This window comes from Parafrankia soli (genome assembly GCF_001854695.1).
GTDB classification, from domain to species: Bacteria; Actinomycetota; Actinomycetes; order Frankiales; family Frankiaceae; genus Parafrankia; species Parafrankia soli.
Genome location: NZ_MAXA01000125.1, coordinates 1 through 112456, shown reverse-complemented (window position 1 = coordinate 112456; position 112456 = coordinate 1). Strand labels below are relative to the sequence as shown.

At 70.6% G+C, this 112456-nt stretch carries 83 protein-coding genes and 4 pseudogenes; 47 read left to right on the top strand and 40 right to left on the bottom strand.

From position 1 onward, the window contains the following. The 6 genes from BBK14_RS12595 to BBK14_RS12570 all read right to left on the bottom strand — a co-directional run. On the bottom strand, window positions 1–478 hold a 478-nt coding region (locus tag BBK14_RS12595), incomplete at its 3' end, for a sigma-70 family RNA polymerase sigma factor (RefSeq protein WP_198541249.1). Between the two features lie 1289 nt (window positions 479–1767). Next, complete coding sequence (locus tag BBK14_RS37770; RefSeq protein ID WP_131802260.1) at window positions 1768–1971, bottom strand: hypothetical protein; 204 nt, start codon at window positions 1969–1971, stop codon at window positions 1768–1770. A 220-nt stretch (window positions 1972–2191) separates the two neighbouring features. Next, window positions 2192–2623: a hypothetical protein gene (locus tag BBK14_RS12585; RefSeq protein WP_131802258.1), complete on the bottom strand. Its 432-nt coding sequence runs from the start codon at window positions 2621–2623 to the stop codon at window positions 2192–2194. A gap of 569 nt (window positions 2624–3192) precedes the next feature. Then, entirely contained in the window at window positions 3193–4122 is a 930-nt protein-coding gene (locus BBK14_RS12580) for a hypothetical protein (RefSeq protein ID WP_241831435.1), read from the bottom strand. Next, on the bottom strand, window positions 4119–4469 hold the full coding sequence (locus tag BBK14_RS12575) for a hypothetical protein (RefSeq protein ID WP_071062169.1): 351 nt from the start codon (window positions 4467–4469) through the stop codon (window positions 4119–4121). Before BBK14_RS12575 ends, BBK14_RS12580 begins: the two co-directional genes overlap by 4 nt. A 795-nt stretch (window positions 4470–5264) precedes the next feature. Then, window positions 5265–6086 (bottom strand): SCO6745 family protein, encoded by an 822-nt coding sequence (locus BBK14_RS12570; protein ID WP_083390891.1) that lies wholly within the window; start codon window positions 6084–6086, stop codon window positions 5265–5267. A 631-nt stretch (window positions 6087–6717) separates the two neighbouring features. Here BBK14_RS12570 and BBK14_RS12565 point away from each other — a divergent pair. Further along, window positions 6718–8238: a wax ester/triacylglycerol synthase domain-containing protein gene (locus BBK14_RS12565; protein WP_241831434.1), complete on the top strand. Its 1521-nt coding sequence runs from the start codon at window positions 6718–6720 to the stop codon at window positions 8236–8238. Between the two features lie 65 nt (window positions 8239–8303). On the opposite strand, the gene BBK14_RS12560 is transcribed toward BBK14_RS12565, so the two are convergent. Continuing rightward, entirely contained in the window at window positions 8304–8759 is a 456-nt protein-coding gene (locus BBK14_RS12560; protein WP_071062167.1) for a hypothetical protein, read from the bottom strand. A gap of 413 nt (window positions 8760–9172) precedes the next feature. Here BBK14_RS12560 and BBK14_RS12555 point away from each other — a divergent pair, with 413 nt between their 5' ends. The 4 genes from BBK14_RS12555 (at window position 9173) to BBK14_RS41270 (ending at window position 12185) form a co-directional block, all read left to right on the top strand. Continuing rightward, a complete protein-coding gene (locus BBK14_RS12555; RefSeq protein ID WP_241831433.1) occupies window positions 9173–10363 on the top strand; it encodes an alcohol dehydrogenase catalytic domain-containing protein in 1191 nt (396 codons plus the stop codon). A gap of 728 nt (window positions 10364–11091) precedes the next feature. Further along, window positions 11092–11511 (top strand): hypothetical protein, encoded by a 420-nt coding sequence (locus BBK14_RS12550; RefSeq protein WP_241831432.1) that lies wholly within the window; start codon window positions 11092–11094, stop codon window positions 11509–11511. Between the two features lies 1 nt (window position 11512). Beyond that, complete coding sequence (locus tag BBK14_RS39955; protein WP_241831431.1) at window positions 11513–12049, top strand: DUF6036 family nucleotidyltransferase; 537 nt, start codon at window positions 11513–11515, stop codon at window positions 12047–12049. A 4-nt stretch (window positions 12050–12053) separates the two neighbouring features. Further along, window positions 12054–12185 carry a hypothetical protein gene (locus BBK14_RS41270; protein ID WP_275078477.1) on the top strand — a complete coding sequence of 44 codons (132 nt, stop codon included), beginning with the start codon at window positions 12054–12056 and terminating at the stop codon, window positions 12183–12185. Between the two features lie 533 nt (window positions 12186–12718). Here the strand turns inward: BBK14_RS41270 and BBK14_RS12545 are convergent. The 4 genes and pseudogenes from BBK14_RS12545 to BBK14_RS12530 form a co-directional block, all read right to left on the bottom strand. Continuing rightward, entirely contained in the window at window positions 12719–14617 is a 1899-nt protein-coding gene (locus tag BBK14_RS12545) for a choline/carnitine O-acyltransferase (protein WP_083390890.1), read from the bottom strand. Next, a complete protein-coding gene (locus BBK14_RS12540; RefSeq protein WP_071062163.1) occupies window positions 14614–15714 on the bottom strand; it encodes a methyltransferase type 12 in 1101 nt (366 codons plus the stop codon). Before BBK14_RS12540 ends, BBK14_RS12545 begins: the two co-directional genes overlap by 4 nt. Window positions 15715–15890: 176 nt before the next feature. After that, window positions 15891–16922: a HalD/BesD family halogenase gene (locus BBK14_RS12535; RefSeq protein ID WP_241831430.1), complete on the bottom strand. Its 1032-nt coding sequence runs from the start codon at window positions 16920–16922 to the stop codon at window positions 15891–15893. Window positions 16923–17728: 806 nt separating this feature from the next. Further along, window positions 17729–18367 (bottom strand): annotated as a pseudogene (locus tag BBK14_RS12530) (tyrosine-type recombinase/integrase); the annotation flags it as partial. A 274-nt stretch (window positions 18368–18641) separates the two neighbouring features. On the opposite strand from BBK14_RS12530, the gene BBK14_RS12525 reads away from it, so the two are divergent. The 5 genes from BBK14_RS12525 to BBK14_RS12505 all read left to right on the top strand — a co-directional run bounded on the left by BBK14_RS12525 (window position 18642) and on the right by BBK14_RS12505 (window position 23467). Next, window positions 18642–19418 carry a PP2C family protein-serine/threonine phosphatase gene (locus tag BBK14_RS12525; protein WP_241831429.1) on the top strand — a complete coding sequence of 259 codons (777 nt, stop codon included), beginning with the start codon at window positions 18642–18644 and terminating at the stop codon, window positions 19416–19418. A 753-nt stretch (window positions 19419–20171) separates the two neighbouring features. After that, entirely contained in the window at window positions 20172–21044 is an 873-nt protein-coding gene (locus BBK14_RS12520; RefSeq protein ID WP_131802256.1) for a TetR/AcrR family transcriptional regulator, read from the top strand. 44 nt (window positions 21045–21088) lie between these two features. Then, complete coding sequence (locus tag BBK14_RS12515) at window positions 21089–22030, top strand: ABC transporter ATP-binding protein (protein ID WP_071062160.1); 942 nt, start codon at window positions 21089–21091, stop codon at window positions 22028–22030. Continuing rightward, window positions 22027–22878: an ABC transporter permease subunit gene (locus BBK14_RS12510; RefSeq protein WP_071062157.1), complete on the top strand. Its 852-nt coding sequence runs from the start codon at window positions 22027–22029 to the stop codon at window positions 22876–22878. The genes BBK14_RS12515 and BBK14_RS12510 overlap by 4 nt, the downstream gene beginning before the upstream one ends. 49 nt (window positions 22879–22927) lie before the next feature. After that, entirely contained in the window at window positions 22928–23467 is a 540-nt protein-coding gene (locus BBK14_RS12505) for a hypothetical protein (protein WP_071062155.1), read from the top strand. A gap of 147 nt (window positions 23468–23614) precedes the next feature. Here the strand turns inward: BBK14_RS12505 and BBK14_RS12500 are convergent, their stop codons facing one another. The 3 genes from BBK14_RS12500 to BBK14_RS12490 all read right to left on the bottom strand — a co-directional run bounded on the left by BBK14_RS12500 (window position 23615) and on the right by BBK14_RS12490 (window position 26746). Next, window positions 23615–25051: an FAD-binding oxidoreductase gene (locus BBK14_RS12500; protein WP_071062188.1), complete on the bottom strand. Its 1437-nt coding sequence runs from the start codon at window positions 25049–25051 to the stop codon at window positions 23615–23617. A 226-nt stretch (window positions 25052–25277) separates the two neighbouring features. After that, a complete protein-coding gene (locus BBK14_RS12495; protein WP_071062152.1) occupies window positions 25278–26150 on the bottom strand; it encodes a CD225/dispanin family protein in 873 nt (290 codons plus the stop codon). After that, window positions 26147–26746: a hypothetical protein gene (locus tag BBK14_RS12490; RefSeq protein WP_071062149.1), complete on the bottom strand. Its 600-nt coding sequence runs from the start codon at window positions 26744–26746 to the stop codon at window positions 26147–26149. Before BBK14_RS12490 ends, BBK14_RS12495 begins: the two co-directional genes overlap by 4 nt. A gap of 217 nt (window positions 26747–26963) precedes the next feature. Between BBK14_RS12490 and BBK14_RS12485 the strand changes: the two genes are divergently transcribed. Further along, complete coding sequence (locus BBK14_RS12485; protein WP_071062146.1) at window positions 26964–27269, top strand: hypothetical protein; 306 nt, start codon at window positions 26964–26966, stop codon at window positions 27267–27269. 486 nt (window positions 27270–27755) lie between these two features. On the opposite strand, the gene BBK14_RS36935 is transcribed toward BBK14_RS12485, so the two are convergent. After that, entirely contained in the window at window positions 27756–28172 is a 417-nt protein-coding gene (locus BBK14_RS36935; RefSeq protein WP_275078478.1) for a nuclear transport factor 2 family protein, read from the bottom strand. An 88-nt stretch (window positions 28173–28260) separates the two neighbouring features. On the opposite strand from BBK14_RS36935, the gene BBK14_RS36930 reads away from it, so the two are divergent. Both BBK14_RS36930 and BBK14_RS12465 read left to right on the top strand, forming a co-directional pair. After that, a complete protein-coding gene (locus BBK14_RS36930) occupies window positions 28261–28608 on the top strand; it encodes a sensor histidine kinase (RefSeq protein ID WP_071062139.1) in 348 nt (115 codons plus the stop codon). A 233-nt stretch (window positions 28609–28841) separates the two neighbouring features. Then, window positions 28842–29810 carry a DUF5996 family protein gene (locus tag BBK14_RS12465; RefSeq protein WP_071062138.1) on the top strand — a complete coding sequence of 323 codons (969 nt, stop codon included), beginning with the start codon at window positions 28842–28844 and terminating at the stop codon, window positions 29808–29810. A 314-nt stretch (window positions 29811–30124) separates the two neighbouring features. Here BBK14_RS12465 and BBK14_RS38870 read toward each other — a convergent pair whose 3' ends face one another. The 3 genes from BBK14_RS38870 to BBK14_RS12445 are packed head-to-tail and all read right to left on the bottom strand — an operon-like array spanning window position 30125 to window position 41078. Beyond that, window positions 30125–35386 (bottom strand): hypothetical protein, encoded by a 5262-nt coding sequence (locus tag BBK14_RS38870; RefSeq protein WP_071062135.1) that lies wholly within the window; start codon window positions 35384–35386, stop codon window positions 30125–30127. Beyond that, window positions 35383–37038: a methylation-associated defense system protein MAD7 gene (gene mads7, locus BBK14_RS12450; protein WP_071062133.1), complete on the bottom strand. Its 1656-nt coding sequence runs from the start codon at window positions 37036–37038 to the stop codon at window positions 35383–35385. Before mads7 ends, BBK14_RS38870 begins: the two co-directional genes overlap by 4 nt. Next, on the bottom strand, window positions 37035–41078 hold the full coding sequence (locus tag BBK14_RS12445) for a protein kinase domain-containing protein (RefSeq protein WP_071062132.1): 4044 nt from the start codon (window positions 41076–41078) through the stop codon (window positions 37035–37037). The genes mads7 and BBK14_RS12445 overlap by 4 nt, the downstream gene beginning before the upstream one ends. Window positions 41079–41548: 470 nt before the next feature. Between BBK14_RS12445 and BBK14_RS12440 the strand changes: the two genes are divergently transcribed. Genes BBK14_RS12440 through BBK14_RS12420 form a run of 5 tightly spaced genes read left to right on the top strand, consistent with a single transcriptional unit; the run spans window position 41549 to window position 59955 of the window. Beyond that, window positions 41549–44614 (top strand): helicase-related protein, encoded by a 3066-nt coding sequence (locus BBK14_RS12440; RefSeq protein WP_241831428.1) that lies wholly within the window; start codon window positions 41549–41551, stop codon window positions 44612–44614. Further along, window positions 44614–49341 carry an Eco57I restriction-modification methylase domain-containing protein gene (locus BBK14_RS12435; RefSeq protein WP_071062128.1) on the top strand — a complete coding sequence of 1576 codons (4728 nt, stop codon included), beginning with the start codon at window positions 44614–44616 and terminating at the stop codon, window positions 49339–49341. The genes BBK14_RS12440 and BBK14_RS12435 overlap by 1 nt, the downstream gene beginning before the upstream one ends. Then, the gene (locus BBK14_RS12430; RefSeq protein WP_071062126.1) at window positions 49338–55988 is read left to right on the top strand and encodes a DEAD/DEAH box helicase; all 6651 of its coding nucleotides are present in this window, start codon (window positions 49338–49340) and stop codon (window positions 55986–55988) included. The genes BBK14_RS12435 and BBK14_RS12430 overlap by 4 nt, the downstream gene beginning before the upstream one ends. Next, window positions 55985–58396, top strand: a complete 2412-nt coding sequence (locus tag BBK14_RS12425) for a 3'-5' exonuclease (RefSeq protein ID WP_071062124.1) — start codon at window positions 55985–55987, stop codon at window positions 58394–58396. The genes BBK14_RS12430 and BBK14_RS12425 overlap by 4 nt, the downstream gene beginning before the upstream one ends. A 2-nt stretch (window positions 58397–58398) precedes the next feature. Continuing rightward, window positions 58399–59955, top strand: a complete 1557-nt coding sequence (locus BBK14_RS12420) for a serine/threonine-protein kinase (protein ID WP_071062122.1) — start codon at window positions 58399–58401, stop codon at window positions 59953–59955. Between the two features lie 43 nt (window positions 59956–59998). On the opposite strand, the gene BBK14_RS12415 is transcribed toward BBK14_RS12420, so the two are convergent. The 3 genes from BBK14_RS12415 to BBK14_RS12405 all read right to left on the bottom strand — a co-directional run bounded on the left by BBK14_RS12415 (window position 59999) and on the right by BBK14_RS12405 (window position 63086). Next, on the bottom strand, window positions 59999–61051 hold the full coding sequence (locus BBK14_RS12415; protein ID WP_241831427.1) for an arsenic resistance protein: 1053 nt from the start codon (window positions 61049–61051) through the stop codon (window positions 59999–60001). Between the two features lie 16 nt (window positions 61052–61067). Continuing rightward, window positions 61068–62201, bottom strand: a complete 1134-nt coding sequence (locus BBK14_RS12410) for an RNA-guided endonuclease InsQ/TnpB family protein (protein ID WP_071062186.1) — start codon at window positions 62199–62201, stop codon at window positions 61068–61070. A gap of 204 nt (window positions 62202–62405) precedes the next feature. Then, window positions 62406–63086 (bottom strand): peptidoglycan-binding domain-containing protein, encoded by a 681-nt coding sequence (locus BBK14_RS12405; protein ID WP_420849148.1) that lies wholly within the window; start codon window positions 63084–63086, stop codon window positions 62406–62408. An 89-nt stretch (window positions 63087–63175) separates the two neighbouring features. Here BBK14_RS12405 and BBK14_RS12400 point away from each other — a divergent pair, with 89 nt between their 5' ends. The 3 genes from BBK14_RS12400 (at window position 63176) to BBK14_RS12390 (ending at window position 66178) form a co-directional block, all read left to right on the top strand. After that, window positions 63176–64003 carry a TIGR03620 family F420-dependent LLM class oxidoreductase gene (locus tag BBK14_RS12400; RefSeq protein WP_071062116.1) on the top strand — a complete coding sequence of 276 codons (828 nt, stop codon included), beginning with the start codon at window positions 63176–63178 and terminating at the stop codon, window positions 64001–64003. Between the two features lie 209 nt (window positions 64004–64212). Continuing rightward, window positions 64213–65778 (top strand): class I adenylate-forming enzyme family protein, encoded by a 1566-nt coding sequence (locus BBK14_RS12395; protein WP_071062114.1) that lies wholly within the window; start codon window positions 64213–64215, stop codon window positions 65776–65778. A gap of 208 nt (window positions 65779–65986) precedes the next feature. Then, window positions 65987–66178, top strand: coding sequence for an alpha/beta fold hydrolase (locus tag BBK14_RS12390; protein WP_071062112.1), 192 nt, complete (start codon window positions 65987–65989; stop codon window positions 66176–66178). Window positions 66179–66221: 43 nt separating this feature from the next. On the opposite strand, the gene BBK14_RS12385 is transcribed toward BBK14_RS12390, so the two are convergent. Both BBK14_RS12385 and BBK14_RS42795 read right to left on the bottom strand, forming a co-directional pair. Further along, complete coding sequence (locus BBK14_RS12385; protein ID WP_198541246.1) at window positions 66222–68156, bottom strand: TIR domain-containing protein; 1935 nt, start codon at window positions 68154–68156, stop codon at window positions 66222–66224. 867 nt (window positions 68157–69023) lie between these two features. Continuing rightward, window positions 69024–69545 carry a hypothetical protein gene (locus BBK14_RS42795; protein WP_476739392.1) on the bottom strand — a complete coding sequence of 174 codons (522 nt, stop codon included), beginning with the start codon at window positions 69543–69545 and terminating at the stop codon, window positions 69024–69026. Between the two features lie 171 nt (window positions 69546–69716). Between BBK14_RS42795 and BBK14_RS12380 the strand changes: the two genes are divergently transcribed. Further along, entirely contained in the window at window positions 69717–70358 is a 642-nt protein-coding gene (locus BBK14_RS12380) for a DsbA family oxidoreductase (protein WP_071062108.1), read from the top strand. 86 nt (window positions 70359–70444) lie between these two features. Here BBK14_RS12380 and BBK14_RS12375 read toward each other — a convergent pair whose 3' ends face one another. Both BBK14_RS12375 and BBK14_RS42145 read right to left on the bottom strand, forming a co-directional pair. Beyond that, window positions 70445–71122, bottom strand: coding sequence for an endonuclease V (locus BBK14_RS12375; protein WP_071062106.1), 678 nt, complete (start codon window positions 71120–71122; stop codon window positions 70445–70447). A gap of 53 nt (window positions 71123–71175) precedes the next feature. Further along, complete coding sequence (locus tag BBK14_RS42145; protein WP_083390887.1) at window positions 71176–71388, bottom strand: toxin-antitoxin system YwqK family antitoxin; 213 nt, start codon at window positions 71386–71388, stop codon at window positions 71176–71178. 492 nt (window positions 71389–71880) lie between these two features. Here BBK14_RS42145 and BBK14_RS12370 point away from each other — a divergent pair, with 492 nt between their 5' ends. Together BBK14_RS12370 and BBK14_RS12365 are read left to right on the top strand one after the other, a co-directional pair. Further along, the gene (locus BBK14_RS12370) at window positions 71881–72261 is read left to right on the top strand and encodes a VOC family protein (protein ID WP_071062184.1); all 381 of its coding nucleotides are present in this window, start codon (window positions 71881–71883) and stop codon (window positions 72259–72261) included. A 113-nt stretch (window positions 72262–72374) separates the two neighbouring features. After that, window positions 72375–73280, top strand: coding sequence for a Dyp-type peroxidase (locus BBK14_RS12365; RefSeq protein ID WP_071062182.1), 906 nt, complete (start codon window positions 72375–72377; stop codon window positions 73278–73280). A gap of 34 nt (window positions 73281–73314) precedes the next feature. Here BBK14_RS12365 and BBK14_RS12360 read toward each other — a convergent pair whose 3' ends face one another. After that, window positions 73315–74325 carry a VOC family protein gene (locus BBK14_RS12360; RefSeq protein WP_071062104.1) on the bottom strand — a complete coding sequence of 337 codons (1011 nt, stop codon included), beginning with the start codon at window positions 74323–74325 and terminating at the stop codon, window positions 73315–73317. Then, window positions 74318–75574, bottom strand: a complete 1257-nt coding sequence (locus BBK14_RS12355; RefSeq protein WP_071062102.1) for a cytochrome P450 — start codon at window positions 75572–75574, stop codon at window positions 74318–74320. Before BBK14_RS12355 ends, BBK14_RS12360 begins: the two co-directional genes overlap by 8 nt. A 165-nt stretch (window positions 75575–75739) precedes the next feature. Here BBK14_RS12355 and BBK14_RS12350 point away from each other — a divergent pair, with 165 nt between their 5' ends. From BBK14_RS12350 to BBK14_RS12340, 3 genes are read left to right on the top strand one after another with little or no spacing between them, the layout of a single operon-like run. Beyond that, window positions 75740–76630, top strand: coding sequence for a phenylalanine 4-monooxygenase (locus tag BBK14_RS12350; protein ID WP_071062180.1), 891 nt, complete (start codon window positions 75740–75742; stop codon window positions 76628–76630). A 50-nt stretch (window positions 76631–76680) separates the two neighbouring features. Continuing rightward, window positions 76681–80112 (top strand): ATP-binding protein, encoded by a 3432-nt coding sequence (locus BBK14_RS12345; protein ID WP_071062100.1) that lies wholly within the window; start codon window positions 76681–76683, stop codon window positions 80110–80112. A 53-nt stretch (window positions 80113–80165) separates the two neighbouring features. Next, a complete protein-coding gene (locus BBK14_RS12340; RefSeq protein ID WP_071062098.1) occupies window positions 80166–80813 on the top strand; it encodes a hemerythrin domain-containing protein in 648 nt (215 codons plus the stop codon). A gap of 754 nt (window positions 80814–81567) precedes the next feature. On the opposite strand, the gene BBK14_RS12330 is transcribed toward BBK14_RS12340, so the two are convergent. Then, window positions 81568–81753: a helix-turn-helix transcriptional regulator gene (locus tag BBK14_RS12330; RefSeq protein WP_071062094.1), complete on the bottom strand. Its 186-nt coding sequence runs from the start codon at window positions 81751–81753 to the stop codon at window positions 81568–81570. A 302-nt stretch (window positions 81754–82055) separates the two neighbouring features. Here BBK14_RS12330 and BBK14_RS12325 point away from each other — a divergent pair, with 302 nt between their 5' ends. Further along, a complete protein-coding gene (locus BBK14_RS12325) occupies window positions 82056–82262 on the top strand; it encodes a cold-shock protein (RefSeq protein ID WP_018502733.1) in 207 nt (68 codons plus the stop codon). Window positions 82263–82750: 488 nt separating this feature from the next. On the opposite strand, the gene BBK14_RS12320 is transcribed toward BBK14_RS12325, so the two are convergent. Next, window positions 82751–83293, bottom strand: a complete 543-nt coding sequence (locus tag BBK14_RS12320; RefSeq protein WP_071062092.1) for a P-loop NTPase family protein — start codon at window positions 83291–83293, stop codon at window positions 82751–82753. A gap of 190 nt (window positions 83294–83483) precedes the next feature. Between BBK14_RS12320 and BBK14_RS12315 the strand changes: the two genes are divergently transcribed. Continuing rightward, the gene (locus tag BBK14_RS12315) at window positions 83484–84116 is read left to right on the top strand and encodes a class I SAM-dependent methyltransferase (protein ID WP_071062090.1); all 633 of its coding nucleotides are present in this window, start codon (window positions 83484–83486) and stop codon (window positions 84114–84116) included. Window positions 84117–84198: 82 nt separating this feature from the next. Here BBK14_RS12315 and BBK14_RS12310 read toward each other — a convergent pair whose 3' ends face one another. The 3 genes and pseudogenes from BBK14_RS12310 to BBK14_RS42790 form a co-directional block, all read right to left on the bottom strand. After that, window positions 84199–84708 (bottom strand): lipocalin family protein, encoded by a 510-nt coding sequence (locus BBK14_RS12310; RefSeq protein ID WP_338045454.1) that lies wholly within the window; start codon window positions 84706–84708, stop codon window positions 84199–84201. A 9-nt stretch (window positions 84709–84717) separates the two neighbouring features. Then, window positions 84718–84795 (bottom strand): annotated as a pseudogene (locus BBK14_RS41650) (hypothetical protein); the annotation flags it as partial. A gap of 190 nt (window positions 84796–84985) precedes the next feature. Then, window positions 84986–85891: pseudogene (locus tag BBK14_RS42790) on the bottom strand (Rv3169 family protein); the annotation flags it as partial. 94 nt (window positions 85892–85985) lie between these two features. On the opposite strand from BBK14_RS42790, the gene BBK14_RS12300 reads away from it, so the two are divergent. Beyond that, window positions 85986–86387 (top strand): hypothetical protein, encoded by a 402-nt coding sequence (locus BBK14_RS12300; protein ID WP_071062086.1) that lies wholly within the window; start codon window positions 85986–85988, stop codon window positions 86385–86387. Window positions 86388–86527: 140 nt separating this feature from the next. Here BBK14_RS12300 and BBK14_RS12295 read toward each other — a convergent pair whose 3' ends face one another. Then, window positions 86528–88045, bottom strand: coding sequence for an MFS transporter (locus tag BBK14_RS12295; protein WP_071062178.1), 1518 nt, complete (start codon window positions 88043–88045; stop codon window positions 86528–86530). A gap of 109 nt (window positions 88046–88154) precedes the next feature. On the opposite strand from BBK14_RS12295, the gene BBK14_RS12290 reads away from it, so the two are divergent. Continuing rightward, a complete protein-coding gene (locus BBK14_RS12290; protein WP_198541250.1) occupies window positions 88155–89108 on the top strand; it encodes a helix-turn-helix transcriptional regulator in 954 nt (317 codons plus the stop codon). A 57-nt stretch (window positions 89109–89165) separates the two neighbouring features. Here BBK14_RS12290 and BBK14_RS12285 read toward each other — a convergent pair whose 3' ends face one another. Next, window positions 89166–90416 carry an ABC transporter ATP-binding protein gene (locus tag BBK14_RS12285; RefSeq protein WP_071062084.1) on the bottom strand — a complete coding sequence of 417 codons (1251 nt, stop codon included), beginning with the start codon at window positions 90414–90416 and terminating at the stop codon, window positions 89166–89168. A gap of 383 nt (window positions 90417–90799) precedes the next feature. On the opposite strand from BBK14_RS12285, the gene BBK14_RS12280 reads away from it, so the two are divergent. The 6 genes from BBK14_RS12280 (at window position 90800) to recQ (ending at window position 98414) form a co-directional block, all read left to right on the top strand. Further along, the gene (locus tag BBK14_RS12280; RefSeq protein ID WP_241831425.1) at window positions 90800–92068 is read left to right on the top strand and encodes an ABC transporter substrate-binding protein; all 1269 of its coding nucleotides are present in this window, start codon (window positions 90800–90802) and stop codon (window positions 92066–92068) included. Between the two features lie 24 nt (window positions 92069–92092). Then, a complete protein-coding gene (locus BBK14_RS12275; RefSeq protein ID WP_071062079.1) occupies window positions 92093–93097 on the top strand; it encodes a carbohydrate ABC transporter permease in 1005 nt (334 codons plus the stop codon). Beyond that, a complete protein-coding gene (locus BBK14_RS12270; protein WP_071062077.1) occupies window positions 93094–93933 on the top strand; it encodes a carbohydrate ABC transporter permease in 840 nt (279 codons plus the stop codon). Before BBK14_RS12275 ends, BBK14_RS12270 begins: the two co-directional genes overlap by 4 nt. Then, window positions 93930–95429: a GH1 family beta-glucosidase gene (locus BBK14_RS12265; protein ID WP_071062076.1), complete on the top strand. Its 1500-nt coding sequence runs from the start codon at window positions 93930–93932 to the stop codon at window positions 95427–95429. The genes BBK14_RS12270 and BBK14_RS12265 overlap by 4 nt, the downstream gene beginning before the upstream one ends. After that, on the top strand, window positions 95426–96460 hold the full coding sequence (locus BBK14_RS12260) for a LacI family DNA-binding transcriptional regulator (protein ID WP_071062174.1): 1035 nt from the start codon (window positions 95426–95428) through the stop codon (window positions 96458–96460). The genes BBK14_RS12265 and BBK14_RS12260 overlap by 4 nt, the downstream gene beginning before the upstream one ends. Window positions 96461–96560: 100 nt before the next feature. Next, complete coding sequence (gene recQ / locus BBK14_RS12255) at window positions 96561–98414, top strand: DNA helicase RecQ (protein ID WP_071062074.1); 1854 nt, start codon at window positions 96561–96563, stop codon at window positions 98412–98414. 69 nt (window positions 98415–98483) lie between these two features. On the opposite strand, the gene BBK14_RS39945 is transcribed toward recQ, so the two are convergent. The 3 genes from BBK14_RS39945 to BBK14_RS39935 are packed head-to-tail and all read right to left on the bottom strand — an operon-like array spanning window position 98484 to window position 100698. Continuing rightward, window positions 98484–99227 carry an AfsR/SARP family transcriptional regulator gene (locus tag BBK14_RS39945; RefSeq protein WP_241831424.1) on the bottom strand — a complete coding sequence of 248 codons (744 nt, stop codon included), beginning with the start codon at window positions 99225–99227 and terminating at the stop codon, window positions 98484–98486. Next, window positions 99200–99691: a hypothetical protein gene (locus BBK14_RS39940; RefSeq protein WP_241831423.1), complete on the bottom strand. Its 492-nt coding sequence runs from the start codon at window positions 99689–99691 to the stop codon at window positions 99200–99202. Before BBK14_RS39940 ends, BBK14_RS39945 begins: the two co-directional genes overlap by 28 nt. Further along, window positions 99625–100698 carry a hypothetical protein gene (locus BBK14_RS39935; protein WP_241831422.1) on the bottom strand — a complete coding sequence of 358 codons (1074 nt, stop codon included), beginning with the start codon at window positions 100696–100698 and terminating at the stop codon, window positions 99625–99627. The genes BBK14_RS39940 and BBK14_RS39935 overlap by 67 nt, the downstream gene beginning before the upstream one ends. Window positions 100699–101135: 437 nt before the next feature. On the opposite strand from BBK14_RS39935, the gene BBK14_RS12245 reads away from it, so the two are divergent. The 3 genes from BBK14_RS12245 to BBK14_RS12235 all read left to right on the top strand — a co-directional run bounded on the left by BBK14_RS12245 (window position 101136) and on the right by BBK14_RS12235 (window position 103105). Then, window positions 101136–101570 (top strand): hypothetical protein, encoded by a 435-nt coding sequence (locus BBK14_RS12245; RefSeq protein WP_071062071.1) that lies wholly within the window; start codon window positions 101136–101138, stop codon window positions 101568–101570. A gap of 123 nt (window positions 101571–101693) precedes the next feature. Continuing rightward, window positions 101694–102440 carry a hypothetical protein gene (locus BBK14_RS12240; protein WP_071062068.1) on the top strand — a complete coding sequence of 249 codons (747 nt, stop codon included), beginning with the start codon at window positions 101694–101696 and terminating at the stop codon, window positions 102438–102440. Between the two features lie 263 nt (window positions 102441–102703). Further along, complete coding sequence (locus tag BBK14_RS12235) at window positions 102704–103105, top strand: hypothetical protein (protein WP_071062065.1); 402 nt, start codon at window positions 102704–102706, stop codon at window positions 103103–103105. A gap of 123 nt (window positions 103106–103228) precedes the next feature. Here the strand turns inward: BBK14_RS12235 and BBK14_RS12230 are convergent, their stop codons facing one another. Beyond that, window positions 103229–103885, bottom strand: coding sequence for a DUF2461 domain-containing protein (locus tag BBK14_RS12230; RefSeq protein ID WP_071062063.1), 657 nt, complete (start codon window positions 103883–103885; stop codon window positions 103229–103231). A gap of 422 nt (window positions 103886–104307) precedes the next feature. Between BBK14_RS12230 and BBK14_RS12225 the strand changes: the two genes are divergently transcribed. The 5 genes from BBK14_RS12225 to BBK14_RS12205 all read left to right on the top strand — a co-directional run bounded on the left by BBK14_RS12225 (window position 104308) and on the right by BBK14_RS12205 (window position 108769). Beyond that, window positions 104308–105966: a sensor histidine kinase gene (locus BBK14_RS12225; protein WP_071062061.1), complete on the top strand. Its 1659-nt coding sequence runs from the start codon at window positions 104308–104310 to the stop codon at window positions 105964–105966. A 10-nt stretch (window positions 105967–105976) separates the two neighbouring features. Further along, entirely contained in the window at window positions 105977–106420 is a 444-nt protein-coding gene (locus BBK14_RS12220) for a roadblock/LC7 domain-containing protein (RefSeq protein WP_071062059.1), read from the top strand. A gap of 95 nt (window positions 106421–106515) precedes the next feature. Continuing rightward, window positions 106516–106899 (top strand): DUF742 domain-containing protein, encoded by a 384-nt coding sequence (locus BBK14_RS12215; RefSeq protein ID WP_071062057.1) that lies wholly within the window; start codon window positions 106516–106518, stop codon window positions 106897–106899. Window positions 106900–106935: 36 nt separating this feature from the next. Next, window positions 106936–107550, top strand: a complete 615-nt coding sequence (locus BBK14_RS12210) for a GTP-binding protein (protein ID WP_071062173.1) — start codon at window positions 106936–106938, stop codon at window positions 107548–107550. After that, window positions 107543–108769, top strand: a complete 1227-nt coding sequence (locus tag BBK14_RS12205; RefSeq protein WP_071062055.1) for a styrene monooxygenase/indole monooxygenase family protein — start codon at window positions 107543–107545, stop codon at window positions 108767–108769. The genes BBK14_RS12210 and BBK14_RS12205 overlap by 8 nt, the downstream gene beginning before the upstream one ends. A 53-nt stretch (window positions 108770–108822) precedes the next feature. On the opposite strand, the gene lpdA is transcribed toward BBK14_RS12205, so the two are convergent. Both lpdA and BBK14_RS12195 read right to left on the bottom strand, forming a co-directional pair. Then, window positions 108823–110223: a dihydrolipoyl dehydrogenase gene (gene lpdA / locus BBK14_RS12200; protein ID WP_071062052.1), complete on the bottom strand. Its 1401-nt coding sequence runs from the start codon at window positions 110221–110223 to the stop codon at window positions 108823–108825. A 291-nt stretch (window positions 110224–110514) separates the two neighbouring features. Further along, the gene (locus BBK14_RS12195; RefSeq protein ID WP_071062050.1) at window positions 110515–111381 is read right to left on the bottom strand and encodes a helix-turn-helix domain-containing protein; all 867 of its coding nucleotides are present in this window, start codon (window positions 111379–111381) and stop codon (window positions 110515–110517) included. A gap of 103 nt (window positions 111382–111484) precedes the next feature. Between BBK14_RS12195 and BBK14_RS12190 the strand changes: the two genes are divergently transcribed. Together BBK14_RS12190 and BBK14_RS35140 are read left to right on the top strand one after the other, a co-directional pair. Further along, window positions 111485–112102, top strand: a complete 618-nt coding sequence (locus BBK14_RS12190) for an NADPH-dependent FMN reductase (protein ID WP_071062047.1) — start codon at window positions 111485–111487, stop codon at window positions 112100–112102. Between the two features lie 143 nt (window positions 112103–112245). After that, window positions 112246–112456 (top strand): annotated as a pseudogene (locus BBK14_RS35140) (helix-turn-helix domain-containing protein); the annotation flags it as partial.

Here is a 112456-nt window from a genome sequence, read left to right as displayed (position 1 = left end):
GTCGTGCTCGGGTGTCATCGACCGACCCCATCTCCTCGAAGGCGTCACGCAGCGCGCGGATCGCATAGTAGGCACGGGACTTGACGGTGCCCTCTGGCAGTGCCAGGCGGACTGCCGCCTCGCGTACCGACCTTCCCTCGTAGTACAGCTCTTGGACGACAGCCCGATGCGCGGGCGAAATACGACCCAGCGCCTCCGCGACCACCCACTCCTCGATGGCCTGGCTCACGTCGTCGACAGCGGGGGCGACCGCCACGACCTCGCCGCCGTCGTCGACGAGTGACGGCCGTCGCCGCTCGGCCCGCCAGGCGTCGGTGATGACGTTTCTGGCGATCGTGAACAGGTACGAGCGAACTCCCTCGGGCCGAAGCGACACGTTGCGGGATCGCACGCCGCTGGGCCAGCCCTGACCGCGCAAAGTGAGCAGCAGCTCACCGGTGCCGACCTCGCCGCGGTCATGGCCGGTCGGTGACCCCACATCGACCAGTCCTGATCCGGTCCTGACAAGCTTTCGGACGTTCTGCCCCTACTTGCCGAGGAGCGCCGGCGATGCAGGAACCGACATCGGAGCCCGACGGTACGGACCGGACCAGGCCGGTCTGCGGGAACGAGTCCGGTGGCGAGCCGGCGGTGTCCCGTCCGGCCGGTGATCCTCCGGGTGGGCCGTCCTCGGCTGAGGTGGAAGATCCGCGTCAGGACCTGTCCTCGCCGCCGGGGACCGACGACGAGACGGGGCGCGGCGGCTACCTGCATCCATCCGAGGGGTATCCGCTCGGCGAGGACGAGCGCGCCCAGCCGTCGGTCGTCCCGCCAGCGAGCCCGGGGCCGGATGCGTCCGATCCTGTCGGCGGGGCCGCCGTGGGCCCGGGATCGGGTCCCAGCCGGCGCCGTAACGTTCTGCTTGTGGTGGCGGCCTGCGTGGCCGCTCTGATCATCGCGGTTCCGGTGGTCGTCTGGACCTCGTCGGGGTCGAACGGTTCGGGGTCGAACGGTTCGGGGTCGGCGGGTGGAAATCTCCGTGACGCGGACGGGGAGATCGTGGAGGGGCCGAAGGGGGTCCGTCCGGAACAGGACACGGCGGGATCCGCGTCCCAGCAAGTCGGCGTGGCAGGCAGCTCCGTGGCACCGGTCACCCCGGAGGCCGGCGGGGAACCGTCGAGGCAGGTGCCCACCTCGGGTCCCGGTGGTTCGGGGTCCAAGCCCGACGGTTCGGGGTCGCTCGCGCCCGCCGACGCGCCCGCGCCGACGGTTCCGCCCGCGTCCCAGGGTGCGCGGGCCCCCGCGCCTCCGGCCGCGCCGGCTCCCGCTCCGGCACCTGCGCCTACGTCCGCACCCGCACCCGCACCCGCACCCGCACCGAATCCGAATCCGTACTCGGCGACGCAGGTGTGTGGGTCGGGGTATTCGCAGATCGACCGGCATTCTCTGGCGGGTGACACGGCGGTGATCTATCTGCTGTACAACGGTAGTCGGAACTGTGTGGTGACCTTGAAGTCGGGGTCGGGTGTGGGGGTGGCCGAGTCGATGGGTGCGTGGGTGCAGGTGGAAGGTAGTTCGGCGCGGCAGTCTGATTCGGGCAGTTTTCAGTACTACGCGGGGCCGGTGTACGTATACGCGCCGGGGAAGTGTGTGAAGTGGGGCGGTAGTTACGCTGGCTCGTCCTGGGAGAGCGGCTGGGAGCACTGCGACTGAGACCGCCACGGCCGGGACTGCAGGCCGACTGGACCCGGACCCATCCGGCCGGCCTGACCGGACCGCACCCGGTCGTCACAGCCCGATGAGCCGGGCGATCTCACGCATCTGATGGCGAATGTACGTCTCCCTGGCCTCGACGAGGGTGTTCAGCCGGCCGAAGAGCTCGAAGTTCACCGCGCCGAACAGGTGAATCCAACCGATGACGCCCCGCGCCAGCATGGATACGGGCAGCTCGGGGTTCACCCGGCCGTTCGTCCTCGACTCGACCGCCACCATCGCCGTCTTCGRGCGCACCCCGAGGCCGGTCGACGAGGCGCTCTGCGAGGCGGCGCGGCACCTGCGCTGCTGAGGGCAGCACGCGAAGTCGGGGGGCAACGCCCGCGGATGGCGTGAGCCCCGATCGTGATGTTGGGGTCGCCGGTTGCAGACGGTGGCTCTTTGGAGGGCTTCGCCCCCTGTCTATGGGCGGCGTGAACGGAACGGCCGAGGGTGCGATTCAGTCGTGACAGGCGGTGTCGTAGGCGGCGAGTCCGTCGGTGCCGAGGACGTCTGCGTACCCTTCCGGCGCGTGCAGGTAGGAGTCGACTTCGGCGGAGCCGATCAGGGCGGCAAGCCGACCGCCGAGGTCGACAGGATCGGGGCGCAGATCCTCGCACAGCCGCAGGTGCAGTGCGGCGAGAGGCTCGCCGATCTCGCCCGGTTCGGTCTCGTACACGTCCCATGCGTCATGGAGATAGCCAGCCAGCCGATCCCAGACCCTGACCGCCTCCTCGACGACGTCGAGGAACTCGGCGGTCGGCGGCCGGACCGCGACAATCTCCAGTTCCGCCAGCATCGCTCGGCCCGCTTCGACCAGATGGTGCAGATCCCATCGCGGATTGCTGTCCGGGATCGCGCCGGCCTCCCGCACAAGCCGGCGAACCCGCACCAGTTCCGCGGGATCCGCCGGGTCGAGCCGGCCGGCCTGTCTCAGCAGCCTGGCCGCGAACAGCCGGTCCTCGAGAGCCCGAGCCGCGACGAACTGAATCAGCTCGGCCCGGGTAAGAGCCGCCCCGCGGCCTCCTCAAGGAGGCGTTCCTCCAAGGACAGCTCGAGGATCGGTATCACCTGCCGAAAGCGACCTGGCGTCGAGCCTGAAAGAACTGCGGCGTTCAGGGCGAGGTCCAAGCCTCAGCACCACAGCCGGTGCGTGGACGTCGCCCGTAGGCGTCGGATCGAGCGCGGCCGGATCGGGTTCCGGTGGGGCGGTTCTGCTTGGCGCATTCACAGATCCGCGCGGTTCAGGCGGTCGAGGAGGCTGGGTTTGCGTGCATGATCCTGCCGGAGGGCCGCGCAGCGTAGGGCGAACTCGTCCAACCGGAAACTGCGTTGAGCCAGAATCCGCAGGTCGGTGAGGAGCGCGACGGCGGCGGCGTACCCGGCGGGCTTGCGCTCGGCGATCAGCGCCTCGACGTCGGCCCAGGTGGCTTCTTCGTCGTGGGCGAGTTCGTCCAGCCGTCACTCATAGGCGAGCGCCCTGGCTCGTTCGCGGCGGGCTTCCTCCTCGTCCCGCTCCGCGACCTGGCGGCTCTGCCGTTCGGCGCGCCTGTGCGCCACCCCGTCGAGAAGTTCGGCCACCGTGCGCCGCGGCGGATCAGCGGCGACGCTCGGGGCCGTTTCGTCGTGGAACCGGCGCAGCATCTCCATCCGCACGGCTGCGGCCTCGTCCTGGACGACGCGCAGGAGCAGCCTGTCCCTCTCCGCGGTGGACAGCATCGCCACCCAGGCCGCAAGGTGCGTGGGGTCGTCGACGGTCCTGCCCAGCGGCGGGCTTACCTCGGCCGCGACCGCGAGCAGGTCGTCATCGAGGCGGAGAAAGTCGGCCAGCTCGCGCTGCGGCGCGGTGAGCGCGCCCAGCCCTGCGGGGACCGGCGGCTCGAGTTCATCGTCCTCGTCACGGTCGAAGGCGTGTTCGTCGCGTTCCCAGGAGCCGTACCCAGCCAGCCACGCCAGATACAGCGCACGATGGTCACCGGCGGCGAGCTCGCCCCGGACGCCGACGATGACGGACAGCGAGCCCTGCGGCTCGTAGTCCCAGTCGCCGGAGTCGTCCTCGCTCGTCAGGGCGAGGACGAGATGCCTGCCCGCGGTCCAGGCCATGACGTGGTCACCGACACAGTACGGCTCGGCCGCATCCAGATCGAGCAGGCTGCGCGGCAGGCGGAACATGATGCGCCGCGTTCCCCAGTTGGCCAGGTAGAGGTGCGCGTCGTAGTAGCGCTCCATCAGCCGGTCCGGATCGCCGCGGAAGTCGCCCCAGTGGTACTCGTTGACGAAACTGCTGGCGGTGATCCGCGCGCGGGTGGACAGCGCGCGAATCTCGGCCTGCGCCCGCGCGTCGAGCGGCCGGTCGAGGGCGAGAAACTCGTAGTACTGGTACTGGCTCACTGCCAGTCCCGCGGGTTGGCGTGGGAGAACGGTGTCGCGCGGAACGCCGAGTCGTCGCCCCTGTGGATGAACAGGTGCCCGGTGAGCACGTCGCCGTCGCCCAGCACGGCCCAGCCGCGCCCACTGATCTCATCGCCTTCGTCGTCGCCGTCCCAGCTGAACTCGACGAGGGGCCGGCCGTCGCGCGTGCCCCAACGACAGTCCATCCAGCCGCGAACGGCGATGAACCCGAACTCGCCGGTCCCGTCCTGGTCGACCTCGATGTACCCGGGGCCGACGAGGTCGATGGCATCCTGGTCCCACAGGTCCATCTCCACGATCCGCCACCGCCCGGTCAGACGCTTCATCCGATCCTCCGCCCTCGCCGTGGTCGCTCTGTCCGGACTGGTCCGGCAGCCGCTCGCTGTTCTGCAAGCACTCGGGTGGAAGGCCGGGCACGCATGAGTGCCGTGGCATGAGGAACGAACATGGAACAGCCGCAGGAACATCGTCGCGATTACATCGACCCGCGAAGATCTACCAGCAGGCCGCGGACCACAGCATAGACAATGATCGTCGGCGGAGAGAATTCGGCGTCCCGAGCACAGCGCTCCCACAGATCCGTCACACAGGGCGACCACCGCGCGCCAGATCCCACCATGGGCGCGACCGCAGGCGCCACTCAGATCGGGGCACCGGTGGTGCATTCAACCGGTCGATACCCGGGCGCAAGAACATTGCCAAGCTCGAACAGGGACGTCAGCCCGGCCACGATTCCCGTGCGGGCCCCTCAAGACCGTCGACCCGTATCGTCGGGCCCGCGACCTGCAAGTTCAGGTTCGCATTAATGCTGGCTGGGTGCACAAATCAGTCCTCTGACCTGCGACGATGCCGAGCAAGATCGGCCAGGTGCGGACCCAAACCCGCTCTGGCGCCTGATGAGTACCACGTTCCACCTCCACACCCTGCCGGGCACCCACGTACCCCGTGACCTGCGATTTCAGAGCAGGGACCAGCCAGCCATCCGGCGCACAGCGCTCTGGGACCTGATAACTTGCGTCGCTCGGCCAACTGGCTATGACGCTGGAAGGAGTGTCCGCCCGTCGTCGGACACTCCTATACCAGCTCGTGAGTAGGCCGGCTGCCCGCAGGCGGGGCTGCGGCTACGGGCCCGGGGTGGTGACGGCCTGCGTGATCGGGGCCAGCAGCGCGGCGGCGCGGTCGACGGCGGCCGGGCCAAGCACATCCCACACCGGGCTCGCGAGGCGATCCGTCGTCGCCTCCAACTCGTCGGCAGCGGCCAGGGAGGCCGCGGTCGGCGCGTCCTCGGCGTCGAGCCAGCCACGGGCCCGCAGCCGGTCGGCCGCGGCCGTCCACTCGTCCTCGGTCCAGCCCCGGATCCGCTGGTAGAAGGCGCGGTCAGGGCCGCCCCGGCTGGTCCGCCAGACGAGACTCTCCAGGCCGTCGACACCGGCGGTGACCAGCGCGGCGACGTGCCCATCGCCACGGTGCTCCCGCAGGATGGTGGCCGCCTGCCAGACGGTGCCGAGCGGGTCGTCGGGCCAGGGCAGTGCGGCGTTCGCGGCGCCCAGCACCCGGCCGGCGACCGATACCCGCTCGGCCGCCGAGCGCAGCAGCGTGGCCAGTTCAGTCAGCTCGTCCGCGTCGGTCGCCGCGACAAGCGGAGCAAGTGCCGCGCGGGCGCCGTCGAGCCGGACGGCCAGCGCCTTCTCCGGGGGGATCCTGGTCCAGACCTCCGGCAGCGCCCTGGCCACCATCACGGGCGAGTACCCGAAGAAGGCCGCGACGACCGGCCCGGCCTCGACCGCCCCCAGCGGTGCCGTCCGGCCGGCGAAGTAGGCCCGCCACGGGCTGCGCAGCTCGGCGTCCGCCCACACCGCCAGACTGGCCGGCGCGGAGAAGCTGACCGCGTGTACCGGTTCGAACAACTGCCACATTCTCCGCGCCACGTTCATCTCGGCCATGGGCCAACACAATCCCGCCCGTCAGGGCGGGGTCAAGAAGTGTGATGCCGGCCCGGGCCCCTCCCGGCCGGCATCACACGGAGTTCAGGACGGGTCCGGTCTCAGAACTTGGCATGGTGCGCCGGTGTCCGCGCCGGCCGGTCGCACGGGGCCGACGGTCATCACGCGATGACGCCCCGTTGTGTCGGCCGGGTGCCCGACACCCTGCCCCGGACAGCGATCTTCTGGCCACACCAAGGGCGACGGAGCCTCTCACCGCCAACCAGGAAACCAGGAAACCAGACTGATGTTCTGGTGGTTTCCCCAGCGTGCCGGCGGCGGCCCGCGCGTATGTTCGGCTCTGTCGTTCAGTTTACGGTCCGCCTCGCGCCGAATTTTCCACATCACGGCATAGCGTTCAGGACGTAACCGGTTTTCCAGTCCATCCAGGGAGCCAGTTGTGACAATCGCGCGGCGAATCGTCGATGTTGACCGGGGGCGGCATGGTATGACGCGCTCGGGTTTCTGGTGGCGTGCCTCGCGCGTGGAGCAGGGGCGTCACCCGCGTGAGGGAAGCGACGGGAGAGCACGGGGGCTGGGTGCGGCGGGCCGCGGTGACAACATTGACGTTCCCATTCGGCCGCTTACTCCGATGGACGCACTCATACTCGGATACCAGCGAGCATTCCCGAAGACGCCGCTGGCGGTCGGCTGCCTGTTGGTCGCCGACGGCCCCGTGCCAGGAGTCCAGGCGTTGCGCGAGCTTGTCGCGGACCGGGCGCACGACTTTCCTCCGCTGACCCATCGGATCGCCTCGGCCGGGCGGGGCCGGCCGGTCTGGGTGGCGGACCCCGATTTCGACCCAGCCCGGCACGTTCACGAGTACCGGCTCCCCGCAGAGTCGGGGCTCGCTGGACTGCGCGAGGCGGTGGGGCGGCTGTCAGCGGTCGAGATCTCGTTGGACGCTCCGCCGTGGCAGCTCTGGTTGCTCCACGGCCCCCGCCGCGACGGCTTCACCCTGCTGTACCGCGCCAGCCACGTGTGGATAGACGGGACGGCACTGAACGTGGTGCTGGAAAAGCTGTTCGGCCTGTCCGACCCAGGATCGGAGCGCGAACCTCTGCGGGTGTCGCGGGATCGCCGGCCCGGCCCCCGAGCCGTCTGTCGGGCCGCCGCTCACTCACTCGGATGGCTTACCCGGACGTCCACGATCGGCCCGCTCTCGGCGGCACCCACGGGATACCCGCACCACACCTGGCTGGAGGTGGACTTGGCCAGGCTACGGGCGATCAGCCGCGCCTACGAGGTGACCGTGAACGACGTCTTCCTGGCCGCGCTCGCCGGTGCTCTGCGTGCCTGGCCCCGCCCCGGCTCCGATCGGCCCGGCCGGCTCCGGGGCCAGATGCACGCCGCGATGCCGGTCAGTACCCGCCGTGCGGCCGAGCGGGACCACATGAGCAACTACCTGACCACCGTACGGATCACGCTGCCTTACGGTGAGGCGTTGGTCCACCGGCGCGTGGAGGCGATCCACCGGCAGACCGTCCGACACAAGCGGGGCGGGACTCCGGGCGTCGCGGAACGTCTCTTCCTCTGGACGATTCCCGCGCCGTTGCGACCGGCCGTGCTGTCCACCGGGATCATGTCCCACGTCTTCGCGCTGACCGCGTCCAACCCGGGCGGACTGTCCGGTCCGCTTGAGATCCTCGGTCGACGAGTCACCGCCGCCGTGCCCACCCCTCCGCTCCCCGCAGGCCAACGCCTGGCGGTCCTGCTCGGCGGGCTCGACGGGCAGGCGTGCATCGGTTTCACGATGGACGGGTCGGTGCGGGACGGGGCGCGGCTGCCGGAACTCGTCGAGGCCGAACTGGACGCGCTCGAGGCAGCGGCCGGCCTCCGCCACGGCCCGGTCCGGAGCCCGGCCGAGACCACGTGTTCGGCTGATCTCGTGGCGACGATGCCGATGGACTCGTCCGTCGCGGACCTCGCCGACACACGGGTTCGGTGCAGGTCGATCCCTTCCAGGGCCGCCCGATCGTCCAGCGGCCCGGATACCCCGACCGGCACGGTCAGCGCCAGCAGCTCCAGTCGCTTGTACAGCTCCTCGCGCGCCGCGGCCTCGCCACACGTCCCGGGGAGGTTTACCAGCCAGACCAGCCCACTCCCGACATGACACACCGAAGTTGATCATCTTTGTGTGGGACGCGGTCCAGGGCCTTCCGCCGGCACACCCGTCACCTACCAGGCGAGACCGTTGGGGTTGCCCCTGTTCACAGCCGTTGGGAGACGACAGGTCTGCCCGGAGCCGAGGTCGACACGGTAGTAGTCGGCGCCGGCGTCGCTGACCATCAGCAGCTGCCCGCTGGGGTCGAGTGCCAGTGAGCTGGCGTTCCAGCCTGTGGTGAGCGAGTGGTCATGGCTCAGCTCCAGCAGGACGCGCAGTTGACGCCCGGTGGCTGCGTCGAGCTCGATGACGCGTTTCGTCAGGTACGGATTCTGACCGCGCCGGGTGACCACGGCGTAGACGCGGGTGCTGTTCGCGGTGAGACCCGTCGTGCCCGCGACCATGCCGTCGAGGGCAAGGCGGCTCCCGTCCGGTGACACCGCGAACGCGGTGAACCGCGGTTCCCCGCGGGGGTTGATCGGGGTGAGCGATTCCACCTTTCCGTCCGCGCTGACGACCAGCGCAGCCAACCTGATCCTGGCTACAGGGAACCGTCAGAGTAACGATCACGGAGGGCCTACGCGCGGGAACGGTCTCGGACGACTCGTCACTCATCGTGCGGAAAATCCAAGGGTCACCGCGGTAGCCGACCTGTCACCATATGCCCGTCCTGCCGCCTGTAACACCCTTGCGCGGCATCCGCGACCTTGAAATAAATGTCATTCTTTAGTCTCTCGCCCGGTCGTCTCGCCGGGCGCCGGCGTCCCACTCGGGCCATAGTTACCTGTAGCGATGGAATGCGCCCGCCAGGTCGTCGATGCTGGAACGAAAGCCGGCGGAGTTGAGGCCAGCGGTGAGTCGGACCGGCGGGGATCGCGATCAGTACTGCGGGCCCGAAGAACGGAAGGAGCGGAAGGCGATGAGAGCAGTCGTGTGGCACGGCGTGGGCGACATCCGCCTTGACACCGTCACCGAACCGAAGATCGAACAGCCGACCGATGCCGTCGTTCGCATCACCACCGCGGCGATCTGTGGCACGGATCTTCATTTCGTCCGGGGCACAGTACCGGGGATGAAGCCGGGCCTCATCATCGGGCACGAAGGGGTCGGCGTGGTCGAAGAGGTCGGCCGGAGCGTCCGCAACTTCAGGCGCGGCGATCGGGTGCTGCTGTCCGCCGTCCTCGGGTGCGGCTCCTGCACCTACTGCCGCAGCGGCTATTTCGCCCAATGCGACGACATCAACCCGTACGGCCGCAGGACCGGATCCGCCTTCTACGGCGCTCCGAGGGACAATGGCTCGTTCGACGGGTTGCAGGCCGAGTACGCCCGCGTACCCTACGCCCACACCAATCTGTTCCGGCTGCCAGACTCGATCTCCGATGATCAGGCGATCCCGCTGTCGGACATCTACCCCACCGGATACTTCGGCGCGGTCATCGCGGAAGTATCGGATGGCGACGTGGTGGCGGTCTGGGGCTGCGGGCCGGTGGGACAGTTCGCCGTTCTGTCCTCATTCCAGCGCGGCGCCGCGCGGGTGATCGCGATCGATGGTCACGCCGACCGACTCGACCGTGCCCAGGCGCTCGGAGCCGAGGTGGTCAACTTCAACGAAGAGGACCCTGTCGAGGCAATCCTGGATCTGACACGCGGTATCGGTCCCGACCGGGCCATCGACGCCGTGGGGGTGGACGCGGAAAGCCCGAAGTCCGGCCCCGCCGCCGCCCGCGCCCGCGAACAGGACGATCAGCACCGCGAGGAACTGCGTCAGATCGCCCCCGAGACTCACGCGCACAACGGACACTGGAAGCCTGGCGACGCGCCGACGCAGGCCCACTCCTGGGCAGTCGAGAGCCTGGCCAAGGCAGGCACGCTGGGCATCATCGGGGTATATCCGCCGACCGACAGGTTCTTCCCGATCGGCACCGCGATGAACAAGAACCTCACCATCAACATGGGAAACGGCAACCATCCGCGGTACATCCCGAAGCTGCTGGAAATGGTGGAGTCGGGAGTGGTGCACCCACAGAAAATGGTCACCCAGCATGAGCCGATGCGGGACGTGCTCGCCGCCTACGAGGAGTTCGACCTGCGCCGTCCTGGCTGGCTCAAGGTGGCCCTGGACCTGACCAGCTAACACGGAAAAGCCGCCGCCACGGGTATGAAAACGGCCGGCGCCGATCGGCGGTGCCCACGGCGCTTCCAAGGCGGCGCTGGAGCTGCTCACCCGGTCCTGTCGTCGCTTTCCTGGCGACACCGGTCAGCTCCTGTCAGCCTCGTCGAGAAACTGCACCCGTGGTGGACCGTGTGTACCAGCATACGAACCAGACGATGTTGGTCGAAGGCCCCGAAATCGCTGTCCGCCCGGTAGCCGCACGGCAGCCGACCAGGGGCGATGCCCGATAGCCGCCGGGATGGGCGCCGTCGCTCGCGCGTCGAACGTGCGTTCCGTTTCTTGGGCAGGTGGCCCGTCCTGCCCCCTTGCCTCGGCGCCCGCGATGCGCCTCCAGTCTGGGTGTCGGTCTTGGTCGCGCGTCTGATCATGCAGGCTTTCGCCGTTCCAAGGATGTCGCGTCAGTCCGCTCGTGGCGACCCCGCCTTGTTCGGCAGGGTGACCGCGGGGAGCTGCGGTGAATGCTGTGAGAGGTCGCCAGGGTGACGCGGCTGGAGGCGGTCAGGGCAGTGGCACGGTGCGCGGCACCACTGTGACGGTGTTGGTGACGGGACTGTGCTTCCTGTGGGCGTGGCTAGGGACGGCTGACAGGCGTCGGCCTGGCTTCGCCCAGCCTCGCGGCGGCCGGTGTTCGCCACACGGCTGGCGGATCCGACGGGCAGACGTCATGATCAGCGGCGTACTGTGGGCACGTGGATCCGTTGTGTGCCTTCCGGACCGTCGACGATGCTGCCGCCGTGGCGGCCGACATGGTCACGGCCGGGTCCCGCCTGCAGGACATCTGGCGGCACGCGGTTATCCAACTGCTCGACGACTACACCAGCGTGCTGCGCCACCAAGGCCTTGAGGCAGCGCAGGCGATGTGGGCTGACCGCCCTCGGCAGTCCGGCGATCGTCGGGTGGACGCGGCGTTTGCCGCGCTCGGCGAGTATCTGGCCCGCCGCGACGGCTGGCACGCGTCTCCGTGGGTGCGCGACCCGGCACTGGAGGCGGTGCCCTGGTGGTTTGTCACCGCGTTCAGGGGCCTGCATCCCCAGGCGCTGATCGAGTCCCCGCTGTCGTTCCGCAAACGCGGCGTTTTCATCACCAACGGCGCGCTCCAGCGGGCGTGACATGACCAGCCCGGGTCTCAGCCGTGAGTCGATCACGAGCCTGCTCCAGGAGCTCAACGAAGAACTCGGCCGGCGCGGCGCCAAGGCCGACCTGTTCCTTGTCGGCGGCGCTGCACTCACGCTCGTCTACGACGCAACTCGCTCCACCCGCGACCTTGATGCCGTCTTCCTACCGACCGACGTCGTCCGCGCGGCGGCCTCCGCGCTCGCCGAGCGCCACGCGCTTGCGGCCGACTGGCTCAACGACGCGGTGAAGGGCTTCCTACCTGGCCCAGATCCGGGCGCGACCAGGCGCGCGGCTGGTACCAGGACATGCGGACGCTCGCGGACGAGCTGCGCTCATATCTGCCGACGCGCACCCGAGGCGGCAATCCGCCGGCCTGACCCACGCACCACCGACCGCGCGCCGTCCACAGCACCGGAATCCAGTCCGGCGAAGCCGACACCCATTCAGAAAGGGATCGACAGGCAACACCTTCGACATCGGCGGCGCGGACGACTACTGCGGGGTCGTCCCGAACAGCCTCAGCGACGTTAGCGAGATGTTCCCTGGTGCGACGGCCAGCGGAAACGCCTGCGCCGCCGTCCCCAGCGACCAGGTGCCGGCCGGCAGTTGGATCGTCGAGGAGAGCTTCTCCCTTGACGACAACCGGGTGTTCTTCGCCCTCGCGTAGCGACCGCGAGAATCTCGCCCGCGCCCGGCGGCCACCGCCTTTTCATCTGGTTGGAGGAGCAGGAGCGCTCGCTGCGCAGCTCCGACAAACGCAGCCCTCGACATGCCCCCAGGATGGTGGCGTGGTGCGGCGTCGGGGCCTCGGCCGAGGGAGTCGCCGGGCCGACGGCGGGTCCGATGACAGTGGCGAGCCTCGCTGTCGAGGTCGGTGGCGCGGCGACCCGAAGACAGCACGCCGGATGCCAGATGAACTTGTGCCCGGCGTTGACAGCACCGCCGGGGCCGGCACGTTCGAGGAGCCCGGCATTGTACGAACCGGCTTCCCGTGCCCGCTGACCTGCACCTATAGAAGATCTCCACGCACCCAGTCTGATAGCTACAACCTATTTACCCAGGTCGGCGGCCCACTACGGAGCGTGGTGGGCCGTCCGGGGCTCGAACCCGGACGCACCCACCCATGCGGGCGGCATCACCCTAAGCGGCCGGACACCCACCGTTCCCTTCCGGTAACTGCCTAGCAGGGCGGTCGACGATTCAGCCGGCCTCGAGAAGGTCCTGGAGCTCGGTGAGGGCGGTCCGCAGATGTCCGGCGAAGGAGTGCATCTGCTCAGCCACCACGCTCGGGGTGCTCAGGTAGACGTTGAAGCGGTCCGGCAGCAGCACGTAGGCGATCCCGATGCACCTGTTACTGGTTGATCCGAATCCGAAGTACTGGATGTGGGTGGACGGAGCCGAGCTCGTGCTCAGGTAGTCGTCCCGGGTGACCAGCCAGCCGGGGGTGTCGAACAGGTCGAGGTGCTCGGTGATCCCCAGTTCCTCGCCGCGACGGGCCTGGATGAACTGGAGTTCCCAGAGGTGCTGCTCCGGGGCCCGTCCCGCCTGGCAGTCCCGCGCTCGCGTGACGTGGGCGTCGGCCGCGGCCCGCAGCGCGGCCAGTCGGGTGGCGGCGTCGGCGGCCGGGTCGTCCATCACCCGGACGAACGCCTGGATCTCCGGCGTGATGACCCGCATCGCCTCTGTGCGACCGCGCCGGTACTGCCGGGTCGCGATCGACTCGTAGGTGGCGCCGACCAGGCCCTTCGAGCGGTTGTGCGCCAGCTGGTAGGCGAGCTGGACGAACGCGTCCGGCGAGATCCGCAGGCTCTTCGCCCGGTTGGACCCGAAGTCGTCGAACGACAGCGTGGCCGTGGCCGTGGCGGCGGCGTATGCGCTGAACGCGTCACCTGCGGCAAGCACGTCCGCGCGCAGGTCGTCGTCCAGCGTGAACGTGACCGGCCGGACGGCGGGCACGCCCTGGGAGCGGGCGCCCGACCGGGCCGAGTGCTCGGCCGCCGGAGCGCCGAGCATGTCGTCGACCAGGCTCAGCACGGTCGTCCCGTCCAGGCCGCAGTGCTCGATGTTGATACCGGCGCTGCCGTCCGCGAAGACGATGAGGGACACCGACTTGTCGAACCAGYGGTTGCCGCAGTCGCCGTGGAGAAGGTTGTCGCACGCTTCCTTGGCATCGGCGGGCGTGAGGTCGTCGAGGCAGAGGCAGAACAGCGCGGTCTCGACGGTGTCGAGGGCAGTCGCGTTGCCCGGGTCGCAGGCGAGCAGCGATTCACGGCTCGTAGCCCAGGCCGCGCGTGCCTTGGTGGTGAGCCGGCCGACCGACGTCTCCGGGGCGGCGCGCTCCGCCCCCGCCTTCAGGATCGCGTCCAGGCCGCTCTCGAGATCGTCGAGCGTGTGCGGATGCCCCTCGGGGCCCACCACGTCCATCCGGAACAGGTGGCCGCGGTGGAGGACGACGATGTGGCGTGCGGTGGAGGGACCCGGTGACGGCTCGCTGTACGGGGTGCGGACGGTGTCCTGCACCTGCCCGGGGATACGGGTCGTCGAGAACAGGAACCGGTTCTGGTCCATCGACAGCGCCTGGCCGCGCTGGATGATCGGCTCGATCGCCTCCGCGTCGAGGCGCAGCTTGTAGTCCAGCGCCGAGGCGATCAGCCCCGCGGCCCGGGCTGTCTGACCGGCGTCGGACTCCTCGAAGAGGAAGATGAAGTTCGCGTTGAGGGCGATGCGGTCACGCCGCCCCAGGTAGCGCGAGGCCCAGAAGGCGTCGAGCCAGCTGTGCACGCCGGGGGTGGCGTCGTAGCGCTCCAGCTCGGCGTGCAGGGCACGGCCCGGACCGCCTGGGCGGGCGAACGCGGCGAGCGCCGTCTCGGTGGCTGCCAGCTCGTCCGGGGTCAGCAACGGTGAGCACCACTGCAGGAACCGGGCGCAGGTGTCGTCCAGAGTGGGCAGCGGCACCCGCGGGAGCCGGTCGTCGTTGACGAACGTACCGGTGTTCGACCATTGCGGCCCGGCCTCGGATGCCACGGGGCTCGGCTGCCGGAGGCCAGCTGCCGTGGCCTCGGGCGCGTCGCTGCTCGGTGACGGGGCGTTCGGCGTCATTCGTGACCTCGGGGGGCGTGGGACGGGTGGCCCGACGGCCGTCGGGCTCCTGCTGATGACGGAGCTGGCGCCGGGGATGTCGATACCGGAGTGCCGGTACTCGCGATACTCGCGGCAGAAGTGCTGGCGGTAGCCGCGACGGAGGCGGAGGCGGTAGTCGCGGCCGAGGCGCTGGCGGCGTGTGCGGCGAAGCTGCCGCGGGGGCGTGACACGTACAGCTGGGCGTACATCCAACCGTCGCTCTCCAGGCCGTGCGGGTCGATGCCCACCGTGGCGAGACTGTCCAGCACGAGCTGCTGTTCCTGCGCCGAGGCGAATCTGCGCTGGCGGAACATGCGGTCGAGCCTGACGGTCTCGTATCCCCTCTCCGCGAGGCTCRCCCCGATGGCGACGAACGGGAACATCCGCAGTACGAAGTGCGCCATCCACGGTCGCTTTCCGTCAGCCGCCTCGATGGCGTCGAGAACCCGGGAGATGGTTCGTTCGCCAACATAGCCGAGACAGCCGGTCGAGATGACGAGATCGGTGCCGGCGAGCTGCCGTCGCTGCCGTTCGGTGGGATCCGCGGCCTCCAGGTCGGCGTGCACGGCATCGTCGAGAAAGCCTGCCGCGAGAGCGTAGGAGAGGGCCTCGTTCGACACGTCGAGACCCACGAACACCGCGCCGGTCGGCAGGGAGCCACCCGAACGCCCGTTGGAGCTCAGAGGCCCGGAAGTGGGTGGCGGGGACACTCTGGTGGAACGGACAAGTTCGCGGTCGCGGGCCAGCAGCTCGTCACGGGTGTAGCCGTGGGCCTCGGGTGCACCGTAGCGCTCGTACAGGTGCTCGAGGGTAACCCCGCAGCGCAGCAGTGCCGCGTTGATCCCGTAGGACGAACCGATGTCGAGGATCTTCAGCGGCGACGGGTGACGTCCGGGAGGATCGCCGGGCATCGGGCGGCCTGATGCCCGGTAGTCGGCCACGGTCTCGACGAAGTACGGCCTGGCGATTTGGGGGACCTGATAGGCGAGCGTACGCAGCGTCGTGAAATATGCCCGTGGATCAGGCTGGTCGTAGATGTGATCCAGTGAGACTTTGCCAGTGGCATCGAAATGCACAGGTCAGACTCCTGCAGGTCATGGTCGGGACCGGACTCGCCCTCGCGAGGCCGGCTCTGGGATACCAGTTCCCATGAACGCGGACCAGCCGATCAGCACGCCGACGCCGCGCCGGCGGGTCGAGGGCCATGGGCGTGGTCGGCCTGCGCGATCGGACCGCCGGCTCAATCGCCGGCTCAGTCGAGCAGGCTGTCGCCCCGCACGCGAGCCGCCTGCCCGGCGGCCTCGAGATGTTCGGGCAGCACCCGGCCGAACAGCTGCCTCGTGCGCGCGACGCTACCGATGACACCGGGGCGCTCGCAGTAGGCGAAGATCGCCGAATGACGGGCGGTGCCCCCCTGCACCGGGCTGACCCGGTGCAGCGAGAAGCGGCCCCGGAACAGCTGGAGATCGCCGGGACGGAGCATGAGGCGCTGTGTCCGCCGGTCATCCCGACCGGTGAGGACGTCACACACGGCCTCGAGGTTCTCGGCCTCGGCGGACCGGATGTCGGGACAGTACTCGAAGACCCCGCCTGCCTCCGACTCCTGGATCAGCAGGCTCAGCGAGAACTCGTTGGTGTCGAAGTGCCAGGGGTGCTCGTCTCCGGGCCGGATGACGTTGAGGCACAGCTGGGCCAGCGGGTCCGCCAGCTCGTACAGGCGATCAAGCCCGCAGCAGGCAGCCACGAACCGCCGAAACGACTCGTTGGAATACAACCGCCGTATGCCCACACCGTCGGGGACGAGATCGGCCGCGACGAACGCGTTTCCGCGCCGCATGGTGATACGCCCGGGATGACCTTCGGGTAGCGGCGTCCCCATGTCGATGTTGTATGCGTTGACCGTCTCGGCCTGGTAGTACGCCGACGGAGCAAGCTCAGCGCATTCGGYACGCAGGGCCTCACGGGCATCGGGGCGAACGAATTCAGCGAGGACGCTGCAACCCGTTGCCTCCAGCTCTCGACGGACTCTGGCCGCCAGGTCGTGCCAGGCTGCACTCGCCGGATGCGCGAGAGGATAACGGTCGGTGTCGACCAGGTCATCCAGACCATCGAGCGCGGTGGCGACGCCGGGTCCACTGGAGCACCCAGGTCCGCCGGGGCTTTCACGCACGGCGGCGTATCCAGCTGCGGTGGCGCGCTCGGGCCCGATGACACGTTGAGGAACACTGACACGTTCAGCAGCAGTGACGCTGTTGGGCACGGCGCTGTCCACGGGCCCGGGCATACCTGGCAGAAGGCCCTGGCCCGTGGATCCCGCCGCATCATCGCCGCAGGTCAGAAGGCTGTCTGATCCAGCAGGGCAGGCCGCACCGCGCGCTGCAGCAGTTCTCGAGCGGCTCACGAGATCCTCCCTACGCCGGGCGTGCGCACCTCACCATGGCGCGCCTGACTGGGTTTCCGAACATTCTTGCCTCGGCTACCAGCACATGAACATGCCTGTGATATCCGACACTTTTATGTTCTTTCTACACTCAGGGCTGGTAATCGGGCTTCCTTCTCAGCACCGATTTCCTCCCTTCCGGACGTGTGGGATGCCAGACCTGGACCGTCGGYGTTGAGTCGGGCTTTCAGGCGCAATGCCGTTGAGTTGCGGGTCTGACAGGGGTCCGACCGCCCGGATGATCTRCACAGTTTCGGCCGGGCGGCGGATGGGTGGAGGAGRCCGTGGCCGTTGGGGGTTCCACGACAGGAAACGGGACATCTTCCGTTTGGCCTGCCGGACCACGCAGCGGAGCCGACACACAGGGTTGATCTCTTCCTGAAGCTCACGGGTAAGGTGAGCGAGTTCAGCCGTGAGATGATCAGAGGGGAAAGCCCCGGGCACAGGGGCGACACTGCGCCAGACCACCCGTAGGACGGCGGCGACGGACGCCCTGGGGGATCCAGCGGCTCGCCGCGGTTCACCACCGCGGCGTGCATCAGGACCCGCAGCCCGCGGTGTAGACCGCCAGGTGCGCGAAGATCTCCTGGAACACCAGCTCCGGGCTCTTGTTCCCAGCTGCAGCGGGCACGCGCCGACCGGCGCCGGACCGCACGGCGTAGCGGCATCCAGAAGCGGCGCAGGTTGTCCGGTTCGATCGGAGTCCCGATCTTCGTCGTGAACAACCGCAACTCCCCGCCGACCCGCAGCGGCGTGTGACGCACCGTCAGCGTCTCCCGGTCGGTGTCGATGTCCGACCACTGGAGGCCGAGCAGCTCCCCGCGGCGCATACCGAGGAACAGCGCCAAGACCAGCGGCGCGTACAGCCGGTCGCCCGCCGCCGCGTCGAGCAGCGCGTGCGCCTGTTCGACCGTCAGGCCGCGGTCGACGCCGTAGCGCGGAGTCGAGACCTGCACCAGCTTCGCGACGTTCCGCCGGATCAGCTCCTCCCGCACCGCCGCCTGGAGCGCGTTACGCAACACCGCATGCACGACCTGAACCTGACGCTTCGACGGCAGCCGCTCGCAGCACCGGCCGACCGCGCAGCAACGCCGCTCGCCTTCCGGTCGCTCCTTGTCCACACCCCGCGGACAGCACCGGCAGGTGCTCTCCGTCCGCCGGATGAACTGCCGAACGTCCGCGCCGGTCAGCCTGTTCAGCCGCTTCTTCCCAAGACCCGGCACGAGGTAGATCCGGACCGCCTTCTCATAGGTGACATACGTGTTCGGCTGACGGTTCGGTTTCACGGTCTACGCTCCCCGGGCAGCCCGACCCGCAGCCTGCCAGCGGCGAGACTGTCTGTGGCCGATCCACACACCCGAATCTGGGTCCTGTGTGGAACTACGAGAGCGAACCCCGCTATGCCGGCCTTTCCTGACGAGAGTAGACTCCGGGAGATGAACGGAGCCGACTTCGTAAGGTAAAGGTTAGGGGCTCGAGTCCTCGTCTCCGCCGTCACCTTTAGGGCCTTCCTTTTCTTCCTCTCCGTCGATCAAGGGTGAAGCGGGGTGTCGACGTGACCCGTTGACGCCGTCCTTCCAGGCCCGGCGTCGCGAACCGATGAGTGTGGCCGCGGAAATCCAATGGTCACTGTTGCCCCCGCTGACCATGATTACCCCGCAGGTCGCCGTAGCCGGTGTCCTTGAACCCGCCTACGACATCGCAGGCGACAGCTTCGACTACGCTCTCAACGATGAAATCCTGCACGTGGCCGTTATCGACGCGATGGGTCACAGTCTGGACGCCGCAGTTCTGGCAACGGTCGCGATCGGTGCCTACCGGCACGCCAGACGTGCCGACATCGGGCTTGCCGAGCTGTACATGTTCATGGACGCAGCCATCCACAGGCAGTTCGGACCCGACCACTTCGTCACCGCACAGATGATGCGTTTGGATATCGGAACTGGTCACCTACAATGGGTCAATGCAGGTCATCCGGCAGCGCTACTGATCCGCGACCATAGGGTTATCCAGGCGCTGGAGAGCCCGGGAACCCTACCGGTCGGATTCGGTGGTGACATACCGCAGGTCAGTGAGCAGACGCTCTTGCGCGGCGACCGGGTGCTATTCTTCACCGATGGCCTCATCGAGGAGCACGAAAAGGGCGGAGAACAATTCGGCGAAGAACGCCTGATCAGCTTCGTTGAGAATATCCGGGGTAAAAGCATCCGGGAGATGGTCCGAGATCTGTCCCATGCACTGATGCGGGAAAGGTGCGGAATCACGACCGACGACGCGGCTCTCTTCCTGGTCGAGTGGCGCGGGGGCACCGCCGACCATCTCGCCAGCATAGATATTTAACCAGGAAGACGTTGATGGCGCCGATCGTCTCAGGTTCCGTCTCAATCGTGCGTGTCCGCGGCTGTTCGCGGCGATGAGGGAGCCTGCCCGACGCGCGAAACGAACCGCGACGGAGCGCGGTGAACCCGCCACCGCGGCACGAAAAAGCAGACAGTCGGAGCCGAGTCTCCGGTCCGGTCCGACCGGCAGGCCGTGCCATTCGCGTGCCAGTAGCAACGTCGACAGAGGGCACAGGACCGCCGTCGACCTGGGCAGCGCCCCGTCCACGCCCTGGCAGGCGCCGCAGACCACACAGGTTTCCCAAGCTCATGACGCGTGTAGGCCCGTGCTGCGCGTACAGCCATCCGTAAGGCCAAGCCCACGAACACCGGCGGACATGAGCGGAACCCGTCAGGGGGGCTGTATCCGAGCCAGCTCCGCGTGGACCGCAGTCAGCCGTGGGTTTCCCGCCCCTGCGGACGACTGCTGGCAGCGACGACTGCTGGCAGCACCGCATCGCCTGACAGCACTGCGTCGTCCCGAGTTGTGGCTCTGTCACGGGAACGCCAGCCGAGCCGGTCTGCGATGCGCCGGACCAGGCCCGTGCGGCCGTGACGGTCGGGCGTCGATGAGCTGAGGTGGGGCGGGGCTCGGAGGGGATGCCGCACGCGATCCGCTGCGCCTGGGGTCTTGCCCGTCGCTGACAGGGTCCGATAGGGTCCGGATAGGACATGGGACTCCGAGTTTCAAGTTTTGAGTGCGCGAGGGGTGGGTGTGCGTTCCGACGATGCGGGCCCGCCGGCCGGGGATCGGCAGCCGCGCGGCCTGGGCCGGCGCGCACGACGGTCGGAGGATGAGACCGTCCGGCGGATGCTGCGCACGGCGGCGGACGTGGTGAACCGGACAGGACTGACCGTGAGCCTGGACCACCTCAACCTCGAGGAGATCATTCGTCTCGCCGACGTGTCACGCAGTGCTGTCTACCGTCGCTGGCCGTCCAAGGACCTTTTCGTCTCCGACCTGGTGAAGGAACTGGCGGCGGGCGCCGTCCCGGGTATCGAACGGGACGAGATAGAGCTGTTCCGACGTGTCGTGCGCGCACACGAGGACGGGTTCAGCACGCCGCAGGGCCGGCGGGATCTGATTACCGAGCTGTTCCGCGAACTGGCTCTGCTCGACTTCGAGGTGCTCCGGACGTCGGCGGGGTGGCGGACCTATATCGCCTTGCACGCCACGTTCCTGAGCCTGCCCGACGGAGGGCTCCGTGAGGAGGTCCGCGAGGCTCTCGCCCAGTCCCAGCGCGACCATGTCGCTCGCGTCGCGCGATCCTGGGTGCAGCTCACCCAGGTGTTCGGCTACCGGCTGCGCCCTGAGCTGGAAGCCACGTTCGACACGATGGTGAACCTGTTCGACGCGACCCTTCGGGGGTTGTACCTCGTATCCCTCGCCACTCCGGACGTCGCCGAGCGGCGACTGAACGCACGCCCGTTCGGGGCTTCGGGCACGGAGGAATGGTCGCTTCCAGCGATGGGGCTCGCCAGTGTCGCGATGACCTTCCTGGAGCCCGACCCGACTGTTGTCTGGAGCGACGAACGGAGCACGGCGGTGCGTCAGGCACTGGCGCCCTGGACGATTCCCGACGCATAAGCCGCCATTCCCAGCCCAGGACGACCGAGGTGACAGGGCCCCCCATGGCGACCCCCGCAATCCGCGCTGTCGGTCTCGGTAAACGCTACGGTAAATTCCACGCACTGCGCGATCTTGATCTCGAGGTTGCTCCCGGCGAGGTCGTCGGCTATCTGGGGCCCAACGGCGCGGGGAAGACCACGACGATCCGGCTGCTTCTCGGATTCGCGCACCCGACATCCGGACGTGCGGAGATCTTCGGGCACGACTGCCAGCGACGGAAGACACAGGCCCACCGTCATCTCGCCTACGTTCCGGGCGAGGCGAACCTGTGGCCGGAACTGACCGGAGCCGAAACGCTGTACCTGCTGGGCCGAGTCCAGGGCCGGGTGGACGCCGCCTACCGCGGCGAGCTCGTCGAACGGTTCAGCCTCGACCCGTCGAAGAAGGTGCGGGCCTACTCCAAGGGCAACCGGCAGAAGGTGCTGCTGATCGCCGCCCTGATGAGCCGCCCCGACCTGCTCGTGCTGGACGAGCCGACCAGCGGGCTGGACCCGTTGATGGAGCAGGCGTTCCGGCTCAGTGTCGCGGAGGCCCGCGACGCGGGCCAGAGCGTGTTCCTCTCGTCGCACATCCTCAGCGAGGTCGAGGCCCTGTGCGACCGGGTCGGAATCCTGCGCGAAGGGCGGCTCGTCGAGATGGGAACGCTCCGCCAGATGCGCCACCTCGCGGAGTTGGCCGTCGAGCTCACCTTCGACCGGCCGCCGCCCGACCTTGCCCGCGTACCGGGCGTGACCCGGGTCGTGGTGGACGGCCACCGAGCCCTGCTGGGGGTACGGGGGCCGATCCAGCCCCTCCTCGACGCCCTTTCCGGTACCAATGTCCAGGAATTCCTCAGCCGGGAGCCCTCCCTGGAGGAACTGTTCCTCGCCCACTACGGACCGGACGAAGTCGAACGCGACGAGGGGTCGCCGGAACAGCTGACGCGGCAGCGGGCATTGGCATGACGGTGCTGCCTCTCTCGGTGCCGCGTGGCGCCCTGAGCCCGGCGGGCGGTGACGCACGCCTGGTCGTGGGCGGTCGAGTGGCCCGTGCCGCCGCCCGGTCAGGCGCGCTGTGGGGGTGCGTGTTCGGACTGTTCGTCGTCGTGCAGACCGTGGCGTTCACAGCGCAGTACGACACCCAGGCGGCCCGCGACCAGATGGCCGCCACCTACGGCACGGAGGGTGGCCTGACCGCGGTCCTGGGCCAGCCGGACGCGCTCAACACCGTCGCCGGCTGGGCGACCTGGCGCTTCGTGGGCATCCTGGGCCTGCTCGGGTCGGTGTGGGGAGTCCTGCTGGCGACCCGCCTGCTGCGCGCCGAGGAGGCCGCCGGGCAGCTCGACGCCCTGCTGGTCCGTCCCGTCAGCCGGGCCCGGTGGCTCGCCGGACGCCTGGCGGTGTCCTGCCTCCTGCTCGGCTGCGCCGGCGTGGCCGCCGGCGGCGGCGCCTGGGTCGGTACCGCCGGCCAGAGCGACGGGATAGGCGCCGGGGACCTGGTGACGGCCGGGGTGAACATCGTCCCGCCCGGCCTGTTCCTGCTCGGCCTGGGCACCCTGGTCTTCGGTGGGTGGCCCCGAGCTACCCGGCCCGTTGTCTACGCCTACCTGACCTGGGCTTTTCTCATCGAGTTCTCCGGCGGCGCCGTGCGTCTCCATCACTGGCTGCTGGACACCTCCGTCTTCTTCCACGTGTCCCCCGCGCCGGCGGGTCCCCCGGACTGGTCGAGCGCCGCGGTCCTCAGCGGCCTCGGGATCGCGGGGGCCGTGCTCGGCGGCTTCCTCTTCCGCCGCCGAGACCTCCGCGCCGCGTGAGCGCCGAAGCCCCGGACCGTACCGCGAGCAAGCATGAAAGGCCCGACACGTGACAGTGTTGATCGTGGTGGAGTCGTGTTTCGGCAACACGACCGCGGTGGCTCATGCCGTCGCAGCCGGTCTGACTCGAACCGTCCCGCTGGAGACGGTCAGCGTCGTCCACCCTGCCGAGGCTCCCGTGGCCCTGCCCGGCGACGTCCGGCTCCTGCTGGTCGGCGCCCCGACCCACGCCTTCTCACTTCCCCGGCCGCAGAGCCGTAGGGAGGCCGGAGAAAAAGGGGCACAAGACGTCGACCTCCCCGGAGTTCGCGAGTGGATCGAGAGGGTGACACCGTCCAAGGATCTTCACGTCGTCACCTTCGATACCTCGATCAAGACCAGGTTCGTCCCTGGAACAGCGGCCAAGGCCTCGTCGAAAGCGCTGAAGAAACGAGGGTTCCGCCACGTCGACCGTGGACCAGGTTTCTTCGTCACCGCCACCGAAGGGCCCCTGGCGGACGGGGAACGCGAGCGGGCCGAGGCGTGGGGGGTGCAGCTCGGCCGAGACCTGAACGGCTCGCCGGGCCGCACCGGCAACAGCACCGGCTGACCGCCACCATCCAGGTTCCGGGCCTCTGATGGGACCCAGGTTCCGGGCCTCTGATGGGACCCAGGTTCCGGGCCTCTGATGGGACGTACCGGGTCGCCGTGAGGCAGGCTCGGTGCTGGTAGCCGCTGGCAGCCACAAAGCGTCGGCTCAGCTCTCAGCGGGGGGGATGTTGGGGTTGAGCCGGAAGCGGTTTTCCGGGTCGTAGCTGCGCTTGACCTGTCGAAGGCGCTCGACGTTGCGTCCCCAGGCTCGTGCCCGGGCGGCGTCGTCGAGATCGGCGTCGCCGCCGAAGTTGAGGTAGGTGCCCGACGCGGCCCGCAGTGTGACGGCCTCGTCGTAGGCACCGCGTACCCAACGGATGTTCGCGTCGTCGTCGGCCGGGTCCAGCCAGTTTCCGTCGAGGCTCAGCATGTGCCGGGCGCTGCGATCGCCGAACGCGGTTTCCGCCGCCCCGACCCGCGACATGGCGCCTCCCAGGAGAGGCACGTGCACCAAGGTCGTCGGGTGCGGGCGGTCCTGGCCGACGCGGACCACGAACGCGGTCGCATCCTCGTCGAGTCGGTCCAGGTAGACGGACTTCCAGTAGCTCTGCAGCCCGCCCTTCGGGAAGAACGGGTCGAGGGAGGACTGCGCTGTCCGGTACGACAGCGCCTGGCTCATGTCGGCGAGCGGCGCGCCGAACTCGGCAAGCGCCCGACACGCCCGCTGGCCCTCGTCCGGGTCGCCCGCGTACAAGGCGGCCGTGATGAACACGTCGCGGTTGTATACAGCGGGCGGGAGTGCCGGCGACGCCGGCAGCGACCACATCATGGCACGGCTGGTGACCTCGTCGGGGACGGTGGACGTCCAGTCCCCCCAGCGGGGGAGCACCTCGGCAGCGGCGTCGATCGGGTAGACGACCATGCCGTTCCAGACGACCGGACCGAGCGGATAGGCCTCGAACTCGAAGGACACCACCACGCCGAAGTTGCCGCCCCCGCCCCGCAGCGCCCAGAACAGGTCCTCGCGCTCGGAGGCGCTACACCGCACGACGTCGCCGCTGGCCGTCACGACCTCGGCCGCACGCAGCGCATCGCAGGCCAGCCCGTACTTGCGGTGCAACCAGCCGATTCCGCCACCGAGCGTCAGACCAGCCACACCCGTGGTYGACACCACTCCCCCGGGTACCGCGAGCCCATGCAGCTGCGTCTCACGGTCGACGTCGCCCCAGGTCGCACCACCGGCCACCCGCACACGCCGCTGTTCCGGGTCGACCCAGACACCCCGCATCGCCGACAGGTCGATCATCAAACTGTCGTCGGCCGTGGAGGTCCCGGCGATGCTGTGGCCGCCGCCGCGGACGGCGACGAGCAGGTTTCGCGTTGCGGCGAGGCGGACGGCGTCGACGACGTCGGCAGCCCCGGTGCACCGGATGATCAGACCTGGCCTGCGGTCGAGCATGGCGTTCTGGATGACCCGCACGTCGTCGTACCCGACGTCGTCCGAGGTCAGAACCTGCCCGCGGAAGATCGCACGGATCTCCTCGACCGTCTCGTCCGAGAGTGTCTGCCGCTGGCCTTCCAGCGTGAGCACCTGTGCCGACATGGAGCGCTCCTCCCCCTTGCGCTCGCCGGTGTCCACTGGTGAGCACCGGTCTGCGTCACTCACCCCTACAGGGTCGCGCTACGACCGGGTCGTCGCAAAGCGTGCCGGTACAGCAACCAGGCGTTGCCGTCGCGGGTGGCAGGTCAGACCGCGACGATCTGATCGTCCTGCGTCATGGTGCCCACACACGCGACGAGGACGAGCCGGCCTACCCCGGGAAGCACCTCTACAGGAGCACACCGAGGAAAATGAGCAGGATCAAGGGGAGAAGGCCGACAAGACTCCAGGTCAGAGAGGAACGGGCGGCCTGCCGGGCGCCAGCGAGATCCCCCTGAATACGTCGTGGCTCGACCGTCGCCGACCTGTTGATCGCAACGATGCCGCACGGCGGGAAGATCAGCGTGACGATGATCGCCAGCCAGAGAAACGAGTGCACCGGTGGAATCATCGTGGGGCCTGGCCATCCATAACCCCACCACACGCGGTGGGGAGCCCCGTAGCCCGCTTGCGGATAGCCAGGGACCGGATAGCCAGGGCCATGGCCGCTGTGGGGACGAAACCCAGGCGTCCAGCCGCCAGGGCCCGTCCCAGCGGTTGTTCGCCACAGCTGCCATGGGTCCTGTCGCTCATGCCCTTGCCGTTCATCCCACAGGCTCGGTTCCTGCTCCGGTCCGGTACCGCTGTCCGCGCCGGCGCGCGCCTGCGCGGCGGTCTCCTCAAAGTCTTCGGCCGGGGCGGACGGGACGTCCCAGAGCCCGCCGGCAGGGTGGCCGCCACGCGTTCGGTCCGCGTCGCCGGTGTCGGCCCGCCTGTCCTCGGCCGCAGTGTGCCCTCGTTCGGATGTTCCGTGCCGCCCGGTCCGCGACGCGGCGAGATGGCGGTCGTAGTCCGTCCGCAGATCACGTAACACCTCGTACGCCACGTTGATCAGAGCCATCTCCGCCACGTCGGTCCCGCCGGTCCGGTCCGGGTGACGGGCCCGCGCGAGGGCCCGGTAAGCCTCCTTGATCTCCGCGTCCGATGCCGACGCTGAGATATTCAGCATCTCGTAGGCGTTCTGGCCGTGCAGCGCCCGGAGCATGCGGGCCAGCCGGGTCAACGCCCGATCCTGCGGACCACGTCGGCGCGGTAGCAGGCGAGGGACCAGTGAGCCGTCGCGAGGCTGTGCCCCGGCGGGATGCGCATGCGGCCCGCCGCAACCGTCACGGTCCGTGGGCCAGCGAGGATGAACGTGACAGCGTCCATGGTCGTGGCGGTGCCCTCGTAGTGCCAGTCGGCGCGCAGGATCTGCTCTCCGCGGACGAAGGGCTCCTGTAGAAGCTGCTGGACGAGGGGCGGTAGGTTGCCCAGCACCTCACGCTCGCGGCTACTCAAGCTCGTGCTCGGCGGAGCCCCGTACGGCAGATGCTCGTCGGCCGTCGACGTCGACGATGCCGCCGGCGGTGGGGTGCCGGAAGCGCGGGCGCCGGGACGATGATCGATGTTCTTCCTGCGGACCGTCGCCGGATCGATGACGTAGGTGCTGACGGAGTAGCTGCGCGTGCCGTTCGGACGGGTCGTGGGTTCGGCGACGCAGAGGCCCAGGCTTCCGAAAGCGACCGCCTTGACCCGCCCGTCCATCTGGGTGATCGCCCACCATGCCTGGATTCGGCCGGCACGTTCCTCCACACGGGAGCGGATCTCGGAGTCGAGCATCCGCCAACAGGCGTCACGCAACGGGAGTGAGACGAAATCGAACCCGTGCGCGGCGAAGACCGGCGGAACCGGAGGGTCTGCTCCACGGATATCCGCGGCCGCGGACCGGAAAGGCTCCACAGCGGACGGCGTCGACGCATGCGGCCGAGGACCACGTCGGTCGGGATCATCGATCAGGGGAAGGCGGTCGGGGGGCATACGCGATATCACCTCGCCTTTGGCCAGACAGGACCGTGCACTGCTAACGCGCCAGCGGCTCCTTGCGGGGTGGCGGCTGCCGGTCGAGGCCGATCCGAACCTGCAGGCCAAGATGCTGTTCCAGCAGATGTTTGAGTTCTGGATCCTCGATGAGCCGCAGCCGCTCCTGTTCACGGGCATCCGCCCTGGCCTGCCGTTGCGCGGAGCGCTGTGCACGTTCCATTGCCTGCTCGGCGCGGCGAGCCGAAGCCTCGATCTGCCACCGTTCCCGGACGAGGTCCTGACGCTGCCGTTCCTGCGCGCGCAGGAACTCCGACCGCAGTGATCGCCGACGAGCCACGATACATAGCGCATCAGAACGTGCGCCGACTGACAAGAGTCGATCGCACATGGACCAACTCCGAGACGGTCCGACCCCCATCGAACGCATGGGGTAGCAGTCGGCCCGGATGGATGGCTACGAGGTCATCACCGGCCCTGAACTGCACATCTCGGCCGACCCGGCGCACCGGTGGGATACTGCCTCGGCTGACAAGACGAGGCAGGTTCGCCGCTCCGCCGCTGTGGCGGCCGGTAAGGAGCGGCGGTATGCCCTGCGGGAGGTGCCTGAGCACACGGCCAACGGTGTTGTCGCCGAGACGTTCATGACCGCGTGGCGGCGCTTCTCCGAGGTGCCCGACCCTCGTTGCCCTGGCTGCTGGGTGTCGCTCGCAGGGTGGTGGCGAACCAGCGCCGCGGCGAGACGCGTCTTGCGCGGCCGCGGCTGACCATACGGGACGAGACGGAGCCGGCCGGGGGCAATCCGGTACGTCTAGGCCGGCGGGGTGTAACCGTGGATCTCGTGCTCGGCGATGCGCCACACACCGTCCGGCTCGCGCCGCTGGAGCTGGCGGTGGTCGAACACGGACCGGGCGGTGAACGGCCCGTCGCCCTCAAGCGTGAACGCCGCCGCCGTGTACTCGACCGCTGTGCGATCGGCATCGAGCGACCAGGCCCGCAGGTTCGTGATCAGGTGTCGGCCACGCAACGGCGACATACCGCGCTCCATCACGGACCGGACGGYGTCCCTCCCGTGGGCCTGGAACACCGTCGCGTCCTCGGTGTACAGCGCCAGCGCGGCGTCCACGTCGCGGGCGTCGAACCGGCTGAACAGCTCGGCCACGAGCGCCTCGGCTGTTAGCCGCCGCGCGACTTCCGCACTGTCGGGAACCACTCCTGGATCGCGCATACGCAGTGTCTGCCCATCGTCGGCGGCGAGCATTCGGCTAAGCCTACTCCCACGGGCCCGGGCCAGAACCGCGCCCGGGACGGTCCGGGTGACGGGAACGGAGTCCCTGAACGGCCAGCGGCTGCCCCGTCAGACCGAGGCTGCCGCGTACTTCGCCTGTCTGGAGGCGATGCAGAACGCAGCCAAACATGCGCCGGGTGCCGCCGTGTGCGTCGACATCGGGCTGGCCGACGGGGTCCTCAGCTTCACGGTCAGTGATGATGGTCCCGGCTTCGATCCGGCCGCCCCGGAAGGCGGTGGCACGGGCCTGCTCGGGATGGCGGACCGGGTGGGCGCGGCGGGGGGCGCCCTGAGCATCCGCTCGGCGCCTGGAAACGGCACCACGGTTTCCGGGAGGCTACCCGCGTCTCCCCTACCTCCCTGGTCCGCCGGATAAGGCGGCACCGCTCGCCCGCTGTCTCAGCGCATTCACCCCTATAGGGATACGCGATGCGACGCACTTCCCGCACGCGGTGTCCTGCCTGATCTCGACGGCGACAACGTCGCCGGTGGACGCCGGCGAACAGGCCACGGCCGACCGAAACCGGCCGCACCTGGCCGCCGGGATGCGCGCCGAGCGGTAGGTGCCCATGCTGGTGCGGTCCGAGGGTTCGCCGTCGAAGGAGCGCCATGATCGAACTGCTGGCCCCGATGCCGCTGTCGTCATGGGCAGGCACCAAAGAGACGCTGCACCGGTACGTGCAGGTCGTAGGAAAGATCCGGTTGAGCGCCAGCCCACGTCGGAACCACTGGTGGAACGTCCCGTTCCACCTCACCGGCCGCGGTATCACGTCCCGTCCGATGGGCCTCGTCGACGGTAACCCGATTTTCACGATCGACTTCGACTTCGTCGGACACGACCTCGTCGTACACAGGCTGGACGGCGAGACGGTGTCGTTCCCGCTCGCGGGGCGATCGGTCGCATCCTTCTACCATCAGACGCTCGAGGCGCTCGGAGCGCTCGGCATCACGGTGCACATCGACCATCCGCATCCCTTCGACCTTCCCGACTCCGCCCGGCCGTTCCAGGACGACACGGAACACGCCGCGTACGATCCGGCACAGGTGACGCGCTACTGGCAGTTGCTCAGTCAGGTCAACCTGATCCTGGAGGAGTTCGCCGGCGGCTTCTCCGGCAAGGTCAGCCCGGTGCACCATTTCTGGCATACGTTCGACCTGTCCCATACCCGCTTCAGTGACCGCCGGATCGACCAGCCTACCGACGTCGACCCAGTGACGCGCGAAGCGTACTCACGTGAGGTCATCAGTTTCGGATTCTGGTTCGGTGACGCCTCCATGCCCGAACCGGCCTTCTATTCCTACACCGCCCCCGAACCCGCCGGAATCACCGACGGGCGGCTACGACCAGACGCCGCTCTCTGGACGCCGCGCGGCAGCAGCCACCTCGCGGTACTACCCCTGGGCGCCATTCAGGACAGCCCCGACCGCCGGGGCGCGGTCCTCGACTTCTACGAAAGTGCCTACCGCGCCGGAGCAACCCGAGCCGGATGGGATATCGACCGGCTCACCTGCCCGCACGGCATCACCGACCCCCAGCTGGCCCCCTCCATGGCATCCACCGGCAGCGCCACGCGGTAAGATCCAGGGCATCCGCGCCGGCGCACAATTATCGGCACGCCGTTTCAGGGGGGCACCCTGGCGATCTTGCAATCTCTGAACTTTTATCCGACCGAGCGGAAGGCAGCCACGCCGGAGCCCTGCTGGTCTGGGTCGACCTGCCGCGCCGGGTTCGGCGCCCAGCCGGTGGAGACCATCCTGGACACCCTGCGCACGGCTTCCTCCCCGGTCGTGTCCTGACCTCGTGTGCCGAGGCTGTCCCCGGTGCACGGGCCGGCCGCCAGCAAGGTCCTCGTCACCTGTGGGGCTGAGGGGGCTGTCGCGACGCTGGCAGGTCAGACCTCGGGGCGGAGCATGCGGGTGCGGCGGGCGACGGGCATGTGAGGGGTCTGGATGTAGGCGTTGCCGACGGGGAGCTGTTCGAGCTCCTCGGAGAGGTCCTTGCCGGTGCGGGTGCGCAGGAAACCGGCGGCCTTGCGGGACTGGGGGTAGTTGACCCGATAGATGATCTTTGTGCCGGCGTTGGCGAGGACGTCGGGGTGGAAATCGTCGATGCCTTGGCTGGCGACGATGACGGCGACGCCGAACTTGCGGCCCTCCTTCATCAGCCGGGGCAGGGTCGCGTCCTTGGCGAGGCGGTGCGCCTCGTCGAGGACGATCGCGAGCCGCAGTTCCCCGGTCTGGCCCCAGGAGAACATGTCCTTGTAGATCTTGCGGAGCAGGAACGCACCAGCGGCGACCTGTGCCTGCTCCACCTCGGCGAAGCCGTGCAGGTCGACGACCAGGCCATCCCGGATCAGGTCCTGGACCTTCACCCCGGTGTTGTCGGTGAACAGGCCGTATTCGAGCAGCGGGCGGCAGCGGGCGAGCACGTTCGCCACACCGCGCTCCTTCTCCAGCGCCGCAATGGAGTCACGCACCTCGTCAAGTGTCGGGATACCACGCGGCGGGATGAGCTGGCCGTGGCCGTGCGCCTCGTAGCCGCTGATCAGCGCCTGGTAGACGACGTCACGCTGGATGTCGCCCAGCCCGCAGACGTAGGCGAAGATCTCCGAGATCGACAGCGCGTTCATTTTGTAGGCGTGCCGCCCGCCGGCCTCGGTCAGCTCGAACGGCGAGAACGGCAGCCCGGCCGCCGCGTCGTGCACCCGCAGCGACGACGGGCGGCGCGGGTCGGAGCTGAACTGACCGTGGAAGTCGATGACCAGCGCGGGCAGGCCACCATCGGCGGCGCCCTGCAGCAGCCGGATCGTCGTCTCCGACTTCCCCTGCCCGGGGATGCCGAGAATGAACAGGTGGGGGCTGCCGATCGTGCCGGCCTCCCAGACCACCTCCTCTTCCGGGGGCAGCGTCTTCCCGACCCGCACCCGGAGGACCTCCGGCGCGCCCGAGGGGCCCCGGCGAACGGATTCGCCGGGGGTGCCCGGCCCGGATTCCGGCCCAGCCGGGACGGGAGGGCGGCCACCGGTCGGGGACTCGGGCGACGGCGGCACGCCGGCCGGTTGACCGCGAGATGGCTGATCGCCAGACGGCTGGCCACCAGACGGCTGGCCCGCGGGCTGACGTGGCGCTTCGGGCCCGTTCTCGACCGACACGCCAGGCGTCTCGTCCGGGTCCAGAACAAGGATCTCCGGATCGGGGGTGTCTGTGCCGAGGGTCGCGGCGGTCAGCGTGCGGATGCGCGTCTCGCCCATGGTGAACTCGTCCACGCCGTCGCCCCGCTGGACGACGATGTAGCCGCTGTGCTGGTAGGAGACCGCCGGGTCGGCGGTGTCGAGCCGGTCGATGCCTTCCTGCATGCGGCCGAACGCGACCGCGTCGGTGACCAGGCCGCGCCGCGCCGCGCGCCGCAGGTAGTACCGCAACAGGGTGGCGAGCCGGGTCCGCTGCAGCGGCCGGTCGATCCGTGCCGGGTCGGCGAAGAAAAGCCGCTGGACGACGTCGACGGTCGCCTTGACCTGGGCGTCGATCCCGCGGGCGAGGTCCTCGCTGTCGAGCATTCCGCGCGACTTCACCTCGACGGCCTCGATGTGCAGCCGCCGCCCCGGGAACCGGACCAGCAGCAGGTCGCACCGGCGCGCCTTCTCGCCGTTGGCACCGCCGCGGTGGGCACGCGGCCCGAACAGGTCGAGATGCGCGTCGACCGGGATGACGATCGTGTCGGCGAGCTCGCCGCGCCGGCGCAGATGGGAGACGACGGCGGCGAGCGCGACCGCCTCCTTGGCACGTTTGTCGTCGCCGGTCGCGGCGAGAATCAGCCGACCGGAGACGAGCAGCAGCTCGTCGACGACCGACGACACCGACTCGCCGGGCTGTTCGAAACCGAGCTCGGTCATCGCATGCAGGAACATTTTCTCGACGTCGGCCCGGTGCGCCGTCGTGATGGCCATCTGGTGGCCGAGGCCGTCGAGGAACTCGGGCGCGTAGTCCAGGATGTAGCGCCGCCCGCCGAACGCCCGCCGCGACGGGTCGTCGAACAGATCCAGGCCGAGGAACCGGTCCAGGACGACGACCCAGTCGCACCGGTCATGCGCGAGGTCGAGGACCCGCCGGGTGTCGCCGTCGACCTGGATCCGGATCCGGGCCGTCGGCGCGGCCCGGTCGCCCCGCACCGCCGGCATGGTCCGCTCCGGGTCCGCCGCGAACGCCTGCGGCAGGGAGGGCGGCACCGTCCTGGTATGACGCACCAGTACCGTCGTCTCGAGGTCTGCCGGGTCCGCATCATGGTCCGTTGGGTCCGACCCGGGATCCGCCGGGTCGACCTGACCGGCGCCGTCCGCGCCGGCCGAGAACAGACTTGAGACAGCCTCGGCGAACCGGCGGTGCAGGTCGGTGACCGGCGCGGAGTCCACACCGCGCGCCGTGGGGAACTCGATCCCCACGTACCAGACCAGCTCGGACGGGTCCCGTCTGGTGACCAGCTGGGTGATGAGCCCACGGAACGAGACGCTGCCACCGCTGGACTCGGCGACGCCCAGGTGCAGTTCGGGACGACTGACGTCGGCGAGCACCGCCAGGTGCGCGTCACGTGCCGCCTCGATCGCGTCCAGCGGGGCGGCGGAGATCTCCAGCGCCGGGTCGAGGAAGCCGCGGCCCGGACGGGCCCGGTTGTCGGCGATGTCGCGCTGCAGCTCGCGCAGGCCGGGCAACGGGTTCGTCTCCGACGCGCCCTCGCCGAACGCCTCGATCCAGATGTGCGGCGCGGTGGCGGCCTCGTCCTCGCCCGGCTCGCGGCCGGCGACGTTGTCGCCGGGTTCGGCGGTGACGGCTCGCAGCGCCTCGCCGAGAAACGCGCCGCTGCCCGGATTGGTCGCCAGGATCCGCAGCCGCTCGGGACTGCGGTGAGTGTCCCGGTAGAGCCTGATGCGGTCGGCCAGCCGAGCGGGCGGCACCTCGCCGACGCTGACGTCGGCACTCGGCAGCCCGAGCGCGGTCACCGTCTCGCTGACGGCCGTCGCCGGGTCGGGCTCGTCGACCGGCAGGTACAGCCCGTAGAGCAGCCGCAGGTTCTGCGCGAACACGTACGGGGCGCCGTCCGGGCCGGCGAGCAGGAACGGCACCCGGGCGGGCGACAGCCTGCCCAGCAGGTCGACGTCGACCTCGTCGCGGCGGTCCTTCGGCGCCAGCCCCCGCAGGCTGGTACGCCACGCCTCCAGTTCGGCGTGGTAGCCGAGGTACCAGGCGACCCGCAGCGGATGCGTGGGCAGCATGACCAGCGCGTCCACCGGGTGGCGCCGTCCGAGGCGGATCCGCAGCCGAAGAGTGTCGATCGAGGTGAGCGCGCGCAGGTCGGCGGCGCCGGAGTCCCGGCGCAGGATCCGCCCGTAGGCGGCGGTGTACTTCGCCCCCAGCGCGGCCAGTTCCTCGGAGAGGGCGGCGACCTCGAGCAGGCCGCGACCGGGCTGGTTGCGGACCGCCTCGAAGAACTCCCGCCGGGCGGCGAGGAACGCCCTGCCCGCGCCCGACGGCCAGCCGGGGCCCACCGCGGCGGCGGCCGCCGCCGCGAACGGCTGCCCGGCGCCCACCTCCGCCTCGTACCGGCCGACGTTGTCCAGCTCGGCGAGTGCGCGGGCGGAAAGCTCGCGCAGCGGCGCGCTGACCCCGATCCGGGCGACATGCGTCCTGCCGCCCCGACCGAACCGCACCTGCAGATAGGCCAGGTCGGCCACCTGCCAGCCCTCGGACGTCTCGACGTCGGAGTCCGCGCCCGCCTGCTCGGCCCGAAGCCGAGCCACCGGCAGGGAGACGGCGGTGTCACGTCGGACGGCGGTGCTTTCCGGCGGCGGCGCGTCGTCGAGCGCGAACTCCTGGCTGGTGGCCTGGGCGAGCTTCTGGCTGGTGGCCTGGGCGAGCGCGCCGTCGCGCAGCCGCAGCACCTGGTTGTTGCGGTCCAGCGCGCTGACCCGGACGGTCATCACCGCCGGCACCCGCTCGGCGCCCTCGGTGTCGACGTTCACCGTCAGCCGGTGGCTGTGCTTGCTGCCGGCGACCTTCGCCGCAGGCAGGGTGACGTCGAAGTCGGTCTCGTTGCCGTAGAACTCCTCGGACGGGACGATCTCCACCTGCCAGCGGGCCACGTCCTTCGGCCTGGTGGGCTCCGTCGTCCAGGTGACCTTCACGAAGCCGCCGCGGGCCGAGCAGGTCGGGACCGCGCCGTCCGCGCCCGCGCGCAGGCCGGTGCCTGCCGCGATGATCCCCTCGGCGTTGGCGAACGGCTCGATCTGCAGGGCCACCAGGTCGCTGTCGACGGGAAGGTCCAGCGGCCAGCGGTTGAAGGCCAGGTCCGCGTTGTCGTCGGCGGCCAGGTCGCGCAGCCAGGCACGCTCGGACAGCCGCGGCACGGCGACGAGGAACCGCTCGATCTCCCGGTAACGCTCGTCGTCCTGGCGCAGCGGGCAGTCGGCGAGCCGGGTGCGCGCGTCCTTCTGCGAGCGGGCCGGCTTGACCAGAGCGGTCACGCACTGGGCGTTCGCGTCGAGCCGGGAGACGAACGACGCGCCGCCCTGATCCGGGATCAGGCCGAGCAGGTGCAGGTGCGTTCCGGCGACGTACTGCGCGGCCGCGGCCCCGCCGGCGACCGGGTCGGCCGCGGCGGCGCCGACCGCGAGCAGGTACTCGGCGCGGGCCTGGCGCGAGCGCGGGAACGCGCCGCGGCGCACCGTCGCCTGGACCTGGCCGAACAGGTCCCGCAGGGGTCGGTCCAGCCTGTGCAGCGCGTCCCGGACGATCTTGGCGAACAGATCCTCGATGTCGATCGACTCGAACGAGTTCTCCAGGCTGCTGGCCGCCGGGCTGTCGGTGCCTGCCGGCACGAGCAGCAGCAACGCGGCCGACTTGCGGTTACGCAGCTCGATCGCGCGCTCCGGGGAGATGACCGCGTCGTCGTCGCTGACCGCTGCGCCGAGGACGGCGACCACGCAGCCGCCGCCCACCGCGGTGTCGGCGAGCGCGGTCGTCACCGCGTCGCGTACCGCGTGGCAGTCGTCGGCGCGCAGGTGGTCGAGCCGCATGCACCGGCCGGGGGGAGCGGCGCGCAGGAAGTCCGTCACCAGCCGGTTGGCGACCCGGGTGGCCAGCAGTGGGCTGAGATCGGTCATCGCCGCGCTCCAGCAAGAGGGTTGATCACATACTGGGCGTTGAAGTCGTCGGCGAGGTCCGCGAAGAAGCCCATCTGGTGCAGCCGCCCGGTGAACGCCGTCAGGTTCTGGCTCGCGACCGCGCGTGAGGACGCGTCGTCGCGCGCGGCCGGCGGGTGGTGGATCAGCAGACCCCAGCGTTGTTCCAGGGTGTCGAGCAGGTCGGTCAGTCGCATCCGGGGCCTCGGAGCGCCTGTCGCCGGGTCCATCAGGGTGGTCAGCAGCATGGTGGTGAGCAGCTCGTCGGTCATCGCGTACCGCCACGCCCGCCGGCCGCGCAGGTTCCCGCGCAGCAGGCCCGCCTGCTTGCGCAGGCCCCCCGTGTTCCAGAACCAGCTGCCGGCGCTGGTGACGGCCTTCGACGCCTGGGACTGCCGGATCGCCGCGAGCAGGACGTCCAGCTGCGACCCGCCGGGTGCGAGGGCGGAGAGCTCCGCCCTGGCCTCGTCCTCGGGCATCCGCATCTCGGCCCTGGTCGTCTCGATGATCCGTTCGATGTCCAGGCCGGCGCGCCACTCGACGTACTCCAGGCCGCGGATCCCGACCAGGGCGGCAAGCCAGTCCGGGCCGCGCCTGCCCTCCACGTACGGCCGGAGCTTCTGCTCACTGCTCGCGTACCGGTCGAGGGTCTTGAGCAGGATCATGTCCTCGAAGTAGGCCGGTAGCCGTTCCAGGTCGCGGTCGACGCACTCACCGGCCAGCCGGTCGGAGTCACCGCCCGTCTGGCGGGTGAAGTCGACGTAGATCTCGGTCCGCGCGGGATGCAGGTCGCGGCTGAGGTCGGTCGGCGCCGGCCCGTCCGCGCCGCCGCGACACAGCTCGCCGACCACGCTGAACAGTCGCAGCGTCGTCGTGAACAGGCCGATGTTGAGCAGCGCGGCCAGGTGACGCGCGAGCGCGATCGTGGGCAGCCGGTTGCGGTAGACGGTCAGGAAGTCGAGCAGCAGATCGCCGAGGGAGATCATCACCCCGGGCATGACCGGGCTCCAGTCGAGATCGGGCCGGCTGGCCAGGACCTTCCCAGGTTGAAAGCCCTCCAGGTAGTAGAGGCTGAGCAGCACGTTCGCGTCGAGGTCGTCGGTCTTCCCGTCGAAGGCCGGGACGAAGAGCGAATCGATGGCGACACCACGGCCGAACGCCTCGCGGAACAGCCGTTGCAGCGTCTGCTCCGGGTCGGGGGCGCCCCGGCGCAGCAACGCCTCCTTCAACAGCCGGTAGACGACCAGATGCACCTTGCGGTGCCGGGCGCCCTCGACCGGCAGGCCGGCCCGGTAGGCGCCGATGTGGATCGGCTGGACCGCGGCGAGCTGGACGTCCCCGCGACCGCGACCGCTGTGACCGAGCCGGACGACGCTGCTGTTGACCCACTGTTCCAGCACCGCGCGGCCGTGCTCGCCGGCGAAACCGCGCAGGTTCGGATGGGCGGCGAGCGCCTCGACGTACCGGTCCGGGTCCTTCGGGTCGGCGTTCGACCGGGAGAGCCGGCGGCCCTTCGTCTCCACCATTTCGAACAGCACCGGCAGGAACCGGTCGACGTCGAAGTCGTTCAGCTCGACGCCGGTCAGCTTGTCGAACTGGTAGGAGCGCAGCTCCTTGGGTATTCGCAGTGTCATCGGGCGTCCCGCAGCAGTTCGATGGTCGTTCCGGTCACCTTGATGACGTTCCGCTGACCGTTGGGCTCGATGATGATCACTCGACTCGCGGGCTGGAGGGTGAGGCTTGCGCGGAACAGGCCCAGTTCCTCGAGCAGCGGCGCGACCTCGGTGTTGGTCGGCAGGAGACCGGCGTTCGCGCGCATCAGCAGTTCGAACAGGTCGACGTCGATCGGCAGGTCCGCCTGGCCGGAACGGTGCCGCAGCACGACGATGTCGGCCGCCGTCTCGACGAACCGGTCGTCCACATCGGCCACGACGACCTCGAACTCGTCGGCCGGCAGTACCTTGACGACCGCGCCGCCGTCCTCGGAGGGCTCGCCCACCGAGACCGCGATCCCGTCGCCGTCGTAGCCGACCGGCCCGACACAGCGCGACAGGCCGCGCAGCAGCTTCGACACCACCGCGGTGCGGCGCGCCGCACCGTCGGTGCCGGGGTCGGGGTCGGGGCCGGCGCTGGTGAGCAGGGCACGGAACTCGTCGAGGTGCCGGTACGGGCCGAGGTGGTCGACGGCGGCGAGCTCCGCGTCGGTCGCGGTGAAGTAGCGCAGCCGCTTGGCGCGGGCGATGTCCGCGGTGGAACGGGTGCCGGGTGCGAGCCACCGCTCCACCCGCGGCGCCGGTACTGCCGCCGGGTCGAGGCTGCGCCATTCGCCGAGCAACCGGTCATGCCCGGCCGCGGCGTCGAACGCGGCCGCGCTGAAGTGCCGTTCCGGGCGGGCGGGGTTCCCGAAGCCGTCGCCGAACTCGTCGTGGATGTCGGCGCATCCGAGGTCGACGGTCACCAGGTAGGCGAGCGCCGAACGCAGATCGCGGATCGTGGGGCGCCGGCCGCGGCGCAGGTGCGAGGTGAGTACCAGCCGGTGCAGCCGTTCCTGGACGAGCCCGTCGCGCAGGCCGCGGGCGTTGGCCGCGATCGGGCAGCGGTGCTCGGCCGCGCAGCCGCCGCACGGCGCCCACAGCTCGTCGGTGAGCAGCGCGTCGAGCATTCGCACCGTCAGCGAGCCGGCCGCCAGGCCCACCGACGCCATCGACCGGCCCTTGAGGTCGATCCGCAGCACTCCCGCGGCGTCGGCGGCCTCGCCGTCACCGCCGCCGCCGCCGAGCAGCTTGGCGATCTCCGGGTAACGGTGGGCGTCGCGGTCGAAGAAGTCGAGAAGGCGGCCGTCGTTGGCGGCGAGCAACGCGGTGTAGCGGCCAGCCCCGGACTGCTCGTTCAGCGGGTCGAGCGCGCGGCGCAACAGCTGGTCCGCCGATATGCCCTCGTGCGACTCGCTGGCGTCGTAGACCGAGGCGAACTCGTGCCCGTCGAGCGTCATCCGCCAGCCGGCCGCGTCGCTCTCCAGGACCCGGGCGCCGCGGCGGCGCAGCTCGACGCCGAGCCGTTCCAGGAAGGCCGTCTTCCCGTCGCCCGGGTTGCCGCTGAAGACGACCAGCCGTGGCCGGCTGTCGATGATCCGCGGCATCAGCTTCTCGTCGAGGCGGGTCGGGATGTAGGTCTGGTCGGCGAAGTCCGAGTCCAGGCCCCGGTTGCCTCGATTTCCGAGCTTGCTGTTGCGGAACAGCTGGCGGATCTCGTCGACGGCCGGATTGACGACCAGGCCACGCTGGGCTGGGACAGCTGGCGGCGCCGTCGCGGGCGCCGTCGCCGTCGCCGTCGCGGGCGCGGGCGCGGGCGCGGGCGCGGGCGCGGGCGCGGGCGCGGGCGCGGGCGCGGGCGCGGGCGCGGCCGGCGGCGTCACCGCCGCTGGCGGGCCCTCCACTGGGACGGCCGACGTTTCCGGAACCGCACCCGTCGGCGTCGGGAATGGCGGTGGCGGTGGCGGCTCGAACGCCGCCTCGATCGCGTCGCGGAACTTGGCTGCGGACGGGAAGCGGGTCGCCGGGTTCGGGTCGCCGGCCCGGGCCAGCACCTCCAGGAACATGGTGCCGGTGGTGCCCGCCGCCTCGGCCTCCGCCGGCGTCGGTGGGACGAGAAGGTACTTGTTGCGGTGCCGTCCCTCGACCGCGTACGGCGCGCGGCCGACCAGCGCCTCGAAGACCAGGACTGCCAGCGAGTACAGGTCCGCCGCCGGCGACCAGGCGCCGTCCGCCGCGATCTCCGGCGCCTGGTACGGCGGTGTGCCGACCAGGCTGTGCGCGTCGGCCTCCGCTCGGGACGCGACCCCGAAGTCGATCAACGTCGCCCGGTCGTCCGCATCGACGATGATGTTGTTCGGGGACAGGTCGCGGTGCAGGACGTCGCGGTTGTGGGCGTACTCGAGCGCGTCGAGGATGTCGGCGAGGATCCTGCGGGCGGCGCCGAGACTGCCGCGCAGCCTCGGCGCGAGCTGGGCGACGGTCCTGCCCTCGACATACTCGGAGATCAGCGCCGGGCCGGGCGGCTCGAGCAGGTAGTCGTGCACCCGGACGATCCGGTCGTGCTTGAGCCTGTGCAGCAGGACGAACTCGCCGCGCAGGTTGTCCACCAGCTCGGCCGACTTCATGATCTTGAGCGTGTGGTGCATGTCGAACGCCCGGTCGATCATGAGCCAGGTGGTGGCGGTGGCGCCGTCGCCGAGCTGGCGCACCAGCTCGTACTTGCCGATCTTCACACCTGGTGCGAGCCGCACCGCGCGCTTGCGCTCCTCGGCCAGGTGCGCGGCCAACAGGTCCGCGATCTCGCGGGCCGACGGGCGGTCCTGCGGCAGCGGCGCGAAGCACGCGTTCAGCGCGTCGCGGACCCGGTCCGGCAGCGACGGCGGCGCCTGCGGCTCGCGCGGCGGGTCGGACTGGCGCAGCTCCCACCAGTCGAGCAGGCACAGCGCCAGCGAGTAGACGTCCGACGGGTTGATGGCCAGGTGCGCGGTACGCCGGCATTCCGGCGCCCGGAACGGCCCGCCGTCATGATCGACCTCGTCCGCGTCGATCACCGTGCGCGCGTCCGCGATCTTCGCGATCAGGAAGTCGGAGAACACGACCCGGTTCGTCTCCGGCGTCACCCAGACCCGGCTCGGGTGCAGCGCCCGGTGGGTGATGCCCGCCGCGTGGATGTCGGCGAGCCCGGCGAACGCGTCCGCGGCGACGGTGGCGAAGGTGGCCGCCGACGGCTGCCTGCCGGCCCGGATCAGATTGCGCAGCGTCTTCTGCTTCGGGCCCGGCGGGTGCATCGGAGCGACCCACATCTGGTCGTCGTTGACGCCGAAGTACGGGTCGACGGGGAACACCCGGTGCAGGTGCGCGAGACGCTGCAGCGCGTCGTACTCGCGCAGGATCAGCCTGTCGCTCTCCTTGAGCTCGGCCTCGGTGAGACCCTGGCGCTCGTAGGTGATCAGCACCCGCACCGAGCCGCCCGGGTGCCGGCCGACGTAGCGGCGACCACGCGGCGTCGGCTCGATGTTCCCGATGATCTTGTAGGCGCCGAGCGTCTCCGGCGTCTCGGGCCTCGGCCTGAGGCCGGTGACGACGGACAGGACCGTGTCACGGAACGGGGCGAGGTCGAAGTGCGCCGCGACCGAACGGTCGATCTCCGTCAGGCGCTTCTCGCAGCCGGCCAGCCGCACGACCTGGCTGGCCGCCCGTGGGTCTTCGATCTGGAACGTGGCCTCGGGCGAGGACATCACGACCAGCGGGTGGACGAGATGGAGCTGCCGCTGGCCGGGCGGCGCCGCGTTTCTGAGCGCGGACGAGAGCTGCCTGTTGGACCGGGTGAGGTTGCCGGCGAGGATCCGCGCGACGCCGACGGCCTGGTTGATCGGATTACCACGCTCTTCCAGGGTCCTACGCTCGTACCAGCGCTCCTCGGTGCCGATCAGGTCGACGCGCCAGGACTTCTCCTCGATGACGGTGACACTGTTCGGCCCGACCACGATGAAGTCGGAGTCACGCGTACCCGAACCGGCGACGAGCTGGCGGCCGCAGACGACCGTCCACCGCTCGTCCAGGTGGTCACGCAGGTAGACGGCAGTCGCCTCCTCACCCGGCCCGCTCCACGGACCATGGACGACAATCCTCGCCCCCATAGCGCCCGTCCCCTCCTGCCGCCAACGCCACGTCCTGTGGCCCCGGGGCAGGCACGGGGGTGACGTGGCGCCCCTCGTCGTGGGACACAGCCCGCCGCGGCGACGTCGGGACGTCGCCGTCCTCACCGTCTCCCCCACCATCGGCAGTCTCGCGCGCACCCACCTTCGGGCACCCTATGACAACGTATGCACCGGTCTCGTAGCGCGCCCGACACATCGGCCGTATGGGCGCCAATCCCCGCATAGTCCCGCCGCATGCCCCCTCGGGCCGGCCTGGGTCATTCCGCAGCCGGCCGACGTGACAATCCGCAACCATTACCGGCCACACGACTACTTTCCGTGCACCACGAGCGTCCCCGGGCTGCTGGCATTGATGGCTCTATAGGGTAAATTCTCGTGCCTTATGCCACCCGCGCATGAGGGCTCAGGGGGGCGGGGGTTACGTGACTACGTTCGCGCCGGGTTCKATCGTGGTGGTCCGGGACGAGGAATGGCTGGTCACGGGGGCCGAGCAGGGCGCGGATGGCTGGCGGTTGGACGTGGTCGGCCTCGGTGAGCTCGTGCGGGAGACCACGGCGACCTTCTTCAGCGGGCTCGACCACATCGAGCTGCTGGACCCCCGCGAGGCGGAGCTGCTCCCGGACGGCTCCCCGCGGCACCGGCGCACCCGGCTGTGGCTGGAGGCGACCCTGCGCAGGACGCCGATGCCGGCCGGCGAGACCTCGCTGACCGTCTCCGACGGGATGCTGGCGACGCACCTCGACTACCAGCGGCGGGCGGTCGCGCACGCGCTGTCCCCGACGAACCTGCGGCCCCGTGTCCTCATCGCGGATGCCGTCGGCCTCGGCAAGACCCTGGAGATCGGGATGCTGCTCGCCGAGCTGACCCGGCGCGGGCGGGCCGACCGGGTGCTGGTGGTGACCCCGCGGCACGTTCTCGAACAGATGCAGCACGAACTGTGGTGCCGGTTCGGACTGCCGCTCGTCCGGCTCGACAGTGACGGTCTGCAGCGGGTGCGACAGAACCTGCCGGCGAGCAGGAATCCGTTCACGTTCTACCGCCGCATCATCGTCTCGATCGACACGTTGAAGTCGCCGCGCTACCGGTCCTTTCTGGAGCGGCACCGCTGGGATGTCGTCGTCATCGACGAATCGCACAACCTGACGAACACCGGCACGCTGAACAACGAACTCGCGCGGGTTCTCGCACCGAACACGGAGGCGCTGGTCCTGGCCTCGGCGACACCGCACAACGGGAAGAAGGAGTCGTTCGCGGAACTCCTGCGGCTGCTCGACCCGACGGCGGTCGGCCCGGACGGCGAGTACGACGTCGCGGACGTGGAGCGGCTGTTCATCCGCCGGCACCGCCACTCCCCCGAGGTCGCCGCGGAGGTCGGCGCCGACTGGGCGCTGCGCCCCGAGCCCGTGGTGATCCCGGTGGCCGCGTCGCCGGCGGAGGACGCGATCGCCACGGAGATCTCCCGGACCTGGCTGTACCCGCAGGGCCCGTCCCCCGTCGCGGGCCGCGGGTCGGCGCTGTTCCCCTGGACGCTGGCGAAGGCGTCCCTCTCCTCCCCGGCCGCGCTGCTGGAGACGACCGAGGCCCGCCTCAAGCGGCTCGTGTCCCGAAACGGCGGCGGGGCAGGGGAGGAGAGGGACGGCGGCGGCGATCACGAGCTGGAGCGGCGGGCCCTCGAGCGCCTGCGTGACCTCACCGAGCTGGCCCTGGCCGGGGAGAGCGCCAAGCTCACCGCGCTCGCCGAGTATCTGCGCACCGTCGGCGTCGGCGCCCGCTCGACGACCCGCGCGGTGCTGTTCGCCGAGCGGGTCGCCACCCTGCGCTGGCTCGCCCACGAGCTCCCCGAGCGCCTGGGCCTCGCGAAGGACCAGATCGCCGTCATGCACGGCGGCCTGCCGGACGTCGAGCAGGAGCGGATCGTCGACGACTTCAAGACCACGGCGAGCCCGGTCCGGCTGCTGATCACCGGGGATGTCGCCAGTGAGGGCGTCAACCTGCACGCGCAGTGCCACCACCTCGTCCATGTCGACATCCCGTGGTCGCTGATCAGGATCGAGCAGCGCAACGGGCGCATCGACCGGTACGGGCAGAAGCATCCGCCGCGGATCGCGGCGCTGGCGCTGGTGCCGTCCGACGACCGGTTCAGCGGCGACGTGCGGGTGCTGCAGCGTCTGCTGGCCAAGGAGCATCTCGCCCACACGACACTGGGTGACGCGGCGACGCTGATGCACCTGCATTCGGCGAGCGGCGAGGAGGACGCGATCCGCGACGCGCTCGCGCGCGGCCAGAACCTGGACGAGGTCGTCCCCGACCCTGGTTCGGCGCAGGGCTCCGAGGAGTTCTTCGGGTTCTTCGACGAGGAGTTCGCCGCCGCCGGCGACGACCTGCCGCCGGCTCCCCCGGACCGGCCGCGCGAGTCGCTGTACCCCACCGACGCCGATTTCCTCGCCGACGCGGTCGCCGAGGTCTACGACGATCCCGCCCGCGCGCCGGACGACACCGATCCCGCCCGGGGCGGCGTCGGCTGGAAGGTCTTCCGGGACAAGAATCTGATCGCGCTGCGACCGCCGCGTGACCTGCGGGTGCGCCTCGACGCGCTGCCGGCGTCCTATGTCGCCGAACGCGGGATCCGCGAGCAGCTGCTGCTCGCCGTGACGCCGTCGGTCGCCTTGGACGGGCTGCGCGCGGCACGCGAGGGGCAGACCGCCGGCGGCCCGGGACGGCCGGCACTGGTGCCCGCGGCGACGACCGCGGCTGCGACGACCGCTACTGGAACGGCCGCTGCCGGGAGGGCCGCGGGCGGGCCGGGGGGCGTCGCGCCGGCGGCCCGCAGGGGACGTCCGACGAAGGCCCGCGAGGTCACCGCGCCCACCGCGTCCACGTGGCCGGAGGCGCATTTCCTCTCCCCGCTGCACCCGGTGCTCGACTGGGCGGCGGACAAGGTGCTCGCGGCCGGCGGCCGCAACGAGGTGCCGCTGGTGCGCGGGCCGGTGGACGTCCCGCGGGTGCTGGTGATCGCGACGCTGATGAACGGGCGCGGCCAGGTCGTGACCCGCCAGATGGTCGTCGTCGAGTTCCCCACCGGACGGGCCGACCTGCCGATCGCGCAGGTCGTCGAGGGTCTGGAGCTGTTCGCGGGCACGGGGCTGATCCCCGGGCCCGGCGAGCGGGAGCCGGCGGTGAACCCGGGCGCGGCCGTGGCCACCGACGAGCTGCGCGCCCTGGTGCCGGCCGCGATCGACGCGGCGGCCCGCGACCTCGACCTGGCCGAGGACATCCAGCACTCGGACCTGGAGCGGCGGCTGGCGGACTGGTCGAACCGGCGGACCCGCTGGCGGGAGCAGGCGAGACGGCTCGAAGACGAGATGACGGGGCCGGGGCTGGCGAAGGTCCGCCGGCTGTCGAAGCAGGTCAGCCTTGAGGAGGAGATCGCGCGCTCGCTGCGCGCCAGCCAGCGGCTGCTGCGCCCGCTCGCCGTGGTGATCCCGGCTGCCACCACCGACGGGGGGAACGTCTGATGCCCAGCTTCGACGCGGTGGTCAACGGCGAGTCGTGGATCTCCGAGCACTACCTGACCTCGGAGGCCCGCACCGGCAGTTTCCTCGCCGAGGTGCTGGCGCTGCGCGTTCGGTGGAAGGCCGACGAGGACGACGGCCATCCGACCGCGCGCTCGGCGCTGCGGGACGCGGCCACCCCGCTGGCACGGCTGTTCGGCGGGCTGGGCGAACAGCCCGCCGACGAGGACGTCCGCGAGGTGCACCGGGCGATTCGCCGGGCACTGCGGCTCGACCGGGAGCCGACGTCCTGGGTGTCGGACCGCTCCGGGGACGAGGTGCGGCTGCCCGCCGCGATTGTGCACCCCTCCCCCACCGGGACGGCGCTGCTCATCCTGGAGGCCACCCCCGCCGGGGCGGTCGAGGACATCCTGACCACGCCGGACGCGGCCGGACCGCGGGTCGGGCAGCTCCTCGACCCGGCGGTCGTCGACGGCAAGCCGCAGGCGGCCGTCGCCAAGGTCGTCTCCAGTGTGTTCCTGACCGACGACGCCCCGCCGTTCGTGCTGGTCCAAGCCGGCAGGTGGGTGCTGCTGGCCGAGCGCAGCCGGTGGCCGGAGGGGCGCTGGCTCGCCGTCGACCTGGGTGTCGTCGTCGACCGGCGGGACGTCCGGGCGGCCGGCGAGCTGGAGCACGTCGCGGCCATGGTCGGGCCGGACCTGCTGCTGCCCGGCGAGGACGGCGTGGCGCCGTGGCTCGGCCTGCTGGAGAAGTCGGTGCAGCACACCGTCGGTGTCTCCGCGGACCTGCGCGAGGGCGTCCGACTGTCGGTGGAGATCATCGCCAACGAGGTGGTGGCGCGACGGCGGGCGGCGGGGCTGGACGTCCTCGACGTCGCGAACCTCGGCCGGGACCTGACCCGGCAGTCGCTGCGGTTCCTGTACCGGATCCTGTTCCTGCTGTATGCGGAGGCGTCGCCGCAACTGGAGGTGCTGCCCGTCCAGGCGCCGGAGTACCAGGCCGGCTACGGGCTGGACCGGCTGCGCGACCTGATCCTCACCGACCTGTCGTCGGACCGGGCGCGGCGCGGCCGGCACCTGTACGAGTCGCTGCACCGGCTGTTCGTCCTCGTCGACAAGGGCCACACCTCGGGCACCGAAACCGGCACGGGTGCGGATTCGGATGCCGGACCGGCGGTGCCGGCCGGCGACGGGCTGGTGTTCCAGCCGCTGCGCTCCGACCTGTTCGCGGCGGACGCCACGGCGCTCATCGACGAGGTCGGCCTCGGCAACGAGGCGTTGCAGCGGGTGCTGCGCCACCTGCTGCTGACGAAGGTGAAGAAGGGCAGCGACCGCGGGTTCATCTCCTACGGCGAACTCGGCATCAACCAGCTCGGCGCCGTCTACGAAGGGCTGATGTCCTGGTCGGGGATCATCGCCGACACCGACCTGTACGAGGTCGCGAAGGGCAGCGACCCGTCCGGCGGAACCTGGCTGCTGCCCGCCGAGCGCGTCAACGAGGTGCCCGCCGACTCGTTCGTCCTCGACCGCGACGAGAACACCGGCGAACCGAAGCCGAGGCTGCACCCGCGCGGGTCGTTCGTGTACCGGCTCGCCGGGCGGGAACGGCAGCAGTCGGCGTCCTACTACACGCCGGAGGTCCTCACCCGCTCCGTCGTGCACCACGCCATCGAGGAACTGCTCGACCAGGACGGGACGAGGACCCGGGCCGCGGACATCCTGGCGATGACCATCTGCGAGCCGGCGCTCGGTTCGGGCGCGTTCGCGATCGAGGCCGTCCGTCAGCTCGCCGCCGCCTACCTGAGCCGCGCGCAGGACGAGCGCGGCGAACGCATTCCGGCCGAGCAGTACCCCGCCGAACTCCAGCGGGTGAAGGCGTACCTGGCGCTGCACCAGGTGTACGGGGTGGACCTGAACGCCACCGCCGTCGAACTCGCCGAGGTCTCCCTGTGGCTCGACACGATGCAGGCCGGCCTCGCCGCCCCCTGGTTCGGCCTGCACCTGCGCCGCGGCAACAGCCTCATCGGCGCCCGCCGCGCCGTCTACGCACCGGCACTGCTGAAGAAGAAGGAATGGCTGACGACCGTTCCGACGGACGTCGGCCTGCACGATCCTGCGCTACCGGCCGGCGCGGTGCCGCCGGTCGGCACCGGCATCCACCACTTCCTGCTGCCGGCGGCGGGCTGGGGCGCCGTCGTCGACACCGCCGAGGCGAAGGCGTACGCACCTGAGGCGCGGGAACGGCTCCGGGCCTGGCGGGCCGGCGTCCTGCGCACCCCCGGCAAGGAGCAGCAGAACCGGCTGGCGCGTCTGGCCCAGCGGGTCGAGGTCCTCTGGGAACTGTCCCGCCGCCGCCTGGAAATCGCCGAGGCCGGCATCCGCCGCGCCACCCAGGTGTGGGGCATGGACGGTTCCGCGGAACCGCCCGGCGAACCGGTGACCCGCGAGCAGGTCGAAGCCGTCCTTAATGACCCAAACAGCGCCTACCGCCGGCTGCGCCGCGCGATGGACGCCTGGTGCGCCCTCTGGTCCTGGCCGCTGACCACCGAGGTCCCTCCCCCGGATATGGACGCCTGGCTCACCGGTCTGGAGGCTCTGCTCGGCAAGGCCACAAAGCCGGGACGGCAGGAGAAGAACGGCCAGTCCTCCTTCGCTGACGACCTCTCCTGGGCCGGCCTCGACGACGCCGAAGAACTCGACCTCACCTTCGCCGCCGCAACGCCCGTCAACGAGGCACTCGGCGACATCCCCTGGCTTCAGGTCGCGGCGGAGATCTCCGACCGCCAAGGCTTCTTCCACTGGGAACTCGACTTCCCCCAGGTCTTCACCCGCGGCGGCTTCGACCTCCAGGTAGGAAACCCCCCCTGGGTCCGCCCCGACTGGGACGAGGCCGAAATTCTCGCCGAGTACGATCCCTGGTGGGCGCTTACCCCGAGTGCTCCCGAGCGCGAGAAGAAAGAGCGACGCAAGCATACGTCTCATCTTCCCGATGCCGAGACATGGTATTTCGATCAGCGAACCGATCAGGCGGGCCTTTCGTCTCACCTAAGCAGCCCTACCGATAGATCAATTCTTACCGGCCTGCGGACCGATCTCTATCGATGCTTTATGGAACGCACGTGGCGTTCCGCAAGTCCGAATGGCATCGTTTCACTGATCCACCCGGAATCTCATCTCACCGAACTTCGGGCAGCAAATTTTCGACGCGAAACTTACCATCGCCTGCGCCGTCACTGGCACTATAGAAATGAACACAAGCTTTTCTCTGAGATCAATGATACTCGATCTTTTGGCGTCCACGTTTACGGCCCATATCGTTCAGAAGTCTCCTACAATCAGGCCGCCTGGCTGTATGACCCGTCAACCATAGATAGGTCGCTTCTGCACGACGGATCCGGCCCGGAACCGGGAATTAAAGACCAGTCGCACAATTGGGATACTCGACCCCACGCTCGTCGAATACTTCATGTGAATCGCAAGACCCTCCAGGAGTGGGCCGCACTCCTGGAAGATCCAGGGACTCCGCACGATCAGGCAAGAACCATGTTCCCCGTCAATACCTCTAGCGCCGCAGTGTTTGCCAAGATCTCCAACGCTCCGAGAATAGCCGGGCTAAGTCTTTCGTCTACGCCAGGCTGGAATGAGACGACCGATCGCAGGCGCGGATGGTTTGAAAGACAGCCGGGTGTACCCTCATCCTGGAATGATGTAATTATTCAAGGACCTCACCTGACAGTTGGAACACCACTTTTTCAGCAACCAAATCAAACCTCGAAACACCAGCAAGACTACCAAGCCCTTGACCTGGAAAAAATAGAAGAGACATTTATTCCACGAACGACCTATCAGCGCGCAAAACCCTTTAGCGAATACTGTGCCGCCTATCCACATTGGAAAGGTCACCCAAGTAGCGACTACTACCGACTTGCCTGGCGAGAGATGGCAGACCCGGCTACCGTACGCACCCTCCAGCCAGCACTCATACCTCCGGGACCAATGCACGTCCATGCCGTGAACAGCATCTCAACTCCAGATCTGACAAATCTTGTTGTCGCTACCGGGACAGCGTCCTCTTTGGTCGCCGACTTCCTTATCAAAAATGGAAGCTCCAGCCACATCCCACTCTCGACGATGACAAGGCTGCCGCACGTGCGTGAGCATGTACTGGAGGCCGATCTACTGTTGCGCACGTTGCGGTTGAATTGCCTGATACGGCCGTACGCGCCGCTGTGGGAGGAGCTCTGGTTGCCCGCGTGGCGGGAGGCCCAGTGGGTGCGTGGGGTCGGGGTGCCATACCAGGATCGGGCGGAGATCGGGGAGGTCGCGGCGGAGTGGGAGTTTGGGACGCCGTTGCGGCGGGCGGCGGATCGGCGGCAGGCGCTCGTGGAGATCGACGCGATCGTGGCGGTGATGCTGGGGCTTACCGCTGACGAGCTGGTCACCGTCTACCGGACGCAGTTCCCCGTGCTGCAGGATTACGAGCGCAAGGCGCGGTACGACTCGTTCGGGCGGCAACTACCCGCTGACCTCGCGAAGCAGCTCGACAAGGCGACCGCGGCCGGGGAGCGGGTCCACACGCTCAACGGGCCCGACCGCACCTACGTCGGGCCGTTCAGCGGGGTGAATCGGGAGACCGACCTGCGCATCGCCCACGAGCACTTCAGCCGGCTGACCGCCGAGCGGGAAGCGGAGAAGAAGCAGGGCCAGGCACAGGAGCAGCTGCCCGGATGACCGCCCCGCTGCTGCCGTCGTTGCAGGCGGCCGACCTGCGCCGTGCACTGACGGACTATCTGGCGACCACCTTCGCGCTGACCGACGACGACGTCCGGGCCGCGCTGACGACGTTCCTCGGTGACCCCGAGGAGGGCATTTTCCGCGGCCCCTTCGCCCGGCTGCGGCTGCCGTTCCGGCCGGCGGACGGGACGTGGACGGTTCCGCTGGACTGGTGGCCGAAGGATTTCGTCCCGTACGTGCATCAGGCGCGGGCGTTCGAGCGGTTGTCGTCGAAGCACGGTCGGCCGCGGCCGACGATCGTCACGACGGGCACCGGGTCGGGGAAGACCGAGGCGTTCCTCGTCCCGATCATCGATCATGCGCTGCGGATGCGCGGGCAGGGCCAGCGTGGGATGAAAGCGCTGATCCTATACCCGATGAACGCGCTGGCGAACGACCAGGCGGGCCGGCTCGCCGAGATGCTGACCGGTGACCCGCGCCTCGGCGGGCTGACCGCCGGCCTCTACACCGGTGAGCAGCAGGGCCAGCGCACACAGGTCAGCCAGGCGGGCCTGATCACCTCGCGGGAGGTGATGCGTTCCGATCCGCCGGACATCCTGTTGACGAACTACAAGATGCTCGACCACCTGTTGCTGCGTGCCAATGACCGCGGCCTGTGGGAGGGCGCGCAGGCGTCCCTCGCCTACGTGTGCCTGGACGAGTTCCACACCTACGACGGCGCGCAGGGCACCGATGTGGCGATGCTGCTGCGCCGGCTCGGGTCGATGCTGGGCGTGGCCCGCCCCGGCGCTCCGCTGGGTGACGTGGTGCCGGTCGCCACCTCCGCGACGCTCGGCGCCGGGAGCGAGGCAGCCGCCGAGAACGAGGCAGACCCCGAGAACGAGCCGTTCGCCGCGATGCGGACCTTCGCCGAGACCGTCTTCGGGCGCCCGTTCGAGGCTGACGCGGTGGTCGTCGAGCAGCGGACCGCGCCGGACGACTGGCGCCGCGAGCACAGCCATTCGACACCTGGTGTGGTGATCCGGCGGCTGCCGGCCACCCGGTCGCTCGCCGAGACCGTCCGTGACGCCGTCCCGGAGGGTCCCGAGCAGGTGGCCGACTCGCTGCTCGGCGCGCTGGTCGCCCGGGACGTCGACGGGTCGGAGTTCTCCGCCGCCGAGATCCGCCGGTTGCGCCGCGGTGACCGGCTTCCCGCCGTCCTGGCGGCGCATCCGCTCACCGAGGGCCTGCTCGCCGAGGCGCTGCGCCCGAAATCGGTATGGAATCTCGCGAAGGAGATGTTGCCCGACGACACCAGCCCGGGGCGCGCGGACGGGATGGCCGTCGTCGAGGCCTATCTCGGTCTGCTCTCCCAGGCGCGGGCGCGGGCGAACGCCGAACCGGCGGCGGGACGCCGGCTGCTGGGGGTGGACACGCAGCTGTGGGTCCGGGAGGTGACCCGCATCGACCGGCGGGTGTCGCCGACCCCGGCGTTCCGCTGGTCGGACGACGGGGCGCACGCCGATCTCGACCTGTACCTGCCGGCGCTGTACTGCCGCCACTGCGGCCGGGCCGGGTGGGGGGCGTTGCGCACCCTGGTGGGGCGGGCGATCGACGCCTCGGAGACGACCGTCCGGCGGGCCTCACGCGCCGGTGATCAGCGCTTCCGTGCACTGCTGCACGCCCCGGGCGAGGCCGCCGCCGTGATCGCCGACGCCGCCGAGACTGCTGAGACTGCTGAGACAACCGAGACGACGTCCGTCGAGGGCCTGCTGTGGCTGGACACCTCGACGCTGATCCTCACCGCGCACCCGGCCACCGACGGCGAGCCGGACGAGAGCGCCCACATCCCGGTGCTGACGGCCTGGGAGGACGACACCGCGGCGCGGGCGCAGACCTGCCCGTCGTGCCGGCAGGCGGACGGCATCCGCTTCCTCGGCAGCGGGGTGTCGACGCTGACGTCGGTGTCGCTGTCGGCGCTGTTCGGCTCGGCGTATCTGGACACCGCGGAGAAGAAGACGCTGCTGTTCACCGACAGTGTGCAGGACGCGGCGCACACCGCCGGGTTCGTCCAGGCGCGGTCGCACGCGCTGAGCCTGCGGGCGGCGCTGTTCGACACGATCTCCAGCCGCGGGCCGCTCGCCGTCGCCGACCTGGCCCGGGAGGCGATGGACCGGGCCGGCGACGACCCGGTGCGCCGGTACCGGCTGGTGCCGCCGGCGCTCGCCCACTGGGCGGGGTTCCAGCGTTACTGGCAGCCGGCGGGCGGGGCGCATGAGCGGGCGCAGGCGCAGCGGCTCGTCGAGCGGCGGCTGGCGTTCGACGCGGCGCTGGAGTTCGGGCTCAACGCCCGCACCGGGCGCACCCTGGAGCTGACCGGCGCGGCCGTCGCCGAGGTCGACACCGGCGGGGCGGACGCGCTGGCGCGGGTGGCGGCCAGGGCGGTGGGCCGGGCCCGCCAGCAGCATTCGCTGTCGGCGGAGAACGACGACGCGCTCGGCGCGGCGCTCGACGACGCCCGGCTGGCGGCGTGGGCGCGCGGGGTGCTCGAACGGGTCCGGGTGCAGGGCGGGATCTGGCATCGCTGGCTGGAGTCGTTCGTCGAGCATGACGGCAACCGCTGGTTCCTCACCGGTGGCCGGCGGGCGGCGCGCGGGGAGGGGCTGCCGGCGTTCCCGCCGGGCCGGCCCGCGCCGACGTTCCCGACGACGGGACGGACGTCGACACCGGCGGCGACGTTCGACAGCATCACCGGGGCGTCGTCCTGGTACGCCCGGTGGGCGCAGCGGCAGTTGCGGCTCACGGCGCGCGACGGCGGGCTGGTGACCCGGGCGCTGCTCGACGAGATGGCGGACGCCGGCTGGCTGTCGCGGCGGCGCACCGAGACGAACGCGACCGTGTTCCTGCTCGACCCGGCGCAGGTCGTGGTGAGCGCGGCCGACCCCGAACTGCTCGCGGCCGGGGCGCTCGCGCTGCGCTGTGACGTGTGCCAGACGCTCACCCCGGGCACCCTGCGCACCGTCGACGACCTGGCGGACGCCGCCTGCCTGCGCCAGGCGTGCCCGGGGCGGCTGCGCCGGGCCCGGCGCGGCGACGACTACTACCGGCACCTGTACCGCAGCGTCGACATGCGCCGGGTGGTGGCGCACGAGCACACCTCGCTGCTGCCGGACGATGTCCGCCTCGACGTGGAGCGGCAGTTCCGCGAGGGGGGCGGGCCGGCGGTGCCGAACGTGCTGGCGGCGACGCCGACGCTGGAGCTGGGCATCGACATCGGCGACCTGTCGACGGTGATGCTCGGGTCGCTGCCGCGGACGGTCGCCTCCTATGTGCAGCGGGTCGGGCGGGCCGGGCGGCTGACGGGGAACGCGCTGGTCCTGGCCTATGTGAAGGGCCGGGGGCACGACACGCAGCGCCTCGCCGACCCGCTGGCGCTCATCGACGGGGACGTCCGGCCGCCGGCGACCTACCTGGACGCGGTGGAGATCCTGGAACGCCAGTACGTGGCCTGGCTGGTGGACCGGCGTTCCCGCGGCGGCGCGGCGGACCCGGGGACCGCCGCCGTGATGTTCCCCGAGGCCGGCTGGGCGCCGGGTACCTGGATGGGCGACCTGCTCGCCGACGCCCAGGCGAACGCGGCGGCCTACGCCGAGGAGTTCCTGGCCCTGTTCGGCGCCGCGGTGCGCCCCGACACCGCCGACCACCTGCGCACCTGGGCCGGCGTGGGCCTGGCGCCGGAGACGAGCGGGACGCCGGAAGCGAGCGGGGCGCCGGAAGCGAGCGGGGCGCCGGAAGCGAGCGGGGAGCCGGAGGCGGTCTCCGGGCTGGCGCGGCTGTTGCGGCGGGCGGCCGTCGAGTACCGGCGGGAGGCCGACGAGCTGGGGCACCGGCGCAACGCCCTGCAGGACAGACTGCCCGAGCTGGCCGCCGCCGCGAACCGCCCGACCGCCACCGCCGAGGATGTCACCGACCACCGGCTGGCCCGCGCCGAACTGCGGTTCCTGCGCGACCGGCGCAGCGCGCTGGCCACCCAGTTCTGGGTCAGCGCGCTGGAGGAACGCGGCGTGCTGCCGAACTACACCCTGCTCGACGACACCGTCACCCTCGACGTCGCCCTGCAGTGGATGGACCAGGACACGCAGGACTACCACGAGGAGCCGCGCACCTACCGGCGGGGCAGCGCGCTCGCGCTCACCGAGTGGGCGCCGGGCGCCACCTTCTACGCCCAGGCGACGGCCGTGCGCATCGACGCCGTCGGCATCGGCAACGACCTCGACGGGCTGCTCCAGACCTGGCGGGTCTGCCCGTCCTGCGGCTGGTCGCGGGTGCACCGGCGGTCCCTGGGCGACGAGCCGGCCGTCCCGGCGACCTGCCCGCGCTGCGGGGACGCCGGGATCACCGACACCGGGCAGGCGCTGCCGGTGCTGCCGCTGGAGAAGGTCTCCGCGCAGGTGTCCCGGGATTCGGCGACCATCTCCGATTCGCACGACGACCGCGAGCGGCTGCCGTTCACCGTCGTCGCCGCCGCGGATGTCGACCCGGAGCAGATCAGCGACGCCTGGCACCTCGACGGCTACCCGTTCGGCGCCGAGTACGTCCGCCAGCTGGAGGTGCGCTGGGTCAACGTGGGGCGCGCCGTCGAGCAGGCGCCGGAACGGATGCTGGCCGGCACCGCGGTGCGGGCGCCGCTGTTCCTGCTCTGCCCCGGCTGCGGGATCGTGCCGGCGGCGCAGTTCGGGGTGCGCGACCCGCAGCAGGCGCGGCACCGGGCCTGGTGCCCGCACCGCACCCGCATCGACGTCCCGTGGACGGAGCTGGCGCTCGGGCGGTCGCTGCGCACCCAGGGGGTGCGGATCCTGCTGCCGCCGCAGTTCACCCTGGACCAGTTCGCCGGGCCGTCGTTCCGGGCGGCGCTGCTGCTCGGCCTGCGCGAGCTGCTCGGCGGCGCGCCGGATCACCTCGACGTCCTGGAGGTGCGGATGCCGGTCGGCGGCAGCGAGCGGACGGCGCTGCTGCTGCACGACCGTGTCCCCGGCGGGACGGGCTACCTCGCCGACCTGGCCCGGCCGAGCCGGGTCCGGGAGCTGCTCACCGCCGCCCTGGGCGTGGTCGCCGGGTGCGGGTGCGCCGAGGACGGGCTGCTGGCCTGCTCCCGGTGCCTGCTGCCGTTCAGTCCGCCGGCGCTGGTCGAGCGGACGTCGCGGGCACGGGCCGAGCAGATGCTCACCGAGGTGCTCGGCGACGGATGGAAGCCGGTCGGGCTGCGGTCGGTCGCCGACATCCCGCTGCCGTCCCTCGACAGCGCGCTGGAACTGCGGTTCCGGCGGACGTTCACCGACGCGCTGCGCGCCCGCGGGGCGAGCGTGCGGGAGATCCCGCAGCTCACCGGGACGGAGCTGCGGTTCGGGGTGCCGGGCACCGTCCACCGGCGCTGGACACTGCGGCCGCAGGTCCGCGCCGGCGGCTGCCGGCCCGACTTCGAGCTGCTCTGCGAGGACCCGACGGTGCCCCGCGTCTACGTCTTCACCGACGGCCGGACCTGGCACGCCACCCCCGCCCACAACCGGATCGCGGACGACGCGGCGAAACGCGCCGCGCTGCGCGAGGCGGGGCACGTGGTGTGGGCGGTCACCGACGACGACGTGGCGGTCTTCGAGGCGCTCGCCCGCGGTGAGCAGGTGACCGCCGCCGGCGCCGCCTGGTACGACGACGCCGTCCGGCGCAGGCTCGTCCAGCATCGTGCCGGGCGGATCCCCGCCGGTTCGGTGTCGGACGGGCTGGCCACCGCCGACGCGGTCACCCAGCTGCTCGACTGGGTGATGGAGCCGCGGCGGGATGCGTGGCGGGCGCTGGCGGACGGGCTGCCGTTCGCGCTGTTCGACGCCCGGCCGGCGCCGGTGGCGAGCCGGTCGGCTCTCGCCGGGCTCGCCGCGGCGGCGCTGGACCCGCACGGGGTTCCGGAGGCCGGCGCGGGCCGGGGCGCGGCCGGTGACCTGCAGGGCTGGGTCTGGCGGCGCGACGGGCTGGCGGCGGCCTCGGCCGGCTGGCCACGGCCGCCGCACGACCTCGGCTGCGTCCTCGTCCTCGACGACCGCGACGACGGCCTGGCCACCGAGGCCGGCGTGCGGGCGTGGCGCAGCTGGCTGGCGCTGTCGAACATCCTCGGCCACGCGACCCGCACCGCCCTTCCGATCGCCCTGTCGCAGTGCACGGAAGACCGGTCGGCGGGTGTCGCCCGGTCGGACACCGAAGCTGCCGGGGCTGCGGCTGGGTCTCGGGCCGGGGCCGGGGCGGACGGGGAGACCACTGCGGTGACGTCGCGGGAGGACGCGCTCGCACCGCCGTGGGCGGACCTCGTCCTCAACGCGCTCGACGACGCGGAGAAGGCACTGCTGCGCGGGCTGGCACGGGCCGGCGTGCCGCTGCCCGAGCAGGGCCACGAGACGGCCGGCGGCTTCCCGCTCGACCTCGCCTGGCCGGACGCGCGCGTCGCCGTCCTCGTTCATCCCGAGGACGTCGACGCGGCGCTGCGGGCCGAACTCACCGGCGGCGGATGGCGGATCGCCGACCCCGACCCGGCGCGGATCGCCGGCCTGCTGGCCACGGCCGGCGGGGGCGACACAGACGGCGGCGGCACGGACGTCCCCGTGGAGGGAACCCGATGAGCAACATCACCATGTCGCGGCAGTTCCGCAGGCGGCTGGACATCGACGGCTCGCTCAAGCAGCGGGCCTGGGACTTCCTGACCAAGCTGATGGCCGATCCGGCCAGCCCCGGCCTGCACATCGAGCCGATCAGGAACTCGGCCGACCCGCGGGTGCGCACGGGGCGGGTCAACGACAACTTCCGCGCCGTCATGTTCCTGGTCGCCGAGACACCGGAGCCGCATTTCGTGCTCGCGGCCGTCGCCAAGCACGACGAGGCGAACGCGCTGGCGCAACGCCTCGTCCTGACCACGAACCCGGTCAGCGGCGTCCTCGAGGTGATCGAGAACGCGGAACCGGTGGTCCTCCCCGGCCCGCGGCCGGTGCACGGGAACGGCACGGCCGGGTGGGTCCCGCAGGGCCCGCTGGCCGGGTTCACCCCGCGTGAGCTCGAGGACCTCGGCCTGTCCGCCACGCTCGCCCGGCGGGCCGTTACCTGCCCGGACGAGGACGCGCTCGTGGCCGCCGCCGGCGACGAACGGGTACCGCCGTGGCAGGCCGACGCGCTGCTCGCCCTCGCCACCGGCACGCCGATCCACGAGATCCACGAACAGCTCGGCCTGTCGGACCCGGAGACCGAACAGGCCCCCGCGCGCCCCGACCAGGCCGACCAGACGAGGATCGGCGTCGGCGTCGGCATCGGCATCGGCGCCGGCGTCCCCACCCGGCCGGCCAGCGACGCCGACGTCGCCGCGGCGCTGCGGCGGCCCAGCACACTGATGGACTTCGTGCGCATCGAGACCGACAGCGAACTGCGGCGGGTCCTCGACGGCAGCTTCGCCGAGTGGCGCGTCTTCCTGCATCCCGAGCAGCGCCGGTACGCCTACGTGCGGACCAGCGGCGCGTACCGGCTCTCCGGCGGGGCCGGCACCGGCAAGACCGTCGTCGCGCTGCACCGGGCGCGCCGCCTCGCGACCGCGCCGGCCGCGCCGCGGGTCGTGCTCACCACGTTCACCCGGAACCTGGCCGACAACCTCGCCCAGGACCTACGGACCCTGGACGCCTCGGTGTGGCAGGGCCGCCTCGGCCAGGCCGGGGTGACCGTCCGCGGGATCGACCAGCTCGCCCTGGACGTCCTCGGTATCGTGCCCGCCGACATCCGGGCCGCCTCCGGGGGTGATCTGCTCTCCGCCGGCGCCGTCCCGCGGCCGCTGTCCGACACCGACGAGCGCACCATGTGGACGGACGCGGCCCGCGCCGCCGGACTCACCGGTGATCTCGCCCGGCCCGCGTTCCTGCGCGGCGAGTACCGCATGGTCGTCCTCGCGAACGACCTGACCACCCGCGCGCAGTACCTGCGGGTGCCCCGGCCCGGGCGCGGCACCCGCCTCTCCCGCGCGCAGCGGATGGCGATCTGGGACGCGGTGGAGGCGTACCGCCGCCAGCTCTCGCTGGGCCAGACCGCAAGCTATGCCGAGATCGCCGTTCTCGCCGCCCGCTGCGCCGACGCCTTCGCCGCCGCGGGCGGCCCACGGCCCGCCGACCACGTCGTCGTCGACGAGGCGCAGGACCTGCACCCCGGCCACTGGCGGCTGCTGCGCGCCCTCGTCGCCGAAGGCCCCGACGACCTGTTCCTCGCCGAGGACTCCCACCAGCGCATCTACGGGGAGAAGGTCGTCCTCTCCCGCTATGGCATCCAGGTGCGGGGTCGCAGCCGGCGGCTGACCCTCAACTACCGGACCACGGCGCAGAACCTGCGGTTCGCGGTCGGCATTCTGGCCGGCGACACGGACGTCACCGATCTGGAGGGCGACGCCGAGGCCACCAGCGGCTACCGGTCCGCGATGAGCGGGCCGGCTCCCGTGCTGCGCGCCTGCTCCGGACTCACCGAGGAACTCGACGTCACCGCCGAAACGCTGCGCGGCTGGTTCGGCCCACCGTCCGGCCCGAACGGCAACGGATCGAGCTCGGCGGTTGGCACTGGGGCTGGGACTGGGACTGGGTCGGACGACGCGCAGGGCAGGGTGGAGGCCGGCAGCGTCGGCATCCTCACCCGCAGCGCCCGGGAACGCGACATCGTGGCGCAGGGGCTGCGCGACCGCGGGATCTCGGCCCAGGTGATCGCCGGCCACGCCCTGCCCGGCCATGCGGGCGGCCGGGACACCCACAGGTCGGATGCGCCCCGGCTCATGACCATGCACCGCGCCAAGGGACTCGAGTTCAGCCGGGTGGTGCTGTTCGGCATCGACCGCAAGAGCGTCCCGTCCGAACGGGTACTCGCGACCGAACCCGACGACGAACGGGACGACACCCTCGCCCGCGAACGCTTCCTGCTCTACGTCGCCGCGTCCCGTGCCCGCGACGCGCTCGTCGTCGTCTGGGCCGGTGACGCCTCGCCGTTCCTCCCCGTCCCACCGGCAGGGGTCTGAGCGTGCCAGGACAGCGGACGGTCATCGCGGGGCGGTACGAGCTGACCGCGCCCATCAGCCGAGGTGGGATGGGGCAGGTCTGGCACGGATACGACACCGTTCTCGACCGCGACATCGCGGTCAAGCTGATCAGACCGGAAATCGTCGAGTCCGCGGACCGCGCCGGGTTCATCAGCCGGTTCCGCCGGGAGGCGCGGGTCACCGCGAAGATCGAACACCCCGGCGTGCCCACCGTCTATGACGCGGCGTTCGACGAGACGTCCGACATGCTCTACATCGCGATGCAGCTCGTGCACGGAGTGTCCCTCTCCGACCTCCGGCACGAGCATGACGGACCGCTCCCCCTCGACTGGATCGTGTGCATCGCCGCGCAGATCTGCGCCGTGTTGTMGCACGCGCACGCCATCCCGGTCATCCACCGCGATCTCAAACCGCAGAACGTGATGGTCGACCGCGCGGGAACCGTCAAGGTGCTCGACTTCGGCATCGCCGCCGTGCTCGGTACCGACGTCGCCCAGCTCACCACCACCGGGCAGGTACTCGGCACCAAGCCGTACATGTCCCCCGAACAGATCAAGAGCACGCCGGTCAGCCCCCGCAGCGACCTCTACTCGCTGGGCTGCGTGCTGCACGAGCTGCTGGCCGGGCAGCGGGTGTTCCGCGCGACAGACGAGCTGTCCCTGATCTACCAGCACCTCCACACCTCGCCGACGCCCGTGCGCGAGCTGCGCCCGGACGTGCCGGCCAGCCTGGAGGCGCTCATCCTCGATCTGCTGGAGAAGGAGGCCGTCGACCGGCCGGCGAACGCCTGGGAAGTGCATGACCGGCTCGTGCCGTTCCTGCCCGCCGCCGCACCGGGCGCACCTGACTACTCCAGAGCGCCGGCCGCGCTGCCCGACCCGACGCGCCCATACCGCCATCCGGGAGCACCGCTCCCCCGGCCACGGCCTCCCGCCGGTTCCGGTGTCGCCGACGCTTCCACCACGATCCTCCGCGACGAGGAGCTGGACGCCGCCCACAGCCAGGCCGTGGAGCTACTCGAAGAGGAACGGTTCTCGCAGGCCGCCGATCTTCTCGCCGGCGTCCTCACCGCGGCCGCCGGCAGCCGCCCGCCGACGGACCCGCGGCTGCTGGACCTGCGCCTCACCCTCGCCGCCGCCCGGTTCTACGGCGGCGACTTCCGCCAGGCCCTCCCCGAGCTGGACCATCTCGCGGAAATCCTCGCAGACGTGCGGGGCCCGCAGGACGAGGAGGCGATCAACTGCCGTCGACAGGCCGCCTTCTGCCATGCCGAGCTCGGCGACTTCGACCACGCCCTGCGCGACGTCCTGCGGCTCACCGAACCGATCGTCGGCAGGTACGGGCCCGACTCCGAGCCCGCGTTGGCAGTGCGCCTGGAGATCGCCCGGTTCCAGGCGGCAGCCGGTCACGCCACCGACGCCCAGGTGACCCTGCGCGGCCTCCACGCGGACGCCGGTCGCCTCCTCGGTCGCCAACACCCCGTCACCCAGCAGGCCGCCGGCCTGCTCGCCCGCCTCCGCCCGCAGCCCGACATCTGATCATCGGACTCCTGGAGTGGCGCAGGAAGTCTCCCACCTCAGATCAGGTGGGGTGGGGTGCGGGGAGTAGTCGTGGCACGAGGCGGACGTAGGCGACCATGCCGAGGACTTCGACGAGGGTCTGGGTGACCACGACGACCGGTACGACGGCGAACTCGTCGGGCAGGGCGAGGGCGAGCGGGAGGACGACGAGGGAGTTACGGGTGGCACCGGTGAACAGCACCGCCCGTCCCGAGGGGACGTCGAGGCGGAACAGACGGGCCAGTGCCTTCCCGGTGAACGCCATGACGGAGAGGAACGCCAGGTAGAACGGGACGACGGCGGCGACGTCGCCGAGCCTGCCGTCGAGTTTCGGGATCTGGGAGGCGACGACGGCGATGAGCACGGCGGCCATCAGCGGGACCATCGCCGCGCTGGCCGTCTCCGACACGTGCTGCCCGGCTGGTCTGCGGGCTGCCCAGCCCTGGGTGACCCAGGCCAGGGCCAGCGGGACGACGATCAGGATGAGGAACGCCCGGAGGAAGGGTCCGGCGTCGACGATGTCGGCCAGGTCCGAGCCGAGGAAGGCGAACAGCAGGACGGGGAGGACCAGCATCTGCGCGAGCAGGAGCAGCGGGGTCGCGGCGAGCAGACGCCGGCTGCTGCCTCCGGCAAGGCCGGTGAACACGATGACCCAGTCGATGCAGGGGCAGAGCAGAACCAGCAGCACCCCGAGGCGGACGGCCTRATCGTCCGGCAGGAACGGAAACATCGCGGCGACCACAAGCGGCACGACTGCGAAGTTCACGACCAGCGCGGCGGCGAGGAACCGGCCGTCGCGCAGGGAGCGGACCAGTTCGGCGACGGGGACCTGGAGGAACGTCACGTAGAGAAGCGCCCCGAGCAGCGGGTTGATCGCGTGTTCCAGACCCGGGCCGAGGCCGGGTGCCGTAAGGCCGAGCACGGCACCGGCGGTCATGGCAGTGAGATAGACCGCGACCTGATGGTGTTCCATCCGGGCGACCAGGCCGACCGGTTTCTGCGTCAGCTTGACCTCCTCCCCGGCCTGAAGACCGGGGATTCCCACACCTCGCGGTGCGGGTTCCTGCTTCGTCAACGGATGCCTCCTCGCTTCAGGAGCGAGGCGGTCTCACTCCATCTCCACAGGCAGCCACCGCGAGCCCCGCGGCCAGAATGTTGACCGCCGCGTTCACGTCCCGGTCGTGGACCGTGCCGCAGCCACGACAGGCCCACTCCCGGACGTTGAGCGGCAGTTCCTTCACGATCGACCCACACACCGAACAGGTTTTGGACGACGGATAGAACCGATCGATCGCAACGACGGTGCGACCGTACCAGCCGGCCTTGTACTCCAACATCCGCCGCAGCTCCGACCACGAAGCGTCGGATATCGCCCGCGCAAGCGAATGATTCCTGACCATGTTGCGGACGGACAGATCCTCGATGACCACCGTCTGGTTCTCGCGGATGATCCTCGTGGACAGCTGGTGGAGATGATCCCGACGCCGGTCGGCGATCCGACCGTGCACCCGGGCGGCCCTCGCTCGGGCCTTCGCCCGGTTCGCCGACCCCCGCACCTTCCGGGACAGGTCCCGCTGCGCACGGGCCAGCCGGGCCCGATCCCGACGCTCGTGCTTCGGGTTGGCCACCTTCTCCCCAGCCGACAGGGTGACCAGCGAGGTGACCCCCGCGTCGATCCCCACCCGCCCAGGCGACACGGGAAGAGCGGTGATCGTCTCTTCGACCAGGATCGAGACGTGATACTGGCCGCGGGCGTTCCGCGACACCGTGACCCGCGAGGGCTCCGCCCCGTCGGGCAGCGGACGCGACCAGACGATCGCCAGCGGCGCGTCCTGCTTCGCCAGCGTGATCCGACCGTCCCGAAAACTGAAACAGTTCCGGAAGTAGGTCGCCGAGTCGAGAGCCCTGCCCTTCTTCTTGAACGTCGGGTAGCCGGCGCGTTTCTGCCAGAAGTTCACATACGCGGTCTGGAGATTCCGCAGCGTGGCCTGAAGTKGGCCTTTCGACGGCTCGGCGAGCCACGCCGTCTCCGGGTCGCGCTTCCACCCCGTGAGCATCCTGTCGGTCTCGGCGTGAGTGACCCGCCGCTGCTCCTGGAACCAGGCCCGGTGCCGTTCGGCGAGCGCCCGGTTGTACACGTAGCGGACACAGCCGAAGGTTCGCGCGAGCTGGGCGGCCTGATCGGGGGTCGGGTCGAAACGGTAACGGTACGCCCGCTTCACCACCTTCGACCCCACAGATGCCAGCGTAGCGGGCACGCCCGTCACACTGTCGTCGACGCACTAACCCCGACCTGAAGGACAGAGCCTGCGCGCTACACATCTCGGTCACCGGCGCCCCGCCGTCTCCCCTCGGGGTCGTGCGGTTCAGCTGACCGAAAGTCGAACCTGGACTGACAGGTCGCGCGGGTCGTCACCTGGGCGGTGCCGTCACCAGGTCCGGGCGAGCACGTTGGTCAGGTAGCCGGTCATGCGGTCGAGCTTCGGCTTGTCGTCGGGGTTCGTCGCCGTGAGCTTGCCCTGCGCCCACTCGGCAGCCCAGGTGGGAACGTTGTGGGCGACGATCACATACGTCCAGTTGTGGCCCCACCGGTCGGAGTCGTACCGCTCACGCATCGCCTTGGCGGTCGAATCGAGGGCCCAGTACGGATCGAGCGCCCGGTCCTTCGTCACGTCCGGCAGCAGTCCCCGCGGAACGGTGTACCTGGTTGCGTACCGGTCGGCGATCGGCATGAACAGCGCGTACGAGGTCTCCTTGTGGACCAGGCCCGGCGGGTTCCGCTCGGTGGCGGCGAGGTACATGTCCCGGTTGATGACCGGCTGTCGGTGTTGCTGGAAGGCGATCACCGCGGCCCTCGTCCGCTCGGTGAACCGGCCGTCAGTCGGGATCGGCGTGCCCGGGCCGTTGTGCCAGTTCAGCGCCCGCTGGATCGCTTTCACCGCGGCCCGCACGGCCGCGATGTCGTCCTGGCTGCTGCCCTCGGGAGCTCGCTCGCCGGCACCGATCCCGTAGTAGGGGCCGAAACCGGTTCCAGCAGCACGGAAGCGGCGATCGCCGATCTGATCCGCGAGCCACACGCAGCCCACGGAAGCACTCGACGCGCAGGTCATCGCACGCCGCCGGCCCCGCCGCGGTGCCGCCGTCCGGGCGAGGCGAGGCGTGCGGAACACGGAAGGCCTGCCGCGCGATTGTGCCAGTCATGGTGACTCTTGGACCGATCGGTATCGCGGCTTCCGGGCTCGCGGCGGACCATCCCGACGCCCAGATCGATCTCGCGCGGAAAGCGGAGGCCGCGGGCTACTCGACCGTCTGGCTGGCCGGTGGCCAGGGAAACAACCTGCCTGCCATCGACCGGGTCGTGCGTGCGACGGAGCACATCCAGGTGGCCAGCGGCATCCTTTCAGTGGACGTCGTACCGGCCCGCGAGGTGGCGCAAAGCTACACGGACCTCGAGAAGTCCGCACCGGGCAGGTTCGTCGTCGGCCTCGGCGGCGCGCATGGCCCCAGGCCCCTGCGAACGCTCAACTCCTACCTGGACGACCTCGACACCGAAGCCCCTGTCGTACCCGCGGCCTCGCGCGTGCTCGCCGCACTCGGCCCGGCGGTCCTCGCCCTAGCCCGGGACCGCGCGGCAGGCGCCTATCCGTACCTGGTGACCCCTGAATATGTCGAGGGGGCGCGGGCGACGCTCGGCCCGGGCGCGGCACTGGCTGTGCTGCTGACGGTCGTGCCCGAGAGCGATCCGGCCACCGCACGGGCCGCGGCCACCGAAGGGCTGCGGTTCCTGCGCACGGTGCCGGGTTACCACCGCAACTTCCTCCGCATGGGATTCACCGACTCCGAGATCGCCGACCTCGACGCCAGATTCGTCGACGCGGTGACCGCCTGGGGGGATCTCGACACGATCGTCACCCGCATCCGTGAGTACCACACCGCCGGCGCCGACCAGGTCGTCCTGCGTCTCAGCGGCGAAGCCGAGTTCTTCGACCGCTGGCTCCACCGGTTCGCCGAGGCGTTGCTGCCCTGACCGACGGGCGGGCCGGCGAGTGGGCTCGCCCGTTCTGGGAGCATGGGTGGTGGCGGGCCCGTGCGAGGGTCAGGCGACGGCTGTCAGGCGGTGCGGCCCCGCCATCGCGTAGGCCCGCCATGTGCGTAGGCCCCGTCGTCGCGTCGGGGCCGGCGTCGCGTCGGGGCCGCGCCTGGCACCGCCACCGGCTGAAGGACGGAGCGAGGGCGATGACGTCGACCGGCGACGAGATCCGACCGACCATCCCTGACCTGTTGGGGCGCTGCGCTCGGGAGTTCGGCTCCGCCGACTACATCGTCTCCCTCACCGACCGGCTGACCTACGCCGAGGCGGAGGAGCAGTCCGCCCGGGTGGCCCGGTGGCTGTTGCACGAGGGCGTCGGTAAGGGCACCCGCGTGGGCCTGTTCTTCCCCAGCGGCGTCGAGTGGGCCGTCTGGTGGCTGGCCGTGAGCCGGATCGGGGCCGTGGCCGTTCCGCTCAGCACCCTGTACCCGCCGGCGGAGATCGCCAAGGTCGTGCGGCTGGCCGATGTGCAGCTCCTGGTGGCACCGACGACCGTGCTGCGGATCGACGTCGCGCAGCGGTTCGAGACGGCGTTCCCCGAGCTGGCCGGGCAGCCGGCCGGGCAGCTCGAGCTGGCGGGCGCGCCGTACCTGCGGCGGATCGTGCTGACCGGGCGGACGGACCGGGGCTGGGCCACCCGATGGGATCCGCGGGACCCGCCGCTGGTGCGGGCCGAGCTGCTCGCCGCGGTGCAGGCCGAGGTCACCCCGGCCGACCTGGCGATCATGGTTCACACCTCCGGTTCCACCGCCGACCCGAAGGGCGTGCTGCACACCCACGGCACGCTGGTGCGCCAGACCTCCACCTGGCCGGCGGCGATCCGCGGGCTCACCGGCGTCGACCACGGGCCACGCATCCTGTGCGCCATGCCGTTCTTCTGGATCGGCGGGATCCTGGCCGCGACCGGAGCTCTGCACGCACCCGTCGCGGTCCTGGTGCTGGCGCGACTGGAAGCCGGGCCGGCCCTCGACCTCGCCGAACGGGAACGGGCGAACGGCGTCGTCGGATGGCCCGCGTTCACCCAGCAGCTGCGGCTGCACCCGTCCTTCCCCAGCCGGGACCTGCGCAGCGCCCCCGCGCTGCGGGAGGGGCCGGTGGACCTCGCGATGGCGGGCGTCCCGGACGGCCATCCGATCCACCGCAGCCTGACCGAGTCCGGCGGCAGCTTCGCGTTCACCGAGACCGCGATCGTCGACGCCGCCGGCGAGCGCGTCCCGGACGGGACCGTCGGTGAGCTGCTCATCCGTGGCATCGGCTCGATGGCCGGCTACAACAAGCGCGAGCGCGCGGAGGTCTTCGACGCGGACGGCTGGTACCACACCAGCGACCGCGTCTACCGCAGGACGGGCGACCCGCGGCTGTTCTACGTCGGCCGGGACAGCGAGCTCGTCAAGGTCGCCGGTTCGAACGTGGCACCGCGCGAGGTCGAGGCCGTCATCGAGGAGTTCCCCGAGGTCGCGCACTGTGTCGTGACCGGTGTCGAGCATCCGACCCGCGGCGAGGAGGTGTGCGCGGTCATCGTTCCGGCCGGCACGACCGGCACGGACGTCGACGTGGACGGTCTGACCTCACGCACCCGCACGCTCCTGTCGAGCTACAAGGTTCCGACCCGGTGGATCGTCGCCGCGGACGACGAGGTGCCGGCCCTGCCGAGCGGCAAGCCGGACCGCCGGGGCCTGCGCACACTGATCGAGGACGGCCGACTGAAGTAGGCGCGCGCTGCGGGGCCGGCTGAGCTCGTCCGCCCCGAGATGTGGATCTGCCGGGCCACGGCGACTCGGCGTGGCGTGACGACTTGCGCCAGCCCCTCCACCGGGCGCACGGCTCGCCCCTCCACCGGGCGCACGGCTCGCCCCTCCACCGGGCGCACGGCTCGACGTCGACTTCCGCGGCCTGTGGGCAGCGCTGGAGACGTCGACCGTGCCGGTTCTTCTGGTTCACGGCACGCACGGCTTTCTCACACCGGAGACGATCGGCGAGTTCCGCGCCGGCGTGCCGCGGGCCGAGATCGTCGGGATCGAGGCGGGCCACAACGTCCAGGAGCAGCAGCCGGCCGCGCTCGCCGCCGCGACCAGCCGCTTCCTGCCCGGCCCGACGGACGGGACCGCATAGCGCCGCCCGCAGATCGGCCCACAGTGTGTGACCAACGACAAGATCAGACGGGGCGACACACTGTCAGATCCAGCCTGGCCTCAGGCTTTTCGAACAGCTCGATCTCGAATCTGGCCTGTCGGAGACGGTCGTGGAGCTCGTCGACCGGAGGAGTCCATCGAGCCAGTCGCTCGCGATCCGAATCTTGATAGATGCCGAGTAGGCGCCGTTGATCTCGAGCAAACTGCGACCACGTTCCGAGTAGCAGAACACCATCGTCCGCGAGTATCTCCCGCATACGCTGGATTATGCTCTGCAGATTGTCGTTTCGCGAGAGCTTCCGATCCCAGCCGAAATGAGACAGAGTGCCCAGCATACAGGTGACAAGATCGAAGTCTCCTCTCGGTAGCCGGTCCGAGGAGAAATCAACGTGTTCAATCCTGATCCGTTCATCACCCGGGAAACGTCGTTCAAGACTGGCCTGAGCGAAACGGACGCAGTCAGGGTCGTCGTCGATGCCGATGAGTTCTCCGCTGGGAACCGTGGCATCCCTGAAGAGGGCGATGTACCTGCCCGTGCAAGTGCCGACATCGAGATGACTCCGCAGGTTTCCCCAGCGCCCGATGGACTCAATCGCGGCTACTGCTCGACGAGCTTCAAGTGTCTTCAGTCGCTCGTCCTCGCCATCGAGGTCGAACTCGTACGCCGTCAACCAGTTACCCGTGTAGTCGATCCTTGTATCGGCACTCCTGATGGAGTTCTGCATGAGTTGGAGGAAACTATCCACTGGTTGTGCTTCCTGCCATAGGTCATCGAAGTAGGTTTCAGCCGCGGCTAGGTACGACGCAAACTCACGCGTCGTCGCACAATGACTTTTCACGCCGCGAATACTTCCCATACTACCACCCTGGAAAGAGTCCACTCGGAACTCGTCGTAAATTGCCAGCTCGTTGTCGTAGGGGTCATCAATTAACCCCGGTGGGAGAGCGCGATGCAGGCTCCACGCATCGAATACCACCCGGACTTCAAAACCTGCGGCGATCATCGCCCTTATGTTGCGCTTGACGTGCTCAAAACGGTTGGCCGACTCGCGCAGTTCCCGTCCTCGCGCCAGTTCACGGAGATGAATGCGGTCCGCCCGGAAGGCCTGGACCACGGCTTCGACATCCTGGTCAAGAATGAACAGCCGGCGCRCCTCGCCGCCGTTGCGACCGAGTCGCACCATCATCTGAGCATTCGCAGTGAGAACACTCGGCTGCGGCCGGCTCCAAAATCCGCTGGAAAGGAACGTCGTTGTCCAGAACCGGCGCTTCACCAGAGCGAGTGCTTCCGCATAGCTGGACAACGCGCTGTCCGGGGAGTCAAAGTAAACTGGTTCGTCATAAACGTCAGTAATACTTGCAACCGACTCACCGAGTGAGCTGACAAGCTTGTCCAGCCGATTCTGCTCGCGTTCAATGGTCTTCGAGTAGCCGAACAGCGCTCCGACCGAGTCATTTGGAATTGACGTGCTAAGTTTGTTCCTGCGCAGAGATTCCCATCGCTCCTTGATCCGGCGGGCACATCCTTCCAGCGTCACGCCGAGCTTTATATCGTTACTGCCGTCAAACTGCTCGACCGTCAGACCGACCAGATCCGTCGGCAGTGTCACTCCCTCCTCCAGAAGTACGCAGACCCGATCCCGACCCAGCCCAGCAACAAAGAACCCGTACTCCAGGATCACGTTGTCGCGACTTGAAATGAAGTCTCGTTCGCCTCGGGCGACTTCGTCGTCCGCACCGAAGATAAGTATTGCGGCATCCACGGTTCTGAGTTCTTTCTGCAGGACATCGAGGATGTAGGCCCCCGGCGGAAATACATTCCGCCAGAGGTGTAGCTCGAACCGGTCGACCAGCTCGGCTGCCAGCGTGTTTACGATTCCCCTGTTGACGGACTTCCCTGAACTACCAATGAAGATCGTTGGGCGCCATCCAGGAACATCTGAGCTGGAACCGGCCACAGTCAGCACCTCCGAAGGCCTGCTTGCTCACAGTTGGCGCGACAATATCGTGGCCGATGGCCTCAATATCCCGAAACCTGTCGGAATCGCATCAGTAAACACATTGGTGACTACAGGTAATCGGACGACCCCTATTCCGTTTCCGTTGCGGCCCCCTCAGGGAACCACGCCCGACGCAACAACCGAACATCTGGGTAGAATCTGCACCAAAGGGGCAGCTGGCTTCACGGGCCGAGGCAGGCGACGACCCGGGGTCGCGCGTCAGGGACGGACGTAGGGAGCCGTGGATGCAGGTCACCGTGCCACGGACGGTCACTGGGATCCACCGCGCATCCTTCTTGCCCAGCGGCCGTCGCCCGCCCGATCCTCCGGCCCAATCCTGCAGATGAGAGTGCTTGCGAAACAAGGGCCGGAGGATCTGATCGCGGCCGGCGTTTATCATCTGGGTGGGCACTGAAAATCCTCCCGAAGAAGATCGGGTATCATTTTGGGTTGCTGCACCTGCATCGCCGAGACCAGCTTGCAGCCGAATGAACCTCGACCCCTTAGGCCCGCCAGCGAGAGTTACACCCCAGCAGAATCAGAGAACAGGACGCGCGCGAGATGGCAGCCAAAAAAGAACCACCACTCAAGCCGAAGATCACTTTTGGCAAGTTCGAGAACATTGACATGCGCGTAGCGCGAGTGATCTCGGCTCCACTGGCCGAGGGCACAAGGTTTCCGTGCCGTGTCATCGAACTGGATCTGGGGAGTCTCGGAATCCGTCACTCGGTAGGTCAGTATGCGCTGCTGTCAGAGGATGAACTGGTCGGCAGAAATGTCATCGTGTGTGCGAATCTCGGTTCACGAGAGATAGGTCCGTACACCTCAGACGCCCTGATACTTGGGGTTCCCCATCCGGATGGCCCGGAAGATCAGGCGCAAGCTGCTCCACTTTTTGCCCACGAGAAGGCCACACCAGGCGATCAGGTCTACTGACACGGCGTCGACCTTCGCCCGCTCGGCGGTGCGCGCCAGTTCGATCACGTGGCGGATGTTCACGCCCGCGTCGGCACTGTGGTCGGGTGCCGCCAGGCGGCGAGGAACTCCCCCGGAGGCTTGAGGAACGCGTTCAGATGGAGCTGGCGCGGGCGCGGGCGCGGGCGCGGGCGCGGGCCTTCCGGCGACGAGGCGGTCATCGCGCGGCCGGCTCGCTCTCGGCAACGGCCCGCCCGGCCGGATCGAGGGCCGCGGGAGGCCCAGGTGCCCGCGCAGGGTGGTCTCCTCGTACTCGGCGCGGAACAGGCCACGACGGCGTAGCTCGGGCACGACGTGGTCGACGAAGTCCTCGGCCGAGCCGGGCAGATAGGGGAAGCTGACGTTTCTTTGACTGCGAAGAGGCGTCGCCATCCGGTGGAAAGCAGCGCCGACCCCGACCGGAACACAATGCCGCATACCTGTCGCCTTTGATCCTTCCCCATGTTCCCGGCGAGGTACCCGCCGAGCACCGCGGGCCCCTTCCGACGATGCCCGGGGAGCACACAGGCCGCGGCCGGTTGCGTCGCAGTAAGGTGAGGCACCATGAAGGTCGAAGTCTGGTCCGACATCGTCTGCCCGTGGTGCTACATCGGCAAGCGACGGCTGGAGAAGGCACTCACCCGGTACGAGCGCGCCGACGAGGTCGAGGTCATCTGGCGCAGCTTCCAGCTCGACCCGACGCAGCCACGCGGGGAGAACATCCCGACCTCCGAGATGCTCGCGCGTAAGTACGGCGTCACCCCGCCCGAGGCCAAGGCCATGAACGACCGCGTCAGCGCACTGGCCGCCGAGGAAGGCCTGACCTACCACCTCGACCGGGCCGTCACCGCCAACACCTTCGACGCGCACCGCCTCATCCACTTCGCCGCCGCGCACAACCTCGCCGGCGCGACGCAGGAACGGTTGATGCGCGCCACCCTGACCGACGGCGCGGCCGTCGACGACACGGACACGCTCGTCCGACTCGCCACCGAAGCCGGCCTGCCGGCAGACAGAACCCGCGAAGTCCTCGACGGCGACGCGCACGCCGACGACGTCCATGACGACATCCGCCAGGCCCGCGCGCTCGGCATCAGCGGCGTGCCGTTCTACGCCGTCGACCGCACCTACGGCATCTCCGGCGCCCAGCCGGTGGAGACCATCCTGGACACCCTGCGCCGAGCATCGTCCCCGGTCGCGTCCTGACCTGGTGGTGGGAGCCAGCATCCGAACTGGTGCGTCGCCGAACTGTTTGCTGTGGGCCGTCGGCCGGGCCGCACCGGCCTGCTCCCTCAGCGAGACGCGGTCCGGGCTTCGGCGAGCGTCCTTCGGCTGAGCTGATCTGCCGCCCGGGTCGTCTCCGGCAGCCGGTACCTGGGGCACAGCTCCAGTACCCACCGGCAGGCGGAGTCAAGGTTGGTGCGGTGCCCGACCGAGACGTACACCTCGCGGACACCGTCGCGGGTCCGCAGCGCGGCTCCCACCGGCTCGCCGTCGAGAGTGATCGCCGTCCGTTCCCCCCGACGCGGCCCAGGCGGCGAATGCTCGCCGACAAACTGGGTCTTCGCCACGCCGATCGTCGGCAGGTCCAGGGTGACACCGAGATGACAGGCCAGCCCGAACCCTCGGGGGTGTGCGATGCCATGCCCGTCGCACACCAGCAGATCTGGCGGCGCGGCCAACTGCGGGAGAACGGTTTCCCACGCTTCGAGTAGCGGCGGCAGTTCCCGAAACGACAGCAGGCCCGGGATGTAGGAAAACGCCGCCCGACCTACCACCGTGGCTGATGCGATCACCTCCCAGCCCGGCGCGGCGAGAACGACGACCGCGCCCGCGACCAGATCGGAGTCGGTGTCGTACGCGACGTCAAAGCCAGCCGCCGTCGTGATCAGGTCGGGGCCGGGCACGTCAGCCTGGACGAGCCGACGCAGCTCAGCCTGCAGCACCTCCGCGTCCTCCACCTGCCTCACCGCAACCCCTCGCGCTGCCGAACGTCAACTCCCGCGATCGAACCGGACGTAGATCAGCTCAATTCGATCCCGTCTTCGGACCAGCGCCTCCTCTCGACGACTTTGGCATGATCGTACTGTGTCTCAGATTCCGGCTGGCCGTTCGGGAACCAGGTACGGCCGACGCCGTGGTGACCCCCGTCGACTTTCCAGTACTCGGACTCGAGGGTCCCATCGGGATAAAAAGTACGCTCCAGTCCTCTTCGGCGACCATTTCCATGGGACAAAAAGGTCGTCGGTGTGGTCGATGTCTTCGAACGTCACCGAACGAACCGGATCGGATTCAGTCACTGTCTTCTCCTTCGTCGACCGGAAGTTTTCCGGGGATGGACTCCACGCCACCGTCGCCGCCGAGGATGGCGGTGCAGTTAGGGCAGCAAGGAGCGGCCATCTTGGCCTCCGGCCGGTAGGGGAAGCGGTTATCCCGTCCACTACCAGCCATGACGACGGGCCTACCTCTGACGCGGCTTGCGGGACGGCCGTCCATGGGCATCGCCGGCCCATCCGCGTGGCGACCGCCAGGATCGCGACAACGACTCGGCCGCGCCCGCGTGGTCGGCCTGATCGGCGTGGCGTCATCGTCGGCGGCGCAGGGCACCTTCGCCGATTTTCCGCACCAGGTTCAAGGGTCATGGGTGGGACGAGCCCCTGACCTGGCCAACCGCGCCCGGCCGCGGCGCGGGGCCGAAACTGTCGTAGGCCGTGGCTACGGTGTGCCCATGTTTGATCACGTCGGTGTCCAGGTCGGTGACGTCGAGGCCTCCCTCGCCCTCTATCTCGCGGTGTTCGCCCCGCTCGGGATGCGCGAGGCGATGCGCATCCCACTCGAGGGGTCCGCCGTCGTCGGGCTCGCCGGTCCTGACGGGGTGCCCGCCTTCTGGCTCAGCCCTGCGGCGGGTGCCGAGGCACGGGAGCTGCATCTGGCGTTCCATGCGGCTGACCGGCAGGCCGTCGACGCCGTCCACGAGGCCGCGCTCGGCGCGGGCGTCGAGGTGCTTCACGCGCCACGCGAGTGGCCGGAGTATCACCCCGGCTACTACGCGGTGTTCCTCCGCGATCTCGACGGCCACAACATCGAGGCCGTCCATCACGGAGGTTGATGGGTTCACCGGTCCTCGGCGCCTCCGGGGCCGGTCGGCTGTCTCCCCCATTGGCGGAGTCGAGGAGGATAGGGCGTGCGACCATGGGGCCGCAGACGGGAAAGGCTGGGTTGGTGACGCAGACGGGAATCTTCGGGCTCGGCACGCCGGAACACTGCTACCTCGAGTTCGACCTTCGTGACGGCGCGTCAGCCGCGGAGCTGGTGAAGGCGGTCGCGGCGCTGACCGGCCCGCTGTCGACCGGCGGCGGGGTCAACCTCGTCGTGGGCTTCCGCCCGGAGCTGTGGGCGCTCGTCGAGCCCGATGGAATGCCACCGGGTGTCCGTGGCTTCACCGAGCCGATCGTGGGCATCGAGGGGTTCCAGATGCCCGCCACCCAGCATGACGCGTGGGTCTGGGTCGCGGGAGGTGACCGCACCGCCGTCTTCAACAACACGCGGGATGTCGTCGCCGCGCTGGCCACGATCGCGACGGTCGCCGGTGAGGTCACCGGGTGGCTGTACGAGCACGACCGTGATCTCACGGGGTTCATCGACGGGACGGAGAACCCGTCACTGCTCGAGGCGGCCGGCGTGGCCGTGGTGGCGGAGGGCGCGGGCGCCGGCAGCAGTGTCGTCCTGGTCCAGCAGTGGCGGCACGACTCCGACAGCTTCCAGGAGCTCCCTGTCGAGGAGCAGGAGCGGGTGATCGGTCGCACCAAGGCCGACAGCGTCGAGCTCGACGAGGACGTGATGCCGCCGACCTCGCACGTCTCCCGGACGGTCGTCGAGGAGGACGGCGCCGAGCTGAAGATCTTCCGCCGGAACACCGCCTTCGGCACGGTCACCGACCACGGCACCATGTTCGTCGGTTTCAGCAGCGAGCAACGACGCCTGGAGATCATGCTGCGGCGGATGGCCGGCAGCGACGACGGCCTGCGCGACGCGCTCACCCGCTACACGACGCCCGTCAGCGGCGCCTACTACTTCATTCCGGCGGTGCCGGCCCTGGCGAGGTACGCCCCCGAGGAGGACGACTGACGGGACTCTCGACAACCCGACCGTGCCAGCCGGCTCAGCCGTTCGGCCGGGCCGGGTGCCAGGCGGGGCCGGCGTGCTCCGCCTCCAGGTGCCGCCCGTGAGGATAGGTCACCAGCTCGGTATAGAGGCCGAACGGCGCGAGGCAGTGGATGGTGTACGCCTCGTCGCCGGCCTCGAACAGGTATGCCGGCTTCTTCCGGCCGAGAATGTGAACGTCGCGCGCGGTGAGCCACTCGAAGGCGGCGTCGATGTCGTCGACGTAGAACGCCAGGTGCCACCCGCCGATGTCGAACATCGCCGGCCAGACCCGGTTCTGCCCCGGGTACGCCGGGCATTCGGTGAGCTCGACCGCCAGGTGGGGCGAGCACAGGGAGCGGGCCCGGGTCGGCCTGGCCCGGGCGTCGACGTTGGCGAACGCGCGCAGGCCGCCCTCGGGGCCGCCCTGCGGCCAGGGCGGGAGGTCGGCGCCCCGCTCGAAACCGAGGACGCTCTCGAAGAATGCGCTCGCCTCGTCGAGGTCGGCGACGGTGATGTGCATCCGCTCGAAGCCGCGGAACCCGGGCAGCGCCCCGGGGCCCGGACGCCAGGCCGGCTCCGGAGCCGGAGCCGGCGAGGCGACGATCTCGAAGTGGAAGCCCCACGGCGTCATCCACTTGCCGGCGCCGAGCTCGTAGAGGTCCCTGCCCCGCAGGTAGTCGGTGGCCGCGTCGACGTCCGCGGACGCGGCCACCAGGCCCCAGCCGCCGATGTCGAGCAGATCCGGCCACAGTGGCCGCTGGCGCGGCGTGCTCACCTGGAACAGCTCGATGTTGAGGAACGGGCTGCGCAGCACGCGGACGTGGTGGACGACGGAGCGCACGTCGGCGTTGGCGATGATCCGCATGAATGGGCCGCGGCGGCCCTCGAACGGGCCCATCGTGTAGAGCGTCTGGCATCCGAAGACGTCCGTGAAGAACGCGGTCGCCTCGTCGAGGTCGGCGACGGTGATGTTCAGGTGCTCGATGCCGTGCGAGGTCGGCAGGCCCGCGCGGGGCGGGTCACCCATCGGCGCCGACCCGGGGACCGGGGGTGAACGTGACCGGAACGGTGACCGGCGCCCGGTTCACCGTCGGATGGAAGTGGATCTCGGCGCCGTCTCGCAGCCGGAGGTCGTGGAGCCGCCTGAGCAGCTCGTCGAGGGCGATGCGCAGGTTCATCCGGGCCAGGTTGGAGCCAACGCAGCGGTGGGGCCCCACACCGAAGGCCATGTGCCGATTGATCTTCCGGTCCAGGTCGAACTCGTCGGAGGCGGGGAACTCGCCCTCGTCCCGGTTCGCCGAGGCCCAGTAGATGATGACCTTCTCGCCCTGCTTGATCTGATGGCCGTCGATCTCGGTGTCATGCATGGCGGTGCGGGTGATCTGGACGAACGGGCCGTCGAGGCGTAACAGCTCCTCCACGGCCTGCGGCAGCAGGTCGGGGTTCTCGCGCAGCGCGGCCGGGATCTCCGGCTGGCGGCAGAACCGGAGCATGATCTGCCCGAGCGCGCCGGCCGTCGTCTCCAACCCGCCGAGGATCAGCAGCTGCACCGTGCCGATGATCTCCTCGTGCGTGATCGGCCGGCCCTGAATCTCGGCGCTGAGAATGGCATCGACGACGTCGCCGCGCGGTGGCTCGCACCGCCGCTGCTCGAGGAACCCGTTGATCCACTCGGACAGGCCGCGCCAGCATGCCGCCGCGTCGGGATCCTTCGGGGCGCCGGACTTCGAGGCCAGATAGGCGACCCGCTCGATCTGGTCGGCGGGTGCGCCGATCGCGACGTCGAAGAAGGAAAGAGCCGGGTAGGGCCGGGCGAACTCGGCCATGAGGTCGCACTCGCCGCGCTCGACGAAACCGTCGATCAGGCGGTTCACCAACGCCCTGGTCCGGGGCTCCCACGGCCGCACGGCCTTCGGCGTGAAGTAGGCGTTGATCAGCCGCTTGAACTCACGTTGCAGCGGCGGGTCGATCTCCACCGGCAGGTTCCGCGTCGCGATCGGGCTAGGTGGCACCGTCAGCCCGAACGCCGAGGAGAACGTCTCCCACTCCTGGGCGACCCGCAGGACGTCGTCATACTTGGTGACGACCCAGTAACCGCCATACTGGTTGCTGCGGGTCACCGGGCATAACGATCGCATCCGCGTCAGGGCCGGGTACAGGTTGTCGACGAGTTCCTGCGACAGGTGATCGAAGTGGTTCCGGCACCAGTCGTCATCGATCGACTCACCGGCCGGTCCGGCGCGCTCCCCGCTTACCGCTGTCGAGTCATATGACATGGAATCTCCTCACCGGTAGCGGTACGCGGCGATCGCGTTCGAAGATTACGTCGTCGGCGCCGGGCGGTCCAGGGTGGCCAGGCATACGACCGTGCGGTGTGGTTGCGGCCCCGCGGAGCCGGTGGTGTCCTGAGTCGAGGGTCTGCCCCGGCGGAGGAGGTGGCCGTGTTCGAGGAGACGCAGTATTTCGCCCCTGTCGTCGAAAAGGCGGACGGGCAGGTCGAAGTCCGCCTGGCCAGCTCCCATCCGGGTGCGGCCGACCGCGAATACCAGGCCCGGCGCAACCAGATCGCCCAGCTCGCCCTGCGGTGGAGACCAGGACAGCCCGTTCCACGGGTGGCGTACACCGAGGCCGAGCACGCGCTCTGGCGGCTGGTCACCGGTGAGCTGGCGCTGGCCTACCGCGGCTGTGCCTGCGCCGAGTTCCTGCGCGGCGCGGCGCGGCTGGGCCTGCCCGCCGACCGGATCCCGCAGCTGGACGAGGTGAGCGGGCCGCTGAGCGAGCTGACCGGTTTCCGTTACGTTCCCGCGGCCGGGCTCGTCGGGCTGCGGGAGTTCTACGGCTCGCTCGCCGACGGCGTCTTCCACGCCACCCAGTACCTGCGGTACCACACGGTGCCCTTCTACACACCGGAACCCGACGTCGTCCACGAGGTCGTCGGGCACGCGAACGCGCTCGCCAGCGACCGGTTCGCCGCGTTGTACCGGGCGGCCGGCGAGGCGGCCCGCCGCGCCGAGTCGGCCGACACGCTGCAGTTCATCTCCAAGGTCTTCTGGTTCACGCTGGAATTCGGCACGGTCTACGAGGGCGGCGAGCTCAAGGCCTACGGCGCCGGAATCCTTTCCTCGTACGGAGAAATGGCGGAGTTCCGCTCCGTGAACGTCCGCCCGCTGGACGTCACGGCCATGGGAACCACCGACTACGACATCACGAGATACCAGCCGGTGTTGTACTCGGCCGAATCCTTCGGCCAGGTCGAGGACGTCGTCGGCGGCTTCTTCGCCGGTTGTGACGACACGTTGATCTCGGGGCTTCGCGCGGCCGCGGTCGACTGACCGACCCATCACGCCACGGGCGCACTCGCACCGGCCCTACTATCGGGCCCGTGCGAATTCAGGTCCTCGGACCGGTCGAGGTGCTCCTGGGCGGTGCGCCACTCGACCTCGGCCCACCGAAACAGCGCGCGCTGCTCGCCCTTCTCCTGGCGGCCGGCGACACCGTCATCCCGGTCGAGACGATCATCGAGCGGCTGTGGGACGGCCAGCCGCCGGCCAGCGCGACGGCGAGCCTGCAGGTGTACGTCTCGAACCTGCGCCGTCTGCTCGAGCCGGAGCGGGACCCCCGGGCGCGGGCGACCGTGCTGGTGACCCAGGCGCCGGGGTACGTGCTGCGCACCGGCGCGGCGGAGGTCGACGCCCGGCAGTTCGTCGCGGCGATCGGCGCGGCCCGCGGCTCGCTGGAGGCCGGGCGACCGGCCGAGGCGCTGCCCGCCCTCGACGCCGCCCTGGCGCTGTGGCGCGGTGACGCCTACGCCGACGTGCGGGACGCGTCCTGGATCAGGCCGGAAGCCGGACGTCTCGAGGAGCTGCGGCAGAGCGCCGTCGAGGACCGCGCGCGGGCGCTCGTCGAGCTGGGGCGGCACGACGAGGCCGCCGCCGATCTGGAGGCCCTCACGGCGCGTCACCCGCTCCGCGAGCGGGCCTGGGGGCTGTTCGCCCTCGCGATCTACCGGTGTGGCCGGCCGGCGGAGGCGCTGGCCGCGCTGCGGGCGGCCCGCGCCCACCTGGCCGAGGAGCTGGGCGTCGACCCCGGGCCGGAGCTCGCCGCCCTGGAACTCGCCATCCTGCGTCACGACCCCGCGCTGGCCTGGACCGGTGGCGCCCACGAGCCGCCCGCGGCGCAGCCGGCCGCAGCGCAGCCGGCCGTGTCTCCGACGACGGGGCTGGACGGCCCGCGGCCCGTGCTTCCCGACGTGTCCCCCGCCGGGGCCGGGGCCCCTGAGCCGTCCGGCCCGTTCGTGGGCCGCGACGAGGCCCTGGCGGCGCTGCTCGCGGCGATCCCGACGCCGGCCCGGCGCGGGCGCGTGGTGCTGGTCGACGGCGAGCCGGGTGTCGGCAAGACGCGGCTCGTCGCGGAGCTGGGCCGCCGGTGCGGCCGGTTGACGGCCTGGGGAGCGTGCCCCGAGCACGAGGTGGCGCCGGCCCTGTGGCCCTGGGAGCAGAGCCTGCGCGCGGTGGCCGCCGCGCGGCCGGACGTCCCGGTGCCGCCCGGCGTGGCCGCGCTCATCGACCAGCGGGCGCAGGAGCCCGGCGGGTACGACGCGGCCGGAGCCCGGCTGCGGCTGTACGAGGGAGTCGCCGGCTACCTCGCGGCGGCCGCGCCGTTGGTCATCGTCCTCGACGATCTGCACTGGGCGGACGTCTCCTCGCTGCGGCTGCTGGCCCACGTCGGCGGGGCGGCGCCGCGGGGCGTGATGGTGATCGGCACGTTCCGCACCCACGAGGCCGGCGCGCTGGCGGACACCCGCGCCGCGCTGGCCAGGTCCGGCTGCGAGCGGCTCCGCCTCGACGGGCTGGACGACGCCGCCGTCCGCGAGCTGATGCGGGCCACCACCGGCACGGACCCGGGACCCGAGACGGCGAGCGCCCTGCGCTCCCGTACCGCGGGCAACCCGTTCTTCATCGGTGAGCTCGTCCGCCTGCGCGGGCCCGGCCGACGCGGCCTGGCGGGGCCCGGCGCCGCCGGGCCGGCCACGGACCGGGGCGCGGAGCAGGACAGGGCGCAGGGCGCGCTGCCCGATCACGTCCGCGATGTGCTGTCCCGGCGGGTCGCGCGCCTGCCGGAGCCCGCCGCCGCGCTGCTCGCCACGGCGGCGGTGGCCGGCGGCGAGTTCGACGCGGACGTGGTCGCCCAGGTCGCCGGGCACACCTTCGAGACATCCCTCGACCTGCTCGACGCCGCGCTCGCCGCCGGGCTCATCACCGAGGCCGGCGACCGGCTGGGCCGGTTCCGGTTCTCCCACTCGCTGGTCCGCGAGGCGCTCGACGCCGGCCACTCCCGGCTGCGCCGCGCGCACCTGCACCGCCGGTACGGCGAGGTCACCGCCGAGCGGTACGCCGGACGTCCCGAGCGGGCCGGCGAGGTCGCGCGGCACTGGCTGGCCGCCGCCGAGCTCGGCGCCGAGACGGCCCGTGCCGCGACGGAGCACGCCGCCCGCGCGGCGCGCGCGGCGGCCGACCGGCTCGCGCCCGAGGACGCGGCCGGCTACTGGCAGGAGGCGCTGGCCGCGGCCGAGCTGGCGGGCGCAGACCGCGGCACCCGGCTGGAGCTCCTCCTCGGCCTGGTCAGCGCCCGGTACGCGGCGGGCCAGCTCAACGACGGGCTCGACGTGGTGGACCGGGCCCTCGACGAGGCCGGCGACGATCCGCACCTGATCGTCCGGGTCGCCGAGGCCGCGATGGGTGGCTCGCCGTGGTTCCCGTTCCCCTACGGCACCGATCGCGGCCGGCTGCACCGCGCGCTCGAGCGGGCGCTCGGCGGGCTGCCGGCCGCCGGCCGCGACCGGGCGCTGGCCGTCGGCTGCCTCGCGGTGCTCGAATCCCACGTCGGACGGATGGCCGAGGCCGAGCGGGCCGGCGCACTGGCCGTGGCCGCGGCGCGGGACGTCGCCGACGACCCTGCGCTGCTGCCGCGGGTCCTGCACCTGCGCAGCCTCACCGTGACCGGGGTCGACTACGCCGAGCATCGGCACGCCTGCGCGCGAGAGCTGGCGTCCCTGCCGTCGACACCACCGGAGCTGCTGGTCGGCGCCCACCTCACCCTCGTCGACAACCTGGTCCGCTTCGGCCACGTCGCGCGGGCACGGGTCGCGCTGGACGAAGCGGACACGATGATCACCCGGCTCGGCTCGCCGACCCTCGCCTACCAGGCAGCGATCATGCGGGCGGCGCTGCTGGCCTTCTCGGGCGAGCTCGAGGAGTCCGCGGACGTGGCGACCGCCGCCGTCGGGCGCCTCGGGCTGGCCGCGCAGAACGGGGTCGAGAGCTCGTTCGTCGCGAACGTCATCGACCGGGCCCTCCAGGCCGGCACGCTGGCCCGGCTGGCCGACACGCTGGCCCGCTCGCTGGCCTCCACCGGCATCGAGGCCCTGCGCGGGTCGCTGGCGCTGGCCCTCGCCGCCGCCGGGCGTCCCGAGGCGGGCCGCGCCGCGCTCGCCGAGATGCGGCTGCCGCCGCGCGACTACACCTGGCTCAGCGCGGTCGTCATGCGGCTGAACGCCGCGGTGGCCCTCGGCGTGCTGGACACCGTCGAGGAGGACATCGCCCACCTGCGGCCRCACTCGGGCGAGCTGGCGAGCCTGGGCACCTGCACAGCGGTCGTCGGGGCCGTCGACAGCCACCTGGGCGAGGCCTACCTGGCGCTCGGTGACCACATGGCCGCCCGGGAGCACCTGACCGCGGCCCTCGCCCTACTCGAGGCGAACGACTCCCCCTACTGGACGGCAAGAGCGCACCAAGCGCTTGCCAAGTGCCCGTAAAGCGGCAACCGCCACGCTGAGTCCCATCCGAAGGAAAACGGGAGGGAACCTCGATGGCCCGCGCACTGATCATGGATGACCTGGCCGGTTTCGTCATCGCGCACGCCGGGATGCGCCGGGAGTTCGGCCGGCTGGCCCGGGTCGCCCGTGCCCCGCGGGACGCCGAGCACGCCGCGCTGATCGAGGAGCAGATCGCGCTGACCACCGGCGTCCTGCACAGCCACCATGCCGGCGAGGACCGGGACCTCTGGCCGCTGCTGCGCCTGCGCGCGCCGGAGGCGGCCGGCGAGCTCGACGCTCTCGCCGCCGAGCACGAGTCGGTCGACCCGCTGCTGGCCGCGGCCGCCGACACCGCCGTCGCGCTCACCGAGCGAGCTCAGGTTCTCGAGGCGCTGCACGACCTGATCAACGCGCACCTGGACCACGAGGACACGGTCGTCCTCCCGCTGATGCTCGACCATCTGACCCTGGCCGAGATGGAGGAGATCGGCCGGCAGGCACTCGCCGAGATCGGCCGGCGGCGCGCGCCCGCGGTCTTCGGGTGGTACTCGAGCGGCGCGCACAAGGAGCTGCGTACGGCCGCCCTCGCGACCGTTCCGCCCATCCCGCGTTTTCTGTTCAACCGCTTCTGGTGGCCGTCCTACCAGCGTCGCTTCGAGCTCCTCTACGGCGCCGACGAGCACGCTCTGCTGAGCGTCTGATCCGGCCGGGCCGGGCCGTGCCGTGCCCGGCCGGGCACGGCGCACGATGTCGGCGTCGCGACCCTGGACCGACGCCGTCTGTCCGCGCGTGAGACGGTGCCGGCGCGGGGCCCTCGATCGTCATGGAGGACGCGTGCGACGGCCGTCAGGTGTGGTGCACCGCAGGTGGACGATCGGTCTCGTGCTGGTCGCGGCTGTCCTTCCCGCGTCGTGCGGCGATTCGGCCGGCACGACGGCGGGCTCCCCCGCGATCTCACCCGGCACCAGGGCCTCGCCCGGGGCCGCGGTCTCGCCCGGCGGGTCGGTCGGATCGGGCGAGTCCGGCGCGGCTGCCGGAGCCGATCCGCGGGACGGCGCGGAGCCGTCCGCCGCGGTCGCGCGGTGCACGGCGGCGGGACTCGCTGTCGGTCCCGTGGACGCGCGGACCCGTCCTGCGGCAGGACGGCGCCACGCACCCCGGCACGTACATCTCCGCGTTCGAACCGGGCGCCTGAAGCCTTCCCAGGTGGACGCCGCTGCCCCTCGGGCACGCGGCCCGCGTTTTTCACGTTTCAAGGCTTGACTTCAAGGCTTGGTTGTCATCTGGTGTTGTCAGCTGGTGCTGTCAGCTGGTAATGACTTATCCGTCCTGCGCGGATTCAGCCGAACGCGATCCTCTGACCCATCTGAGCCGGGTTGGCGTGTGTCGACGTCGCGGTGTGCCGTGTAGCCCTCGTGTGGCCCGTGTTCGGGGGCGATAACGGTGCCGGGACGGTCACTCCGTGGTCCGGCCCTCCAGGAGCCAGGCCTCGACGTCGCCGGCCCGCCACAGGTCGAAAAAGGGCACGGACCGGATCGGCTCGGGAAAATCATCACGAGCGCACAGCCGCCGGGCACGATCCGCCGAGATGCCCAGCCGACGGGCGATGTCCGCGGTACTCCACAGGTCATCGGCTGTCACAACAGCATGCTACGCGTATGCCCCACAGGCGCGGTGACTGTCATCCGGGCGTGCGCGGGTCCGACGCCCAGCCGGTCGCATCCGGCCACGCACGGAGCACACGACCCGCCGGCCGCTTCCTGTCCGCGATCGGCCGCAGGCGACACACTCGCGATCAAGGTGTACGGTGGATCCGTTGCTCTTCTATTTGGGTGCCGCCGGTCACCTTCAGGATGGCATCACCGGTGATCAGAAGTTGGAGATCACCGCGCAGATTCGGGACACCACGTGGGTGTACCGCAGCAAGCGAGCGAGGAGCGACCGTGTCAGAAGGTACTGTCAAGTGGTTCAACGCCGAGAAGGGCTTCGGCTTCATCTCAGTGGACGGCGGAGGGCCCGACGTCTTCGCCCACTTCTCGTCCATCGTGGGTGACGGCTACAAGTCGCTCGAAGAGGGGCAGCGCGTCTCCTTCGACATCGAGCAGGGGCAGAAGGGGCCGCAGGCCGCCAAGGTGCAGCCCCTCAGCTAGCACAAGTAGATAGAAGCCAGCTCGTCTTGGGGCTAGAACCTCAGTTTTTGCAGGGGTCCGACAAGCCCGATCGCGTAGCTGCGTGGCAACCGGCCCACGTCGCCATCGAGATCATTTCAAGACTTGAACGTATTCAACCCTGCTGTCCGTGAAGTGCGGTTTTCGGACGCGGGGGCGCGCGAGGATTCGTGCGTTTGACATAGTTGGTGGGCATACCCAACAGTCCGGCGGTACCTCTGACTTGGGCAGACAGTTCACGTACAGACCGCGGGAACTACTGCGCGGGGACTACTGCCGCCGATCGCCAGCGGTCGGTTCGGGAGTAGGTCGGCCGATCATGGGCCGACGCGGCCGCGCCCGTGTACCCGCGGGGCTGTTGTGATCAAATATGTCGCTGACTCCTGAAGACTGAGCCCCTGGGACCTTGTGGGTCCCAGGGGCTCAGTCTGTTTCGTCCCAGAAGCCAGGTCTGTTTCGGGATTCAGGTCTCATCGTGCAGTCCGGTCGAGGGGCGCCGGTGGCAGTGCGGCGACCCAGCGGCGGACCTCCCGGCGGCTGCGCAGCCGGACCAGCTCCTTCCCGCCGTTGAGCGGATCCGCGAAGCGGGCGCCGTAGCGCGTCCGGTACTCACCATGCTTGCGCCACCCCCAGCGGATCGGATGCGAGGCCCGCGGCAGCTCACGCCAGCGTTCCCGGTTGCCGTTCCACAGCGTGGTCCGGCACACGATCCGGCGGGCCGTCCTCGTCACGACCTGCCATTCGACCAGCCAGCGTGGCAGGTCCAACCAGATGACCGTGTCCGCCCGGGCCCACAGGAGCTCGCGCACGGCCGCGTAGTTGCCGTCGACGATCCAGCCGGGGGCGCCGGTGATCTCGTCGACGTCGGCCCGGAAGGCGGGGCGGGGCACCCAGCCCGGGCCGTGGTACAGCGCGTCGAGCTCGACGTGTGGCACTTTCAGGCGTTCCGCCATGTTTCGGGCGAGTGTCGACTTCCCGGCCCCGGACGCCCCCACCACCAGTACCCTGCGCACAGCGATGATCTTAATCCGGCCCTGGACCGGCGCGCGGTCGCCTGGGCAGCTGCGGCCAGCGGGTGCTCCCGGGGCAAGCGCCGTAGTCTGGGTGGACGCCAGGAGCGATGGATGGGTTATCCACAGTGACCATCGTCGCCGTCCCAGGCGCACAAGCACCGCTCCCGAACACCGAGGAGGACCGCTGCGCATGGCCATCGCGAACGGTCCGGACGGCGTGCCCATTCCGCTGCGGCCGCGACATCCGGCTGACTTCGACGCGTTCTACCAGGGGACACCGCCCTGGGACATCGGCCGCCCCCAGCCTGCGTTCGAGGCCCTCGCCGAGGCGGGGCTGATCCGCGGCCGGGTGCTCGACGTGGGCTGCGGCACCGGGGAACACGCTCTGATGGCCGCCGGTCGCGGCCTGGAGGCCACCGGCGTCGACACCGCCGCGGCAGCCATCGCCCGTGCCGATGCCAAAGCGGCCGACCGGGGCATCTCGGCTCGGTTCCTGGTCTGGGACGCGCTGGAGCTGGTCGCCCTCGACGAGAGGTTCGACACGGTGCTCGACTGCGGCCTGTTCCACGTCTTCACCGACGACGACCGCGCCCGTTTCATCGCGACCCTCGGGGCCACGATCGCCAGCGGCGGCCACTATTTCATGCTCTGCTTCAATGATCAGGTTCCCGGGGAGACCGGACCACGCCGGGTCAGCCAGCACGAGATCCGAGCCGGTTTCACCGACGGCTGGCGGGTCGACTCCGTCGAACCGGCCGAGATCGAGATCACCATCGGGCCGAGCGCGATCCCGTCCTGGCTGGCCACCATCACCCGGCTCTGAGCACCGGTCGTCTCGGCCCGGAATCAAGGATGTCACCACCGCCGCTTCCGCGACGGTGGTGACATCGTCTCTCTGGGTGTGATCAGAGGTTGAGCGCGTCCAGGATTCCCTGCCACACAGATCCGCGGGTCGGAAGCGTGATGGACGGAGTCAGCTCGGCGTACGCCTTACCGGTGATGTTCGCACCGTTTATGGTGCCGGTCACGGTCGAGGTGCCCTCCCAGTACGAACCCTGCGGAACAAGCGGGTTGTACAGCTCCTGGTCGGCGAGCTGGGGTGTGATCGTCAACGATCCACCAGGAACGTTGATCGACCATTTCTGTTGGTAGGTGATGCCTGTGTGTGGGCTCGTCCAGCTACCCAGCGGCGTCGAGGAGATGGTGCCGGGGGCGAGGTTCGTGGTGGTGCCGTTGGCGTTCACCCGGGTGCCGACCGTCTCAACAAGCTGGTTGTTGGCATTGTGGATGAAGTAGAGCATGTACTGCGTGTTGTCGTCGAGCTGGATGCTGAACCACTCCCAGCCACCCGGACCGGCCGTGAAGTCACCCCACTGGTGGTCCTGCCAGGCGGTGCCGGTGACGTTCACGAGCACGCCGTGGTCCAGAAGCGTTCCACTCGCCTTGAGGTTCGTCTGGGAGTAGTAGCCGGACTGACCGAACGGCGCATATCGATGGATCATTCCGGCGCGCCGTCGAGCATGCCGCGGAATCCACCGGGTTCGTAGGGTCCGATGACGAGCTGCTCCAGCACGCCGAGTCCGATTCGGTCACCCCAGACCGCGCGTACGACCTGCTGAACGTGCACACAGTCGGAGCAATGGTGTCCAGTTCCGCCACCTTGAAGGTCTCGCCACCCACGGCCAGTTCGTCGTGCCATCGGCCGTGTCCCCATGTGGGGTGCAGGTAGCCGACGCCCTTCATCCGGAAGGTCTGCAGTGGCTCCAGCTCCACGGTCTCGCCCGGGGCGAGGAGCAGTGACGCTCCGGCGGAGCGCCGCAGGCCCGGCGCCCAGCGCACCTCGTGCCGGACCCCGCGCAACCACCGGATACCTGTGTCCGGTCCGAAGACCGGTGATTTTTCGCCGAGCACGGGCAGCACCGCGGTGCGCTCCAGCCAGGGCTGCCCCGCCTCGTTCTCCATCACCACATAGTGCAGGCACTCATCGGCGAAGTTCAGCGGCGCCCACAGGAAGAACACCTGCGGCAGAGCGGTACGCGGTGCGACGGGCGTACGTTCACCCACCCCACGAATTCCCCAGGAGCGGTCCTTCGTGCCGTAGGTCCCGTCGTTCACCCGGATGTCCTGGCCGCCGGATGCGAGCTGACCGGTCCAGGTCACCATCTGGGTGGCCCGGGTGGAGTCGGTGCGAAGCTCGGTCCCGTCATACTTCGTGGCCCGCGGCTCCTCGTGAGCCGGCGTACGGGCGGTGGCGGTGAGGTCGGCGACCAGCCCGTGTTCCGCGGCGTCGACCAGGATGCGGTTGACCCGAAGCGGCTCGACGATCTCCACCGAGATCGGGCCGATGCTCGTCCGGGTCCGGTCCAACGGGATGCGCCCCGACGCGAACACCGACCGCTGCACACCGTCGTGAACCACGCTGAAGGCGGCGTCGATAATCCCACGACTGGGATAGAGACCGAACGCGAGCGCGAAATACATCTGCTCGTCGTAGCCGTTGAACCAGAACCGGTCGTAGTGATCGGAATGGCCACCGCCCGCGTGCGCGACAGGCAATGCGGTCTGGTGAACCGGATAGTCGTCAAACGGCGTGAGCATGTAGTCCCTTTCAGCGTACGCGGGCTCGCGCCGTCAGATCGGCAGAACCGGTAGACCGGCGGCCCGCTCCTGCCGGTCCCCCACCGGTGTGCCCGTGGTGGTGTTGCGGGTCGCGGTCGGCGAGATCTGCCGCCGGCTGGACGGGATCCCCCTCGCCATCGAGCTCGCCGCGGTCAAGACCCGGGCACTACCGCCCGCCGAAATCCTGGCCCGTCTCAGCGAGAACACGGAGATCCTGCGCCATGACGGCCGGCGCGTCGCCGATCGTCAACGCACACTGCGTACCTGCGTCGACTGGAGCTTCGATCTCTGCACGCCGCAGGAGCGGCTCCTGTGGACCCATCTGTCGGTGTTCGCCGGCGGTTTCGAGCTCGACGCCGGCACCGTGACTGGTACGCCGATCTCGCCGCGCGGGCCGACCAGGAGTGGACCGGGCCCGGGCAGCAGTCGTGGCTCAGCCGCCTACGTCTCGATCACGCCAACCTGCAGATACTGAACAAGCTCGGGTTCACCTCCCGCTCCCGGATCGCGGCCTGGATCACCGACCAGCCGGCCGGGGCCACCGGATAGACCGGCAGGCCCACGCGACCACGGGGCGGGCGGGCCACGCGAGGGCCGGCTGGGGACGGCCGCGGGTTAGGCGCCGGTCGGCACTGTGGGAGCGGCCACGATCACCTGATCCGCACGATCCGGATCGACGTCGTGTGCCTGGACGGGAACGACCACTCTCAGCTGCCGCCCGCGACGCCGGGCGAGCAGGAGGGCACTCGCCGCCGCGACGAACGCGACCGCCGCGAGCGCCCAGCCGGTGCTGTACTCCGCGTCGCGGGTCGAGCCGCCGTCGGCGGCGGTGGTCAGGAACACCGTGCCGACCGTGGCGATGCCGATGACCTGGCCGAGCTGCATCAGGGTCAGCAGCAGGCCGCTGGCGTCGGCCGCGTCCTCGACCGGGACGTGTTCGAGCGTCACCGAGATGATGATCGACATCACGCCGAGTCCCAGGCCGATCAGCGCGGTGAGGATCTCGTAGCGCGCGCCGCCGCCGGCCAGCGGCCCGAGGAACAGATACGAGACGGCGGCGAACACCAGCCCGACCGGGATCAGGTTCGCGTGCCAGCTGGACGGCAGGCGCTGCCAGCTCAGCCCGACCGCGGCGAACGCGACGACGCACGGGACGAACGCCAGCCCGGAGCGCAGCGGACTCATCCCCAGGTCGCCCTGCAGGTGCAGGGTGGTGGTGAACAGGAACCCGGCCCACGACGCCGGCCCGAGCAGCAGCGTGCCGGCGGCGGGCAGCAACCCGGGCGCGCGCAGCACCCGTCCCGAGATCAACGGACGTCGCCCGCGGGCCGCGACCCACCGTTCCACCAGGACGAAGACCACGAACAGGACGACACTCGCCGCCAGCGACACGGCCGTCCAGGCCGGCCAGCCCAGCTCGTGACCGAGGATCAGCGGCATCACGAAGAGCAGCACCGCCGCGCTGAGGACGAGCAGGCCGGGAATGTCGAGGTCGACCCCCGCGCGCCCCTCGTCCGAGGGCATGACCCGCCGGCCGACGACGAGCAGCAGCACCCCGATCGGCACGTTCACCAGGAAGACGGTCCGCCAGCCGGCGTCGAACAGGTTCGCGCTGACGAGCAGCCCGCCGGCGGCCTGGCCGACGACGACACCGCCCGCGATCACCGCGGAGAAGTAGCCGAGCGCCCGCATCCGCGCGGCACCGGCGAAATTGCGCTGGATCAGGCTCATGACCTGGGGGGTCATCAGCGCGGCGCTGACCCCCTGCAGGAACCGGAAGGCGATCAGTGAGGACGTGCCGGGTGCCAGGCCGCAGGCCAGCGAGGCCACGGTGAATCCGGCGAGCCCGGCGTTGAACACGCGCCGGTGCCCGAACATGCCGCCCAGCCGCGCACCGGTGATCAGCAGAACCGCGTAGGAGAGGACGTAGCCGGCGACGATCAGCTGTAGCCCGGCGCCGGAGACGTCCAGATCCGTCCGCAACGTCGGCAGCGCCACGTTGACGATGCTGACGTCCAGGATGGCCATGAACTGGCCGAGGAGGATGACGGCCAGCAGGGCTCCGCCGGCCGCCGGGCGCTCAGTGGCGGGATGTGGTGCCCGCGTCCGAGAGGTGTGTGTTGCTTCGACCATGAGCCTCAGCATGAGGCGGTCCGGATACTGGTAACGAGAGCCTGTCGATACTGGTACTCGCAGCACCTGGCACCGGCGCCACACAGCGGACAAGCTGGTGGCCGTGACGATGACGCAGTCCCATGCCCTTCCGGCCGCGACGGTCCGTAACGTACGCCCGGCGCCGGCGGGCTCGACGACGGCCGGCCAGCGGACGACGGCCGGCCCGCGGGACGGGCGGCGCCGGCCGGAGCTGGCCTCGTTCCTGCGCAGTCGGCGGGAGCGCATCACCCCCGACGAGGTCGGCATGCCGCCGGGGCCCCGCCGCCGCACGCCGGGCCTGCGCCGGGAGGAGGTCGCCCAGCTCGCGGGCGTGGGCGTCACCTGGTACACCTGGCTGGAGCAGGGCCGTCCGATCAACGCCAGCCCGCAGGTGCTGGACGCGGTGGCGCGCACGCTGCGGCTCGACGCCGCCGAGCGCGAGCACCTCTACCGCCTGGCCGACACGCCCGGGCCGCAGCCCGCCACCGACGAGGCGCCGGCTCTGCCGCGGGACATGCGCACCATCCTCGACAGCCTGGACCTGCTGCCCGCGTGCCTGGTCAACGCGCGTTCCGATGTGCTGAGCTGGAACGCCGCCTACGCCGCGCTGTTCCCCATCCTCGTGAACGCCCCCGCCGCCGCGCGGAACTCGATCTGGTTCGCGTTCACGACCCCGCGCTGCTGCAACCCGCTGGTGAACCTGGACGAGCAGGCACCCGAACATGTCGCGATCTTCCGGTACCGGTACAGCCAGCACATGGGAGACCCGGGCTGGCAGGAGTTCGTCCAGCGGCTGTGCGCGGCGAGCGCCGAGTTCGCCCGGCTGTGGGCGACGCACGACGTGGCCCCGCCGCGGCCCTGCGACAAGGTGTTCCACTATCCGGCGGTCGGGGACATCGCGACCCGCTCCACGAACCTGGACCTCACAGCCCTGCCCGGCACCCGGATGGTCATCTACACCCCGGTCGACGACGAGAGCCGGGCCAACATCGCCTGGCTCCGCGACCACCCCGAGGCGACTGTCCCGGACCACCAGCACTGATCCCGCCCGCCGCACCGCCCGCCGGCCACGGCCCGGCAGGATGGCGGGCGGCGCTCCTCAGGCGGCGGCGAGGGCGGCGGGCGCGGGGCGCAGCGTCGCGCCCGTATCGGCGTCGAACAGGTGGAGCCGGTCCGCCGCGACGTACAGCCGGAGCCGCCCGGCGGCGGTGACGTCGGTCCGCGGGCTCAGCGCGGCGGTGAAACGGGACGTCCCCGGACGGCCGCCGGGCGCGCGCCCGGATTCATCACCGGCCTCCTGGCCGGGTTCCCGACCGGTGAGCTCGTCGTCGCCGGCGGCGAGCGCGATCGCCGCCCGCGCCGCGCTCCCGGTGAGGGCACCCGTCACCATCTCGCCGTGGGCGAGGGTCTCGGTGCCGAGCCGCTCCACAAGGCCGACGTCGACGTCGAGGATCAGGGCTGGTCCCGGCGGCGGCTCGATCTGGACGTCATGCGGCCGCACGCCGACGATCACCTCGGTGCCGGCCGACGGGGTGAGCCCGGCGGCGACGTCCACTGGCAGCACGAGGGTCTGGTCGCCGACCCGCAGCGCGACGGCATGATCCTCTGAGACCAGCCGGCCGGGGACGAGGTTGGCCGGCGGGCTGCCGATGAACGCGGCGACGAAGACGTTCGCCGGGCGGTTGAACAGGTCATCGGGCGTGCCGACCTGCTGCAGCCGCCCGTCGTGCAGGACGGCGACCCGGTCGGCCATCGTCATCGCCTCGGTCTGGTCGTGGGTCACGTAGAGCGTGGTGGTGCCCAGCGAGCGCTGGATGCGAGCGATCTCCGCGCGGACCCGCACCCGCAGCTTGGCGTCCAGGTTCGACAGCGGCTCGTCCATCAGGAACGCCCGCGGCTGACGGACGAGCGCACGCCCCATCGCGACACGCTGGCGCTGGCCGCCGGACAGCGCCCGCGGCCGCCGGTCGAGGAGCTCGGTCAGGCCGAGCGTCTCGGCCGCGGCGGCCACCCTGCTGTCGCGTTCCCGCCGGTCGACCCCGGCGAGCTTCAGGCCGAACTCCATGTTGCGACGCACGGTCATGTGCGGGTACAGGGCGTAGCTCTGGAAGACCATCGCGAGGTCACGGTCGGCCGGCGCCACCCGGGTGACGTCCCGGCCGCCGACGAGGACCTGGCCCGCGGTGGGCGCGAGCAGGCCGGCGACGATCCGCAGCGCCGTCGTCTTGCCGCTGCCGGAGGGACCGACGAGGACGAGGAACTCGCCGTCCCCGATCACGAGGCTGAGGTTGTCGAGTATCGGCCGGACATCGTAGGTGAGCGTGACGTCGCAGAACTCGATCGTGGACATGGGGCTCCCTCTTCCCTGCGGCACCTGTGCCGGACGTGTCAGCCGCCCCGACGTGCGGAATTCCGGGCGCGGAATTCCGGACGCGTCGGACGGGGGTGCGTGCGGCGCCCGACCGGCCGTGGTGGGCATTCGGGAGAGGGAGTTCCCGATGCCCGCGTCATGGCGCCGTCCGGCCAGGTTCGCATGATCCGCGCCGGCCGTCCAGACCCTCATCCGGGACGCTTTTCGACTCCTTTACGGAGTCTGCCGAACACTCTTCGGAGTCTATTTATCCGAGGGTCATCAACCCTTGACAGTCCCGTCATGTCCGTTCACAGTTTCGAAGCCATGAGAGCGCTCACACGCGATCAGCGCGGTGGGTGTGAAGCCAGAGGGAGGGCTTCATGAGGGCACGACGAGGTCGCCACGCGGCCATGGCCGGGACGGCCGTCCTGGCCATGGCGTTACTGACCAGCGCCTGCGGTGACGACGGAGGGAAGACCAAGCTCACCATCAACACGTTCGGCGTCTTCGGCTACACGGATCTGTACCGGGAGTTCGAGGCGAGCCACCCCGACATCGAGATCGTCGAGACCGTCAGCGAGTACAACGACCACCACAACAACCTGGTCAACCACCTCGCGGCCGGGTCCGGAGCCGCCGACGTCGAGGCGGTCGACGAAGGCTTCATGGCGCAGTTGAAGGCCGCTCCGGAGCAGTTCGTCAACCTGCTCGACCTGGGAGCGGGCGACCGGCAGGCCGACTATCCCGAGTTCAAGTGGGCCGGGTCGCTGTCGGCCGACGGGAAGACCCAGATCGGCCTGGGAACCGACGTCGGCGGGCTCGCGATGTGCTACCGCACCGACCTGTTCGCCGCCGCCGGGCTGCCGACCGACCCGGCAGCGGTCAGCGCGCTCTGGCCGAGCTGGGACGACTACTTCAAGACCGGGCGCACCTTCACCGCGAAGAACACCGGCCCGAAGTTCTTCGACGCCGGCACCAACATCTACAACGCGCAGGTCTTCCAGCTCGACGAGAGCTACTACGCCACCGGCACACCCGACTTGATCGTCGGTTCGAATCCGCAGGTCAAAGCCGCCTTCGACGCGACCGCGCAGGCCATCGCAGACGGCCAGTCCGCCGGGCTGGTCGCGTTCGAGGACGAATGGGTGACCGCGATGAAGGCGGGCACCTTCGCGACGATCACCTGCCCGGCCTGGATGCAGGGCTACATCAAGGAGAACGCGCCGGACACGGCCGGCAAGTGGAACATCGCCGCCATCCCGGGCGGGAGCGGCAACTGGGGCGGCTCCTGGCTGACCATCCCGGCGCAGAGCGATCACCAGGATTTGGCCTACGAGCTGGTCTCGTTCCTGACCGCCCCGGCACAGCAGACCCGCATCTTCACCGAGACGGGAAACTTCCCCTCCAGCCTCGGGGCGATCAGGGATCCCGCGGTGCAGTCGTTCACCAACCCGTTCTTCGACGACGCCCCCACCGGCCGGATCTTCGGTGAATCGGCGATCAAGCTCGCGCCGCAGTACCAGGGCGCGAAGCACGGCGCCGTGCGGCAGGCGATGGAGCACGGAATCCAGCGCATCGAGCAGGAGGACCAGGCCCCCGACGCCGCGTTCCGGGAATCGGTCGACGAAGCGGAACGCGCGGCCCGCTGAGCGCGGCAGGAGGGAGATCCGGCGATGACGATCGCAACCCCGGCGCCCGCGGCCGACCCCGCCCCACCCCGGCGGCGGACGCCGGGGGGCGACCGCACCCCACACACCGCACGCTCCGTGCTGCGGCGGGTGGCAAGCGCGGCGGTTCCCTACGGGCTCATCGCGCCGTTCTTCGCGATATTCGCGGCCTTCGGCCTTTTCCCGATGCTGTACACCGCCTGGATCTCGCTCACCGACCGGGACATGCTCCACCCCGGCGCCGAGCGGTTCGTCGGGCTACGGAACTACGCTGACCTGCTCTCCGACGACTTCTTCTGGAACGCGGTCGGCAACACCTTCCTGCTGATGGCGATGTCGTCGGTTCCCCAGCTGGCGCTGGCGCTGATACTCGCGCACATCCTCAACGCGAGGCTGCGCGGGCGGACCCTGTTCCGGATGGGCGTGCTGCTGCCCAACATCACGTCCATCGTCGCGGTGACAATCGTGTTCAGCCAGATCTTCGGCCGCCAGTTCGGCCTCGTCACCTGGCTACTGGACGAGGTCGGCCTGGACCCGGTCAACTGGCAGGCCGGCGAGTGGACGTCGAAGATAGCCATCTCGTCGATGGTCATCTGGCGGTGGACCGGCTACAACGCGCTCATCTATCTGGCCGCGATGCAGGCGATCCCGAAGGAGCATTTCGAGGCCGCGGCGATGGACGGCGCCGGAACCTGGCGGCAGCTCTGGCACATCACACTGCCCGCGCTGCGGCCGACCATCGCCTTCACCGCGCTGGTCTCCGTCATCGGCCAGATCCAGCTCTTCACCGAGCCGCTGCTGTTCGACACCTCACCGGGCAGCGTCTCCGGCGGCAACAGCCACCAGTTCCAGACCCTGGCCCTCCTGCTCTACGAGGAGAGCTTCCGACTGCACAACTTCGGCTACGGCTCCGCCATCGCCTGGGTGATGTTCCTGGTGACCGTGGTGTTCGCCGCGCTCGCCTACCTCGTCACCCGCGGCGGCTCCCGGCTGAAAGGGGGTTCCCGGTGACCGCCTTCTCCCGCACCCCGGGCGAACGCTCCGGCCCGCTGCGCTATCCGTTCCTGCTCCTGGCCCTGTTCGTCTCCGCGTTCCCGGTGTACTGGACGTTCATGATCCCGTCCCGGACGAACGACGCGGTCGGGCAGCTGCCGCCACCCTTCCTGCCCGGCGGACACTTCTTCGAGAACGCCGCCCGGGTGTTCGACACGGTGAACTTCGGCAAGGCCCTGCTGAACTCCCTCATCGTCGCGGGGTCGATCACCGTCAGCACGCTGTTGTTCTGTTCGGCGGCCGGCTTCGCGTTCGCGAAGCTGACCTTCCGCGGCCACGGCGCGCTGCTGCTCACCGTGATCGCCACGATGATGGTCCCGATGCAGCTCGGGATCATCCCGCTCTACCTGGAGATGCAGGAGTTCGGCTGGGCGAACCATCTCGTCGCGGTGATCCTGCCGACCGCGGTGACCGCGTTCGGCGTCGTGTTCATGCGGCAGAACGTCCTCCAGGCCGTGCCGGACGAGCTGCTCGACGCCGGGCGGATGGACGGCTGCGGCACGCTGCGGCTGTACTGGCACGTCGCGCTGCCGGCGCTGCGCCCCGGCCTGGCCGTGCTCGGCCTGCTCACGTTCATGCAGGCCTGGAACGACTTCATGTGGCCGCTGATCGTCCTGAACTCGGAGAACCCGACCGTCCAGGTCGCCCTCAGCACGCTGGCCGCGGGCCACTACCGGGACAACACCCTCGTCCTCGCCGGCACCGCGCTCGGCACGCTCCCCGTCCTCGTCGTATTCGCCCTGTTCGGCCGCCAGATCATCGGCGGAATCATGGAAGGCGCGGTGAAAGGTTGACTACCAGCCCCGTCCCGGCGACGGACACGACAGCGGCCACCGGAGTACCGGCGCCCGAAGCGTCGCCGGGAGCCGACGAGCTCGCGGCCCGGATCGCGACCGGCCTGCCCACCGGATTCGTGTGGGGTGCCGCCACCTCCGCGTACCAGATCGAGGGCGGCGCCCGGGAGGGCGGCCGCGGGCCGTCGATCTGGGACGTCTTCGCCCGCACCCCCGGCATGACCTCGAACGGCGAGAACGGCGACGTCGCCGCCGACCACCTGCACCGCTACCGCGAGGACGTCGCCCTCATGGCCGGCCTCGGCCTGGGCGCGTACCGATTCTCGGTCGCCTGGCCGAGGATCGTCCCGGCCGGGTCGGGGGCCGTGAACCCCGACGGGCTGGCCTTCTACGACCGGCTCGTCGACGAGCTCCTCGCCGCCGGGATCGACCCGTGGCTGACGCTCTACCACTGGGATCTGCCACAGCCGCTGCAGGACGCCGGCGGCTGGCCGAACCGCGACACGGCGCTGCGCTTCGCCGACTACACCGAGCACGTCGTCAGCGCGCTCGGCGACCGGGTCCGGCACTGGTCGACCCTGAACGAGCCCTGGTGCTCGGCCTTCGAGGGACACCTGACCGGGCGGCACGCCCCCGGGGTGCGGGACGCCGGGGCCGCCGTCCGGGCCGTCCACCACCTGCTGCTGGCCCACGGTCTCGGCACGGCCGTGCTGCGGGCGCACGGCGCGGCGGACGTCGGCATCACCCTCAACCTGATTCCGGCGGAACCGTCGCCGGACACCGCCGGGGCGGGCGACACCCGGGGGGGCGACACCGGGGCGGGCGACGCCGTGCGGCTCGTCGACGGGCAGCAGATCCGGCTCTGGCTCGATCCCGTCCTGCACGGCACGTACCCGTCCGACGTGATCGCCGACTTCGCCCGGGCCGGCGCCGAGCTGCCCGCCCAGGACGGTGATCTCGCCGTCATCGCGCAGCCGGTGGACTGGATCGGGGTGAACTACTACGCGCCGCACATCGTCGCGCCCGGGCCGGACCCGTCCCCGAAACCGACCCCCTTCGCCGGCGCGGGGAACGTCACGAGGGTGCCCACGAACGAGGACGTGACGGCGCTGGGCTGGCCGGTCCGGCCGCGCAGCTTCCTGGCCCTGCTGCGCCGGCTCGGCGCGGACTATCCGGGGGTCCCGTTCTACATCCACGAGAACGGCGCGGCCTACGACGACGAGGTGTCCCCGGACGGGACGGTGCACGACCCGCTGCGGGTGCGTTACCTGGCGGGTCACCTCGACGCCGTCCGGCAGGCGTCCGAGGACGGGGTCGACGTTCGGGGATACTTCGTGTGGTCGTTGCTGGACAACTTCGAGTGGGCCGAGGGGTACCGGATGAGGTTCGGCATCGTGCACGTCGACTTCGAGTCCCTGGTGCGCACGCCGAAGTCCAGCGGGCTGTGGTACTCGCGGCTGATCCGGGAGCACCGCGCGGCAAGCGGGACGCGGTGACGCCGGAACCACCGGCCCGGACCCGCCAGGCGCCGACCCTGGAGGCCGTCGCCGAGCTGGCGGGGGTGTCGCGGGCGACGGTCTCCCGGGTGGTGAACGGGTCGCTCCGTGTCTCCCCCGCGGCGCACGCCGCGGTCACCAGGGCGATCGCCGAGCTCGGCTACGTGCCGAACCAGGCCGCCCGCAGCCTGGTGACCAGGCGGACGGACACGATCGTGCTGATCGTGCACGAGCGGCCCGACACGGTGTTCGCCGACCCGTTCTTCGCCAGCGTGCTGCGCGGAGTGAACCAGGCGCTGAGCGTCACCCAGCTCCAGCTCGTCCTGTTACAGGTGCAGGGTGACCGGCAGCGCGACCGGGCGCTGCGCTACGTCGGCAACGGCCACGTCGACGGAGTGCTCCTGATCTCCCTGCACGGGGACGACATCATGCCGATGTCGGTCTCGGGCGCCGGGGTCCCGCTGGTGATGGCGGGACGGCTGCTCACCGGCGACCCGGTCGACTCGGTCGACGCCGACAACGTGGGCGGCGCCCGGCAGGCCGTGCGCCATCTCGTCGCGACGGGCCGCCGCGAGCTGGCGACCGTCGCCGGGCCGGTGGACATGAGCGTGGGCGTCGACCGCCTGGCCGGCTACGCGCAGGCGGCCCGCGACGCGGGCCTGCCGGCCTCGGCCACCCGGGTCGAGACCGGCGACTTCACCGAGGCCAGCGGCCAGGCGGCGGCGGCCCGGCTGCTGGCGGAGCACCCGACGATCGACGCGGTGTTCGCCGCCTCCGACCTGATGGCCCTCGGCGTGCTGCGCGCGCTGCGGGCCGCCGGGCGGCGGGTTCCCGACGACGTCGCCGTCGTCGGCTTCGACGACGCGGCGCCGGCGGTCTACGCGGACCCGCCGCTGACGACCGTCCGCCAGCCGGTGGAGCGGCTCGGCGCGGAGATGGTGCACCAGCTCCTGCGGCGCATCGCCGATCCCACCGGCGACGCGGCGTCGGTGATCCTGCCGACGGAGCTGGTGATCCGTTCGTCAGCCTGAGCCGGTTCCCCGCTGGGGACAACAGGCGGGTCGGGAACGGGTTGTCCACAGGCGCGAACTCGCGTCACCCTCGTCCCGTGCGGCCTTCTACAGTGGCGCGGTGACCTCGCCCTCGGTTCGCGTCCCGCGTGACGCCGTGGAAGTGCTCCGCCGCGTCTTCGGCTACGAGTCCTTCCGCGACGGCCAGCAGGAGATCATCGATCACGTCGTCGGCGGTGGCGACGCGCTGGTCCTCATGCCGACCGGCGGCGGCAAGTCGCTGTGCTACCAGATCCCGGCGCTCGTCCGGCCCGGCACCGGCGTCGTCATCTCCCCGCTCATCGCGCTGATGCAGGACCAGGTCGACGCGTTGCTGGCGCTCGGGGTCCGGGCGGGGTTCCTCAACTCCACCCAGCAGGCCGACGAGCGCCGCGCGGTGGAGTCCGCGTTCCTCGCCGGCGAGCTCGACCTGCTCTACCTGGCCCCCGAGCGGCTGCGGGTACGCGCGACGATCGAGCTCCTCGACCAGGGCGAGATCGCGCTGTTCGCGATCGACGAGGCGCACTGCGTCGCACAGTGGGGGCACGACTTCCGGCCCGACTACCTCCTGCTCTCCGAGCTGCACCAGCACTGGCCGCAGGTGCCGCGCGTCGCACTGACCGCCACCGCCACCCCGGCGACCCACCAGGAGATCACGAACCGGCTCGGGCTGGGAAACGCCCGCCATTTCGTCGCCGACTTCGACCGGCCGAACATCCAGTACCGCATCGTGCCGAAGAACGACCCGAAGGCACAGCTGCTGGAGCTCCTGCGCACCGAGCATCCCGGCGACGCGGGCATCGTGTACTGCCTGTCCCGGGCGTCGGTCGAGAAGATCGCGGAGTTCCTGGTGTCGAACGGGATCGCCGCGCTGCCCTACCACGCCGGCCTCGAAGCACGCACCCGCGCCGAGCACCAGGCCCGTTTCCTCCGTGAGGACGGCCTGGTCATGGTCGCCACGATCGCCTTCGGGATGGGCATCGACAAGCCGGACGTCCGCTTCGTCGCCCACCTCGACCTACCGAAGTCGGTGGAGGGCTATTACCAGGAGACCGGCCGCGCCGGCCGGGACGGGCTGCGTTCCACCGCCTGGCTCGCGTACGGCCTGCAGGACGTGGTCCAGCAGCGCCGGCTCATCGACGCCTCCGACGGCGACGCCACGCACCGCCGGCGGCTCAACTCCCACCTCGACGCGATGCTCGCACTGTGCGAGACCATCGAGTGCCGCCGGGTCGGCCTGCTGGCGTACTTCGGGCAACAGGGGTCGAGCGCCTGCGGCAACTGCGACGCCTGCCTGCACCCGCAGCAGTCCTGGGAGGCGACCGTGCCCGCCCAGAAGCTGCTGTCGACGGTGCTGCGCCTGCACCGGGAACGCCGGCAGAAGTTCGGCGCCGGCCACGTCGTCGACATCCTGCTGGGCCGGCGCACACCCAAGGTCGACCAGCACGGCCACGACTCGCTGACGGTCTTCGGCATCGGCACCGAGCTCAGCGAGGCCGAGTGGCGTGGCGTGGTCCGCCAGCTCCTGGCCCAGGGGCTGCTGGCCGTCGAGGGTGAGCACGGAACGCTCGTCCTCACCGACGCGAGCGCGGACGTCCTGCGCGGGCAGCGGACGGTCTCCATGCGGCGCGAACCGAAGCGACCGGCGAAGGCCACCAGCTCCTCGGCGACGAAGGCACGCCGAGCCGAGCCGGTCGAACTGTCGGCGGAGGCGGCGCCGCTGTTCGAACGGCTGCGCGCCTGGCGGGGCGCCACCGCCAAGGAACAGGGCGTTCCCGCCTACGTGATCTTCCATGACGCCACGCTGCGCGAGATCGCCACCCGCGCGCCCTCCTCGCTCGCCGAGCTCGCGACGGTGAACGGCGTCGGCGAGAACAAGCTGGCCAAGTACGGCGAACACATCCTCCCGCTGTGTAGCGCCACGCCCGCGGACTGACCCACAGCGGACCGGCCCACGGCGCGGCGCGGCCATCGCTGTCGGCGGGAGAGCWGGGCGCGGCGACGCTCAGACGGGCTCGTGTCGGCGGATTCGCTCGTGCAGGCGCGCTGTCGCCGGTCCCGGGGCGACGCGCAGCTCGCGGGCGAGGATGTCGATGCAGGTCCGGAACTGCAGCAGCGCCAGGTGCGGCTGCCCCTGGCGGGCGTAGGAGCGCATGAGCCGGCGGTGGGCGTCCTCCCGGCACGGGTCGCGCTCGAGGATCTGCCGGCACAGCAGCGCGCAGACCGAGTACTGCCCGGTCTCCAGGTACAGCGAGCTGAGCCGGTCCAGCGCGTCCAGGTAGGCCAGCCTCAGCTGCTCGCGCCGCAGGACGGCCCAGTCCTCGGAACGCGCGTCGGCGAGGAAATCGCCCCGGTACAGCGCCACCGCCGCTTCGAGTTCGGCGATGGCGGCCTCGACGCGTGCCGCGTCGGCGAAACGCTGACCAGCCTGGACATGGCCTTCGAACGCGTCGAGATCGATGGACACCATGACGTCGGCGGCCAGCCGGTACACGCCGCGCTCGAACACGATGACCTGCCGGTCAACCGCCTCCCGCAGGGCGCGGCGCGCGCCGTACACGGCCACCTGAATGTTGTTCCGCGCCGCGGGCAGGTCGGCGCGTGGCCACAACGCCTCGGTGACGACCTCCCGCGGGGGCAGGTACGCCCGATGGATCACCAGGTAGGCCAGTAGGGACCGGGGGCGGGTGCCCCAGCCTCGCACGAGCCGCCCGTTCACCGTCACCGACAGCGGTCCCAGCACGTGCACGGCCATCTCCACCTGGCGCTTCTGGGCCCCGGCACCAGGCCGAGTAACGGGGTGCCCGGCGGAGCGTCCGCGGCCCTCGGCGCCTCGGGGCCGCCGGACACACCGGCGATGTGGGCGTGCAGGAGCGCCGTCGTCTCGTGCTCCGACCGGGCGAGCGCGGCCTCGGCCTCGGCATGCAGGCGCCGGTCCCGCCGGATGTCCGCCAGCCGCCGGGCCAGCCGGTCCGTCTCGGAGACCGCGGCGGCCGCCGCGGGGGACCGATGACGGGCGGGGCCCTGCTGTCCCCGGGCCGAGGCGACGTGCGCGGCCGCGTCGAGCAGATCCGGTTCCGCCTCGACAGCCTCGGGCGGCAGTTGGTCCAGCCATCCGCCGACTGTCACCCACTGGCCGGCAGCGATCATGTCGTCGGCGACCCTGGCCAGCGCCCGCGCCGCCACCGCGCGATCGTCGAACTCGAGCAGCATGGGGATCGCCCGTTCCGGAGCGCCCGCCCGCAACAGTTCGAGCGCGGTGCGCGCAGGGTCTCGCGGTCCAGCGACGCGTCCTCGGCCAGAGCGGCGAGCAGCGGCGCACGCCAGACGGTGCGCAGTCGGGACCAGTCGCCGGTCAACGGCTGGAACCATGGTCCCCCCAGCTCGGCGAGTTGACGCCGGTTCGCCTCCGGGACGACGTACTCGACGTGCAGCAGCCGTGCGAGCATCCGACGGGCTCCCCCGGTGGCGCCCGCGAGAACGGCGCGGGCCAGCGAGGTGAGCACGCCGACGAGCGTCCGGCCGCGCAGAGCCTGGGCCAGATCACCGTCCGACAGCGTGGTGCGCGCGAACTCGACAGCGTGCCGGAGGGCCGCGGACCGGCCGAGGAGCGCCGCCGCGTGACGCCGCCGGAGTCCGAGCCCGCCGGGGAGCTCCACCTCCGACGGGTGCAGCCGGGCGCGCTCGGCCGGCGGTCGGCGGGCGTCCCCGAGCGCCTCGGTGCTCGGGAGCGCGTCGTGGCCGATCAGGACGCGGGGCGTCGCCTCGGGCAGAGCGCCCAGAACATGGCCGCACGCGAGGCGTAACGACGGCCCGTGCGGATCGATCCGGTCTGCATGCTCCAGGACCAGCGCCGAGTCGGGCGGGAGCCGCTCGGCCAGCTCCGCGCCGAGCCGCCGGAAGATGTCGTCCCACCCGTGCACCGGGCCCGGCCACGCCCGCACCCGCGTGAGCAGGGTGGCGCCGAACCCGGGGGCCCTGCGCCGCACCGCGGTGATCATCGTTGCCAGGAAGGTCGCCGGATCGCGGTCCTCGACGCCCAGCCGGAGCCAGACCGGTGTCCGGCCGACCGCCTCCAGCGCGGCCGCGAGCCCGTCGGTGAGCAGCGTGCCGGGTGGCGCGACAAACACGGTGACGCCGCCGGTCACCGCGTCGACAAACAAAAAATGCGCCGCCACCGGCTCAGCTCCGAGAGGTTCCAGCACCTTGCCCGCGAGCATGCATCCCCCATGCAGCCGACGGTGAAGACACCGTAAAGACAACGAAAGAACATCCACATCCATATCACCGTTCGGTCAGGAAGTGGTGAGGTCTGCGCCGGGCGTGCGGACAGCGCCACCAAATCCACCACTTCAGCCGTGGACGGCCGGCGAACCCCGGCTACGCGCAACCATGCCGGGAGGCCGCCTCCGCGGCACGGGTGGCACGAGCCCCAATACCAGCGGCCGGCAAGAATCCCAACCGGGTTCCCGGCAGGCGTTAATGGGGGCGAGCAGCGGTTACCGCACCCCGCCGAGCCCACGGTACAGCCGATTAACCGGCCCGACCGCCCCCTTAAGCCACCCGAGCAAGATCGTTAATCGCCCGCAGGTAGACAGGATCCGAACCCGGAATTCGTTGCCGTCAACAGCGGCCACATCTCAGGAGGAACCAGCGAATGACCCAGGTAGGCGAGCCCGTCGGGCAGATCACCGCGGACGACTACGTGTCGATCGAGGACTCGAACGGAGTCGCGCCAACCAACATCATCAGAGTCGGCGATCCGTTCACCGTGTGGATCGACTTCGACCTCGCCGGCGCCCTCAACGGGCTCCTCGTCGGAATTCTGCGCTATTCGGTCCGGTACTGGGTGAACGGGCTGGGGAGCCCCACCCCGGCGACCCCGATCCCGTCGCGGGTCGAGTCGACGACCTACGGCCAGCTCGGCTACCGCCGCGCCGACACCGAGCGCACAGTGCCCGCCAACACGCTGGCGGCCGGGGTCTACCAGCTCGGCGCCATCGTCACGTTCAGGCTGAACAACAACGGGAACCTGCTCCAGTACCCGCTCACCGTCTTCACCCTGCCCAAGATCATCGAGATCTACGCCTAGGAGGTCACCGGGCGCGCCGGGCGCCCACCCCGCTCCGACGGAGGCCGCGCGCCCCGTGCCGGTGGCGCGCGGCCTTCCCGTCCCGGGGATCCCGTTCATGGAGGTGGACTGTGGAGGGCACCGATGGCACCTGACAGCGACGAGGCCCAGCGCGAGGAGAGCTTCGTGGTGCGCCTCCTCCTCGACTGCGACGGCGTCCGCAGCACCAGCGTGCAGCACGCACGCGAGAACACTCCGATGCGCTGGCCGGGCTGGAGGCCGTCCGAGGTGATCGCCTTCATCGAGGCTCGTGCCGGCCGGCTCGCCCCGACGGCTCCGGCCGGYGTCGACGCGGGCGGCCAGGCAGCACTCGGCACCGACGGCGCCCCCGCCCCGCTCAGCATGTCGGGCCCGCTCAGCACATTGGACCCGCCCGCCGCCTTGGAACCGCTCAGCAGCTCGGAACCGCTCAGCAGCTCGGAACCGCTCAGCGGGTTGGAACCGCTCCCTGTGCGGCTCGGCGTTCAGGTCGAACCCGCCGGGCCTCGCCCAGGGGAACCGTTCACCGTCGCACTGTCGGTCGGCTTCGCCCCCGCCCGCCCGCTGCCCACCGGGCCGCTGGAGTACCACACCGTCGCAGGTGTCCGGCCCGGCGATGCCGCGCCCGGCGCCGCGGGGAGCGCCGAGCACGGGACCGCCCCGGGCGGGACGGTGCTCCGCGCCCAGGGACAGCTCTCCGCGCACGCCGCGGTCATCCGGCTGACCAGTCCGGGGCTGCCCACCGGGCGCCACCTGATCGATGCCGCCGTAAGCCTGCGGGTCGGAGGCGTCGGGCGTCCCGTCGGCCTCGCCACCGCCACGCAGGTCGTGCTCGAGATCACGGACCGCTGAGGATCCGCACCCCTTCCCGCACCGAGAGGAACAAGCCCCACGAAACCGGAGTCGAATACCGACACGGGGGCACCCGTCACCCAGGTGGAGCATGAAAGCCGTTCGCGCCTTATCCTCGGCGATGTGACGGTGGCCTCGGCCTGACCTTCTTTCGGCAGGCCGCTCGGGGCCGTGCCGCGATTCGCGTGCGTCGCTACCGGCCCACTCCCGCGTTGCCGGGCAGAATTACCGAGCGATGGTCCACGACAGAAAGCGGGAACAACGTGGCAACGGTTACCGATGGCGTTTACCGGATCGGCCTTGACAACAATCAGTTTCTCACCGCGGAAGGCCGCGATCGCAGCGTTATTCTGCCCGAAAACGGACGCGGCCAGGAATGGGAGGTCCGACGCACGGATAATGACACATACACGATCCAGCAGACGTCCGACCAGCTTTTCCTCGGTTTCGACGGTGACCCTGACACGTTCGAGCTGGTGCGCCCGTTTCCGCAGCCTCGCGAGTGGCGGATCGAGCAGGGCCCCAGGCCGGGCTCCTTCGTCATCGGAGCCGTGGACAGCGACCTGACCGTCGGGCTGCACCCGGCACTCATCTATCCGCCGATGGTGGCGCTCTCGCCCATCTTCCGCCAGGACCAGGGGTGGAGGTTCCAGTCGGTCGACTAGGCCGGCCAGGCATCGGTCGGCAGCCCGGCCGACCGGCCCCGTGTGCACACCCGGATTCGGCGCGTGTGCACACGGGGAGCCCTCAGTGAGTGACCCCGGGTCGTTCTGATCGACAGCACGGGCTCACCGGGAACCGCGGCGGGCGGCGGGCAGGCGGGACGCGCCGACGTGGTCGTCGAGCCAGCCGGTCAGCCGGCGCGTCTCCCGCCAGCCCGCCGCCACGTACTCGGCGCACTCCGGCTCGGCCAGCCACGGCGGCTCACCGAAGTCACGGGCCGCCGTGAGGGTCCGATGGCGCAGCAGCTCGATGCGTGGATGATCCGCGTCGTAGCCCCGCGGCCGGGTCTTGAGCGTCGTGCCCGAGACCTCGTACCCCGCCTCCCGCAGCTCGCGCACCAGCGCCTCGAGCCGCAGCCCCGTCCGGTCGTCGGCGACCGCGGCACGCAGCCGCTCCACCTGGTCGGGCGCGGTCTGCCAGTAACCGGCCGCGATCATCAGCCCGCGCGCGGAGACCTGGACGTAGCCGCCCCGCTCGTTGTGGGCGCCGATCGCGGTCTTGTAGGGCGACTTGTCCTTCGAGAATCGAACGTCCCTGTGCGGGCGGAAAACGTGCGGTGCGCCGAACTCCGGCTCGAGGGCGTCGAGCAGGGCGAGCATCGGGGCCCGGACGGCTTTCTCGTAGGTGTCGCGATGATCCGTCCAGTACGCCTTGCTGTTGTCGGCCTCGAGGCCCTCGAAGAAGATCAACGCTTCGACGGGGAAGCCTGTGAACTCGGGCATCGGCGCTCCTGGGCCGCGAACCGGCGGGACGCGCGCATCCTACGGCGGCCCACCGACAACTCCGCCGGACAGCGCGGCCGGACAGCGCTGCCGGCCCGCACCGGGCCCCGGCGGCATCGCCATACCCCAACAGAGACCGATCGAGACCGGCAGGTCGGGGCAATTGTCAAAGAATTGTCCAAGGTCGGGAGCCTGCACACCCAGGACGGTGGGCGTTGGAAGACATCGGTCGTGGTCAAACGAGCACATCACGCGCCGGCGTGAATGAACCGAAAACAACGACACGCGGCATCCGGGCCGAGGCGCGCCGGCCGCGATGGGCACAGGTTGGACGCAAACCGGGGCGTCTGATTGCATAGCTCCCCGACGGGGGTTGGCAGAAGCGGGTGGAACCCGTACCCGACGAGAGCATGTGAGACGCGATGACGACGCGGGCACGAGACCTGCTCAACCGATCCCGCGCGCTCCTGGGTGGCTCCCGCGGCATAGCGGCCCAGCTGCGGGGTGGTGATCTCCCGACTCCCCTGCCCCGGCCGGAGCAGCCGGCCCCCGCCGGCCTCGTCAGGCGCCCCGCGGCCCATGGCGGAAGGTCCGCGCACGAGCCGTGGGTTCGGCCGGGAATCCCCGCGGCGGACGCCGGGGTGACGCGACCGGCCCGCCGCGGCGGCACCGGCATCAGCACCAGCGCCGCGGACCAGTCGGCCCACGCCATGCGGGCCGAGACGTCCCCGGCGGCCTCCCCGGCCAACGGGTCGGCCGTGACGGCGCCGCCCGCGGCCGAGGCGCTCTCCGCGATCTGCGCGGACGTGGCGCTGCGCGACCTCAACCTGGTCGACTCCCTGCTCTCGCAGCTCGAGGACATGGAGGCCAAGGAGGAGGACACCGACCGCCTCGCCGAGCTGTACCGGCTGGACCACCTCGCCACCCGGCTGCGCCGCAACGCCGAGAACCTGCGGGTGCTCGCGGGCCGTGACGCCGGTGACGCCTCGTCCGACACGGCCGCGCTGGTCGACGTCGTGCGCGCGGCGATGTCGTCCATCGACCACTACTCGCGGGTCACGATCGGCCGGGTGGTCCCGCTCGGTGTGGTCGGCTTCGCCGCCGAGGACGTCGGTCGGCTGCTGGCAGAGCTGCTGGACAACGCGACCAAGTCGTCTCCCCCGACCGCGCCGGTACGGGTCGGCGTGCACCTCACGGAGCTGGGCAGCGCGCTGCTGCGGGTCGAGGACGAGGGCATCGGGCTCCCGCCGGACCGGCTGCGGCAGCTCAACGAGCGGCTGGCCGGCGATCCCGTCCTGGACGACGACGCGGTGCGCCACATGGGCCTGGCCGTGGTGCGCCGGCTCGCGATCCGCCACGACCTGCGGATCTGGCTCGATCGCCGCCACCCCCACGGGACGACCGCCTCGGTACTCATCCCCTCCGCCCTGATCTGTGAACTGCCCGAGGGCAGCTGGTCGGGTACGCAGACCGTGGCGATCCGCGGCGGCGGCCCCGCCGCGCCGGGTCCGTCCGCGCGTCCCGCCGCGCGCGACAGTCAGCCGCAGGCGGACGTCCAGGGCCGGGGGCCGGGCGTGAAAAGGTCCGGCAACGGAGCGGGCCACGTACGCGAATCCACGCTGTTCACCCGCGCGGGCAGCGTGTCGGCCAGGCCAGCGCCAGCGCCAGCGCCGAGCAAGGATGCGGCGACTCCAGCCACACCCCCCACGGCGGACTCCCTGATCGGCGGCACGACCGCGAGCGGTCTCCCCCGCCGGGTGTCGCGCAGCCTCAAGAACCCCGCCGGCGACGGCGCGCGCCCACCCGCTGCCACGGCACCCACAGCCACCATGCCCGTGGCAGCCGCCGTGCCCGCCGCGGCTCCCGCGCCGTCGACACCGACACCGACACCCGCCGCGGCGTCCACGGAAGACCAGGAAGACGCGACAGGCGCGGAAGGCGTCCCTCCCGCGGAGGAGGGCGGATCGACGGCCACACAGGCGCTTTCGGCCCGGGCCGCGGACCACGCGAGACTACTCGCGGATCTCGACGCCTTCAGCGAAGGCGAACGGATCGCCCACGAACACCAGCGAGAGGACTGAGGACACATCCGTGACGGATCAGACCAATCGCCAGCCGGACCACGACTTCAGCTGGCTGATCAATGACTTCGTCGGCAAGGTCCACGGCGTCACCCATGCCCTGATCCTCTCGTCCGACGGCCTGTCGCTCACCGCGTCCGACGGGGTGAGCTCGGCGGAGCGGGACCAGCTGGCGGCGATAGCCAGCGCGATGCTCAGCCTTGCCCGCAACAGCGCGACGCTGTTCGACCGCGGAACCTGCGAGCAGATCATCGTGCGGCTCAGCGGCGGCTACTTCCTGTTCATGAGCATCGACGAGGGAGCGGGACTCGCCGTGCTGACCGGACCGGACTGCGACATGAAGGTGGTCGGCTACGAGATGACGCAGTTCGTACTGCACGCCGGCCACGCGCTCACCCCGGACCGGCGCGCGGACCTGCGCCGCGTCCTGGTCGGACGCCAGGTATCGAGCTGAGCCGGGCCAACACGGCGGATCACCGCACGGATGATCCGCCGCGGCGAACCAACGCACCGGACCAGGACGGGTGACGGACCAGAATCGTGAAGAGCATGCCTGAAGACTCCGCACAGAACGGACGGCCGAGGCGTGGCCCGCGCAGCAAGCGGATCCGCCCCTACGCCCTCACCGGGGGCCGGACGAGGGCCCRCCATCACCTGCTCGTCGAGACCCTGGTCTCGGTGCCGAGCTACGACCCGACGCTCAGCGAGACGCTGATGCCCGAGTCCAAGGCGCTGTACGAACGCGCCCGGGGGCAGCTGTCCATCGCCGAGCTCTCGGTGATGCTGTCGATCCCGCTCGGGGTGGTCCGCGTCCTGATCAGCGATCTGGCCGCGCAGGGAGCGATCCTCATCCACCCCACGGCCCACACCTACCACCACGATCGAAACGTGCTCGAAAGGATTCTCAGTGGCCTGCGGGAGCTCCCGGTCTGACGCACCTCCGGACCCGGACGGCGGTGCGGGGTGGACATGATCCCGACCGACGCCGACGGACTTGACCCCGCCACGGCGATCTCCGCGAAGATCGTGATCGCGGGCGGGTTCGGAGTGGGCAAGACGACGCTGGTCAGGTCGATCTCGGAGGTGCCTCCGCTCAACACGGAGGCGTGGATGACCGAGGCCAGCGAAGGCATCGACGACCTGTCGATGAGCGGTGCGAAGAGCACGACGACGGTCGCGATGGACTTCGGCCGGATCTCGCTGTTCCCGGATCTGGTGCTGTACCTGTTCGGCACCCCGGGCCAGCCCCGTTTCTGGTTTCTCTGGGACGACCTGTCCCGCGGCGCGCTGGGCGCGGTCGTTCTCGTCGACAGCCGCCGCCTCGACCAGTCCTTCGCCGCGCTGAACTACTTCGAGAACGATTCGACGGTCCCGTACATCGTCGCCGTCAATCGTTTCGAGGGAAAGCTGTGGCACGACGTCGACGAGGTCCGGGAGGCGCTCGCGCTGCGCCCGGACATCCCGCTCGTCACCTGCGACGCCCGCGAGACGGCCTCGACGGCCCAGGTGCTGCGGGACCTGGTTGTTCACACGATGTCACTGGCCCAGGTCCCGGAACCCAGGAGGACACGGACGCATGCGTAAGATCCTGATCGTCGGCGCGGGCCAGTCGGGCCTGCAGCTGGCCCTGACCCTGCGCGAGCACGACTACGACGTGACGGTGATGTCCGCGCGTTCCCCCGAGGAGATCCGCCGGGGCCGGGTCATGTCGACGCAGGCGATGTTCCACAGCGCGCTGCAGACCGAGCGCGACCACGGGCTCAACCTCTGGGAGGCCGACACCGTCCGCATCGAGGGCCTCGGGCTGTCCATTGCGGGGCCGGACGGCAGCCGGCCTCTCGACTGGTTCGCCCCGCTGGACCACTACGCGCAGTCGGTCGACCAGCGGGTCAAGATGGCCGGCTGGGCCGAGCTGTTCGAGGAGCGCGGCGGCAAGCTCATCCTGCACGGTGTCACCACGGCCGACCTGAACGGGCTCGCCGAGCTCTACGACCTCGTCGTGGTCGCCGCCGGCAAGGGCGAGCTGGTCGGCCTGTTCGACCGCGACGCCGCCCGCTCGCCGTACACCTCACCCCAGCGCGCGCTGTCGCTCGCGTACGTGCACGGCCTGGCGCCCAGGCCGGAGCATCCCACCGCGCCGGGCGTGCGATTCAACATCATCCCCGGCGTCGGCGAGCTGTTCATGATCCCGGCCTACACGCTGAGCGGGAACTGCGACATCCTCTTCTTCGAGGGCATCCCGGGCGGTCCGCTGGACTGCTGGGACGACCACCCGAAGCCCGACGAGCACCTGCGCCGCATCCTGGACCTCATCGAGCGGTTCCTGCCCTGGGAGTACGAGCGCTGCGCGAAGGTCGAGCTCACCGACGCCCACGCGACCCTCTCCGGCGGGTACACGCCCGTCGTGCGGCGGCCGGTGGGCAACCTGCCGTCGGGCGGGGCGGTGCTCGGGATGGCCGACGTCGTCGTGGCGAACGACCCGATCACCGGCCAGGGCTCGAACAACGCCGCGAAGTGCGCCGCCTCCTACCTGGACAGCATTCTCGAGCACGGTGCCAAGCCGTTCGACCAGGCGTGGATGCAGGCCGCCTTCGACCGCTACTGGGCGAGCGCGCAGGACGTCACGGTCTGGACGAACGCCCTGCTGCAGCCCCCGCCGCCGCACGTGCAGCAGATCCTCGGCGCCGCGCAGGCGAACCCCACGGTCGCCCGGCGGTTCGTGAACGGCTTCGACAATCCGTCGGACTTCCAGGACTGGTTCCTCGACCCGGAGAAGGCGGCGGCCTACCTGGCCTCCGCCTGAGCCCGCGTGCACCCGCCGCGGCCGGCGCCAGCCGGCCCGGCACGGCGCTCCCGTCAGAGGTTGATCATGTGGCCGGCGAGGCCGTGGATCGCCTCCTGCAACGCCTCGCTCAGCGTCGGGTGGGTGTGCACGTTGCGGGCGAGCTCGAGCGCGGTGAGGTCCCATTTCTGGGCCAGCGTCAGCTCGGGCAGCAGCTCGGAGACGTCCGGGCCGATCAGGTGGCCGCCGAGCAGCTCGCCGTACTTCGTGTCGGAGATCAGCTTGACGAAGCCGTTCGGGTCGCCCAGGCCGTGGGCCTTGCCGTTCGCGGTGAACGGGAACTTGGCCACCTTGATGTCATGGCCCTCCTCCCGCGCCTGCGCCTCGGTGAGACCGAAGCTGGCCACCTGCGGCTGGCAGAACGTGGCCCGCGGCATCATCCGATAGTCACCGAGCGTCACCGTCTCCGCACCGGCAATGGTCTCGGACGCGACGACGCCCTGTGCCTCGGCGACATGCGCCAGCATGAGCTTCGCCGTCACGTCGCCGATGGCGTAGATGTGCTCGACGTTGGTGCGCATGTGGTCGTCGATCGCGATCGCGCCGCGGTCGGTGAGCGCCACGCCGGTGTTCTCCAGGCCGAAGCCCTCGACGTTGGGCGCGAACCCGATAGACATGAGGACCTTGTCCACCTCGAGCGAGCCCCGGGCGCCGTCCTTGCCGGTGTACTCGACGGTCACCGAGGAGCCGTTGTCCGTCACCGTCTCGACCTTGGTCGAGGTCAGGATCGGCACGCCGAGCTTCTTGTACTGGCGGACGATCTCCTTGGAGACGTCGGCGTCCTCGTTCGGCAGCGCGCGGTCGAGGAACTCGATGATCGTGACGTCCACGCCGTAGTTGCGCAGGACGTAGGCGAACTCCATGCCGATCGCCCCGGCGCCGACGATCGCCATCGACCGCGGCAGCTCGCGGGTGAGGATTTGCGTCTCGTAGGTGACGATGTTGTCGGAGAGCTCGACGCCGGGCAGCAGCCGGACCCGGGAACCCGTCGCGATGATCGCGTGGTCGAAGCTCACCTGGTCGGTGCCGCCGGCGGAGAGCGCGACGTCCAGGGTGTTCGGGTCACGGAAGGTACCGCGGCCGGTGAACTCGGTGATCTTGTTCTTCTTCATCAGGAAGTGCACGCCCTTGACGCGCCCCTCGGCGACCTGGCGGCTGCGGTCGAAGGCGGCGCCGAAGTCGAAGCTCACCTCGCCGGAGATACCGAAGGTCTTCGCCTCGTGGGCGAACAGGTGCGCGAGCTCGGCGTTGCGCAGCAACGCCTTCGAGGGGATGCACCCGACGTTCAGGCAGACGCCGCCCCAGTACTTCTCCTCGACGACCGCGACCGACAGCCCGAGCTGGGCCGCCCGGATCGCCGCGACGTAGCCGCCAGGACCTCCACCTAGGACGACGAGATCAAAGTGCGCTGCCATAGGTCCACCCTACGATCAGTCAGGACGCCGATTCGCGGCGCGGTGCGGAGACTTCAACCACGCATGCTGCCAGCGTCATTCCGCCTCGCCCACAGGTGGGCACGCCGGCCCGGCCCGCCGCCGTGCCCGAGCGACGGATGCGCGCCGGAGCAGTGGGTGCACACAGAGCGGACGGACGTTTTCCAGGATCACGCGGATGCCACCGGTGCCGCGGATTTCGGCCCGGCGGTCACCGGCCGGCCGGCAACCCGGCAACCCGGCAACCCGGCGATCATCGCCGGCCCGCGTGGGTCAGCCGGGCACCGCGCGCAGCGGGGATCGGCCTACCCGCAGCCGGTCCAGGGCGGCGGCGGTCGGTGCGTCCGCCGGTAGTTGCACGACGAGCCGCAGGTCGTCGTCGGCGGGCAGTTCCAGCGTCTCGAAGGCCAGTCTCAGCTCACCCGCCTCGGGATGGGCGAGGCGGGTGACGCCGCTGGCCGCGGGCAGGCCCGGCACCGAGGCGACGCGCCCGGCGAAGGCCGCGCCGGCGGTGACGGTCAGCTCGTCGGCGAGCGCCGCGACGTAGCGGTCCGCCAGGAAGGGACCCTGCTTGAGCGCGGCCACCTGGTCGTCCGCGACCTGGCCCCAGTCGGGCCAGGCCCGGCGCGCCCGCTCGTCGGTGAAGACGAAGCGGGCCAGGTTCGGCACGGCACCCGAGCGCGGGGAGTCGTCCAGCAGGCCGATCGGGCGGGCGAGCCGCTCGTAGGCCGGGGTGTAGGCGAGCACGTCGCTCACCCGGTTGAGCAGCAGCGCGGCGGCGGGCTCGAGGTGCGCCAACAGCGCCCGCACGGTCGGGCGCACCGCACGGGCCGGTGCCGCGCCCACCCCGCAGGTGAATCCGCCCTCGGCTCCCTTGCTGAGCCGGTGCAGGTGGACCCGCTCGCGCGGGGTGAGGCGCAGCGTGTCGGCGAGGGTGGCCAGCACCGCGGCGGAGGGCCGGCGATCACGGCCCTGCTCCAGGCGCGTCACGTACTCCACGCTGACACCGGCGAGCGTCGCCAGCTCGGAGCGGCGCAGCCCCGGGGTACGCCGACGGGAACCGATTGGCAGGCCGACGTCCGACGGGTGGACGGCCTCGCGCCGGGCCCGCAGGAAGAGACCCAGTTCGTTGCCGGCCATAGCCACGACCGTAACCCACCGCGACGGACGGATCGTGGCCCTCTCACTACCAGCCTCCGGCCGGCCTTCCCGGCACCGGCCGCGGCGCGCCACCGTGGGCGGCATGCCCGAAGACACCCTCAACCTTGCTGTGATCATCGGAAGCGTCCGCGAGGGCCGGTTCGGCCCGGTGGTCGCGCGGTGGTTCGTCGAGCAGGCCGAAGCGCACGGCGGATTCACCGTCGACCTGATCGACCTCGCCGACACCCCGCTCCCGCTCGCGCTGCCGGCGGTGCCGCCGGCGCTCGCGCCGGACCTCGCACGCCCCCCCGCCATGGCGGAGCTGAGCCGGCGGGTCGCGGCGGCGGACGCCTACGTCGTCGTGACGCCCGACTACAACCGCAGCTATCCAGCGTCGCTCAAGGCGGCCATCGACTGGTACCACCTGGAGTGGCGGGCCAAGGCGATCGGGTTCGTCGGGTACAGCGGGGCCAGCGGCGGCCTGCTCGCCATCGAGCACCTGCGGCAGGTGTTCGGCGAGCTGCACGCGCACACCGTGCGCCACTACGTCTCGTTTCCGCGGTACTACCAGCTGTTCGACGCCGCCGGGACGCTCACCGACCCGCAGGAGCCCGCCGAGGCCGCGAAGATCCTGTTGGACGAGCTCCAGTGGTGGGGCGAGGTCCTGCGCGACGCCCGGCTGACGCGGCCGCTCGGGCTGGTTCCCGCGGCTCGCTCGTAGCCCCGGGCACTTCAGCGCAGCTCGTCGGTGACCCATGAAACGTAGCGCGCAGGCCCCGTCCTTCAGGGCGGGGTTGGCGCGTCGACTCCGCCGTCGGGGTGACAGTCGAATGATGTATTCTGCCGGTCGTGGGGAGTCGGGTTGTGAAGCGGGCCTACAGGTACCGCTTCTACCCGACTGCCGAGCAGGCCGAGCAGTTGGCGAGAACGTTCGGCTGTGTGCGCTACGTGTACAACCGGGCGTTGGCGGAGCGGCACCGGGCCTGGTTCCAGGAGTAGCGCCGGGTCACGCATGCCGAGACGGACACGATGCTGACGGCGTGGAAACGCGACCCGGAAACAGTGTGGCTGGCCG

What these genes read in the sequence shown, in the direction of transcription:
- BBK14_RS37770 (WP_131802260.1), bottom strand. Translation starts at nt 1,971, where the DNA reads ATGGTGGCGGTCGAGTCGAGGACGAACGGCCGGGTGAACCCCGAGCTG.
- BBK14_RS12575 (WP_071062169.1), bottom strand. Translation starts at nt 4,469, where the DNA reads ATGAAGCGTCTGACCGGGCGGTGGCGGATCGTGGAGATGGACCTGTGG.
- BBK14_RS12570 (WP_083390891.1), bottom strand. Translation starts at nt 6,086, where the DNA reads ATGGCCGAGATGAACGTGGCGCGGAGAATGTGGCAGTTGTTCGAACCG.
- BBK14_RS12565 (WP_241831434.1), top strand. Translation starts at nt 6,718, where the DNA reads ATGGACGCACTCATACTCGGATACCAGCGAGCATTCCCGAAGACGCCG.
- BBK14_RS39955 (WP_241831431.1), top strand. Translation starts at nt 11,513, where the DNA reads ATGACCAGCCCGGGTCTCAGCCGTGAGTCGATCACGAGCCTGCTCCAG.
- BBK14_RS41270 (WP_275078477.1), top strand. Translation starts at nt 12,054, where the DNA reads ATGTTCCCTGGTGCGACGGCCAGCGGAAACGCCTGCGCCGCCGTCCCC.
- BBK14_RS12515 (WP_071062160.1), top strand. Translation starts at nt 21,089, where the DNA reads ATGGCGACCCCCGCAATCCGCGCTGTCGGTCTCGGTAAACGCTACGGT.
- BBK14_RS12510 (WP_071062157.1), top strand. Translation starts at nt 22,027, where the DNA reads ATGACGGTGCTGCCTCTCTCGGTGCCGCGTGGCGCCCTGAGCCCGGCG.
- BBK14_RS12490 (WP_071062149.1), bottom strand. Translation starts at nt 26,746, where the DNA reads ATGCTCGACTCCGAGATCCGCTCCCGTGTGGAGGAACGTGCCGGCCGA.
- BBK14_RS12465 (WP_071062138.1), top strand. Translation starts at nt 28,842, where the DNA reads ATGATCGAACTGCTGGCCCCGATGCCGCTGTCGTCATGGGCAGGCACC.
- BBK14_RS38870 (WP_071062135.1), bottom strand. Translation starts at nt 35,386, where the DNA reads ATGACCGATCTCAGCCCACTGCTGGCCACCCGGGTCGCCAACCGGCTG.
- mads7 (WP_071062133.1), bottom strand. Translation starts at nt 37,038, where the DNA reads ATGACACTGCGAATACCCAAGGAGCTGCGCTCCTACCAGTTCGACAAG.
- BBK14_RS12445 (WP_071062132.1), bottom strand. Translation starts at nt 41,078, where the DNA reads ATGGGGGCGAGGATTGTCGTCCATGGTCCGTGGAGCGGGCCGGGTGAG.
- BBK14_RS12435 (WP_071062128.1), top strand. Translation starts at nt 44,614, where the DNA reads ATGCCCAGCTTCGACGCGGTGGTCAACGGCGAGTCGTGGATCTCCGAG.
- BBK14_RS12430 (WP_071062126.1), top strand. Translation starts at nt 49,338, where the DNA reads ATGACCGCCCCGCTGCTGCCGTCGTTGCAGGCGGCCGACCTGCGCCGT.
- BBK14_RS12425 (WP_071062124.1), top strand. Translation starts at nt 55,985, where the DNA reads ATGAGCAACATCACCATGTCGCGGCAGTTCCGCAGGCGGCTGGACATC.
- BBK14_RS12405 (WP_420849148.1), bottom strand. Translation starts at nt 63,086, where the DNA reads ATGACCTGCGCGTCGAGTGCTTCCGTGGGCTGCGTGTGGCTCGCGGAT.
- BBK14_RS12400 (WP_071062116.1), top strand. Translation starts at nt 63,176, where the DNA reads ATGGTGACTCTTGGACCGATCGGTATCGCGGCTTCCGGGCTCGCGGCG.
- BBK14_RS12395 (WP_071062114.1), top strand. Translation starts at nt 64,213, where the DNA reads ATGACGTCGACCGGCGACGAGATCCGACCGACCATCCCTGACCTGTTG.
- BBK14_RS42795 (WP_476739392.1), bottom strand. Translation starts at nt 69,545, where the DNA reads ATGGCGACGCCTCTTCGCAGTCAAAGAAACGTCAGCTTCCCCTATCTG.
- BBK14_RS12380 (WP_071062108.1), top strand. Translation starts at nt 69,717, where the DNA reads ATGAAGGTCGAAGTCTGGTCCGACATCGTCTGCCCGTGGTGCTACATC.
- BBK14_RS12370 (WP_071062184.1), top strand. Translation starts at nt 71,881, where the DNA reads ATGTTTGATCACGTCGGTGTCCAGGTCGGTGACGTCGAGGCCTCCCTC.
- BBK14_RS12360 (WP_071062104.1), bottom strand. Translation starts at nt 74,325, where the DNA reads ATGGGTGACCCGCCCCGCGCGGGCCTGCCGACCTCGCACGGCATCGAG.
- BBK14_RS12355 (WP_071062102.1), bottom strand. Translation starts at nt 75,574, where the DNA reads ATGTCATATGACTCGACAGCGGTAAGCGGGGAGCGCGCCGGACCGGCC.
- BBK14_RS12340 (WP_071062098.1), top strand. Translation starts at nt 80,166, where the DNA reads ATGGCCCGCGCACTGATCATGGATGACCTGGCCGGTTTCGTCATCGCG.
- BBK14_RS12315 (WP_071062090.1), top strand. Translation starts at nt 83,484, where the DNA reads ATGGCCATCGCGAACGGTCCGGACGGCGTGCCCATTCCGCTGCGGCCG.
- BBK14_RS12295 (WP_071062178.1), bottom strand. Translation starts at nt 88,045, where the DNA reads ATGGTCGAAGCAACACACACCTCTCGGACGCGGGCACCACATCCCGCC.
- BBK14_RS12290 (WP_198541250.1), top strand. Translation starts at nt 88,155, where the DNA reads ATGACGCAGTCCCATGCCCTTCCGGCCGCGACGGTCCGTAACGTACGC.
- BBK14_RS12285 (WP_071062084.1), bottom strand. Translation starts at nt 90,416, where the DNA reads ATGTCCACGATCGAGTTCTGCGACGTCACGCTCACCTACGATGTCCGG.
- BBK14_RS12280 (WP_241831425.1), top strand. Translation starts at nt 90,800, where the DNA reads ATGAGGGCACGACGAGGTCGCCACGCGGCCATGGCCGGGACGGCCGTC.
- BBK14_RS12275 (WP_071062079.1), top strand. Translation starts at nt 92,093, where the DNA reads ATGACGATCGCAACCCCGGCGCCCGCGGCCGACCCCGCCCCACCCCGG.
- BBK14_RS39940 (WP_241831423.1), bottom strand. Translation starts at nt 99,691, where the DNA reads ATGCTGCTCGAGTTCGACGATCGCGCGGTGGCGGCGCGGGCGCTGGCC.
- BBK14_RS39935 (WP_241831422.1), bottom strand. Translation starts at nt 100,698, where the DNA reads ATGCTCGCGGGCAAGGTGCTGGAACCTCTCGGAGCTGAGCCGGTGGCG.
- BBK14_RS12245 (WP_071062071.1), top strand. Translation starts at nt 101,136, where the DNA reads ATGACCCAGGTAGGCGAGCCCGTCGGGCAGATCACCGCGGACGACTAC.
- BBK14_RS12230 (WP_071062063.1), bottom strand. Translation starts at nt 103,885, where the DNA reads ATGCCCGAGTTCACAGGCTTCCCCGTCGAAGCGTTGATCTTCTTCGAG.
- BBK14_RS12225 (WP_071062061.1), top strand. Translation starts at nt 104,308, where the DNA reads ATGACGACGCGGGCACGAGACCTGCTCAACCGATCCCGCGCGCTCCTG.
- BBK14_RS12210 (WP_071062173.1), top strand. Translation starts at nt 106,936, where the DNA reads ATGATCCCGACCGACGCCGACGGACTTGACCCCGCCACGGCGATCTCC.
- BBK14_RS12205 (WP_071062055.1), top strand. Translation starts at nt 107,543, where the DNA reads ATGCGTAAGATCCTGATCGTCGGCGCGGGCCAGTCGGGCCTGCAGCTG.
- lpdA (WP_071062052.1), bottom strand. Translation starts at nt 110,223, where the DNA reads ATGGCAGCGCACTTTGATCTCGTCGTCCTAGGTGGAGGTCCTGGCGGC.
- BBK14_RS12195 (WP_071062050.1), bottom strand. Translation starts at nt 111,381, where the DNA reads ATGGCCGGCAACGAACTGGGTCTCTTCCTGCGGGCCCGGCGCGAGGCC.
- BBK14_RS12190 (WP_071062047.1), top strand. Translation starts at nt 111,485, where the DNA reads ATGCCCGAAGACACCCTCAACCTTGCTGTGATCATCGGAAGCGTCCGC.